This is a genomic window from Streptomyces sp. NPDC046931 (assembly GCF_040644655.1).
Taxonomy (GTDB): Bacteria; Actinomycetota; Actinomycetes; order Streptomycetales; family Streptomycetaceae; genus Streptomyces.
The window spans coordinates 111,930-223,833 of record NZ_JBEYWX010000005.1 but is presented as its reverse complement, the minus strand read 5'-3'; the positions used below and the strand labels follow the sequence as shown (position 1 = coordinate 223,833).

Annotated in this window: 103 protein-coding genes and 12 pseudogenes (2 of these 115 only partly in view); 57 read left to right on the top strand and 58 right to left on the bottom strand. The window is 69.4% G+C overall.

The window, feature by feature from the left end; translation table 11 throughout:
• On the bottom strand, nt 1-282 hold the 5' portion of the coding sequence (locus ABZ876_RS12950) for a hypothetical protein (RefSeq protein WP_361778669.1). 12 nt of this gene lie to the left of the window's left edge; the window shows 282 of its 294 coding nt (coding positions 1-282); it begins with the start codon at nt 280-282; its stop codon lies off the left edge, out of view.
• Between the two features lie 150 nt (nt 283-432).
• Here ABZ876_RS12950 and ABZ876_RS12945 point away from each other — a divergent pair, with 150 nt between their 5' ends.
• The gene (locus ABZ876_RS12945) at nt 433-585 is read left to right on the top strand and encodes a hypothetical protein (protein WP_361778666.1); all 153 of its coding nucleotides are present in this window, start codon (nt 433-435) and stop codon (nt 583-585) included.
• Nucleotides 586-1,007: 422 nt separating this feature from the next.
• Here the strand turns inward: ABZ876_RS12945 and ABZ876_RS12940 are convergent, their stop codons facing one another.
• From ABZ876_RS12940 to mmsA, 3 genes are all read right to left on the bottom strand, one after another.
• Nucleotides 1,008-2,111: a sugar-binding protein gene (locus ABZ876_RS12940; protein ID WP_361778663.1), complete on the bottom strand. Its 1,104-nt coding sequence runs from the start codon at nt 2,109-2,111 to the stop codon at nt 1,008-1,010.
• 109 nt (nt 2,112-2,220) lie between these two features.
• Nucleotides 2,221-3,519, bottom strand: coding sequence for a multiple monosaccharide ABC transporter permease (gene mmsB / locus ABZ876_RS12935; RefSeq protein ID WP_361778660.1), 1,299 nt, complete (start codon nt 3,517-3,519; stop codon nt 2,221-2,223).
• Nucleotides 3,516-5,063, bottom strand: a complete 1,548-nt coding sequence (gene mmsA, locus ABZ876_RS12930; protein ID WP_361778657.1) for a multiple monosaccharide ABC transporter ATP-binding protein — start codon at nt 5,061-5,063, stop codon at nt 3,516-3,518. The genes mmsB and mmsA overlap by 4 nt, the downstream gene beginning before the upstream one ends.
• Nucleotides 5,064-5,279: 216 nt before the next feature.
• On the opposite strand from mmsA, the gene ABZ876_RS12925 reads away from it, so the two are divergent.
• The 3 genes and pseudogenes from ABZ876_RS12925 to ABZ876_RS12915 all read left to right on the top strand — a co-directional run bounded on the left by ABZ876_RS12925 (nt 5,280) and on the right by ABZ876_RS12915 (nt 7,576).
• On the top strand, nt 5,280-6,524 hold the full coding sequence (locus ABZ876_RS12925) for an ROK family transcriptional regulator (RefSeq protein ID WP_361778654.1): 1,245 nt from the start codon (nt 5,280-5,282) through the stop codon (nt 6,522-6,524).
• A 468-nt stretch (nt 6,525-6,992) separates the two neighbouring features.
• Nucleotides 6,993-7,151 (top strand): annotated as a pseudogene (locus ABZ876_RS12920) (transposase); the annotation flags it as partial.
• 272 nt (nt 7,152-7,423) lie between these two features.
• Entirely contained in the window at nt 7,424-7,576 is a 153-nt protein-coding gene (locus ABZ876_RS12915; RefSeq protein WP_361778651.1) for a hypothetical protein, read from the top strand.
• A 163-nt stretch (nt 7,577-7,739) separates the two neighbouring features.
• Here the strand turns inward: ABZ876_RS12915 and ABZ876_RS12910 are convergent, their stop codons facing one another.
• From ABZ876_RS12910 to ABZ876_RS12900, 3 genes are all read right to left on the bottom strand, one after another.
• A complete protein-coding gene (locus ABZ876_RS12910; protein ID WP_361778648.1) occupies nt 7,740-8,573 on the bottom strand; it encodes an SAM-dependent methyltransferase in 834 nt (277 codons plus the stop codon).
• 366 nt (nt 8,574-8,939) lie between these two features.
• A complete protein-coding gene (locus tag ABZ876_RS12905) occupies nt 8,940-9,596 on the bottom strand; it encodes a class I SAM-dependent methyltransferase (RefSeq protein ID WP_055495745.1) in 657 nt (218 codons plus the stop codon).
• Between the two features lie 239 nt (nt 9,597-9,835).
• Entirely contained in the window at nt 9,836-10,825 is a 990-nt protein-coding gene (locus ABZ876_RS12900) for a transposase (protein ID WP_361778645.1), read from the bottom strand.
• Here ABZ876_RS12900 and ABZ876_RS12895 point away from each other — a divergent pair.
• Nucleotides 10,809-11,609 carry a Tn3 family transposase gene (locus ABZ876_RS12895; RefSeq protein WP_361778642.1) on the top strand — a complete coding sequence of 267 codons (801 nt, stop codon included), beginning with the start codon at nt 10,809-10,811 and terminating at the stop codon, nt 11,607-11,609. The two genes, ABZ876_RS12900 and ABZ876_RS12895, sit on opposite strands and share 17 nt — an antisense overlap.
• Before the next feature lie 20 nt (nt 11,610-11,629).
• Here the strand turns inward: ABZ876_RS12895 and ABZ876_RS12890 are convergent, their stop codons facing one another.
• Together ABZ876_RS12890 and argJ are read right to left on the bottom strand one after the other, a co-directional pair.
• The gene (locus tag ABZ876_RS12890) at nt 11,630-12,484 is read right to left on the bottom strand and encodes an arginase family protein (protein ID WP_361778639.1); all 855 of its coding nucleotides are present in this window, start codon (nt 12,482-12,484) and stop codon (nt 11,630-11,632) included.
• On the bottom strand, nt 12,481-13,677 hold the full coding sequence (argJ, locus tag ABZ876_RS12885) for a bifunctional glutamate N-acetyltransferase/amino-acid acetyltransferase ArgJ (protein WP_361779049.1): 1,197 nt from the start codon (nt 13,675-13,677) through the stop codon (nt 12,481-12,483). The genes ABZ876_RS12890 and argJ overlap by 4 nt, the downstream gene beginning before the upstream one ends.
• Nucleotides 13,678-13,913: 236 nt before the next feature.
• Here argJ and lanKC point away from each other — a divergent pair, with 236 nt between their 5' ends.
• The 4 genes and pseudogenes from lanKC to ABZ876_RS12865 all read left to right on the top strand — a co-directional run.
• Complete coding sequence (lanKC, locus tag ABZ876_RS12880) at nt 13,914-16,523, top strand: class III lanthionine synthetase LanKC (RefSeq protein ID WP_361779046.1); 2,610 nt, start codon at nt 13,914-13,916, stop codon at nt 16,521-16,523.
• Nucleotides 16,524-16,572: 49 nt separating this feature from the next.
• The gene (locus ABZ876_RS12875) at nt 16,573-16,698 is read left to right on the top strand and encodes a SapB/AmfS family lanthipeptide (protein ID WP_361778636.1); all 126 of its coding nucleotides are present in this window, start codon (nt 16,573-16,575) and stop codon (nt 16,696-16,698) included.
• Between the two features lie 166 nt (nt 16,699-16,864).
• A complete protein-coding gene (locus tag ABZ876_RS12870; RefSeq protein ID WP_361778633.1) occupies nt 16,865-18,553 on the top strand; it encodes an ABC transporter ATP-binding protein in 1,689 nt (562 codons plus the stop codon).
• Nucleotides 18,550-20,130: pseudogene (locus ABZ876_RS12865) on the top strand (ABC transporter ATP-binding protein); the annotation flags it as partial. The gene ABZ876_RS12870 and the pseudogene ABZ876_RS12865, both read left to right, overlap by 4 nt.
• A gap of 228 nt (nt 20,131-20,358) precedes the next feature.
• Here ABZ876_RS12865 and ABZ876_RS12860 read toward each other — a convergent pair.
• The gene (locus ABZ876_RS12860) at nt 20,359-20,550 is read right to left on the bottom strand and encodes a helix-turn-helix transcriptional regulator (protein WP_361779043.1); all 192 of its coding nucleotides are present in this window, start codon (nt 20,548-20,550) and stop codon (nt 20,359-20,361) included.
• Nucleotides 20,551-21,669: 1,119 nt separating this feature from the next.
• Between ABZ876_RS12860 and ABZ876_RS12855 the strand changes: the two genes are divergently transcribed.
• The 4 genes from ABZ876_RS12855 to ABZ876_RS12840 all read left to right on the top strand — a co-directional run bounded on the left by ABZ876_RS12855 (nt 21,670) and on the right by ABZ876_RS12840 (nt 26,080).
• Nucleotides 21,670-23,331 carry an alpha/beta hydrolase gene (locus tag ABZ876_RS12855; RefSeq protein ID WP_361778630.1) on the top strand — a complete coding sequence of 554 codons (1,662 nt, stop codon included), beginning with the start codon at nt 21,670-21,672 and terminating at the stop codon, nt 23,329-23,331.
• Between the two features lie 58 nt (nt 23,332-23,389).
• Nucleotides 23,390-23,860, top strand: a complete 471-nt coding sequence (locus ABZ876_RS12850) for a hypothetical protein (protein ID WP_361778627.1) — start codon at nt 23,390-23,392, stop codon at nt 23,858-23,860.
• 20 nt (nt 23,861-23,880) lie between these two features.
• Entirely contained in the window at nt 23,881-24,411 is a 531-nt protein-coding gene (locus tag ABZ876_RS12845) for a type VII secretion target (RefSeq protein WP_361778624.1), read from the top strand.
• A 535-nt stretch (nt 24,412-24,946) separates the two neighbouring features.
• Complete coding sequence (locus ABZ876_RS12840; protein ID WP_361778621.1) at nt 24,947-26,080, top strand: hypothetical protein; 1,134 nt, start codon at nt 24,947-24,949, stop codon at nt 26,078-26,080.
• A 307-nt stretch (nt 26,081-26,387) separates the two neighbouring features.
• On the opposite strand, the gene ABZ876_RS12835 is transcribed toward ABZ876_RS12840, so the two are convergent.
• On the bottom strand, nt 26,388-27,293 hold the full coding sequence (locus ABZ876_RS12835) for an oxidoreductase (protein WP_361778618.1): 906 nt from the start codon (nt 27,291-27,293) through the stop codon (nt 26,388-26,390).
• Nucleotides 27,294-28,028: 735 nt separating this feature from the next.
• Between ABZ876_RS12835 and ABZ876_RS12830 the strand changes: the two genes are divergently transcribed.
• Both ABZ876_RS12830 and ABZ876_RS12825 read left to right on the top strand, forming a co-directional pair.
• Nucleotides 28,029-28,337 carry a hypothetical protein gene (locus ABZ876_RS12830; RefSeq protein ID WP_361778615.1) on the top strand — a complete coding sequence of 103 codons (309 nt, stop codon included), beginning with the start codon at nt 28,029-28,031 and terminating at the stop codon, nt 28,335-28,337.
• A gap of 84 nt (nt 28,338-28,421) precedes the next feature.
• Nucleotides 28,422-29,249, top strand: a complete 828-nt coding sequence (locus ABZ876_RS12825; RefSeq protein WP_361778612.1) for a zinc-binding dehydrogenase — start codon at nt 28,422-28,424, stop codon at nt 29,247-29,249.
• A 416-nt stretch (nt 29,250-29,665) separates the two neighbouring features.
• Here ABZ876_RS12825 and ABZ876_RS12820 read toward each other — a convergent pair.
• The 9 genes and pseudogenes from ABZ876_RS12820 to ABZ876_RS12780 form a co-directional block, all read right to left on the bottom strand.
• A pseudogene (locus tag ABZ876_RS12820) lies at nt 29,666-29,927 on the bottom strand (single-stranded DNA-binding protein); the annotation flags it as partial.
• A 60-nt stretch (nt 29,928-29,987) separates the two neighbouring features.
• Nucleotides 29,988-30,107 (bottom strand): annotated as a pseudogene (locus ABZ876_RS12815) (IS110 family transposase); the annotation flags it as partial.
• A 438-nt stretch (nt 30,108-30,545) separates the two neighbouring features.
• A complete protein-coding gene (locus tag ABZ876_RS12810) occupies nt 30,546-31,226 on the bottom strand; it encodes a helix-turn-helix domain-containing protein (protein ID WP_361778609.1) in 681 nt (226 codons plus the stop codon).
• Between the two features lie 41 nt (nt 31,227-31,267).
• Nucleotides 31,268-32,971 (bottom strand): allophanate hydrolase, encoded by a 1,704-nt coding sequence (locus ABZ876_RS12805; RefSeq protein WP_361779040.1) that lies wholly within the window; start codon nt 32,969-32,971, stop codon nt 31,268-31,270.
• Between the two features lie 5 nt (nt 32,972-32,976).
• Nucleotides 32,977-36,570, bottom strand: coding sequence for an urea carboxylase (gene uca / locus ABZ876_RS12800; RefSeq protein ID WP_361778606.1), 3,594 nt, complete (start codon nt 36,568-36,570; stop codon nt 32,977-32,979).
• Nucleotides 36,567-37,367, bottom strand: a complete 801-nt coding sequence (locus tag ABZ876_RS12795) for an urea amidolyase associated protein UAAP2 (RefSeq protein ID WP_361778603.1) — start codon at nt 37,365-37,367, stop codon at nt 36,567-36,569. The genes uca and ABZ876_RS12795 overlap by 4 nt, the downstream gene beginning before the upstream one ends.
• 1 nt (nt 37,368) lies before the next feature.
• Nucleotides 37,369-38,280, bottom strand: coding sequence for an urea amidolyase associated protein UAAP1 (locus ABZ876_RS12790; protein WP_361778600.1), 912 nt, complete (start codon nt 38,278-38,280; stop codon nt 37,369-37,371).
• Nucleotides 38,281-38,342: 62 nt separating this feature from the next.
• On the bottom strand, nt 38,343-39,947 hold the full coding sequence (locus ABZ876_RS12785; RefSeq protein WP_361778597.1) for an amino acid permease: 1,605 nt from the start codon (nt 39,945-39,947) through the stop codon (nt 38,343-38,345).
• Between the two features lie 341 nt (nt 39,948-40,288).
• Nucleotides 40,289-40,585: pseudogene (locus ABZ876_RS12780) on the bottom strand (site-specific integrase); the annotation flags it as partial.
• Nucleotides 40,586-40,841: 256 nt separating this feature from the next.
• Here ABZ876_RS12780 and ABZ876_RS12775 point away from each other — a divergent pair.
• Entirely contained in the window at nt 40,842-41,045 is a 204-nt protein-coding gene (locus ABZ876_RS12775; protein WP_361302033.1) for a cold-shock protein, read from the top strand.
• A 321-nt stretch (nt 41,046-41,366) separates the two neighbouring features.
• On the opposite strand, the gene ABZ876_RS12770 is transcribed toward ABZ876_RS12775, so the two are convergent.
• Entirely contained in the window at nt 41,367-41,948 is a 582-nt protein-coding gene (locus ABZ876_RS12770) for a TerD family protein (protein WP_361778595.1), read from the bottom strand.
• 246 nt (nt 41,949-42,194) lie between these two features.
• Nucleotides 42,195-43,646 carry a PucR family transcriptional regulator ligand-binding domain-containing protein gene (locus ABZ876_RS12765; protein ID WP_361778592.1) on the bottom strand — a complete coding sequence of 484 codons (1,452 nt, stop codon included), beginning with the start codon at nt 43,644-43,646 and terminating at the stop codon, nt 42,195-42,197.
• Between the two features lie 101 nt (nt 43,647-43,747).
• Here ABZ876_RS12765 and ABZ876_RS12760 point away from each other — a divergent pair, with 101 nt between their 5' ends.
• From ABZ876_RS12760 to ABZ876_RS12750, 3 genes are all read left to right on the top strand, one after another.
• Nucleotides 43,748-45,283 carry a cytosine permease gene (locus ABZ876_RS12760; RefSeq protein ID WP_361778589.1) on the top strand — a complete coding sequence of 512 codons (1,536 nt, stop codon included), beginning with the start codon at nt 43,748-43,750 and terminating at the stop codon, nt 45,281-45,283.
• A gap of 78 nt (nt 45,284-45,361) precedes the next feature.
• Nucleotides 45,362-45,763 carry a nuclear transport factor 2 family protein gene (locus tag ABZ876_RS12755; protein ID WP_361778586.1) on the top strand — a complete coding sequence of 134 codons (402 nt, stop codon included), beginning with the start codon at nt 45,362-45,364 and terminating at the stop codon, nt 45,761-45,763.
• Between the two features lie 13 nt (nt 45,764-45,776).
• Complete coding sequence (locus tag ABZ876_RS12750) at nt 45,777-47,216, top strand: gamma-aminobutyraldehyde dehydrogenase (RefSeq protein WP_361778583.1); 1,440 nt, start codon at nt 45,777-45,779, stop codon at nt 47,214-47,216.
• A 384-nt stretch (nt 47,217-47,600) separates the two neighbouring features.
• Here ABZ876_RS12750 and ABZ876_RS12745 read toward each other — a convergent pair whose 3' ends face one another.
• Complete coding sequence (locus tag ABZ876_RS12745) at nt 47,601-48,548, bottom strand: phosphotransferase (RefSeq protein WP_361778580.1); 948 nt, start codon at nt 48,546-48,548, stop codon at nt 47,601-47,603.
• 733 nt (nt 48,549-49,281) lie between these two features.
• Complete coding sequence (locus ABZ876_RS12740) at nt 49,282-49,626, bottom strand: helix-turn-helix transcriptional regulator (protein ID WP_361778577.1); 345 nt, start codon at nt 49,624-49,626, stop codon at nt 49,282-49,284.
• 103 nt (nt 49,627-49,729) lie between these two features.
• On the opposite strand from ABZ876_RS12740, the gene ABZ876_RS12735 reads away from it, so the two are divergent.
• Together ABZ876_RS12735 and ABZ876_RS12730 are read left to right on the top strand one after the other, a co-directional pair.
• On the top strand, nt 49,730-50,704 hold the full coding sequence (locus tag ABZ876_RS12735; RefSeq protein WP_361778574.1) for a zinc-binding dehydrogenase: 975 nt from the start codon (nt 49,730-49,732) through the stop codon (nt 50,702-50,704).
• A 110-nt stretch (nt 50,705-50,814) separates the two neighbouring features.
• Nucleotides 50,815-51,786: an EamA family transporter gene (locus tag ABZ876_RS12730; RefSeq protein WP_361778571.1), complete on the top strand. Its 972-nt coding sequence runs from the start codon at nt 50,815-50,817 to the stop codon at nt 51,784-51,786.
• Nucleotides 51,787-51,835: 49 nt separating this feature from the next.
• Here ABZ876_RS12730 and ABZ876_RS12725 read toward each other — a convergent pair whose 3' ends face one another.
• Nucleotides 51,836-52,348, bottom strand: a complete 513-nt coding sequence (locus tag ABZ876_RS12725) for an integrase core domain-containing protein (protein ID WP_361778568.1) — start codon at nt 52,346-52,348, stop codon at nt 51,836-51,838.
• Nucleotides 52,349-52,357: 9 nt separating this feature from the next.
• On the opposite strand from ABZ876_RS12725, the gene ABZ876_RS12720 reads away from it, so the two are divergent.
• Complete coding sequence (locus tag ABZ876_RS12720; protein ID WP_361778565.1) at nt 52,358-52,639, top strand: DUF6417 family protein; 282 nt, start codon at nt 52,358-52,360, stop codon at nt 52,637-52,639.
• Nucleotides 52,640-52,924: 285 nt separating this feature from the next.
• Nucleotides 52,925-53,742 (top strand): IS5 family transposase gene (locus ABZ876_RS12715; protein WP_361778562.1). Its coding sequence is split into 2 segments (ribosomal slippage): nt 52,925-53,273 and nt 53,273-53,742, totalling 819 coding nucleotides; the frame shifts between segments, so codons are not numbered across the junction.
• A gap of 33 nt (nt 53,743-53,775) precedes the next feature.
• On the opposite strand, the pseudogene ABZ876_RS12710 reads toward ABZ876_RS12715, so the two are convergent.
• Nucleotides 53,776-54,030 (bottom strand): annotated as a pseudogene (locus ABZ876_RS12710) (DUF6233 domain-containing protein); the annotation flags it as partial.
• A gap of 160 nt (nt 54,031-54,190) precedes the next feature.
• Between ABZ876_RS12710 and ABZ876_RS12705 the strand changes: the two are divergent.
• On the top strand, nt 54,191-55,192 hold the full coding sequence (locus ABZ876_RS12705) for a hypothetical protein (RefSeq protein WP_361779037.1): 1,002 nt from the start codon (nt 54,191-54,193) through the stop codon (nt 55,190-55,192).
• Nucleotides 55,193-55,446: 254 nt separating this feature from the next.
• Here ABZ876_RS12705 and ABZ876_RS12700 read toward each other — a convergent pair whose 3' ends face one another.
• Nucleotides 55,447-55,824 (bottom strand): STAS domain-containing protein, encoded by a 378-nt coding sequence (locus ABZ876_RS12700; RefSeq protein ID WP_361778559.1) that lies wholly within the window; start codon nt 55,822-55,824, stop codon nt 55,447-55,449.
• Nucleotides 55,825-55,983: 159 nt separating this feature from the next.
• Between ABZ876_RS12700 and ABZ876_RS12695 the strand changes: the two genes are divergently transcribed.
• A complete protein-coding gene (locus ABZ876_RS12695; protein WP_361778556.1) occupies nt 55,984-56,463 on the top strand; it encodes an ATP-binding protein in 480 nt (159 codons plus the stop codon).
• A 706-nt stretch (nt 56,464-57,169) separates the two neighbouring features.
• Here the strand turns inward: ABZ876_RS12695 and ABZ876_RS12690 are convergent.
• The 3 genes and pseudogenes from ABZ876_RS12690 to ABZ876_RS12680 form a co-directional block, all read right to left on the bottom strand.
• Entirely contained in the window at nt 57,170-57,586 is a 417-nt protein-coding gene (locus ABZ876_RS12690) for a YeeE/YedE thiosulfate transporter family protein (RefSeq protein ID WP_361778553.1), read from the bottom strand.
• Nucleotides 57,586-58,230 carry a YeeE/YedE thiosulfate transporter family protein gene (locus ABZ876_RS12685; RefSeq protein WP_361778550.1) on the bottom strand — a complete coding sequence of 215 codons (645 nt, stop codon included), beginning with the start codon at nt 58,228-58,230 and terminating at the stop codon, nt 57,586-57,588. The genes ABZ876_RS12690 and ABZ876_RS12685 overlap by 1 nt, the downstream gene beginning before the upstream one ends.
• A 2,403-nt stretch (nt 58,231-60,633) precedes the next feature.
• Nucleotides 60,634-61,864, bottom strand: a pseudogene (locus ABZ876_RS12680) (IS701 family transposase).
• Between the two features lie 212 nt (nt 61,865-62,076).
• Here ABZ876_RS12680 and ABZ876_RS12675 point away from each other — a divergent pair.
• Nucleotides 62,077-62,481, top strand: a complete 405-nt coding sequence (locus ABZ876_RS12675; protein ID WP_063731101.1) for a type II toxin-antitoxin system PemK/MazF family toxin — start codon at nt 62,077-62,079, stop codon at nt 62,479-62,481.
• A 583-nt stretch (nt 62,482-63,064) separates the two neighbouring features.
• Here the strand turns inward: ABZ876_RS12675 and ABZ876_RS12670 are convergent.
• From ABZ876_RS12670 to rfbB, 4 genes are all read right to left on the bottom strand, one after another.
• Nucleotides 63,065-64,726 carry a 3-deoxy-7-phosphoheptulonate synthase gene (locus ABZ876_RS12670; protein ID WP_361778546.1) on the bottom strand — a complete coding sequence of 554 codons (1,662 nt, stop codon included), beginning with the start codon at nt 64,724-64,726 and terminating at the stop codon, nt 63,065-63,067.
• Between the two features lie 158 nt (nt 64,727-64,884).
• Nucleotides 64,885-66,150: a hypothetical protein gene (locus ABZ876_RS12665; RefSeq protein ID WP_361778543.1), complete on the bottom strand. Its 1,266-nt coding sequence runs from the start codon at nt 66,148-66,150 to the stop codon at nt 64,885-64,887.
• A 351-nt stretch (nt 66,151-66,501) separates the two neighbouring features.
• Nucleotides 66,502-67,371, bottom strand: a complete 870-nt coding sequence (gene rfbA / locus ABZ876_RS12660) for a glucose-1-phosphate thymidylyltransferase RfbA (RefSeq protein WP_361778540.1) — start codon at nt 67,369-67,371, stop codon at nt 66,502-66,504.
• A gap of 54 nt (nt 67,372-67,425) precedes the next feature.
• On the bottom strand, nt 67,426-68,403 hold the full coding sequence (gene rfbB / locus ABZ876_RS12655) for a dTDP-glucose 4,6-dehydratase (RefSeq protein WP_361778538.1): 978 nt from the start codon (nt 68,401-68,403) through the stop codon (nt 67,426-67,428).
• Between the two features lie 507 nt (nt 68,404-68,910).
• On the opposite strand from rfbB, the gene ABZ876_RS12650 reads away from it, so the two are divergent.
• From ABZ876_RS12650 to ABZ876_RS12600, 11 genes are all read left to right on the top strand, one after another.
• Entirely contained in the window at nt 68,911-69,771 is an 861-nt protein-coding gene (locus ABZ876_RS12650; protein ID WP_361778535.1) for a DapH/DapD/GlmU-related protein, read from the top strand.
• Between the two features lie 105 nt (nt 69,772-69,876).
• A complete protein-coding gene (locus tag ABZ876_RS12645) occupies nt 69,877-70,518 on the top strand; it encodes a hypothetical protein (RefSeq protein ID WP_361778532.1) in 642 nt (213 codons plus the stop codon).
• A 319-nt stretch (nt 70,519-70,837) separates the two neighbouring features.
• Nucleotides 70,838-73,039 carry a prenyltransferase/squalene oxidase repeat-containing protein gene (locus tag ABZ876_RS12640; RefSeq protein ID WP_361778529.1) on the top strand — a complete coding sequence of 734 codons (2,202 nt, stop codon included), beginning with the start codon at nt 70,838-70,840 and terminating at the stop codon, nt 73,037-73,039.
• Complete coding sequence (locus ABZ876_RS12635; RefSeq protein WP_361778526.1) at nt 73,036-74,271, top strand: MFS transporter; 1,236 nt, start codon at nt 73,036-73,038, stop codon at nt 74,269-74,271. Before ABZ876_RS12640 ends, ABZ876_RS12635 begins: the two co-directional genes overlap by 4 nt.
• A complete protein-coding gene (locus tag ABZ876_RS12630; protein ID WP_361778523.1) occupies nt 74,268-75,191 on the top strand; it encodes an NADP-dependent oxidoreductase in 924 nt (307 codons plus the stop codon). Before ABZ876_RS12635 ends, ABZ876_RS12630 begins: the two co-directional genes overlap by 4 nt.
• 792 nt (nt 75,192-75,983) lie before the next feature.
• Nucleotides 75,984-76,331: a helix-turn-helix transcriptional regulator gene (locus ABZ876_RS12625; protein WP_361778520.1), complete on the top strand. Its 348-nt coding sequence runs from the start codon at nt 75,984-75,986 to the stop codon at nt 76,329-76,331.
• Between the two features lie 208 nt (nt 76,332-76,539).
• Complete coding sequence (locus tag ABZ876_RS12620) at nt 76,540-77,385, top strand: aldo/keto reductase (RefSeq protein ID WP_361778517.1); 846 nt, start codon at nt 76,540-76,542, stop codon at nt 77,383-77,385.
• A gap of 89 nt (nt 77,386-77,474) precedes the next feature.
• The gene (locus ABZ876_RS12615) at nt 77,475-77,933 is read left to right on the top strand and encodes a hypothetical protein (RefSeq protein WP_361778515.1); all 459 of its coding nucleotides are present in this window, start codon (nt 77,475-77,477) and stop codon (nt 77,931-77,933) included.
• Nucleotides 77,934-78,091: 158 nt separating this feature from the next.
• Nucleotides 78,092-78,421 carry a hypothetical protein gene (locus ABZ876_RS12610; RefSeq protein WP_361778512.1) on the top strand — a complete coding sequence of 110 codons (330 nt, stop codon included), beginning with the start codon at nt 78,092-78,094 and terminating at the stop codon, nt 78,419-78,421.
• A gap of 6 nt (nt 78,422-78,427) precedes the next feature.
• Nucleotides 78,428-79,456 (top strand): MAB_1171c family putative transporter, encoded by a 1,029-nt coding sequence (locus ABZ876_RS12605; RefSeq protein ID WP_361778509.1) that lies wholly within the window; start codon nt 78,428-78,430, stop codon nt 79,454-79,456.
• A gap of 19 nt (nt 79,457-79,475) precedes the next feature.
• The gene (locus tag ABZ876_RS12600; RefSeq protein ID WP_361778506.1) at nt 79,476-79,886 is read left to right on the top strand and encodes a MerR family transcriptional regulator; all 411 of its coding nucleotides are present in this window, start codon (nt 79,476-79,478) and stop codon (nt 79,884-79,886) included.
• Between the two features lie 137 nt (nt 79,887-80,023).
• Here ABZ876_RS12600 and ABZ876_RS12595 read toward each other — a convergent pair whose 3' ends face one another.
• Both ABZ876_RS12595 and ABZ876_RS12590 read right to left on the bottom strand, forming a co-directional pair.
• Nucleotides 80,024-80,197: a hypothetical protein gene (locus ABZ876_RS12595; protein ID WP_361778503.1), complete on the bottom strand. Its 174-nt coding sequence runs from the start codon at nt 80,195-80,197 to the stop codon at nt 80,024-80,026.
• A gap of 207 nt (nt 80,198-80,404) precedes the next feature.
• Nucleotides 80,405-82,816 (bottom strand): ADP-ribosyltransferase domain-containing protein, encoded by a 2,412-nt coding sequence (locus ABZ876_RS12590; RefSeq protein WP_361778500.1) that lies wholly within the window; start codon nt 82,814-82,816, stop codon nt 80,405-80,407.
• A 451-nt stretch (nt 82,817-83,267) separates the two neighbouring features.
• On the opposite strand from ABZ876_RS12590, the gene ABZ876_RS12585 reads away from it, so the two are divergent.
• Nucleotides 83,268-83,795 (top strand): DinB family protein, encoded by a 528-nt coding sequence (locus ABZ876_RS12585; protein ID WP_361778497.1) that lies wholly within the window; start codon nt 83,268-83,270, stop codon nt 83,793-83,795.
• Nucleotides 83,796-83,844: 49 nt separating this feature from the next.
• On the opposite strand, the gene istB is transcribed toward ABZ876_RS12585, so the two are convergent.
• Nucleotides 83,845-84,570: an IS21-like element helper ATPase IstB gene (gene istB / locus ABZ876_RS12580; protein WP_361779034.1), complete on the bottom strand. Its 726-nt coding sequence runs from the start codon at nt 84,568-84,570 to the stop codon at nt 83,845-83,847.
• Nucleotides 84,571-84,624: 54 nt separating this feature from the next.
• Complete coding sequence (locus tag ABZ876_RS12575) at nt 84,625-85,257, bottom strand: MBL fold metallo-hydrolase (protein ID WP_361778494.1); 633 nt, start codon at nt 85,255-85,257, stop codon at nt 84,625-84,627.
• A 315-nt stretch (nt 85,258-85,572) separates the two neighbouring features.
• On the opposite strand from ABZ876_RS12575, the gene ABZ876_RS12570 reads away from it, so the two are divergent.
• Entirely contained in the window at nt 85,573-85,968 is a 396-nt protein-coding gene (locus tag ABZ876_RS12570; RefSeq protein WP_361778491.1) for a DUF2267 domain-containing protein, read from the top strand.
• 69 nt (nt 85,969-86,037) lie between these two features.
• Here the strand turns inward: ABZ876_RS12570 and ABZ876_RS12565 are convergent.
• Nucleotides 86,038-86,204 (bottom strand): annotated as a pseudogene (locus ABZ876_RS12565) (IS5/IS1182 family transposase); the annotation flags it as partial.
• 7 nt (nt 86,205-86,211) lie between these two features.
• On the opposite strand from ABZ876_RS12565, the pseudogene ABZ876_RS12560 reads away from it, so the two are divergent.
• Nucleotides 86,212-86,452 (top strand): annotated as a pseudogene (locus ABZ876_RS12560) (RNA polymerase subunit sigma-24); the annotation flags it as partial.
• Between the two features lie 176 nt (nt 86,453-86,628).
• Here the strand turns inward: ABZ876_RS12560 and ABZ876_RS12555 are convergent.
• Both ABZ876_RS12555 and ABZ876_RS12550 read right to left on the bottom strand, forming a co-directional pair.
• Nucleotides 86,629-86,832, bottom strand: coding sequence for a cold-shock protein (locus ABZ876_RS12555; protein ID WP_030830595.1), 204 nt, complete (start codon nt 86,830-86,832; stop codon nt 86,629-86,631).
• A gap of 483 nt (nt 86,833-87,315) precedes the next feature.
• Nucleotides 87,316-87,717, bottom strand: a complete 402-nt coding sequence (locus ABZ876_RS12550) for a DUF6461 domain-containing protein (RefSeq protein ID WP_361778488.1) — start codon at nt 87,715-87,717, stop codon at nt 87,316-87,318.
• Between the two features lie 164 nt (nt 87,718-87,881).
• On the opposite strand from ABZ876_RS12550, the gene ABZ876_RS12545 reads away from it, so the two are divergent.
• From ABZ876_RS12545 to ABZ876_RS12520, 6 genes are all read left to right on the top strand, one after another.
• A complete protein-coding gene (locus tag ABZ876_RS12545; RefSeq protein WP_361778485.1) occupies nt 87,882-88,769 on the top strand; it encodes a neutral zinc metallopeptidase in 888 nt (295 codons plus the stop codon).
• A gap of 906 nt (nt 88,770-89,675) precedes the next feature.
• Nucleotides 89,676-90,128 (top strand): phosphatase PAP2 family protein, encoded by a 453-nt coding sequence (locus tag ABZ876_RS12540; protein ID WP_361778482.1) that lies wholly within the window; start codon nt 89,676-89,678, stop codon nt 90,126-90,128.
• Nucleotides 90,129-90,532: 404 nt separating this feature from the next.
• Nucleotides 90,533-90,904 (top strand): phage holin family protein, encoded by a 372-nt coding sequence (locus ABZ876_RS12535; RefSeq protein ID WP_361779031.1) that lies wholly within the window; start codon nt 90,533-90,535, stop codon nt 90,902-90,904.
• A complete protein-coding gene (locus ABZ876_RS12530) occupies nt 90,901-91,350 on the top strand; it encodes a DUF3618 domain-containing protein (protein ID WP_361778479.1) in 450 nt (149 codons plus the stop codon). Before ABZ876_RS12535 ends, ABZ876_RS12530 begins: the two co-directional genes overlap by 4 nt.
• Before the next feature lie 4 nt (nt 91,351-91,354).
• A complete protein-coding gene (locus tag ABZ876_RS12525; protein ID WP_361778476.1) occupies nt 91,355-91,621 on the top strand; it encodes a DUF4235 domain-containing protein in 267 nt (88 codons plus the stop codon).
• A 793-nt stretch (nt 91,622-92,414) separates the two neighbouring features.
• On the top strand, nt 92,415-92,888 hold the full coding sequence (locus tag ABZ876_RS12520; protein ID WP_361778473.1) for an ATP-binding protein: 474 nt from the start codon (nt 92,415-92,417) through the stop codon (nt 92,886-92,888).
• A gap of 23 nt (nt 92,889-92,911) precedes the next feature.
• Here ABZ876_RS12520 and ABZ876_RS12515 read toward each other — a convergent pair whose 3' ends face one another.
• From ABZ876_RS12515 to ABZ876_RS12500, 4 genes are all read right to left on the bottom strand, one after another.
• Nucleotides 92,912-93,244, bottom strand: a complete 333-nt coding sequence (locus ABZ876_RS12515) for a hypothetical protein (protein WP_361778470.1) — start codon at nt 93,242-93,244, stop codon at nt 92,912-92,914.
• Between the two features lie 223 nt (nt 93,245-93,467).
• On the bottom strand, nt 93,468-93,641 hold the full coding sequence (locus ABZ876_RS12510) for a hypothetical protein (protein ID WP_361778467.1): 174 nt from the start codon (nt 93,639-93,641) through the stop codon (nt 93,468-93,470).
• A gap of 97 nt (nt 93,642-93,738) precedes the next feature.
• Nucleotides 93,739-94,062, bottom strand: a complete 324-nt coding sequence (locus ABZ876_RS12505) for a hypothetical protein (protein WP_361778465.1) — start codon at nt 94,060-94,062, stop codon at nt 93,739-93,741.
• Between the two features lie 154 nt (nt 94,063-94,216).
• Complete coding sequence (locus tag ABZ876_RS12500) at nt 94,217-94,342, bottom strand: hypothetical protein (RefSeq protein ID WP_361778462.1); 126 nt, start codon at nt 94,340-94,342, stop codon at nt 94,217-94,219.
• An 874-nt stretch (nt 94,343-95,216) separates the two neighbouring features.
• On the opposite strand from ABZ876_RS12500, the gene mscL reads away from it, so the two are divergent.
• The 4 genes from mscL (at nt 95,217) to ABZ876_RS12480 (ending at nt 97,523) form a co-directional block, all read left to right on the top strand.
• Nucleotides 95,217-95,660, top strand: a complete 444-nt coding sequence (gene mscL / locus ABZ876_RS12495) for a large conductance mechanosensitive channel protein MscL (RefSeq protein ID WP_361778459.1) — start codon at nt 95,217-95,219, stop codon at nt 95,658-95,660.
• Between the two features lie 327 nt (nt 95,661-95,987).
• Nucleotides 95,988-96,125: a hypothetical protein gene (locus ABZ876_RS12490; protein ID WP_361778456.1), complete on the top strand. Its 138-nt coding sequence runs from the start codon at nt 95,988-95,990 to the stop codon at nt 96,123-96,125.
• A gap of 245 nt (nt 96,126-96,370) precedes the next feature.
• A complete protein-coding gene (locus ABZ876_RS12485) occupies nt 96,371-96,532 on the top strand; it encodes a hypothetical protein (RefSeq protein ID WP_361778453.1) in 162 nt (53 codons plus the stop codon).
• Between the two features lie 220 nt (nt 96,533-96,752).
• Nucleotides 96,753-97,523, top strand: coding sequence for a glucose 1-dehydrogenase (locus ABZ876_RS12480; RefSeq protein WP_361778450.1), 771 nt, complete (start codon nt 96,753-96,755; stop codon nt 97,521-97,523).
• Nucleotides 97,524-98,001: 478 nt separating this feature from the next.
• Here the strand turns inward: ABZ876_RS12480 and ABZ876_RS12475 are convergent, their stop codons facing one another.
• Nucleotides 98,002-98,478 carry a hypothetical protein gene (locus ABZ876_RS12475; protein ID WP_361778447.1) on the bottom strand — a complete coding sequence of 159 codons (477 nt, stop codon included), beginning with the start codon at nt 98,476-98,478 and terminating at the stop codon, nt 98,002-98,004.
• Between the two features lie 873 nt (nt 98,479-99,351).
• Nucleotides 99,352-99,975: a hypothetical protein gene (locus tag ABZ876_RS12470; protein WP_361779029.1), complete on the bottom strand. Its 624-nt coding sequence runs from the start codon at nt 99,973-99,975 to the stop codon at nt 99,352-99,354.
• A 45-nt stretch (nt 99,976-100,020) separates the two neighbouring features.
• Between ABZ876_RS12470 and ABZ876_RS12465 the strand changes: the two are divergent.
• Nucleotides 100,021-100,239: pseudogene (locus tag ABZ876_RS12465) on the top strand (hypothetical protein); the annotation flags it as partial.
• A gap of 46 nt (nt 100,240-100,285) precedes the next feature.
• Here ABZ876_RS12465 and ABZ876_RS12460 read toward each other — a convergent pair.
• The 4 genes from ABZ876_RS12460 to ABZ876_RS12445 all read right to left on the bottom strand — a co-directional run bounded on the left by ABZ876_RS12460 (nt 100,286) and on the right by ABZ876_RS12445 (nt 102,377).
• On the bottom strand, nt 100,286-100,507 hold the full coding sequence (locus ABZ876_RS12460) for a hypothetical protein (RefSeq protein WP_361779080.1): 222 nt from the start codon (nt 100,505-100,507) through the stop codon (nt 100,286-100,288).
• A 681-nt stretch (nt 100,508-101,188) separates the two neighbouring features.
• Nucleotides 101,189-101,455, bottom strand: a complete 267-nt coding sequence (locus ABZ876_RS12455) for a DUF4235 domain-containing protein (protein ID WP_361778444.1) — start codon at nt 101,453-101,455, stop codon at nt 101,189-101,191.
• A 5-nt stretch (nt 101,456-101,460) separates the two neighbouring features.
• A complete protein-coding gene (locus ABZ876_RS12450; RefSeq protein ID WP_361778441.1) occupies nt 101,461-101,943 on the bottom strand; it encodes a DUF3618 domain-containing protein in 483 nt (160 codons plus the stop codon).
• On the bottom strand, nt 101,940-102,377 hold the full coding sequence (locus tag ABZ876_RS12445) for a phage holin family protein (protein ID WP_361778438.1): 438 nt from the start codon (nt 102,375-102,377) through the stop codon (nt 101,940-101,942). The genes ABZ876_RS12450 and ABZ876_RS12445 overlap by 4 nt, the downstream gene beginning before the upstream one ends.
• A 278-nt stretch (nt 102,378-102,655) precedes the next feature.
• On the opposite strand from ABZ876_RS12445, the gene gvpJ reads away from it, so the two are divergent.
• Together gvpJ and ABZ876_RS12435 are read left to right on the top strand one after the other, a co-directional pair.
• Nucleotides 102,656-103,036, top strand: a complete 381-nt coding sequence (gene gvpJ, locus ABZ876_RS12440) for a gas vesicle protein GvpJ (protein WP_361778435.1) — start codon at nt 102,656-102,658, stop codon at nt 103,034-103,036.
• 3 nt (nt 103,037-103,039) lie between these two features.
• A pseudogene (locus tag ABZ876_RS12435) lies at nt 103,040-103,722 on the top strand (GvpL/GvpF family gas vesicle protein); the annotation flags it as partial.
• A gap of 69 nt (nt 103,723-103,791) precedes the next feature.
• On the opposite strand, the pseudogene ABZ876_RS12430 reads toward ABZ876_RS12435, so the two are convergent.
• From ABZ876_RS12430 to ABZ876_RS12420, 3 genes and pseudogenes are all read right to left on the bottom strand, one after another.
• Nucleotides 103,792-104,151, bottom strand: a pseudogene (locus ABZ876_RS12430) (phosphatase PAP2 family protein); the annotation flags it as partial.
• A 203-nt stretch (nt 104,152-104,354) separates the two neighbouring features.
• Nucleotides 104,355-105,401 carry a YihY/virulence factor BrkB family protein gene (locus tag ABZ876_RS12425; RefSeq protein WP_361778433.1) on the bottom strand — a complete coding sequence of 349 codons (1,047 nt, stop codon included), beginning with the start codon at nt 105,399-105,401 and terminating at the stop codon, nt 104,355-104,357.
• Between the two features lie 62 nt (nt 105,402-105,463).
• Nucleotides 105,464-105,829: an STAS domain-containing protein gene (locus ABZ876_RS12420; protein WP_361778430.1), complete on the bottom strand. Its 366-nt coding sequence runs from the start codon at nt 105,827-105,829 to the stop codon at nt 105,464-105,466.
• 170 nt (nt 105,830-105,999) lie between these two features.
• Between ABZ876_RS12420 and ABZ876_RS12415 the strand changes: the two genes are divergently transcribed.
• Nucleotides 106,000-106,470: an ATP-binding protein gene (locus tag ABZ876_RS12415; protein WP_361778427.1), complete on the top strand. Its 471-nt coding sequence runs from the start codon at nt 106,000-106,002 to the stop codon at nt 106,468-106,470.
• Between the two features lie 38 nt (nt 106,471-106,508).
• Here ABZ876_RS12415 and ABZ876_RS12410 read toward each other — a convergent pair whose 3' ends face one another.
• Both ABZ876_RS12410 and ABZ876_RS12405 read right to left on the bottom strand, forming a co-directional pair.
• Nucleotides 106,509-106,838, bottom strand: coding sequence for an ANTAR domain-containing protein (locus ABZ876_RS12410; RefSeq protein WP_361778424.1), 330 nt, complete (start codon nt 106,836-106,838; stop codon nt 106,509-106,511).
• A gap of 206 nt (nt 106,839-107,044) precedes the next feature.
• Nucleotides 107,045-107,242 carry a hypothetical protein gene (locus ABZ876_RS12405; RefSeq protein WP_361778422.1) on the bottom strand — a complete coding sequence of 66 codons (198 nt, stop codon included), beginning with the start codon at nt 107,240-107,242 and terminating at the stop codon, nt 107,045-107,047.
• Nucleotides 107,243-107,471: 229 nt separating this feature from the next.
• Here ABZ876_RS12405 and ABZ876_RS12400 point away from each other — a divergent pair, with 229 nt between their 5' ends.
• From ABZ876_RS12400 to ABZ876_RS12390, 3 genes are all read left to right on the top strand, one after another.
• Nucleotides 107,472-107,780: a hypothetical protein gene (locus ABZ876_RS12400; protein ID WP_361778419.1), complete on the top strand. Its 309-nt coding sequence runs from the start codon at nt 107,472-107,474 to the stop codon at nt 107,778-107,780.
• A gap of 128 nt (nt 107,781-107,908) precedes the next feature.
• Entirely contained in the window at nt 107,909-108,157 is a 249-nt protein-coding gene (locus ABZ876_RS12395) for an XRE family transcriptional regulator (protein WP_361778416.1), read from the top strand.
• Nucleotides 108,158-108,224: 67 nt separating this feature from the next.
• Nucleotides 108,225-109,289 (top strand): hypothetical protein, encoded by a 1,065-nt coding sequence (locus ABZ876_RS12390; protein WP_361778413.1) that lies wholly within the window; start codon nt 108,225-108,227, stop codon nt 109,287-109,289.
• A gap of 365 nt (nt 109,290-109,654) precedes the next feature.
• Here ABZ876_RS12390 and ABZ876_RS12385 read toward each other — a convergent pair whose 3' ends face one another.
• The gene (locus tag ABZ876_RS12385; RefSeq protein ID WP_361778410.1) at nt 109,655-111,352 is read right to left on the bottom strand and encodes a hypothetical protein; all 1,698 of its coding nucleotides are present in this window, start codon (nt 111,350-111,352) and stop codon (nt 109,655-109,657) included.
• Nucleotides 111,353-111,654: 302 nt separating this feature from the next.
• On the bottom strand, nt 111,655-111,904 hold the final stretch of the coding sequence (locus tag ABZ876_RS12380) for a substrate-binding domain-containing protein (RefSeq protein WP_361778407.1). It continues 830 nt past the right edge of the window; 250 of the gene's 1,080 nt are visible here — the last part of the coding sequence; its start codon lies off the right edge, out of view; its stop codon occupies nt 111,655-111,657.

Sequence of the window (111,904 nt, the reverse complement as noted above, 5' to 3'; positions counted from 1 at the left end):
GTAGCTGCAATAGAAGCCGAGCGCGGCTATAGCCTCCGTACCAAGCTCCGGATGCCGCTCGCTCATGATCGTCTCCGCCGCCCGTGTTCCAGCCACCAGATCCTCGCCCTGGAACCCCAGCCCCATCATCTCCGTCACCAGTGCCTCCAGCCTCGGCTGAAGCTCTGCGGCAGCCTCCCCGAATTCCCGTTCGAGGCTGTCTGGATCCAGATGCGGGAAGCCGTGAGGCTCGCGCGTGACGAACACTCCCACGGCCCGGCTAAGCAAGTCATCGACGGACACGAGCACGAGCCTAGCCTGCCCAACAACACCCGAAACAGGCGTGAGCGGCGACCTCGAGCCACCCGATCGACGCCGCCACCGCAACTCCACGAGGCGACGGCGACAGGGCGAACGTGGTCTGATGCGGCACTAGGTCCTGCTGTACCGGTGATGACCCCGCTGTACCCGGTGCTACGGCGCACCGCGCCGCGCTACGCCACCTGGAGCGTGCAGCTGGGACAGGCCATGATCCAGACCGTACGGGGCGGCGCGTCCCGCCGCGTACCGGTCATGGCCCACATCAACGAATTCGCCGCCCCCTGACCGTCGGCGCCGTGACAACCGAGGTATCGCGGCGGCAGCAGTGGGGGAGTCCGGCCGGCACGTGTCGGCCCGCTGTGGGGCCGGGGCCTGCGCGGGACAGGCAGGCCGGATCTCGAAGCTGCCCACGGTGCCGGCCGGGTTTCCTCCGAGCGCGAGTGCGCCGGACACGGCGGCGCCGCGAAGGGGTCACCCGTCTGGGGGGCCTTCCCTGTGGCGGTGCCAGGTGGAGCGCGACTGATCGGTTCTGCACAGAGTGACCTGGCGCGAGGTGCGGAACTCCTTGAGCGGTTCTCCGAGGCTGTAACGCCGGACTCCCCGAGAAGTGTCAGGGCTTCTCGGGGAGGGCGGGTGGCCGTGTGCCGTCTCTCAGAGCCGCGCGCCCCGAGGACGGTGGGCGGGGCGCGCGGCAGGTGCAGCCGGTGTTACTTGGTGAGCGGCGCCAGCTTGGGGTCGTTCGCGTAGGCCTCGGCCGCGTTCTTCTTCGTCACGATGACCGGCGGGAGGAGGTAGGCGGGGACGACCTTGTTGCCGTTGTTGTACGACTTGGTGTCGTTGATCTCCGGCTTGTCGGCCTTCTGCAGGGACTTGACCATGTTGACGGTCTCGGCGACGAGCTTGCGGGTGTCCTTGTTGATGGTCGAGTACTGCTCACCGGCCATGATCGACTTGACTGACTCGACCTCGGAGTCCTGACCGGTGACGACCGGAACGGGCTTGCCGGCGCCCTTCACCGACGTGATGATCGCGCGGGCAAGGGTGTCGTTCGGCGACAGGACGCCGTCGAGCTTCTTGGGGCCGTGGTAAGTCGAGGTCAGCAGCGAGTCCATGCGCTGCTGCGCGTTCTCCGCCTTCCACCCTTGGATCGCGGTCTGCTTGATGTCCTTCTGCCCTGATCCGACAACGATGTCGCCCTTGTCGATCAGGGGCTTGAGCACGCTCATCGCGCCGTCGAAGAAGACCTTGGAGTTGTTGTCGTCGGGCGAGCCGGAGAACAACTCGATCGTCCACGGGCCCTTCGGCTTCTTCGCCTTCATGCCGTCCAGGAGTGCCTGCCCCTGCAACTGGCCGACCTTGTAGTTGTCGAACGCGATGTAGTAGTCGACGTCGGGCGTGTTGGTGATGAGCCGGTCGTAGGCGATGACGGTCGCGCCGGCCTGCTTGGCCTGTGCCACCTGGGTGGAGAGCTGTGAGGCATCGGTCGCACCGATGACGATGACCTTCGCGCCCTTGGTGACCATGGAGGAGATCTGAGCCTGTTGGTCGGCGACGGAGGTCGAGGCGCCCGCATACTGGACGTCGGCCTTGAAGCCCGCCTGCTTGAGGCCGTTGGTGAACAGGTCGCCGGCGAGCACCCAGTTCTCCGACGTCTTCGCGGGCAGCGCGACGCCGATGAGAGAGCCCTTGTCGAAGCCCTTGCTGTCGCCGCTGCCGCCCGTGGAGCCTTGGCGGTCGTTGGAGCATGCCGTGCCCAGGGCGAGCAGGGCGACGGCGCCGATCCCGGCGATGCTTCGGGTGATTCTCTTCATGGTGAGGTTAGCCCTTCTTGCTGTGGTGCTGGAGTGTCGAGCGCCGAGGAGTACGACGCCGTGAGTGGCAGGCGGCCGCCGACAGCCGTCCGTGAGTGGAGCCTTGCGGTCAGCCCGGGACCTGGGCCTTGTCCGGGTCGGAGGCCGGAGTCGGCGGTTCGGCCCCGACAGCCGGCTGTTCCTGCCGGAAGGGACGCATCAGCGTTCCGATGATGGAGAAGCGTCCCTGGCGCTTGCTGTAGACGTCGAACGCGACAGCGAGGAGGAGGACCAGGCCCTTGATGATCTGGACCATGTCGGAGCCGACGCCCTGGAGCTGCAGACCGTTGTTGAGCAGTGCCATGACGAGACCGCCGACAATCGAGCCGCTGATCGTGCCCAGGCCGCCGGAGACCGCGGCGCCGCCGATGAAGACTGCGGCGATGGCGTCGAGTTCCCAGCTCAGACCGTCCTGGGGTCCCGAAGCCGCGGACCGCGCGACGAAGATCATGCCGGCCAGGGCGGCCAGGACGGACATGTTCATCATGACCATGAAGTTGACCCGCTTCAGCTTCACGCCCGACAGTTCCGCCGCGCGGGCGTTGCCGCCGACGGCGTAGATGTGCCGGCCGCCGATGGTGTTGCGGGTGTAGTACGAGTACGCGAGCACCAGGACGATGAGGATGATGCCGGAGATCGGCAGGCTGGTGCCGATGCGGCCGCCGGCGAAGCGCAGCGTCGCGAAGACGATGACGCCCAGCATCACGGCCAGTCGGAGCAGAGTGATCCACATGGGGGCGACGTCGGCGTTCATCTCTCGCCGGGTCTGCCGCGCCTTCCACTCGCGCCACACCATGCCCGCGCAGGCCATCAGGCCGAGCAGCAGCGTCAGGTTGTTGTATCCCGTGTCGGGTCCCACCTCGGGCAGGAATCCGGCACCGATCTTGCGGAAGCCCGTGGGGACCGGCACGGTGTCGGCGTTGCCGATGTACTGGTTGCCGCCGCGGAACAGCATCATCCCGGCCAGGGTCACGATGAATGCCGGCACCCCCGCATAGGCGACCCAGAATCCCTGCCAGACGCCGATCAGCGCGCCGACGAGCAGGCCGAGCAGGATGCCCACCGGCCACGGGAGCGAGTGTTCCTGCATCGCCTTGGCGACCACGATGCCGGTGAACGCCGCGACCGAGCCGACCGAGAGGTCGATGTGTCCGGCGACGATCACCATCAGCATGCCGACGGCGAGGATCAGGATGTAGGAGTACTGGCTGACGACCGCGATGAGGTTGCCGGAGGTCAGCGTCAGGCCCCCGGTCCAGATCTGGAACAGCAGGACGATCGCCACCAGGGTGAAGATCATCCCGAACTGGCGGGCGTTGGAGGTCGTGCCTCCGAAGAGGTTCTTCTGCAGGTCTTTCATACGGCTCATGAGGTCGGGCTCTTCTTCGTAGCGGTCATCTGCTTCATGAGGAGTTCCGGGTCGGCGTCGCGGCGGGCGACCTCGCCGGTGATGGTGCCTTCGAACACCGTGTAGATGCGGTCACACAGGCCGATGAGCTCCGGCAGCTCCGAGGAGATGACGATGACGCCCTTCCCCTGGGCGACGAGCCGCTGGATGATCCCGTAGATCTCGTACTTCGCACCCACGTCGATGCCGCGGGTCGGCTCGTCGAGGATCAGCAGGTCGGGATCGGTGAACATCCACTTCGCCAGGACGACCTTCTGCTGGTTGCCACCGGAGAGCTTCACGACGCCCTCGTCGACGCTGGGAGTCTTGATCCTGAGGCTCTTGCGGTACTCCTCGGCGACGCGGTGCTCGCTCACCGGATCGATGACCCCGCGTTTGGCGATCTTGGGGAGTTTGGCGGCGACCATCGACGCCTTGATGTCGTCCAGCAGGTTCAGCCCGATCGACTTGCGGTCCTCACTGACGTAGGCGAGACCGTGCCGGATGGCGGCCGTCACCGACTTCAGCTGGATCTCCTTGCCGTCCTTGTAGACCCGGCCGGACAGGTAGGTGCCGTAGGAGCGGCCGAACAGGCTCATCGCCAGTTCCGTGCGACCCGCGCCCATGAGGCCGGCGAAGCCGACGATCTCGCCGCGCCGGACGTTGAAGGACGAGCCCTTGCACACCAGCCGCTCATCGGAGTTCGGATGGCGCACCGTCCAGTCGCGTACCTCGAAGAACACCTCCCCGATGTCAGGGGTGTGGTCGGGGAACCGGCTGCTGAGTTCACGGCCGACCATGCCGCGCACGATGCGGTCCTCGTTGACGCCGTCGGCCTTGACGTCGAGGCTCTCGATGGTGCGTCCGTCGCGCAGGATCGTGATGGTGTCGGCGATCGCCTCGATCTCGTTCAGCTTGTGCGAGATGATGATCGAAGTGATTCCCCGCTCCCGGAAGCCGCGCAGCAGATCGAGCAGGTGGCGGGAGTCTTCCTCGTTGAGAGCCGCGGTCGGCTCGTCGAGGATGAGCAGTCTGACGTCCTTGGCGCACGCCTTGGCGATCTCGACGAGCTGCTGCTTGCCGACGCCGATGTCCTTGATGAGCGTGTCCGGATCCTCGCGGAGCCCGACCTGTTCCATCAGCTTCAGCGCGCGGAGCTGGGCGGCCTTCCAGTCGATCGCGCCGCGCTTGCGCGGCTCGTTGCCGAGGAAGATGTTCTCGGTGATCGACATGCCCGGCACCAGGGCCAGCTCCTGGTGGATGATGACGATGCCGGCCTGCTCGCTGGCCCGGATGTCCTGGAAGCGGACCTCCTTGCCGCGGTAGTGGATGTCACCCGTGTAGCTGCCGTGCGGGTGCACGCCGCTGAGCACCTTCATCAAGGTGGATTTGCCGGCGCCGTTCTCGCCGCAGATGGCGTGGATCTCGCCCTCCCGGATGGCCAGGCTCACGTCGGCGAGCGCGGTGACGCCGGGGAAGGTCTTCGTGATAGCACGCATCTCCAGCAGAGTCGGGGACTGAGTCATGACGGGGACTCCGCCCTGCGGAGACCGGCGTGACCACCCGGCTCCGGGTGATGCGGAATGCGGCACTTCGTGGACATCAACTTGCCTCCGATGGCACTGCGCTGCGCGGTGCCGGGTCCGGCCTACATCTGCGTGCCGGGACACTAAATCCATTTGTTTTACTAGGTCAATGGCTCGTGACGATATGGTTATCCGTAGCAATAGAGAGGACCGTAGGTGCGGCAGGCAGGAACCAATCTCCCCAAGGTCGGGCGATACAACCGGGCCGTGGTCCTGGACCAGATCCAGCTCGCCGACGGCATCAGCCGGGTGGAGATCGCGCAGCTCACCGGCCTCACCCCACAGACGGTCTCCGGCATCGTGCGTCGCCTGCTCGACGAGGGCATCGTGCGAGAGGACGGCGCCAGTCGGGTCGCCAGCGGCGGGAAGCCGCGCACCACGCTGCGGCTCAACGCCGACGCGGGCAGCGCCGTGGGGCTGCATTTCGACCCTGTGGAGCTGACCTGCGCCGTCGTCGATCTCATGGGCCGACCGCTGGTCATCAGGAAGCGGCCCACGCCGGCCAGCACCGACCCCGCCCACGTCGTGAAGGCCATGGCCGAGCTCGTCGCCGACGTGCTGGCCGAAGCCGATGTCCCGCGCAGCAGAATCCTCGGACTGGGGCTCGCCACCCCTGGGCCGATCGACCAGGAGCTCGGCACGATCGTCGCTCCGCCCCAGCTCGCACACTGGAACCGTGTGCCCCTGCAAAAGATGATCAGTGAAGCGACCGGACTGCCGGTGACGATGGACAACGACGCCACCGCCGCCGCGATCGGCGAGCGCTGGTCCGGCGCGGGCAAAGGCGTGGCGGACTTCGCCTACTTCTTCTTCGGCACCGGCATCGGTGGCGGCCTCGTCCTCAATCACCAGGTGTACCGGGGAGGTTCGCTCAACGCAGGAGAGTTCGGGCATTCCAGCGTGCTACCCGACGGGCCGGAGTGCTACTGCGGCAACAGGGGCTGTCTGGAAAGACTGGTCAACCCCTCGGCCATCGTCGCCGAAGTGCACCGCCGGCTCGCCGCCCAGTCCGATGACATAGGTGTGCTGTCGCAACCATTCGCCAAGGACCCCAGCTCGGTCGACCACACCGCCATCCAGCTGGCCGCGGCGGCCGGAGACCCCGTGGCGAGCGCGGTCATCGACGAAGCCGCGGAACACGTCGCCTCGGTGGCGGTCAGCATCGCCAACTTCATCGACGTCGACCTGATCGTCCTCGGCGGTCACGGCATCCAGCACGTGGAATCGCGGTACGTCGACGTCGTCGCTGCAGCGCTGGCCACCAGGCCGCTGGCCCGCAGCATCCGGGTCGTCAAGGTCAAGGCGTCGCCACTGGGCACCGACGGCGCCGTCGTAGGCAGTGCCGCACTCGTGCTGCACGCGACGTACTCCCCTCAGCTTTCGGCACTGCTCGCCGACTGAGTCCGGTTCGCGGACCGTGCGCCGGCGAAGGTCTCTGCCGTTCGTATGGCGCTCAGCCGGCAGCCGGCAGCCGCATGCGCAGTCGCCCGGAGCCTCCTCGCGGAGGAAGCCGCCCGGGCCGTCGCGCAGGCTGACGCGGTTCAGGTGAGGCTCTGCCCGTGATCAGGCCTTGCGAGTCGGCTCCTGCTCTGTCGGCCCGGGGCGCGGGCGCCGTTCGGATCGGGCCGGACCTACGGCGTCGGTCTTTCCGTGCCCGGTACCGAAGCACCGTGCCACACGGCGCGGCGTCACTGCCTCACTTGATCACCGTTTCCGCTGATCAACCACAGTGAGGCGCGGCAGTGACCCCCGCAGCGGAAAGTCACTGCCCACGGGTCTGGCCTCGGCGGGTCGCGAAGTCGTCCACTCCCAGCACGCGCGGCACGTTGGGGTGCGGGTCCGGCAGTGCCATGACTCGAACTCTGGTCGCTGATCGAACCGTTGCTTCCCGAACCGGCCCCGAAGCTCGTCGAGGGGCGGCCGCGGGTGCCGTACCGGCAGTCCCTGTGCGGGATCCTGTTCGTCTTGTACACCGGCATCCAGTGGGAGTACCTGCCCCAGGAGCTGGGCTTCGGCTCAGGGATGACCTCAGTGGCCCGCAAAGGGGACCTCGGAGGACCCCGTTACCAGGTCACTCACTGCCGCTTGGCAGGACCACGAAGCCATCGTGCGACTTGGCGGTCAACGAGGCCAGACGTCATCTTCCGATCACCCTCCACCCTATAGAACAATAGCGACACTTGACGTGATCCTCGCGATTTGATCAAGAGTCGTGGGAGCGGACCAGGGGGGATCATATGGCCCGAAAAGGGTCGTCAGTCGAGGCTTACTGCGATCGCTGCAACCAGGTACGAGAGCAGGTGGTCATCTCCTACCGGAAGGCCGCCGAACTTCAGAACGAGAGCACCACGCAGCGCGTGATCGGCGCCCTGCAGGACGCCGCGAAGACCTCCAAGCTGATCGGCGCCGACTATGTGCAGTGCAAGACATGCCTCACGGTCAACGACATGTAGCAGCACGCGAGATTGCCGTCATCACTGATCCTCAGGAGATGGTTGGCGCCCTCCGGCCTCGCCCTCCTCGACCGCTTCGCCACCCGGGAGACCGACCCCCACGACGGCGGCGGCTGTGCCGTCGGCGTCCACCGCCGGTGAGGTTTGCGGGATATCTCGACCATTACTGGGCTTTGCGGGCCAGCCCAGCAGCGATCAGACGCTCCCAGACAGTGAGCTCCCGTTCGTCGTCTCTGTCGTTCCACCGGCTGTCCACCACGTCGGGACGCCACAGGGACGCGGGAACGATCCCGGGGTCGAGGATCTCCAGGCCGTCCAGCAGGGCTTCGATCTCCTCGTCGCTGCGCCATCGGCCACGGCCGAAAGTCTGCTGGAGTACTCGCTCGGCCTCCGCTGTCTCCGGGTTGTTGCCGGAACGGAAGTGACTGACGAAGAAATAGCTCCCGGGGGGCACGTGGTCGCGCCAGTAGCGGACGATTCCGGCCGGGTCCTCTTCGTCGTTGACGTGATGAAGGATGGCGCTGAACATGACGGCGACGGGGCGGTCGAAGTCGATCAGTTGCCGCGTGTCCGGGTGGGTACGGACGTCTTCGGGGTTGCGTACATCGGCCGCGACGACCCGGGTCCGGTCGTCTTCCTCCAGCAGCGCACGGCCGTGCACCAGCACTTGGGGGTCGATGTCGACGTACACGACCCGGGACTCCGGAGCGTGCCGCTGCGCGACCTGATGGACGTTGTCGGCGGTCGGAAGACCACTGCCCAGGTCGATGAACTGCCGTACGCCGGTGGTCGTCGCGATCTCCGCAACCGCCCGGGTCAGGGCTGCGCGGTTGGCGAAGGCGATTGCTACCGAACCGGGAAGGTCGCGTTTGAACACGTCGCCGATCTCCCGGTCCACGGCGTAGTTGTCCTTGCCGCCGAGCAGGTAGTCGTAGACGCGGGCGATACTGGGCTTGGTGGAGTCGATAGAGAGGCCTTCATGCGTCATGGCGACCATCCTCGCCTGCAACTCCGCCTGCTGACCACAACTTTGGGATCCTTGAACGGCCTGTCCGTCAAAGTGGACACCCGTTCGTGTGGGATGCGGCCGGCGGGAGCTTCACCTCGACGTGTCAGCGGGTCTCGGTCGCCCCACCGTGCGGCTGTTCGTCCGTAATGTCATCAGCCGCCGGGGATCCAGCCACCGCGTGACGCCGAGAGGCGCGCCCGGGCTCCCAAGGCCCGGAGGGTGCGGGTTGTCCACCTTCCTCCTTCCGTCTTCCTCGTCGAGGGTGGAGCCGGCCGTCAGGTGGCGGCGGAAACCGCGTGAGCCTGTTCCAGGACAAGGGGTGCCGGTAAGAACGCTGTCGCCGATCCTGCTGGCTTATTGTGCGGTGGCCTCGACGGTGTCCTCCGACTTGCGGGCCAGCAAGTGGGCGTCGAGGAAGCCCCGCTCAGAGGCCGGGTCGTGGAGCAGCCGGGCGAACGTGACGAGCCCGGCCCGGGCCAGCAGCTCGGCGAACCGGTCCGCCGGCCAGCTATAGGCGGGCGTCACCTTGTGGTCGAAGCGGACCGGCTCGGGCCCGTCGGTCGCGAAGAACGAGACCAGGAGCAGGCCCCCTGGTGCCAGGCCACGCGCCTGCTCGGCGAGCAGCGCGGGTAGTTCCCCAGGAGGGGTGTGAATCATCGAGTAGTGGGCCAGCACGCCGCCGAGCGCGCCGTCCTCGACTGGCAGGGCCTCCATGCGCGCCTCGTCGAACTGCAGCGCCGGATGGGCCCGCCGGGCGTGGTCGACCATGGCTGGGGAGAGGTCGAGCCCGAAGGCGTCCAGCCCCAGGTCATGCAGCATGGCCGTCAGATGTCCGGGCCCGCAGCCGACGTCGGCTGCCCGCGGGTTCCCGGTCCCGCGCACCAGCTCGGCAAAGGTGCCGATCATGTTCCGTGAGAACGGGTGCGTCTCCAGCCGATTAGCGAACATCGACGCATACAGCTCGACGACCCCGTCGTAGGCCGCCCTGGTCTCGTCCTGGTACTCCACCACGGGAAGGAAGTTAACACCCGCCGCTCGCAGCTGTTCTGCCACCTCGTGCTGAATCCCGCGCCCGTCGACGCTGACGCTCTCGCTACCACGACAAGACCACCACCCGGCTCCGCAACGAGGCCGGTGGGACCCGGAGCCGATACGCCGTTGGCAACCACAGTCGGTCACCAACTGGCTGGGTTCCTCGGGGAACCGGCGACAGTTGATTAGGCGATCACACCAGTAAGACCCCTGTTCGGTCACGCGGCAGGGGAGAGGTCGAGTCGGGCAAGGTGACTGACGCGGGTGCAGTCGAGCGGGTGGCCGTTCCACCAGGCATCGAGGCGGGTGAGGTTGAGTGCAACGGCGGAGAAGACGTGCTCCAGGTGGGTCTTCTGGAGACCGAGGTAGCGGGCACGTCTTATCCCGGTGACCGCGACGGCCTGGTGGATGGTTCCCTCGATGCCCGCGCGGGTTCCGTACTTGGCTCGCCACTGCTCGTCGCCCTGCTGGAGGCGGGCATGGTCGAGGACTTCTTGCAGTTCGCGGGGTTGCAGGGAGAGAGTCCGGCCGCCGGTCTTCGAGCGGGTGCACTGGTCGCGCACCGGGCAGGGGCGGCATGTCTCCTTGTCGAACTTGATGACGATGGCCTTGGTGCCGCGCAGAGTGGCGGGGCTCCACCAGGTGCTGGTGTCCCCGCGTGAGCAGGCGGCCTGTCGCTTGTCCCAGTCGACGGTGAACGCGGTGCGGTCGAACTCGACGCCGGCACGCGCCTGGGGTGAGCTGTTCATCAGGACCGGGGTGACCAGGGTGACTCCGAAGTTCTTCTTCATGCCCACGATCAACTCGGCGGAGGCGTAACCGGAATCGAGGAAGTGCTCGGCGGGCAGGAGATCGCGGACGGCGAGCATGTGATGGACCGGTTCGGTCATTTCCGCATCGGTCACTGTGGCGTCGGTGGTCGCGATGCTGGTGATCAAGCGCGGCGGCGGTCCGTCAGCTCCAGGGATCAGCGCCTGGCTGCCGGAAGCCGAGTCCTGTTCATCGGCATCGTCGCAGGCCTCACTGATGTGGATCTTGTAGCCGGTCCACCAGGAGCCCTGTTTGAGGCCGTAGCGCGCGTCGGTGTCGTACGGAGAGGCCAGCCGCAGTCTGCCGGGCGGGAGGTCTTTGAAGAAGTCCCTGGCTATCCGCTCCCAGCTGATCAACTGCACCGCCTCCGAAGTCGCCGCGATGGTCGCAGGCGCCATGCGGCACGGCACCACCATGGACGTGGAAGCGAACTACACAGATAGCCATGGCCAGTCGGAAATCGGGTTCGGCATCACGAGACTGCTCAACTTCGACCGGCTGCCCAGGATCAAGCGGATCAACAAGGCGAAGCTGTACCGGCCGGTGGCGGGCGAACCGGACGCCTACCCGCAACTGACCCCGGCGCTGACCCGCCCGATCCGCTGGGAACTCATTGCTCAGCAGTACGACCAGATGATCAAGTACGCCATCGCGATCCGGACCCGTACCGCGTCCACCGAGGCGATCCTGCGGCGCTTCACCCGCAACGCCTCCCACCCCACCTACGCGGCCATGCTGGAGGTCGGCCGCGCGCAGAAGACCATCTTCGTGGCCCGCTACCTGCGGCTGCGCGACCTCCAGCGGGAGATCGAGGAGGGCCTGAACGTCATGGAGTCCTCCAACGGCGCCAACTCCGTGATCGCCTACGGTAAAGGAGGAGAAATCGCCTCGAACCGGCGCGACGAACAGGAGATGTTCGTGCTGTGCCTGCGGATCCTCCAGTCCGCCCTGGTCTGCGTGAACACCCTGATGCTCCAGGACATCCTCGGCGAACCCGAGTGGGCCGAACTTCTCACCGACGCCGACCGTCGCGGCCTGACCCCGTTGTTCTGGTCCCACGTACGCCCGTACGGCGAGGTGAACCTCGACATGGAGGCCCGTCTGAACCTCACCGCAACTACGGTGCCGGGTGCCCGGGCACCGATCAACGGTGTTGGCTCGGCTGCGGCGGGAAGACGGTGACTGACCGGTACAGGCTGTCGCTACTGGAAAGCCATGCCGTCGAGGATTCTTTGGAGGACGTGGTCGCTGTTGGCTGAGTCGGCGGCGGGGGCATGCTCCGTTATCCCCATGCCGGCGAAGTTGAAGCGCTTGGTCAGCGCGTCCAGGGCGGCGCGCAGCTGGTCGGGGTGCAGACCCCCGGGTTCCGGGCAGGACAGGCTGGTGAAGTGCTCGGGGTCCAACACGTCCAGGTCCAGGTGGATGTAGACGTGCGTGGCCCCTGTACCTGCCACCGCGGAAATCAGTTGGCCCGGTTCCCGAAGAGCCTGAACGGACAGGGCTCGGACTCGTTCGGACTCGATGAAGTCCAGCTCGGCGGGATCGAGGGCACGAGCGCCCGCGAGCACGATCTGCCGGGTGGAAAGGCGCTCCTCCGGCCTGGGCACCAGTTGTGACGGCCCCTGGCCGAGCAGGGTGCGCAGCACCATTCCGTGGAAGCCCCCTGAGGGAGATGTGTCGGGGGTGTTGAGGTCCGCGTGGGCGTCGAACCAGACAACTGCCAGGCTGTCGCCATGGCGAGCTACGGCGCGGGCGACAGGCGCGAGCTCGATACCGCAGTCGCCGCCCGCAGAAAGCAGTGTGTCATCGCCACTCCGGCCCAGCGCGGCCCTGGTTGCTTCCAGCGAGCGGGTCAGCACATCGAGGTGGCGTACGCCGTCCAGGTCCTGTCCGGGGCGGGGGTCGATCTCGACGACAGTGCGTCGAGCTGCGGGGAGCAGAGCGCTCAGCTGGTACGCACCCTTAGCCAGCCGTTGAGGATTACGTGCAGCCGACCCTTGCCACTGGGGAATCACGAGAACGGTAGGGGATCCGTTGCTGCGGTCGAGCCCGGTCATGTCGTGTAGTCCGCGTTGATGCGGATGTAGCCGGCGGACAGGTCGCAGCCATAGACCGTGGCTTCGGCCTCCCCGATGCCGAGCGTGATGACGATGTCGACCTCGTCCTGGCGCATGATGCCGACGAGTTTGTCGAGGGTGTCGGCCTCGGGCTCTTCGGGGTACACCTCGATGTCGCCGAATCCCACGGTGACGTTGCCCGGCTCGATGTCGGTGTCATCGGCGTTCTTGCCGATGGCCATCAGTACTCGACCCCAGTTGGGGTCGGCGCCGTGGACGGCGGTCTTGACCAGCGGGGAGTTCACTACGCTCTTGGCGATGCGTTTGGCCTGTCCGTAGTCGCCGGCCTGGGCAACCGTGACGCGCAGGAGCTTGGTGGCGCCTTCGCCGTCACTGGCCAGCTGCCGGGTGAGATCCAGGCAGAGGTCGGCGAGGGCTTCGGAGAACTCCGCCGGATCGACTGGTCCTGCGGCGCCGTTGGCGATGACCGTCACCGTGTCGGAGGTGGAGGTGTCGGTGTCGACGCTCAGGCAATTGAACGTGCGATTCACCGCTTCGCGCAATGCGCTGTCCAGGTCGGCCGGGGACAGGTCCGCGTCGGTGAACACGTAGGCCAGCATCGTGGCCATATTGGGTTCCAGCATGCCGACACCCTTGGCGACGCCCACGATGCGGGCCTGCCCGACGGTCCGTACGGCGGTCTTCGGGCGGGTGTCGGTGGTCATCATTGCGCGTGCCACATCCAGCGGTCCGGCCACGAACGCCGCGAGGCCGTGCTTGGCGGCCTCGTCGAAGTGCGTACGGATGGTGCCCATCGGCAGCGGGCGTCCGATGACGCCGGTGGAGCCGATGAGCACCTCGTCCACCGGGATGCCCAGAATCCCGGCGACGCGGCGGACGACCTCCGCAGCGTTCTCCTCGCCCCGGCGCCCGGTGGCGACGTTCGCGTTCTGCGCCAGCGTCGCTACGGCACGCAGGTTCTGTCCCGAGGCATGAGCACGACTGAGGACTACGGCCGGACCCGCGAAGAGGCTCTGGGTGAACATCGCGGCGCTGGTGGCTGGCCGGTCCGACGCGACGATGGAGATGTCGTCGCCGTACTCGCGCAGGCCGCCGTGCCCTGTGCAGGCCCGGAAGCCTAGCGGCCACGCCACAGGGTCAGAATCTTGAGTCAATGCATGATCATGCGTCATATGGCATATATTTGCACCCTGATGGCGGGCTGTCCATCCACTTTGTGCGGACCCCGGCGACATTGCCGTATGCCGCGCGGGGCCGCGCCCGCCGCCGCTCACCAGAGACGCGACGGACCGTCAGGTTCCGGTAACTGTGCATTTTTCACTGCGCGTTGGTGACAAAGGCGACTGTCGTGCTCTTTCCGCACATGACAATCTCGCTCCCGTCGGTCGCGCCGGACGAAGGGGAGGACATGGACAAGCGGTACGAGGTGTTCTGTCTCGCCGACCGGTACTTCTACGAGACCCTCGAGCGGCTGGACACCGTCCGCGAGCAGGCCGGGCCGCAGGAGTTCGCGCCGGCGCTGCGCCCGGCCCCCGAGGGCTGGCGGCGCACCCGCAAGGGCGACTGGCTGCATCTGAGGCCGTCCGGCGGCCCCGGGCCGGCCCAGGGCTGGAAGATCCACGTCTCGGCGTGCCTCGACAACGCCGAGAAGACCGCCACCAAGCTGTGGGACTACTGCGTACCACGTGGCATCCCGTTCAAGTTCGTGCCCACTGCCCGACAGCTGTTTCTGCGCAACTCCAAGTACGCCGACCGCAGCGGCAGCGGCAAGTTCGCCACGGTCTACCCGGGCGACGAGGAACAGCTGCACACCGTGCTGCGTGAACTGGACGAGCTGCTGGCCGGCGAGCCCGGCCCGTACATCCTCACCGATCTGCGGTGGAACGACGGCCCGCTGTACGTACGCTACGGCGCCTTCGCGCCACGCTACTGCGCCGACGCCGCCGGTGCGCTGGTGCCGGCCATCGAGGACGACCGAGGCCGGCTGATACCGGATCGCCGCGACCCGGTGTTCCACGTGCCGTCGTGGGTACGGCTGCCGGTCTTCCTCGAGCCGCAGCTCGCCGCGCGCGCCGCCACGGCCGTCACCGGCCTTCCCTACCGCATCGAGCGGGCGCTGCACTTCTCCAACGGCGGCGGGGTCTACGCCGGCACCGACACCCGCACCGGCGAACAGGTGGTCCTCAAGGAGGCCCGCCCGTACGCCGGACTCGCGGCGGACGGCGCCGACGCGGTGACCCGTCTGGAACGGGAGAAGACCGCTCTGGAGCGGCTGGCCGGCCTGGACGTTGTGCCCGCAGTGCGCGACTGGCTCGACATCGGCGGCCACCGGTTCCTGGTGATGGACTTCCTGCCAGGCCGCACCCTCAACGCATTCTTCGCCGAACGGCACCCGCTGATCGCCTCGAGTCCCGGCCCCGAGGCCGTAGCCGACTACACCCGTTGGGCGCTGGGGCTGTACCGGGCGGTCGAGGAGGCCGTCGCCGCTGTGCACGGGCGCGGTGTGGTCATCGGCGATCTGCACATGTTCAACATCATGGTCGCGCCGGACGAGAAGTCGGTGGCGCTGCTGGACTTCGAGGCCGCGGCCCCCGCCGAGGAAGGCGCCCGCCAGACCGTGGCGCACCCCGGGTTCGTGGCACCGCCCGACCGCACCGGCTTCGCCATCGACCGGTATGCCCTGGCATGTCTGCGGCTCGCGTTGTTCCTTCCCCTGACCACGCTGCTGGCGATCGACCGCGGCAAGGCCGCCCACCTCGCCGGGCTGGTTCACGACAACTTCCCGGATGTGCCGCGCCAGTGGCTCGCCGAGGCCGTCGACGAGATCGAGGGCGTTGCGCAGATCGAGGGCGTCGCGCAGATCGATGGCGGTACGCCGGCCGCGGCACGGCCCGCGGACCTGCCGAAGGTGGCCGACTGGCCGCGAAGCCGGGACGCGATGGCCGCCGCCATCCTCGCCTCCGCCACCCCGGAACGCGACGACCGGCTGTTCCCCGGCGACATCGCCCAGTTCGCAGACGGCGGCGGCCTCAACCTCGCGTACGGAGCGGCCGGCGTGCTGTACGCCCTCGCCGTCACCGGCGTCGACCGGTACCCGGAAGGTGAGCAGTGGCTGCTGCGGCACGCCGTCGACCCGCCGCGCGGCACCCCACCCGGCCTGTACGACGGGCTGCTCGGCGCCGCCTACGTGCTGGACGGGCTCGGCCACACCGACGCCGCGCTGGAGATCACCGGCCGGGTGCTGCGCGAGAAGTGGGACCGCCTCGGCATCGGTCTGCACGGCGGGCTGGCAGGCGTCGGCCTCGTCCTGGACCATCTGGCGCGGCACGACGAGGCGCTGCACGAACGGGCCGGCGAGGTCGTGCGGCTGACCGCCCGCAGGCTGGCCACCACACCGCCGGACCGCACGGGACTGCTGCACGGCGCCACAGGAGCGGCCCTGCTGTTCATCCGGCACCACGAACGCACCGGTGATCCGGCCCTGCTGGACGCCGCCGCCACCGCGCTGCGCACCGACCTGGCTCGCTGCGTGCACCGGCCGGACGGCACCCTCGTCGTCGACGACCGCACCCGCACCCTGCCGTACACCGGCGCGGGCAGCGTCGGAATCGCGATGGTGCTCGACGACTACCTGGCGTACCGCGACAACCCGGAGTTCGAGACCGCCCGGTCCGCCATCCTGCCGGCCGCCTGCTCCCGCTTCTACGCGCAGCCCGGCCTGTTCCGCGGCCGGGCCGGCATGGTGCTGTATCTTGCGCGCACCACCGCGCCCGGTGACCGCCCCGCCGCCGAACTGCCCGTCCAGCTCGCCGCACTCGACTGGTACGCGATGCGCCACGGCAACGGGCTCGCGTTCCCGGGCGACCAGATGATGCGGCTCTCCCACGACCTGGCCACCGGAACGGCGGGCTGCCTGCTCGCCGCCGGCGCGGCCCTCCACGGGGAGCCCGTCGGGCTCCCGTTCCTCCCGCCGCTACGGCCGCGGGACCACGAGCCGGCTCCGTACCCGGAGTCGTGACCCAACCATCCCCGTCCCCACGAGGACCCGGAAGGAAAGGAAGACAATCATGTCGCTTCTCGACCTGCAGACCCTGGAGACCCCGCAGCCGCAGGACGACGAACTGCACGGCGGCGGCAGCGAGATCAGCCTGACGCTGTGTAACAGCGTCGCCAGCATCACGCTCTGTCTCTGACGCTCCGGCGGCCCTGACGGGCCGTCGCTGAAACGTCCCGGGCGGCTTCGAGCCGCCCGGGACACACAGCTTGATCCCCCGGCTTCAGCAGGCTTCGGCTTCAGGCTTCGGCGGGCTTTGGGGCTTCGGGGCTTCGGGGCTTCGGGGCTTCGGCAGGAGGGTGCGCATGACGAAGAGCAGCGGGCAGTCCGCCATGCGGCACAGCGCCTTGCAGGCCGCCGCTCTCTGCGCGGTCACCCTCTGCGGCTCGGCCGCCGCGCTCACAGTGCCGGCCGCACTCGGCCGCACCCTCGACCTGCTGCTCGCCCACGAGGACCGTTCGGCCACCACCCGCTGGACACTGGTGTGCGGCTGCCTGCTGGCCGCCGTCGCCCTCTGCGACGCGCTGCAGACCTGGCTGACCGGCATCACCGACGCCCGCACCACGGCCTGGCTGCGCCGCCGGCTCATCCGCCGCGTCCTCGCCGCGGGCCCCGCCACCGCCGAACGGTTCACCGTCGGCGACGTGGTGGTCCGCTGCACCGGCAATGCGGCAGCCGCCGGCACCGAGCCCACCTCGGTCGCCGCCCTGCTCGCCGCGCTCGCCACGCCGTTGGGCGCCATCGTCGCGCTGGGTCTGACCGACCCGTGGCTGATGGGTGTCTTCCTGCTCGGTGCTCCGCTGCTCATCGCGCTGCTGCGCGCCTTCGCCCGGGCCGGCACCGACTGCGTCACCCGCTACCAGCAGGCCCAGGCCGCCATCGCCCAACCGCTCGCGGAAGCCGTCGCCGGCGCCCGCACCATCGCCGCCGCCGGCACACAGGCCCGCGAAAGCGCCCGCATCCTGCGCGCTCTGCCCGAACTGAGCCGCCACGGCCACCGCATGTGGCACATCCAGGGCCGGGCCACCGCTCAGGCGTCCGCGCTCGTCCCGCTGCTGCAGACCGCGGTGGTCGCAGTCGGCGGGCTGCGGCTGGCCGGCGGCCGGCTCAGCGTCGGCGACCTCCTCGCCGCGTCCCGCTACGCCGTGCTCGCCGCCGGCATCGGCGTGATCGTCGGCCGGCTGGACGCCCTGGTCCGGGCCCGAGCCGCGGCCGCCCGCACCGACGCCCTGCTCGATCTGCCCCCCATCGCGTACGGCAGCCGCCGGCTGCCGGTGGGCCCGGGCCGGCTGGAGCTGCGCGGGGTGAGCGTGGTGCGCGGCGGCGAAAGAGTACTGCGCGAGGTTGACCTGGTGGTCCCCGGCGGCACCTCGCTCGCCGTGGTGGGGCGCTCGGGATCCGGCAAGTCCCTGCTCGCCGCGGTGGCCGGCCGACTGGCCGATCCGGACCGCGGCGTGGTCACCCTCGACGGCGTGCCGCTGGACGAACTCGACCGGGCAGCGCTGCGCGCCGCGATCGGCTACGCCTTCGAACGGCCCGCGCTGTTCGGCCAGACGATTGCCGACGCCATCGGCTACGCCGCCCCCGCAGCCGACCCGGACCGCGTCAGGGCGGCGGCCCGGGCGGCCTGCGCCGACGGCTTCGTCAAACTCTTGCCCCACGGCTACCGCACGCCCTTGACCGTCGCCCCGCTGTCCGGCGGCGAGGCCCAACGCCTGGGCCTGGCGCGCGCCTTCGCCCATGCCGGCAGGCTGCTCATCCTGGACGACGCCACCTCCAGCCTCGACACCGTCACCGAACGACACGTCACCGAAGCCCTGATGCACCACACCGGCGGCCGCACCCGCCTGGTCATCGCACACCGTGCGGCCACCGCCGCCCGCGCCGACACCGTCGCCTGGCTCGACGGCGGCCGCATCAGGGCACTTGCCCCGCACCGTGAACTGTGGCGGCTGCCGGGGTACCGGGCTGTCTTCGCCGAGGAGGACGAATGAGGCCGCATGCCCGCTTGCGGACGGCTCTTCGAAGGCGTCCCGCCGCGGGAGAGGCCGCCCGCCCGGTGCCCGCGCAGGAGCGGAGCTTCACCGGACCGGGCAGTCGCCGGTACCCCCTGGTGCGGCATGGGCTGCGGTTCCTGCGGCGGCGGGCCACAGTGCTGGTGGTGCTGGCGTTGTGGTCGCTTCTGGAGACAGGACAGACCTTCCTCGGCGGCTATGCGATGGCCCATGCCGTGGACTCGGGTTTTCTCTCGGGGCGGCCGGGCGTCGGTCTGGGCTGGCTGGCCGCGGGTGCGGTCGGCATCCTGCTCGGCGCCGTCGGCACCGGACGCTCCTACGCCGGCGTCGCCGCGCTCGCCGAACCGCTGCGGGACGCCCTGGTACGTCGGGTGGTGCACGGTGCCCTGCGCAAGCCGGCCTCCGGCGCCGTCGCGCGGCTGACTCAGCAGGTCGAGATCGCCCGCGAGAGCTTCGCGGGACTGCTGATGGTGGCCCGGTCGTTCGTGTTCACCGCCGCCGGGGCGCTGGCGGGCCTGGTGTCCCTGTCGCCCACGCTGCTGCCCGTGGTGGGGGTGCCGCTTGTGGCGGGGCTTGCGGTGTTCGCCGCGTCGCTGCGGCCCATGGCGGCCCGGCAGCGGGCCTTCCTGGCCGCGGGCGAGGAGATGGCAGATGAGATGCAGGACACCGCCGCCGGGCTGCGCGACGTGGTCGCCTGCGGGGCGGAGGACCGGGTCGGGCGGCGAGTCGAGGAGCGGATCGCCGCCGAATACCGGGCCGCTCGGGTGCTCGCCCGGTGGGGCACGCTGCGGATCGTCGCCCTGGCGGTCGGCAGCCGGCTGCCCATGGTCCTCCTACTGGTCACCGCGCCCTGGCTGGCGGCCCGCGGGGTGACCGCCGGTGCCCTGCTCGGCGCGCTGACCTACCTGACGCAGTCGCTCTCCCCGGCGTTGCAGGCGCTGGTGCACGGCTTCGCCGGCGCGGGCACCAGGCTGACCGTCGTCATCGACCGGCTGACCGCAGTCCCCGACCCCGCACCACCGCCGTCCCCGGCGCAGCCACGGGTGCGCGCGGACCGGCGGGCGCCGGCGGTGGAGCTGAGGGGGGTGACGTTCGCCTACGGCGCGGGCGCCCGGCCCGTGGTGGACGGCCTCGACCTGGCCGTGGCGCCCGGCGAGTGGCTGGCCGTGGTGGGGCCGAGCGGGGTCGGCAAGTCGACGCTCGCCGCTCTGATGGCCGGGACCCTCGTGCCGCACGCCGGGCAGGTGCGGGTGCACGGCGCGGCGGTGGCCGGGAGCGAACCGGCCCGGCAGGCCGCACTGCGGGTCCTCATCCCCCAGGAGGCCTATGTCTTCACCGGGACACTGCGCGACAACCTCGGCTATCTGCGCCCGCTCGCCGCGCCCGCCACCGACACCGAACTGCGGTCGGCCGCCGGGGCGCTGGGCATGGCGGAGCTCGTGGCCCGGCTGGGCGGCTGGGACGCCGAGCTGGATCCGACGGCGCTTTCCGCCGGAGAGCGGCAGCTGATCGCGCTGGCCCGCGCCTGGCTCAGCCCCGCGCCGGTCGCGCTGCTGGACGAGGCGACCTGCCACCTGGACCCGGCGGCCGAGGCGCGCGTCGAGCGGGCCTTCGCCGCCCGGGCCGGCGGCACTCTGGTGGTGGTCGCCCACCGCCTCAGCTCCGCGCGCCGGGCGGACCGGGTGCTGGTCCTGGACGGCGCGCAGGCGCTCGGCGGCACCCATGAGGAGCTGCTGCGTCGCTCAGCCCTCTACCGCGACCTGGTCGGCGCGTGGGGCGACGGTTCACAGCCACCCGGCACTGTGGGAGATACGGATGGCGTCGACCCGGTTGCGGCCTCCGGTCTTGCGGGTGATGGCGGCCATGTAGTTGCGCACCGTGCCGTTGCACAGGTGCAGGCTGCGCGCTATCTCCGAGACGGACGCGCCTTCGGCGGCCAGGGACAGCACACTGAGCTCCCGCGGGGTGAGCGGCATCTCGGACGCCCGCAGGAAGTCGTAGCCGAGCGAGCTGTCGACGAAGGGTTCCCCTTCGGCGACCTGCCGGATGGCCCTGAGTAACGCGTCCGGCGCCGCGTCCTTGTTCAGGAAGCCCAGCGGGCGAGCCCGCCACATTCTGCGAAGCAGGCCCGGTCTGCCGGGTGCGGCCAGCACCAGCAGACCGGGACCGCGCGAGCCGTCGGACAGCGCGGCCAGGTCGGCCAGCCGACTCGGCTCCGGCCCGTGGGCGGCCACCGCAGCGACGGGCGTGTCCACGTCCACCACACACACCTGTGGCGACAGCGAGCAGGCCTCCGACACCGCACCCTCCCAGTCGGATGTGGCGACTTCCAGACCATTGTCCTGCCCCAACAGCGCCGCCAGTGCTGACCGCAGCAGGCGGTTCTCATGGACCAGAAGCACTCTGATCACAAACCCTCCCCAAGTCGCCCCGTCTCACGGGTACCGTCACGAGCACGATCCTTGCTACCCGTTGGGTAAGAGGGCATGGGGGCGGGAATCAGTCAATCGACGCCATGGAGTGCCTTACGTGCGACACAGGCACGAAGCGCCGACAGCACCCGCCGGACGTCCGGCTCATCCCCGAGGGTTCGAAGTGGTCCGCCGACTCCGGGCGGCCGACGACCAGTCGTACGCTGAACGCCGGCAGTCCAAGATCCAGTTCGCGGGGTGGGAAGCGCGACAGCAGGCGGAGCAGGACCGCGAACGTGCCGAGCCGGACGCGCCGGGCACATTTCCGGCCGGGGAAGGCGTTCCCCGGCCCTGCGGCTCGGGGTCGACTACGTCCGTCCACTCGGGTGGCCCGCCTCAACGTTGGTTGTCGTAGATCCCGCAGTGATTCAGTGATATGCGGCAGCCCGGTCATCCACCTGCTTCAGCCCCGGGCGATCGTGCCTCACTTTCGAGCGTCAGGCCGGTCACCGAGCTGCGCACGGTGGCTGTCCAAGCCACCAACTGTGCTGGATAGCAGGGCAGTCGGCTAGGGTGACACTTCGAACTCATGAGTGAGCGGGAGCAACGGGGGTTGCCTTATGTCTGCTTGCGTTGGCTCGTCCTGCGCCGAAGGGCGCTTGCGCTGGTCAAGCGGGAGCCGACATGGCGTCTGACTTCGCCCGGCTGCTGAAGCAGGACTTCTCCGACCTGGATGCCGCGGCCCAGACCTGGCGCAAGCTGTCGACGACCATGGACTCTTTGACGGACCGCCACCGCCGGCAGGTCACCGGGCCACTGCATCACTCCTGGAAGGGCGACGACGCGGACTCGGCCCTCTTCTATCTGGAGGACGTCGAATCGCGGATCGGCGTGGTCGAGACGGAGGCCATGGCCGTCGCCGAGGTCCTGGACACCACAAGGTTCTGGATGGAGCAGGCTCAGACGGATCTGCGCAACGCGGTGCGGCGTGCGGAGGGGGACGGCTTCGAGGTCGATGACGACGGCTGGATCAGCGACCCGACGACCATGGACCTTCCACGCCAAGACCCCGACGCGCGGATGATCGTCGCGGATCGGAGCGCCCTGCTCGGGCAACACCGCGCAGCCATCGACGAGGCCCTGACCGCCGCGCACAAGGCCAGCGACGACGGCGCGAAGGCCCTTGCGGAGCTGAACGGAGACATCCTCACCGACCCGTTGAGTCATGACGCTGCAGCGGAATCCGCTCGGGACACCGAGCGAGCGATGAAGGCGGTGGGCGTCCGGCCCCCGCAGATCCCCGAGGACGACCCGAAGGCCGCCGCCGAGTGGTGGAAGGCCCTCAGCCCCGAGGAGCGTCAGACCTACACTGCGCTCTATCCGAAGAAGATCGGCGCGACCGACGGCCTGCCGACGGACGTACGCGACGATGCCAATCGCACGGCCCTCGCCCAGGAGCTCAATATGCTCCGGGAGGGCAAATACAGCGAAGAGTTCCCGGGCGAAAGCCTGGAGACGGTCAACAGGCGTCTGAACAACGCTCAGGTGCTCAATGACCAGCTCGAGGCCGCGGACGGCGCGCCCGAAGGCAAGGAGCTGTACCTCCTCGGCTACGACTCCAAGGACGACGGACGGGCCATCGTCGCGAAAGGCAATCCGGACACGGCGGCGCACACCGGGATCCTGGTGCCGGGCACCAATACGAACATGGACGCAGTACCCGGTCAGATCGAGCGCATCGGCAGGTTGCAGGCGGCGGCGGAGAATCGGTCCGACGGCGAGAGCGTGGCGATGATCACCTGGCTCGGCTACGACGCTCCCGAAGCGTCCACGACCGACTTCAACAGCGTCGGCGGGACCGGCCGGGCCGAAGACGCCGCTCCGGACCTGCGTCAGTTCGTGGCGGGCACGCAGGCCTCGCACGACGGGCCGCCGAGTCACACCACCGTCCTCGGCCACAGCTACGGCTCCACAGTGGTCGGTGCCGCCGCCGCTGGAGGCTCCGGCCTGGGCGCGGACGACATCGTGGTCGTCGGCAGCCCGGGGATGACCGTGGACGAAGCGAGCGATCTGCAGATGGATCCGGAGCATGTGTGGATCGGCGGCGCGAAGGACGACGCCGTCATCAACCACGCCTCCGACCTCACCCTCGGCCGCGACCCGATGCTTGGAGGCTTCGGTGGCAACAACTTCGAAGTCGATACCCACGGCCACAGCGGCTACTGGGACAAGGACAGCGACTCTCTCGACAACCAGGGAGCAGTCATCGCGGGAAGGCAGCCGACGGAGGTTCCGAAGGAGGGCGGCGAGCTGCCGCCGGGCGCCTACGTCGTCCCCGGTCTGTAACCCCCTTCTCCGCGCATTCCTCGGTGTCTCCGCGGCCATGGTCCTGACTGGAGGTTGTATGTCCCAGAGTGACGCCCCGAATGCCCCGCTGCCCCGCATGGAAAAAAAGGCCGCGCTGAAATGGGCCAAGGACTACACCGCATACATGGCCCGGCTCACGGATGTGGGACTCGTCCCCTCGACGGCCAAGGCGAACTTCGAGGCGTGTATCGGGGCGAACGACGAGATCGCCAAGGACGGCCGGTACAGCCTCTTCTACTACGTCTACTCCCCGGCCCCTGTCACGGAACACACACGCGTCGTGCGGACGCTCCGCCGGGAACTCACCCAGCAGGGGTACGAGGTCACCGGGTACCGGGAGTTCAAAGACGCCTACTCATCGGCGGTGTTCAGGGCCAACAACAAGGAGAACTCCTATCGGGTCACGGCCGAGACCGTCGGCTCCGGCAAAGCGAAGCCACAGCGCCTCTCCTTCTCCGTACGCACCCCCTGCATGCTGTCGCCCGGCGTCAAGCAGCAGCAGTTCTGAACGCCTGAGAGGAACCGGACGTGTCCCAGCGCACCGATGTCGACCCGGCAGAACTACGCGCCTCAGCCGGAGCCTGCGACGACATAGCCCGAACCATGGAGGACCCCGCCGACAAGGCCGTCAAGGAGGCCGGGACCGCGGGCGGTTCACTCACCGGCTGGTCGATCGGACCCACCCTCACGGAGATCGCCACCAGCTGGAAGCCGGCCCTCGACGGTCTGCACGCCCGCGTACAGGCCGGCGGGGACAACCTCAGGTCGTCGGCGGACGGCCATGAGTGGAACGACGAGCGGGTCTCCCAGGACTTCGAGAAGACCGGCACGCACACCGCGACACAGGCCACCCCCGGTGCGATGCCCGCGGTGCTGCGCCCGCGCGGGAGCGGGCAGCACCCCGTCGGCCACCCGGGCGGCGCCCCAGGATTCGACCCGGGCGGCCGGCCGTCCGGCGACGGACCACTGGACCCGCGCACCTCGTACGGCACCAATATGCCGACGTACCACGAAACCGTCACCGCCCCTCCCACGCCCGGTACGAACGACTTCGGCTGAACCGCTACGCATGCCTGACCGACAGGATCAACGGGCAACAGAGCGGTTTCCCGATGGGCCGCCTGCCCCGAGATAACCCAACTCGCCGCTCACGTGCGGCTGCCGGTGGGCCGGGCCAGGAGGTCGTGGGGCGAACTCACGGTACGGCTATGCCGCCACGTCCATCTCGGCGATCCCGCTCTCATACCAGTCGTACAGTGCCTTCCTGTTCTTCTCGAAGGCCTGCTGCAAGGGCGGCAACGTCGACTTGGCAGAGGGGGCAGCCGTGGCATCGCGTGCCGCAATCGAGGAACGGTTCTCGCGGATTGAGTTCCCGCCTGCGCAGGACCTCTGCTGGAGGTGATGGAAAGTGTCATCGTCCTACAGACGGGTTGGACGCTGATGCGGCCTCTTGACCGAATCTGCTGCTGTGTGTGGGTGAGGAGGCCTTGCGGCGCACGGGACGGGGCGCGGGAGGCGGCTTTGCTCCCAGTGTCCGGGACATGGGCGAGGGATTTGTCTCTGCTCCGGGCTTCCCAGCGCTTCAAGGAGAGCCATGCGATACACCACCCTGTCCGCCATCGCCGCCCTGGCCACGATCGTGGTCAACGGTGTGAGCGCGGTACCGGCCGTCGCGGCCCGCGGCATTTCGGTGCCGTGCGACACCACGGCCCTGATCAACGCGCTCGCCACGGCGCCCGCGGGATCCACCCTCGTCCTCGCCCGCCACTGCACCTACCACCTGACCACCGCCTACGCCGGCGCCGACGGACTGCCCCCCATCGACAGGCAGCTCACCGTCGAGGGCCGCGACTCCACGATCGTCCGCGACGGGCTGACGGCCGGTGCCTTCCGCATCTTCCACGTCACCCCCACCGGTGACCTCCGGCTCGACGGCGTCACGATCCGCGGCGGCAACGCGCCCGATGCGGGGGGAGGCATCCTCGTCGACAGCTCCGGCAATCTGAAGCTCGACAAGGTCACCCTCGACAACAACCAGGCCGACATCGAGGGAGGCGGCGTTTTTGTCGTGGGTGGCGCCACGGCGTACATCACCCGTAGCGAGTTCACCTTCAACAACGCGGGAGAGGGTGGAGGCCTGCAAGCGGACGGCACCGTCACCACCGACAGCGTCGAATTCACACACAACAACGCCGGGGTTGGCGGGGCCATCGGTCACGAGGACGGTATCGCGGTCTTCCGCAATACCACCCTGAAGAACAACACCAGCAGCTTTGACGGCGGTGGCATCGACACAGAAAGCGGCCCCGTCCACTTCATCAACAGCAAGATCATCGACAACACCACCACAGGTGCGCAGGGCGGCGGGATCTGGAACGCGGTCTCGCTGACGCTCATCAATACCGAGGTCTCAGGCAACGTCGCAGGAGGCTCCAACGGCCAGGGCGGCGGCATCTACAACAATCCCGCCGGCACTCTGATGCTGCGGAACAGCTCGGTCGACCGCAACAGCGCGAACGGCTCCGGCACGTCACAGGCCGGCGGCATCTACAACCTCAGTGCTGCGGTGACGCTCGATCACAGTGAGGTGAACAACAACGCCTCGACCGTGGCACCGGGCGGCGTGTGGACCGACACGCAGTTCACGGTGAACCGGTCGGAGATCCGGCGCAACATTCCCACCAACTGCGCGGGCAGCCCCGTCATCGTGACCGGCTGCGTCGGCTGACACAACCTCCGATGCCGCGCCCCGCACCGACCGCCGATTCCGGTGCGGGGCGCCGCACGTTGTGGGGCGCCCGGCCCAGCACATCAGAGGGCCAGCGCGGGCACGAACCTGCCCCCACACGTCGGACAACCTGCTCACCTGGAATGCAGGGGGTTCAGGCGAATGCCGTTTCGCACCTGAAGCAGGTGAGTACGGCGTTCATGCGCAGCTGATGGCGATTCCTGAAAACGATCAGAGACACTCCTCGCCCCACTCGGTCCGGTTCTCAACGGACTGGGGAAGTTCACCGAGCATCGCGAGCAGAGACTCAGCCGGTGCCCTCGTCCGGCTTGTCGAGGAGGGCCAATTCCTCTTCGGTCAGGCGCAGGCTTCCGGCGGCGATGTTCTCCGCGAGGTGTGCCGGGTTCCTGGTGCCGGGAATGGCCAGCACGTGCGGACCGCGGTGGAGGGTCCAGGCGAGCCGTACCTGGGCCGGCGTCGCACGGTGGGCGCACGCGACGGAGTGGACTCGCGCATCGTGCTCCTGGCCTGCGGCTGCCTCGCGCCGCAGGCCGGAGACCGCGAAGAACGGGACGAAGGCGATGCCCTGCTCCCCGCACAGGTCCACCAGCCCGCTCTCGTCGGCACGGCGCCAGTCCAGGCCGTAGGAGTTCTGCACGCAGACCACGGGCGCGATCTTCTGGGCCTCGGCCACGTGCTCAGGCAGGACACCCGAGAGCCCGAGGTGCCGGACCAAGCCGGCCTCGCGCAGCTCAGCGAGAGCGCCGAAGTGCTCGGCGATCGAGGCCGTGCGGGGGCCGCCGGCGCGCAGGTTCACCACGTCCAGGCAGTCCCGGCCGAGCTGGCGCAGGTTCTCCTCGACCTGGCCACGCAGCTGGTCGGGGCGAGCCATGGTGATCCACTCGCCGGAGGGATCACGCGCCGGGCCGACCTTGGTCACCACGACCACACCGCCGGACCAGGACGAGAGTGCTCGGTTGATGAGCTCGTTCGCGGACCGCAGTGGTGAGAAGTAGAAGGAGGCCGTGTCGATGTGGTTGACCCCCTGCTCGAACGCGCTGTGCAGCAGGCCGACGGCGACATCGCGGTCGATCGGCCTGCCGTCGGAGTTGCCCATCATGCCGTTGCCCGTCAGCCGCATCGCGCCGTAGCCGATGCGATTCACCTCCAGGTCCCCGAGCATCCAGGTCCCTGCTGCCGCCGCTGCGCTCACCGTGCTCCTTCATCCGTCGGTTCGTCAGGTCCCGGAGTATGGGGCCGCCACGGTGTGCTGCGACAGGTCAACGAGCTGGGCGAAACGTCACATCCCTTTCGGGAAATAACCACCGCCGCAAAGTCGTTGGACCTGGCAAGAGAGCGTCGGTCGGGACGAGCTTTCAGACCTTGTGCCGCTGTTCTGCTGTCGGCGGCCATTGAGAATTCCCCACGTGCGGCCACCTTCGCCGTCACTCTCCGTCGATGTCCCGGGGCCCGAGTTGCACGGTGCGAGTCAGCCACAGATGGGTCGTGGACGCGGACGGCATTGCCTTCGTAGTGCTTCTGGGAATACGGATCCGCGCTTGTTCTCTGAACGCGGTGGCACGGTCGGCGTCGGCCCTCTGGCGCGCGGCCGGCCAAGCCTTGTCCGGACGAGAAAGTGCGGTGATCACGCAATGCAGGCGGTGCGGTTTCACGAGTACGGCGCGACTCGGCCGCCACACCATGGGAGTGCCCACACCTCTCTCCGGCCGCACCGCTCTGGCTCCGATCCGGTTCCGGCCGGCCATCGCCGCCTGAGCCCACGGACGGCCCTCCCGCCGCACAGAAGACCGCCCCGGGCATCGGGCCCCGGGGCGATCTTCTGTGTCCAGGGAGAGCCACGAAGACCCCACGACAGGCCCCGGCCTGATCCGGCTGGTCCGGACGATCACTGCACAGACCGGCGCATTACGCCCTTATGATCCTTGCCATGACTACACCGAACACCAACCACCCCTGCGCCTGCGGCAGTTACGCCTTCGAGGTACTCATCCACGAGAACGTCGGCGGTGACAAGGCCTGGCAGCAGAAGACGACCGGCTGTACCGCGACGACCCAAAGCACGTTCGCGCCAGGACACGACGCCAAGCTCAAATCGCTGCTCATCGCCGCAGGTGTCGGCGGCCACCAGGCGCGCCAGACCACCCGTGACACGGTGGTGGCCAAGGATGCGGTCAGGGTGGCCGCCGACCTGGGGTGGGAAGACCTCGTCCGCGAGGCCATCGCCAAGGGGCGTTAGCGTCGTGTCGGCGTGCCTTCGCCCCGGCAGCGGTAGCACTGGCACAGCGGCCACCGCGTGTCGATCAGTGGCACGTTCGGCATCGTGTCGACCGACCACTCTCGCGCGCTGACCTCCTCGGTTTTCCCGGTGGCGGCCCATGCGCAGTTCGTCGTGGTCGACGACGTGAACCTGGTCTCCCGTCCGGCGGGGTTGGCCTGGGAGGTGGCCGGGGCGCCGTACGTGGCCGGCACGACTGCCTACGCTACCGTGTTCGCGGTGGACCCCGGCCCGGACGACACGGTCGTCGTCTCCGGTGCGGCGGGCGGAGTCGGGCCGCTTGCCGTGCAGCTCGCGCGGCGGCGCGGCGCCACGGTGATCGGGCCGGCGAGCGAGCGGAACCACGATTGGTTGAAGGATCGCGGTGTCCTCCCGGTCGAGTACGGGCCAGGCGTGGCCGAGCGGATCCGTCAGGCGTCCGGCGGCAGGGTCGACGCGTTCATCGACACCTTCGGCGACGGCTACGTGGCACTGGCAGTGGAGCTGGGCGTGCGGCCCGAGCGAATCAACACGATCCGCGACTGGCAGGCCCCGGCCGAGGTCGGCGCGCGGACCTACGGAGAAGGCGCGGCGGCGTGTGCGGTCGTGCTCGGCGAGCTGGCCCGGCTTGCCGCCAGCGGGCAGTTGGAGGTGCCGATCGCCCGCACCTACCCGCTGGAACAGGTGCGAGACGCCTTCCGCGAGCTGGAGCAGCAGCACACCCACGGCAAGATCGTGCTCCGGCCCCAGCTGCAGCTGCCCGAGCGGGCATCGAGCAGGCATCCCCGAACATCAATGCGGGCGGGGAGCGGGTGGAGTGGCTGGCGCTGCCTGCGCGCAGTCCTCCACAACGCCCAGTCCGTCACCGTTCTGCCCCGGCGGCCACGCGGCTGACCACCGGCCGGGTGGCGCCGACCCGCCCGCCCGCTGACTCGAACGCTTCCGCTGGTGATCAGGACTGCCAAGGAGACCGATCGGCAGGGCAGGTGGCTGACCGGGGCATGCCGGGGCCGGGCTCCCTGGCGGGTCCCGGTGCGCGGGTCAGCCACCGCGACGGGAGGCCAACCGGGGCGTCACAGCAGGAAGCTGAGCCTCTCGTCCGTGCTGCCCGGCGCGATCTCGATGACCTCGGCCGTGAGCACGTCCTGGGCGACGAACGGGTCCTCCTCGACGCGCTTCTGCAGCTCCTCGCGCGACGTTTTGTGGGCCGGGATCGCGCCGCCGAGGCCCGGCTCTGGATGCTGCCGACCAGCAGGAAGACCCCGTCGTCCAGACCGCGCTTGATCCACTCCTGGTGGCCGGCCATGTGCTGTCCGGCGGCGGAGTTGTTGTCGGAGAACCGAAGCAGGACCGCGCATCTCGGCGACGTTCTCCGCCACCTGGCGTCAGAGGTCAGACCGAGCAGGTCGGGAACAGGCTCTCGCCGTCCTTCCACTCTTTCGTCTGGCCGTTGAAGGTGCTCGGGGTGGAGGCGACGCGGACCGTGGCGACCGCCGCACCGGCGGGCATGAATCGAAGCTCGGCATCGTCGACCGGGTTGCCGACGACGGTGATGACGGTCTCGCCTGCCACCGCGAGTCCACGCGGGTCCTGGCGCACCCCCGCGCCAGAACCACACCGGCGCAGGCGCGCTCGGGGTTTGCAGAAGGTGCCGTCGCGGAGCATTGCGAACAGCACGCTGATCCGTTGTCGGGCAAGGCGGAGGAGGGCTTGCACGTGGGTCTTTCCCCGGGCCCCGCAGCGGTCGTGGTAGCGGCCACAGGCTGACCCCGGCCGGCAAGGGGCCCGAACCCGGGTTCTCAGGCGGGGCATGCCGTTTCGTCGCGAACGGCGTTTCGCGCTGCCGGCCTCCAGGGAGGAGTCGGTCATGTGTGCGGGGAGCGTTCGGGACCTTCCGCCCCGCTGCTCGAACGATCGCGCGGATGGCAAGCGCCACCGCGCCCTGACCGCCGGCCCGCTCCATGCTGCCGTCGCGCCTCCGAGCGCGAGCCGTGCCCGGGCGTCCTCCCCGCTTTCGCCTGCGGGCCTCGCTGGCCTGCGCATGGCACCACCGCGAAGGCGACGACGGCCGCCGCCGCGAATCACCCCACGAGTGCCGCCGCCGACCCGCGCCGGCAGACAGACACCGAGGGCCTGGTGAAGGCTGAGCTGCTGCATGACGGCGTTGGAGGGTGTGCGGTGGGCCGGCGGTCAGTCCAGGCTGCTCAGCAGCGTCCGGCCCTCCTCCCGGGCGGCGGCCACCGCCGGCTCTCCGAGCCCGCACAGGCGCAGGCACGACGACGCGATGGTCTCGGTGTCAGCCGCATCCGGCTCACGGGAGCGCCGTATCTGGATGACAACCTCCACCAGCTGGATCAGCAGTTCACCGAGCCGCTCGGCGGGCAGGCCGCGCGTGACGTCCTCGGTCGCCGCCAGGGTGCCCAGCGTGCCGTAGCTCGACTGCAGACGGCCCCGCTCGGCCCGGAAGGCGTCGAACCGCTCGGCCCGCACTTCCGGCAGCAGATAGAGCGTGCCGATGTTGTACGGAGTGCGGGAGAGGGTGCGTACGTCCATAGCGGCCACGGCGTAGAGTGCGGCGGCCGCATCCGCTTGCTCGGGCACCAGGGCCCGGATCCGGTCCACCATCTGCAGACTGGGCCGCACGGACGTCGCCAGCAGCTCGGCGAGGATCTCCTCCTTGGTGGCGAAGTGGTAGTAGAGCGAGGCCTGCCTGATGCCGACCCGCTCGGCGATCATGCGGGTGCTGGTGCTGGTGATCCCATGGTCGACGAAGAGCGCCCCGGCGGCGTCGAGGATCTGCTCCCGGGCGGAGGTGTCATGGTCGGACGGCGGCGTGTGCCGGGGCCTGCCTTGACGGGGACGCGTCGTCATGGCCCCATCCTGCCACCAGGTGTCCGCCCTGCGGCCTCCGGTCACGCGGACGCCGTGTACGCCCGCCAGCCACCGAAGCGGGTGATGTCGGGCGCGCCCTCGACGGCGTACGGCTCGACGAGGAAGCCGCAGACCTGCCGCCCGTCGGCCAGTTCGACGGTGCCGATGGTCAGCGGCGCGGGCACGGCGGCGGTGAACGTCCCGAACCCGGCAGCGGGTAGCCGCCAGATCTCCCCCTCGACGCCCGTCCGCGCGTCGCCGCCTGACGCCGTGGCGTGACCCGCCCCGGCGCCGGCGTCCCGCCCGCCCTCGGTGACCCGGAGCAGGCCCGGCTTGGGCGGCTCGGTGGCCAGGGCGTACAGCCGGTAGCCGCCTGTGGTGCGGGCCGGGCCGGTCAGGGTGCCGCCGGCCTGCACCAGCTGGGCATTGAGGGGCTGACCGGTGAGGTGGGCGCCGACCACGAACAGGTCGAGCCCGGGGTTGGCGAACCGCTCGGCCAGCGCGGCCAGGGCGCGGTCGGAGAAGGCCGGTCCGGTGAACATCACGCCGAACGGCAGGCCGTCCACGAACCCGGCGGGAACGGCGAGCGAGGCGCAGTCCAGCAGGTTGGCGAAGTTGGTGAACCGTCCCAACCGGGCGTTGGCGCCGACCGGGTCGGCCGCCACCTCATCGAGGGTGGGATGCCAGGTGGTGGTCGGCGTCAGGAGAGCTGTACAGCCGTCGAGCACCGCGCGTCCGGCGGCGCCGAGCGCGGCGAGCCTGGCGGTGTCGGCGGCCCAGTCGGCGGCGGTCTTCTCCCGGCCTGCCAGCACGATGGCGGCGACGGTCGGATCGAGGTCCGCCCCGATCAGGTCGCGGTGCTTCTCCAGATGCGCGCCCACGGCGGCGTACCGCTCGGCGACGAACGCGCCGCCGTACAGCAAATCCGCGGCCTGAAGCAGCGGGGTGATGTCGGTTTCGACGATCTCCGTCCCGGTGCCCGCCAGGTGGGCGACGGCGGCGTCGAAGGCTTCGCGCCAGCCGTCGGCCATGCCGGTCAGATGCTCCCCGGCCGGTACGGCGATCCGCGGGCGCGCGGGGGGCGGCGGAAGCTGGGTGCCGGTACGGGAGAGCGGATCGGCCGGATCGGGGCCTTCGGTGAACTCCGCGGCGGTGCGGGCCAGTTGCAGGTCGCGGGCGAAGACGGTCACGCAGTCGAGCGTGTAGCAGGCGGGGACAACCCCGGTCACGGGCACCAGACCCTTGGTGGGCTTGACGCCGACGATGCCGTTGAGGGCGGCGGGCACCCGCCCGGAGCCGGCCGTGTCGGTGCCGAGCGCGATGTCGGCGACGCCCAGCGCCACCGCGACGGCGGATCCGGAGGACGACCCGCCGGAGATACGGGCCGCGTCCCAGGCGTTGCGCACCGCGCCGTAGGGGCTACGGGTGCCGACCAGGCCGGTGGCGAACTGGTCCAGGTTGGTCTTGCCGAGCACCACCGCGCCGGCCGCGCGCAGCCGCGCCACCGCGGGCGCGTCGGTCTGCGGTTCGTAGGAGTACGACGGGGCGCCCGCGGTGGTGGGGAGGCCGGCCACGTCGATGTTGTCCTTGACGGCCACCACCAGACCGGCCAGCGGCAGCGCCGGGTCGACACCGTCCGCCTCGGCGAGCACCTCCTCGCGTGGCCTGAGGTGGATCCAGATCTCGGGCCGGCCGACGCCCTCGATCCGGTCGTAGGCGGCCTGGACGCGTGCGGTCGGTGTCATGGCGTTCATGCCCGCACCGCCGCGAGGATCTGGCCGGGGGCGACCTGCTCACCGGGCTTGACGTAGATCTCCAGCAGTGTCCCGGCGGTGGGGGCGTTCACCTTGGACTCCATTTTCATCGCCTCCAGGGAGAGGATCGCATCGCCGCTCGCGATGGTGGCGCCTGGCTCGGCGGCGATCTGCCAGACGGTGGCGGTGTACGGCGCGATGACCGGGACCGCCCCGTCCGGCAGGGTGACGGCAGCAGTGGCGGTCACGGGTTCGGGATCGTCGGCGCGGTCGAACTCTCCCGCGGCTCGCCAGCGTTGCTTCTCGGCCTCGAAGGCGGTGCTCTGCCGCCGGCGGAACGCGGCGATCGAGTCGGCCTCCGCGGCAAGGAAGGCGTTGTACTCGGCGATCGAGAAGGTGCCCTCCTCGGTCGCGAAGTCGCCGCGCCCGGCGTCGGTCTCGGCCCGCAGTTCGAGTAGTTCCTCCGCGGTGACGGGATACCACTCGATGCGGTCGAAGAAGCGCAGCGCCCAAGGCGAGTCCCGGAACAGGCCGCCCTTGCGGAACCGGTTCCAGATCTGCACGGTGCGGCCGACGAACTGGTAGCCGCCGGGGCCTTCCATGCCGTAGATGCACAAGTAGGCGCCGCCGATGCCGACGGAGTTCTCCGCGGTCCAGGTGCGGGCCGGGTTGTACTTGGTGGTCACCAGGCGGTGCCGTGGGTCGAGCGGGGTGGCGACGGGGGCGCCGAGATAGACGTCGCCGAGGCCGAGCACCAGGTAGGAGGCGTCGAAGACGGTGCGGTAGACGTCGTCGGCGGTCCGAAGGCCGTTGACACGGCGGATGAACTCGATGTTCCAGGGGCACCACGGGGCGTCGTCGCGCACCCCGGCCATGTACCGCTCGATGGCGAGCCGGGTGGCCGGGTCGTCCCAGCTGAGCGGCAGCCGCACCGTGCGGGAGGGGACCACCAGTTCGTCGCTGGGCGGGACTTCGTCCTCCAGCTCGCGCAGCAGGGCGGTGAGGTCACGGGCCTTCAGCCGCCGGGCGTCGGTGTGGATCTGGAGGGAGCGGATGCCCGGGGTGACGTCGAGGATGCCGTCGGGCGCGTGGCCGGCGAGAGTCTCCTGCAGGGCGTGGACCCGCATCCTCAGGCCGAGGTCGAGGACCATGGGGCCGTACTCGACCAGGACGTTGTCGTCGCCGTCTCGGCGGTAGGTGACGGCGGGGCGGGCATCGGTGGCCTCCAGGCGGCCGAGTACGCCGTCGTCGCCGTCTCCGCCCGTGCTGATCAGCGTGGGGGAGGAGCGGCGGGCATCGAGGGCGGCCGCCTCGGCTTCCCTGACCGGTACGAAGCGGACGGTGTCGCCGGGGCGGAGCTGGCCGAGTTTCCACAGTTCGCCGCTGGCGACCACCGCGGGGCAGACGAACCCGCCGAGGGACGGACCGTCGGGGCCCAGGATGATCGGTGTGTCGCCGGTGAAGTCCAGGGCTCCCACCGCGTACGGCGTGTCGTGGATGTTGGAGGGGTGCAGGCCCGCCTCACCGCCGTCCTGGCGTGCCCACCGCGGCTTGGGCCCGATCAGGCGGACGCCGGTGCGGGCCGAGTTGTGGTGCACCTTGTAGTCGGTGGCGTAGAGGGTGTCGATGTCCCCGCGGGTGAAGAACTCGGGCGCCGCGTGCGGCCCTTCGGTGACACCGATCCGCCAGTGCGAGGTGATCGCCGGCCGGCGCTCGGGCGGGGTCGGGCCGCCACCGGCCGTCGCCGAAGCTCCGGGTCGAAGCACATCCCCGGCGCGCAGCGCCCGACCGCCGTGCCCGCCGAAGCCGCCGAGGGTGAACGTAGAGGCGCTGCCCAGGTATTCGGGTACGTCGATGCCGCCCCGGACGGCCACATAGGTGCGCAGACCCGGCCCCCGGCAGGCGCCCAGCACCAGGGTGGCGCCGGCCGGGACCGTGACGGGCTCCCACAGGGCTGCCGCGCTGCCGTCCACCGTGACCGGGACGGGGGCGCCGGTGACGGCGACCACGGTGGCGGCCGAGAAGCGCAGGGTCAGCCCGCCCGCGGTGACCTCCAGGCCAGGCGCCTGGGCCGGGTTGCCGACGGCCAGATTCGCCTCGGCGAAGGAGACGGCGTCGAAGGGGCCGCTCGGCGGTACGCCCACGTGCCAGTAGCCGAGCCGGCCCGGAAGGTCCTGGACGGTGGTCATCGCGCCCGGCACCAGGACGTCGACGCGCGGCTCGGGGTCGACGGTGGTGGCGAGCGTGCTGGTGCTGTGCACCGCCTCGCGCACCTCGCCCCGCACGGCCAGCTCGCGCAGCAGGCCCAGGTTGGTGACAATGCCGTCGATCCGGCTCGCGGCCAGGGCCTGGCCGAGCACGTCGAATGCGGCGTCCCGGGTGGGGCCCCTCGCGATCACCTTGGCGAGCATGGGGTCGTAGTACGGCGAGACTTCCAGACCGGTTTCGGCAAAGCCGTCGACGCGCACGCCGGGCATGTTGTCGGCGCCCTGGCCGGGGAAGGCCGCCCGGGTGATCAGGCCCGAGGACGGCAGCGAGTCCTTGCCGGAATCCTCGGCGTAGACGCGAGCCTCCACGGCATGCCCGGCGGGCGTCCACTCCCGCTCGAACACCGCGTCCTCGACCCAGCCGTCGCGGGCCAGGGCGAGCATCAGTTCGACGAGGTCGACGCCGTACGCCTCCTCGGTCACCGGATGCTCGACCTGGAGACGGGTGTTGACCTCCAGGAAGGCGGCCTCCTCGCGCACGGGGTCGTAGACGAACTCCACGGTCCCCGCGCCCCGGTAGCCGACCGAGGCGAGCAGCCGCCGCGAGGAGTCGTGCAGCAGTGCCCGCACATGAGGAGGCAGGGCCGGGGCCGGGGCCTCCTCGATCACCTTCTGGTTGCGGCGCTGCAACGAGCAGTCTCGGTCGCCGAAGACGGCGATCCGGCCGGTGCCGTCGCCGAAGACCTGCACCTCGACATGGCGGGCGGGGCGCACGAGGCGCTCCAGGAACACCCCGGCGGACCCGAAGTTGGACTCCGCGAGCGCCGCGACGCGGGCGAATGCCTCGCGCACCTCGTCGGCGGTGGCGCAGGCCTGCATGCCGATGCCGCCGCCACCGCCGGTGGCCTTGACCATCACGGGCAGCCCGATCGAGGAGGCCGCGGTGACAGCCTCCTCGGCGTCTGCCAGCAGTTCCGTCCCGGCCAGCAGCGGCACTCCGGCGGCCTTGGCCAAGGCGCGTGCGGTGTGCTTCTCACCGAAGGCGGTGATCTGGTCGGCGGTCGGTCCCGCGAAACGCAGACCGGCCTCCTCGACGGCACGGGCGAAGACGGTGTTCTCGGAGAGGAAGCCGTAGCCGGGGTGGATGATGCCCGCGCCCTGGGCGAGCGCGGCCTCGATGATCGCCTCGCCGCGCAGATACGACGCGCGGGCGGGCGCCGGACCGAGGCGGACCGCGTGGTCGGCCTCGCGGACGTGCGGGGCGGCGCGGTCGGCGTCGGAGAAGACGGCGACGGTACCCAGGCCCATCTTCCGGGCGGTGCGGATCACACGGCGGGCTATCTCACCGCGGTTGGCGACGAGAACGGCGGTGGGGCGGATCACGCGCCCTCCTTCGCGGTGCGGGCGGCGTGCGCGGACCGTGAGTCACCGGCGACCGGTGCCGGCTCCACGACGATCATCCGCAGCGGAGTGGGGTTGAAGTCGTTGCACGGGTTGTTCATCTGCGGACAGTTGGACACCATCACCAGCACATCCGTCTCGGCGCGAACCGCAACCCGACGGCCCGGCGCCGACATGCCGTCCACGATGCCCAGCGCGCCGTCCGCCTCGACGGGCACGTTCATGAACCAGTTGAGGTTGGAGACGATGTCCCGCACCCCGAGGCCACGCCGGCCGGCCTCGGCGAGGAAGTTCTCACGGCAGCCGTGCTGGAACATCACATGATGGCCGTAGCGCAGGGTGTTGGACTCCTTGCCGCACGCGCCGCCGATGGTGTCCTGGCGGTCGACCTCGTTGGCGACGACGGTCATCAACGGGCGGCCCTCGCTGCTGCGCAGCACGGTGCCGGTGCGCACATAGGCGTTGCCCTGCCAGGCCAGGGTGTCGGGGACGCTGTAGCGCTCCTCGGGATCGTCCGCGTTGTAGAGCAGACAGTCGGCCGACTGGTTGCCGCCGACGTCGACGATCGTCAGGACGTGCCCCGTCCGCACCACCGCCGACCAGGGCGCGTTGGGGGCCACCGTCTCGTTCAGGACGACGGCGCCCTCGACCAGGCTCGCTCCCCGATCCAGGGGAGAGCCCTCCGCGTACACGGCGCCCACGGGGACGGTGGAGGCGACCGTGCCGCCGGCGGCGGTCGGGTAGTTGACGGGCCTGGTCTCGGTCCGCGTGCTCGCCATGTCACAGCCCCCGGGCTTCGCAGTAGTCGACGGTGTTGAGGTAGGCCCGGTGCAGTTCCGGAGTGGCGGTGAACCGCGGCTCGCCGGGGCCGGTCGGGGCACCGCGCCAGGCGTGCACCCGCAGTGGGCCGACCACATAGCCGGGACGAGGGTCCAGCGGATGGGCGACATTGGCGACCAGCACCAACAGGGGCATCTCCGCGACGAGTTCGACCTGCGTGCCCGCCCCCGCGCTGCCCTGCCAGGTCAGGGTGCCGTCCGCTTCGACGCGCACGCCCTGGAAGAAGGACAGGCTGGGTGGCAGGTCGCGCCGGCTCAGACCGTGCTTGGCGGCCGCTTTGAGGAAGAGCCCGCGGCCGGACGGCGACGGCCCCTCGGGGCGGGCGTCACCGTACTTGCGCTCGTTCCAGGCGTCGGTGGTGGTGCCGCAGAAGGCGTCGTGCCGGCCGGAGGAGTCATCGCTGACCACCGCCAGGATCCGGCCGTCGCCGGACAGCAGCGGATGGTCCTTGCCCGGATAGGCTTGCCAGGGCACCTTCTGGGTGTCGGCGACGTTGAGCCGCTCCGCCGGCTCCAGGGCGTTGAAGAGCAGCAGGTGGGCGCAGGCGTCACCGCTCGGGTCGTCGAAGCGCAGCCGTGTGCCGCGGGCAAGGATTTTGTGTGTGTAGCCGCCGGGCGCCACCGTCTCCGCCCATACCAAGGCGGTCGCGTCCACCCCCGGCGGGCAGTACGGGCTGTCCGACGCCGGCAGGTACGGCATCCACGCGCCGACCTGCCCGCCCTGGGCGCGGGCGTCGTCGCGGGCACTGTGGACACTGTCGGTCAGGCGCAGATCACGGGCGCGCGTGGGCGTCTGCCCGGCCGGGTAGCGGCCGTGTGGCGGCACGGCGGTCGAGCTCTCGGTGGTGGTCATGGATGTCCCGTCGTCCCTTCGTCGGTACGTCATCGGTGCCTCCGCTCGTGTCACACGGACCCTCAGGCGGGCTCGGCGACGGCCTGCGCGTCCAGGGTCGGCTCGGTGTGCGTGTGCGGTACGTGCCTCAGCTCGATACGGCGGTGCAGCCTGCGGGCGAGGAAGTAGCCGGCACCGGCGGCCAGGCTGAGCCCGATGAACAGCAGGGCGCTCCACCGCAGCCACCACGTGCCGCCGGTGAGGTCGTAGATCTCTGCACGGGGCCAGATCAGGTTGACCGTCATACCGGCCTGGTAGATCACGGCGAGCGCATTGACCGCCACTCCCCATCGGCCCAGCGAGAACAGGGGCCGGCCGGTCTCGTCGACGCCCACCGGCAGCCCGCCGCTGCCCCGCTGCCGGATCCGGGTGACCAGCAGCGGCACCGTCACGCCCAGATAGGCCAGGTACAGCAGGGCGATGCAGAGGCTGGAGAGGGCGGTGAAGATCGCCGACTGGCGGATGTTGACCACGAGCGCGATCGCGGCGCCGACGCCCACCACGATCGACGTGGTGATCGGCGTAGCGGTGCGGGCCGATACCTTGCCGAGGTGCCGGTGGAAAGGCAGGGCGCCTTCGCGGGCCATGGAGTACATCATCCGAGCCCCGGAGGTCTGCACGGCCAGGGTGCAGGCGAACACCGCGACCGCCACGCAACACAGCAGCAGTCGGCCCAGAACCCCGCCGAGCCGGTCGGTGAGCACCCAGGACAGACCACCGGCGGCCAGTTGTCCGTCGGTCAGACTTCGCGCCGCCATCAGCCCCGAGACGATCAGCAACGCGCCCCCGACACCCGAGGTGATCAGCGCCCGCAGGATGGTCCGGGGAGTGGTTCGGCGCGGGCTGTGGGTCTCCTCCGCCAGCTCGCCCGCCGAGTCGAAGCCGACCATCACGTACGCCGCCATCAGCGAGGACGCGAGAAAGGCCCCGAAGTAGCCGCCGTGGCCGGCCCAGCCGGTGGGCTGGGCCACCGCCTGCGGACCACGCTCGGGCAGGAAGAACAGGATCAGCACCAGTGCGAGCACGCCGATGATCTCGACCGTGACGCCGAAGCTGGTGGCGGCGGCCATCTGGCGGATGCCCAGGATGTTCACCACCGTGGTGATGACCAGCAGGACGCATCCCAGCAGGACCGCGTTCTGCGCGCCGGTCGGGGAGCCCACCGACGGATCGCCGCTCGGACCGCCGACGATCTGGAACCCGGACCAGATGCCCGGCAGCACCGCCTGTGCCGCGATCGCGGCCGCCGCGACCGTGAGGATCTGCCCGATGATCATGATCCAGCCGACGAACCAGCCCGTCGTGGTGCCGGCCAGCCGGCTCGACCACTGGTAGATCGCCCCGGATATGGGCCAGCGCGCGGCCAGTTCGGCGAAACACAGCGCGACCAGCAGTTGGCCCGCGAAGACCAGCGGCCACGTCCAGAAGAACGCCGCGCCGCCGAGACCGAAGCCCAGCCCGAACAGCTGGAAGACGGTGGTGAGGATCGACACGAAGGAGAACCCCGCGGCGAACGACGCGAAGCCGCCTACGCCGCGGCGGAGTTCCTGCTGGTAGCCGAAGAGTGTGTGGCTGGTCGTGCCACCACTGCCAGGGTCCTGCGCAAGGGGGAGTTCGGGCCGGCTCATCGCCGCACCTCCGATCGGTCGACAGATACCTGTCGCTTGATAGGTATTGCGATCGTCGGCCGGACCGGTCTCACACCCGAGTCCGGGGAGTTAACTTCGTGTATCCGCGGGCCCGCCCCGAAGATGACTGCCTGCCAGTTCCCGCAAGCGGCGCCCGTCGAAGGAGAGGCCGTGGCCCGGGTGGGCGAGGGCGATGGCGCTGTGGCCCGCAACGGATGAGCGGCCGCGACAAGGACGCGGAGATTCTCGCCCTGCGCCCACCGTGTCGGGCTGGACCAGCAACCGGAGCCGACGCAGAAGCGATCAGCACGACGCTGTGTCCGCCGAACCCGGCGAGCGCGAGGTTCGAGGCGGCGGGGCCGTGGGGCGACGGTGCGGACGTTGCGGGCGACGTTGCGCGGGATCTCTTCCTCGCGCACCGAGTGCTCCGGGGCGGACTTGAGCACGGAGTGGATGTAGGTCAGGGGCAGCCGCGAGAGCCGCTGGAAGCAGCACTTTCCCGTGGCGCAACAGCGGGGTTGGTCTCGGGCGGTGTCCAGGCCGCGGGTGCAGCACTGGCAAGTGGTGCGGAGCTGGTTGAGCCAGGTGCGGACTTCCTCGGCGGTGAGCTTGGCGAGCTTCTTCCGTCCGAGGCCGGGAAAGCGGTTCTGACCTGCGCTGCCCAGACGGACACGCAAGTATGGGCTATGCGCCACGCTGACCGGTAACCATGTGGTCGAGCGGCACCAACCGGTGTAGCGTCGTGATCAGCAGTCGTGGTTCCGAAGTCCCGTTCGCCCGTGATCGCAATCGCGGGCGTTTTTGATGTTCAACGCCTCTCCGGACCAGGGCGATCACCTCCGGATCCCGCACGGTGCGGGACCCGATACAAGTCCCTTCGAAGGAGACAGGCACATGGCCAAGGGCACTGTGAAGTGGTTCAACGCGGAAAAGGGCTTCGGCTTCATCGAGCAGGACGGCGGCGGCCCGGACGTGTTCGCCCACTACTCGAACATTCAGAGCCAGGGCTTCCGTGAGCTGCAGGAGGGTCAGAAGGTCGAGTTCGACGTCACGCAGGGCCAGAAGGGCCCGCAGGCGGAGAACATCCGCCCCCTGTAACACCTCACGCAAATGAGCCCCGGCCGGGATGCACTCACCGGCCGGGGCTCATTTGTCCCGGAGGCCACCAGGGCCCGGTCCGTTCCGGGACTCCGGCGCCCGCCCGCCCTTCGCCTGGGGGCTTGCCGGGGCGGCGGGCGACGTCGTCCCGGCGCCCCGGGCGCGAAGAAGACGGCGAAGAAAGCGCTACGGCCTGCCCGCCACCCTGCCGGAGGAGGAGCGGCGCGCCGGACGGCACTCGGACGGCCGCAAGGTGGTCAGGCAGCTCGCCAAGACCAACTGGCAGCTCACTCAGCGCGGCTTCGGCCCGCGGGCGCGGATCTACCGACCGGCCGAAGGCTCCAAGCGCAACTGCGTCCAGCTGTGCATCTCGGCCTGGAACGCCCTGGACGTCCGCGAGTGGGACCCGAGAACGACCCGGCCCAGCCGACGATGCACCCAGCCGACCTCGCCCGATTCCTGGGCACGTACGCGCAGCGGGTGATGACCCGCGGCAGGCACAGCACCCACGGCGTCGTCAGCCGCGCTCCGCGAACAGTGCCTCCGACGCCGCACGGCGCCGGGCGTACGGCCAGCCAGTAGGGCGCTGCAGGTCAGGCCAGTGTCGACGTCCATGTCGATGGCGATCGTGACGCGCTGGATGTGGGCTGGCAGGGCGGCAATGTGGAGGGCTGCGCGTTCGACGGTGTGCGGGCCCCCGGTCTGCTTGCCCAGCAGGCGGGCCGCACCGTGGTCGGCGGAGGGCTGGTTGTAGAAGACGAAGTCCTCGTCGCAGGTGACCTGGCCGCCCGTGTCGGTCAGGAAGAGGGTGAGGTCGGCGTCGGCGTCGGCGCCTGCGAAGCTGAAGGCGATGCGCAGCTCTTGCCAGGCCTCCTCGGGCAGCACCAGGTTCTGTCCCGGCATGAGTGCGGTCGCAGGGGGTGGCTCGGCAGCGCAGGAGTGGGGGTCGGTGCCGCGGGAGCGGGCGGCGGTGACGGGGGAGTGGTCTGGCTCTTCCACTCGGCGAAGGGGCGGACGGTAGGGATCCGGCAGGGGAGCGGAGGATGCGCCAGGGATGTTGGCGCGCAGGTCTCCGTCGAGGCCGGCCGGGGTCGCATCCTTCCCTCATCAGTCTCCCAGCTCTGCCCTCCCGGCCTGCCCCGAACGTGCTCAGTCGGTCAGGCCCAGCGCCCCCGCTGCCTGAATCGCCAGCCAGACCTCGGCCAGGGCCCCCGTCGATGTCAGATCACGGTCGGCGAGAGCACCGAAACGGCGCAGCCGGTAGGCGAGGGTGTTGGGGTGTATGTGGAGCGCCGCCGCGGCCGTCTCGGTGCGGCGGTCGCGCTCCATCCAGGTGCGGGCGGAGACCAGCAGCTGCGAGTCATGGGTTTCGTCGTAGCGCAGGACCGCACCAAGCACGTACTCGACCAGCGCGGTCAGGGCAGCGGGGTCGTCGGGCAGCCACCGGCCCGTCGAGTCGTCGCCGTATCGGACGACGGGGCGACCCGACTCCACGGCCTTGGCGACCGCCCAGAGCGCCTCGCGCTGGGCGACCTTCAGCGCGGCGCCCGGCAGGAAGGTGCGGCTGACCCCGGCTGCCCCGGCCTGAAGCTCAGCGACGGCCACCGCCAGCTCCGACGGCCCCAGGACGTAGCGGTCCTCACCTCGGGTGAGCAGCAGATGGGGTTGGTCCTGCAGACAGGACAGCAGCGCCTCGTCGGTGGTGTGGCGCACTACGAGGAGTACGGTGTCGCCCTCGATCGCGTGCCGGGCGAGCCGGCGGCGCGCCACCTCCGGGTCGAGCACCTCCTGCAGTAGTTCGGCCAGTGTCTCCGCGCCCTCGCGGCGCAGCGTCTCGCGCTCGTTGCGTACCATCGCCAGCCGCAGCGCCGCCACCGTGGCGATGTGCTGGACGACGGCGAGTCCCGCGGGCTGGGCGCCCTGACGCTCGCATGCGACCAGAAAGCCCGCCGGGCCGCCGGGCGCGGGCACCGGGAGGACGAATCCGCCGGGGATCGTCGGCGGGGCGTCGGTGGAAACGGGCAGGACAGCGGGATCCGGCACGGGAACGCCGGGCAGGAGCGGGTGGCCCTGCGGTGTGCAGAGATAGACGTCGTAACCCGACAGGTCTTCGAGACGGCGCAGAAGTGTGGGCGTGTCGAGATCCTCGGCGACCAGCCAGCGCAGCGCGCCGAAGACCTGGAGCTGCGCGCCCAGCCGGTGCCGGGCGTCCTCCTGGGCCGCGGCCGCGACTTCCTGGGCGACCGCGATGAACGGGACGGCGAGCGGTACTTCGAGAACCGGGAAGCCCCGCTCCTCCGCCGCCTGGAAGAACGCATCGTGCAGCGGGGGCATGTGCAGCTGCGCGGAGAGGGCCAGAGCGGATACCCCGGCGTCGTCCAGCCGCTCCAGGTAGGCGCGCTGTCCGGCCGCAGTACGGGGGACCGCCAGGCCCGCCGTCATGATCACCTCGGCGCCCAGGAGCCAGGGCGTGGGATCGGCAAGCTCGCTGGCGTGCGCCCAGGAGACGGACCGGTCCAGACCGGCGCTGCCGGCCTTCACGGAGAGCTGGAGCGCCGGGAAGGAGAGCAGATCACCGACGGTGAGTTTGTTGCTTGCCACACAAAACAGCGTACGGCTCTGTGGCAAACACAATTGTCGCTGGTCATCCGCGGGCCCCACACTGCATCGTCGCCCCTGCATGACCGGAAGATGGAGCACCCATGACGACCTCGATAACCGAGATAGAGACCTATGGTGTCGAGCGGATCCCGGACAAGGACCGTACAGCCCGCCCGATCGATCTGTTCCGGCTCGCCTTCGGCGGTGCCAACACTTTCGCGACCTGTGTGCTGGGCGCCTTCCCGATCCTTTTCGGCCTCTCCTTCTGGCAGGGTGTCGCGGCGACCGTCCTCGGTCTCGTGGCGGGTGCGCTCCTGCTGGCCCCGATGGCGTTGTTCGGCCCCGCCAACGGCACGAACAACGCTGTCTCCTCCTCCGCGCACCTGGGCGTGCACGGCCGGGTCGTCGGCTCGTTCCTCTCCCTGCTCACCGCCATCGCGTTCTTCTCGATCTCGGTGTGGTCCTCGGGGGACGCGCTCGTCGGCGGCGCGCACCGGCTCGTCCACGTCCCCGAGTCGGACGTGACCTACGGCATCGCGTACGCGATCTTCGCCGGGCTGGTCCTCGTCGTCTGCGTCTACGGATTCCGGTTCATGCTGCTGGTCAACAAGATCGCGGTGCTGGCGGCGTCGGCCCTCTTCGTACTCGGCGCCTTCGCCTTCGCGGGCGACTTCGACCCCGGTTACGCAGGAGCCTTCGCCTCCACGGCCGACCCACTGTTCTGGCCTTCGTTCATCGGCTCCGCGCTGATCGTGCTCTCCAACCCGGTCTCCTTCGGCGCGTTCCTCGGTGACTGGTCCCGCTACATCCCGGCCGGGGCTCCGCGCCGCCGGGTGATGGGGGCCGCGTTCCTCGCCCAGATCGCCACCCTGCTGCCGTTCCTCTTCGGCCTGGCCACCGCGTCGATCATCGCGTCGAAGGCCGAGAAGTACGTCGACCCTGCCGCCCCCAACTACGTGGGCGGACTGCTCGCGATCTCACCGGGCTGGTACTTCCTGCCGCTCTGCCTGATCGCCCTGATCGGCGGCCTCTCCACCGGCACGACGTCCCTGTACGGCACGGGGCTCGACTTCTCCAGCGTCTTTACGCGCTTCAGCCGCGTCCAGGCCACCTTCTTCATCGGTGCCCTGTCCATCGCGTTCATCTTCGCCGGCCGCTTCGCGCTCAACCTCGCGCAGTCCATCTCCACCTTCGCCACGCTGATCATCACCTGCACCGCACCGTGGATGATCGTCATGACGCTCGGCTACGTCACCCGGCGCGGCTGGTACGACGCGGAGGCTCTGCAGGTCTTCAACCGCCGCCAGCGCGGCGGCCGCTACTGGTTCACGCACGGCTGGAACTGGCGCGGCATGTCCACCTGGCTCGTCTCCGCCGTCGTGGCGCTCCTCTTCACCAACCTGCCCGGCCAGTTCGTCGGCCCGCTCGGCGATCTCGCGGGCGGCACGGACATCTCGCTGCTGGTCGGCCTCACCCTCGCGATCGTGCTCTACCTCGCCCTGCTCGCTGTGTTCCCCGAACCGCGCGCCGTGTACGGGCCGGCCGGGCCCCGATTCGTGCGGGCGTCGGATGCCCCGGTGCCGCCGATCACCGGTGACACCGGGGAGACCGTCACCGAGCCCGTCGTGGCCCACTGAGGCCTCGCCATCACCTACGTAACCGAACGCCTTGCGTTCCGGCCTCGACCGCCGGACGCCCGTGACCAGGAGCCGTGCATGAGCACCACCACTGTCCAGGAGGTCCGGACCGCTGCGGACGCGCTTGTCGCCGCCTTCGCCGAGGGCCGTCTCGACGACTACTTCGGCGCCTTCGCCCCCGACGCGACCTTCGTCTTCCACACCACCCCGCAGCGGCTCGGCTCCACGGCCGAGTACCGGGCGCTGTGGCAGCAGTGGGTCGAACAGGACGGCTTCCGGATCCTCGGCTGCACTTCGTCCGAACAGCTGATCCAGCACTTCGGCGACACGGCCGTCTTCAGTCACAACGTCGAGACCCGGGTTGCCACCCACACCAGCGAGGAGACGGTCCACGAACGGGAGACCATCGTCTTCACCCGCGCCGACGGCGGCCGCTGGGTCGCCGTCCACGAGCACCTGTCCGCCCGTACCGCCGCCTAACCAGGGGATACGCATGAGCACCACCTTCCGCAACTACATCGACGGTGCGTTCGCCAACGCCTCGGACGACCGCACGCTCGATGTGGTGGACCCCACCACTGGTGACGTCTACGCGACTTCCCCGCTCTCGGGGGCCGCGGACGTGGACGCCGCGATGGCGGCCGCGGCCTCGGCGTTCCCCATATGGCGCGACACCACACCGTCCGTACGGCAGCGCGCACTGTTGAAGATCGCCGACGCGATGGAGGCACGAGCCGACGAACTGGTCGCCGCGGAGAGCCGGGACACCGGCAAGCCGCTCCACCTCACCCGCAGTGAGGAACTCGCCCCCGCAATCGACCAGATCCGCTTCTTCGCGGGCGCGGCGCGCATGCTGGAGGGCCGCTCGGCCGGCGAGTACATGGAGGGAATGACCTCTGTCATCCGCCGCGAGCCGGTCGGTGTGTGCGCCCAGGTCGCGCCATGGAACTACCCTCTGCTGATGGCGGTGTGGAAGTTCGCCCCGGCGCTCGCGGCGGGCAACGCCGTGGTCCTCAAGCCCTCGGACACCACCCCGGCCTCCACCGTTCTGATCGCCGAGATCATCGGCGGTGTCCTGGAGGAGCTGGCACTGCCCCGCGGAATCTTCAATGTGGTCTGCGGTGACCGTGAGACCGGCCGTCTGATGGTGGAGCACCCGACCCCCGCGATGGCGTCCATCACCGGTTCGGTACGCGCCGGCATCCAGGTCGCCCAGAGCGCCTCCAGGGACGTCAAGCGGGTCCACCTGGAACTCGGAGGCAAGGCCCCGGCGGTGGTCTTCGAGGACGCCGACCTGGTGAAGGCGGTCGAGGACCTGGTGATCGGCGGCTTCTTCAACGCCGGGCAGGACTGCACGGCCGCCACCCGCGTCCTGGTCCACGAGACGGTCCACGACGAGTTCGTCGCCGCCCTCGCCAAAGCCGCGGCCGACACCAGGACCGGGCTGCCGGACGACCAGGACGTGCTCTACGGACCGCTGAACAACGCGGGCCAGCTCGCCCAGGTCAGCGGCTTCATCGAGCGCCTCCCCGAGCATGCCAGGATCGAGGCGGGCGGCCACCGGGTCGGCGAGCAGGGCTACTTCTACGCCCCGACCGTGGTCTCCGGCCTCCGGCAGGACGACGAGATCATCCAGAACGAGGTCTTCGGCCCGGTCATCACCGTCCAGTCCTTCACGGACGAGGCCCAGGCCCTGCGGTACGCCAACGGCGTCGACTACGCGCTGGCCTCCTCGGTGTGGACCAAGGACCACGCGCGGGCGATGCGGATGTCGAAGAACCTCGACTTCGGCTGTGTGTGGATCAACACCCACATGGCCCTCGTCGCCGAGATGCCGCACGGCGGGTTCAAGAAGTCCGGCTATGGCAAAGACCTCTCCGCATACGGCTTCGAGGACTACACCCGGATCAAGCACGTCATGACGTCGCTCTGAGGTCCGGCAACTCGTCGGCCGCGCCCCGGCCTGTCCCGGGGCGGGCCGAGGGGTCCACACCACCGACCGCGACACCCGGCAACTCCTCGCCCGCCTCATGCCCGGCACCGGATCGGGCGGTTGTCCCGGGCAACGGGCGGCCCATGTCCCGTTCCGTCGTACCCCAGCCGCTGTTCGTGCCAAGCGCGCAGTGCCTGACTGCTTGGAACCCCGGCCTTCCGCTCGACCATCCACCCGCTGTCTTCGTGGCCTCCTCGGGCGTCGTCGGCAGAGAGAACGGCCGCTCGACCTCCAGGGCCATGTGCCCCTGGATCCGCTCGGGATCGCAGGGCACCGCAGACACCGTCACCGGAACTTCGCGGCTGCCCGGCTGCCCGCGGTGCGTCACCGGTGCAGGGACTCGGCGACGGCCGGGTCCTCGAGCACGGTGACGCACCAGGCGAAGTGCTCGTCACCGCCGCCCGGCGCGAAGGCGTCGCTCGTGGCCATCGCATAGGCGGCCCGGTACAGCAGGAGGTCGTCGACCGCGTAGCCGAACTCGTCGGCGAACCGCGTGGTGAGCTGCCGGGTGATCTCCGGGGCGTGCTCGGTGCCCGCCGGGAAGATGGCCGCGGCCACGGCGGCGTCGAACCGGGGGTCCCCGCCCGTGGACAGGAAGCCGTAGTCCACGAGGGCGAGCGGCCGCAGGTCGTCGTCCACCAGCACGGTCTCCGGGAAGACGTCACCGTGGACGACCGCCTCGTCGGTACGGGGCAGCGAGCGCAGCTTCCGAAGCAGCCGGGCGCGCGTGTCGTCGAAGTCGCGGACATGCGTGGAGAGCCGGTCCGCGCACCGGCTGACCCGCCGGTCCACCAGGTCCGCCAGGGCGGATCCGAAAGTGGTGTGGCCTTCCCACAGCGGGCGTTCCTCGTCCAGCACAGGAAGGTGCTTGACCTCGTCGACGTCATGGGCGTCCGCGAGGGCGCGCAGCACGCCGACCAGGCAGTCGACCGCTTCGGGCAGCACCTCGTCCGGGTCGTCGGTGCGGATCCTGCCTGCCAAGGGCTCGCCGGTCAGCTCCCGCTCCACGGTCATCGGGACACCGTCGATGTCCTCGACGGCGAGGATCTCCGGGGAGCCGAACGGCAGGTGCGCCGCGGCATCGGCGTAGAAACGCTGCATCCGCCGCAGTTCGGATCCCCGTCGGCGCTCCCACACCTTGGCCACCGTTCCGTCCCCGAGTCGGTAGACGGCTCCCTCCACCGCCGCCTCGACGGGCCCGGCGTCGGGATATCCGGCGTCGACGAAATGTCGTACGCGCCGGGCCGTGGTGTCCCGTATCGCATCGGACATCTCGTGCCTCCTTCCGCCCCCGGCGTGAACGACCGGCCGGTCGGCGGAGCCGACGCCGGGACCATCTCCCACGGTAGGCCCCTCGCCCGCGCGACACCCGGTGACGGAGCGCTGCCGGGCGCCGTGCGGACCGCCACGCGTACACGGCGGAACAGTGCCGGCGGATCCTGCGTATCCGGAGCCGACAGTGGCTGTTCCTTCGTACACTGGCGGCCGTCGCCCGCCGACGGCCGCGTCCGGCCACTGCGCGGGGACCCGCCGACGGGCACCATGCACTGCGGCGTCCGTCGGCCGCAGCCCACTACCGCTAAACCGCCGCCTCCTACGAGGCAGCGGTCAGTCTCGCATCGTTCCTGATCTGGGCAAGATCCGTTTGAAGACGCCTAGTGAGGATGCCCAGGGCCGTGTCCGGTCGGCAGTGGACGCAGCCGGCACCCGCTGGCGAAACGCCTCCAGGGCCTGCTGCCGAGCCACCGGGCGGCACCGTCCGCTGCCCAGCACTCGCCAGTGTGCACGGCTAGACGTTCGTGCGGTTGAAGCCCGTACTGGATCAACACTCAGGCGCAGGCGGCCGCCTCTCCTCGCCCCGGCGCCGCTCCGCCCCGCGTCGTTCCTCATCGGCTTCCACCTAAGTGCCGCTGCCGTCCGCCGTCGTTGCCGTCACTGCCGGCGGCGACAGAGGTGGGGCGGACTGGGCGGACTCGCGCTGGCCCGTGGGGGGTGCTGGCGGGTATCAGGAGACTTCGTCGTCGCGGAGTGTGAGGTCGAGCAGGCCGGGGAAGCGGGCGTCGAACTCTTCCCGCCGCAGCCGGTTGAGTCGCTTGGGCCCGTCGTCGCGCTGCTCGACCAGCCCGGCGGCGCGCAGGACCGAGAAGTGGTGGCTCTTGGCCGCCCGGCCGACGGGCACGTCGAAGTTGCTGCAGCTCAGGGACCAGTCGGGATGGTCGGCCAGGGTGCGCACCAGCTGTATGCGGACCGGGTCGGCGAGCGCTGTCAGCGCGGTCAGCAGGGGGACGTCGTCGGGGTGCGTGAAAACGGGTGCCGGGCGGTGGCTCTTGCCCGGGGTCTTGTCCGTCATCGCTCGCCCCTCCTGGCGTTGCCCTTTGCGGAGTGTTCGATGGTCATCATACAGTGCGAGCGTTTGCTGCCCGTCGAACGCTCTCGGAGAGGTGGTTCTGCGTATGCGTGCGGTCGAGTTCCAGGAGTACGGCGGCCCTGACGTGCTGCGGGTCGTCGAGGCCGAGGTCCCCGAGCCCGGCGCTGGGCAGGTGGCCATCGACGTCGCGTGGGCGGGCGTCAACTTCGCCGACCTCAAGGCGCGGGCCGAGGGGTATCGGGTCGCCTCGCTGCCCCACCGCCCTGGCCTGGAGGTGTCCGGGCGCATCCGGGCCGTCGGCGAGGGCGTGACCGCGCTGAAGGTGGGGCAGGAGGTCGCCGGGCTCGTGCAGGGCGGCGGATATGCCGACGTGGTCGTTGCCGAGGCGGCGGCCGTGTTCGCTCTGCCCGATGGCATGGACCTGCGCACCGCGGCGACCGTGCCGACGGTGCTGCCGACCGCTCACGCCCTGGTGCACGAGGTGGGTCGGCTGCGGGCCGGGGAGAGCATCCTTGTGCAGGGCGCTGCCGGCGGGATCGGCACGGCAGTCGGGCAACTGGCCCGCGCGGCGGGCGCCGGTGCCGTGTACGGGGTGACCTCCAGCAAGGCCAAGGCCGAGCACGCCCGCGCGCACGGATACGACGACGTGTTCCTGGCCGACGCCTTCGACCAGGACGTGCGCCGCGCCACCGGCGGCAGGGGCGTCGATTTGGTTCTCGACCCGGTCGGCGGAGACACGCTGCGCCGCGGACTGGATGCGCTGGCCGTCTTCGGGCGCCTCGTCTCCTTCGGTAACGCGAGCGGCGCCGAGCCGTGGCAAGCCGGACAGGCCGGCCTTGCCGCCCGCGGCCTGTCCATCAGCGGCTTCTCCGTTTTGGCCCTTGCCGGCACGGCACCGGAGGCGTTGCGCGAGCTGACCAGTCGCGCGCTGCGCACCGTCGCCGAGGGGACCGTGTCCCTGCCCGTCACCGCGGAATTCGCGCTGCAGGACGCGGCCGAGGCCCACCGCCTCATGGGCGGCCGCACCTCCACCGGCAAGCTCCTGCTGCGCGCCGCCTGAGACGAGCACCCCCACGACCGGCGGGGGACAGGCACTCCTGCCGCGCCCAGCTCCGCACACCGACTCCGGACGTCCCGCGCTTCCAGAGCCTTCGATCATGGACGAAAACGATGCAACTCAGCAGTGCGCCGCAAGGCTTCTCGGCCGTGGCGGGCAAGGTGCCCGCCCCCTGTCTGGTCCTGGCCGGGGTCTGCGGGATCCAGTTCGGCGCGGCACTCGCTCCCCGCGTGTATCCGCAGGTGGGTTCCGCCGGAGTGGTGTTCCTGCGCCTGCTGATCGCGGGCGGGCTGCTGTGCGTGATGTGGCGGCCGCGGCGCGCGGCACTGAGCCGGATGAAGGGAGCCTGGCCGGCCATGCTCGGCGCGGGCACCCTGCTCGCCGGCCATCACATCGCGTTCTTCGCGGCCGTGGAAAGCAACGTTCCGCTCGGCGTCGTCGCCACGATCGAGTTCCTCGGCCCCTTCACCATCGCCCTGGCCGCTTCCCGGCGCCTGGCCGACCTGGTGCCAGCCTGCGTGGCGGCAGGCGGCGTGGCGTTGCTGAGCGGAGGCGGCGCGGCCTCCCTCCCGCCGGGCGGCGTCGTCCTGGCCGCCCTGGCGGCTTGCTGCTGGGCCGGATACATCCTCGTCTCCGCCCGCATGGCCAGGCTGATCGACGGAGGCCAGGGGCTGGCGGTCGTCTTCACCTGGGCCGCATTGGTGAGCGCACCGTACGGCATCCTGCACGGCAAAACGGCCCTGCTGGATCCGCACGTGCTGTGGGTGGCTGTGGTGGTGGCGGTCGCCTCCAGCGTCCTTCCCTACTCCCTCAACCTCGAAGCACTGCGCCGGATCCCGCCCCGGGTCTTCGGCGTGCTCACCAGCCTGGAACCAGCCGCCGGAGCCGTATTCGGCCTGGCCGTCCTGGGACAGCATCTTCGCTGGCCGCAATGGCTCGGCATTGCAGCAGTCGCCAGCGCCTCCGTCACGGCAGTACTCACGAGCCCCGAGAAGAGGTCCCGTGTCCGAGCCACAGGCTCCCCGGCCGCCGAAACGAGTGCTGCTCGCGAAGAGGCCGGAGTTCCTGCCTGTGGGGTGCCATAAGTCCGCATGTCCTCTGACCTGGGCGTTCGTCAGTTCCCCGTGACCTCCGTCAGGATGCATCGCTGTACTCGTGGATGAGTCCGCCGAGGACGTCGTGTCTCTGTACGCGCTGTGCTGGGAACGGGATGACGTTCGAGTCGTCGGCAGGGGCTCGCAGTTGCAGGGCCCGGTGCGGCCTTCCGGAGTTGCAGTGCTCGGCGTGCTCGGCGAGGACCTGCCGGGCGTGCCGCTCGTTGTGGATCAGGATCCGATCGGTGCACTCGGCGCGGACGCTGCGAATGCATCTCTCGGTGTGGGCGTTCATCTTCGGCGCCTGCGGCGCGCTCTTCAAGACCGATATGTTCTCGCTCGTGAAGACGGCGTCGAAGGCGTCGGTGTACTTCGCGTCCCGGTCGCGCAGCAGGTAGCGGAAGCCGGTAGCGCGCTCGCCGAGGTCGGGCAGCAGGTTGCGGGCGAGTTGGGTGGCCCAGGCGGCGGTGGGGTGGGCGGTGACGCCGAGGACGTGGACGGTGCGGGTGCCGGCCTCCATGACGAAGAAGACGTACAGCCGCTTCAGGGTCACCGTGTCGACGTGGAAGAAGTCCGCCGCGAGGAGTCCGCTTGCCTGGGCGCGGGGCGGGTACCGCCGGCCGACGGCCTGGCGAAACGGGTGCGCACCGCGTATTTCGACCGGCCCGGCAACCGCTGGCCGCTGCGCCTGAACGCGGAGCAGATCGAGTCGGTGGCCTACGCCTTCCACCTGCCTTCCATGGGTGGTTCTGTCGCGGAGGCCAACCGGTTCGGCCGGGCGTACGGCGTCGCGTTCCGCGCGGACCGGGCCACGGGAACCCTCCGCTTGACCCGCCCGCAGTGAGCAGCACACGCGAGCGGCAAGAGGCCAACGGCAGTCGGAGGGAATGTTCGCCGGGCGTGTGTCGTTGCACAGGCCGTGATGGTGAAGGGGACAGTGTCCCCGGGCCTCATCTATTGCCTGTGGGGACGATCGTTCGGCTGAAGCCCCGCAGAGCCTTTCGCCGCGTAGGCGACCGCCCTTCACGAGCACACCCTTTTCAGGGTCGGCCCCGGACAGCGTGCGCTGTCCGGGGCCGACCGTTGTCTAAGACCGTGTCCTATGTGGTGATCGCTCGTTGGGCTGTGCATGGGGCGGGGTACGTGGAGTTGGATTGTTCCGGACGGCCTGTGGGAGATCGCCGAGCCGCTGATCCCGCCGTCGAAGGTGCGGCCGCAGGGCGGGGGAACGCCGGACACGCCTGATGAGACGCTGTTCGCGGCGATCATCTACGTGCTGGTCAGCGGTTGTGCCTGGCGGGCCCTCCCGCCGTGTTTCGGGATATCGAAGTCGACTGCGCACCGCCGGTTCCTGATCTGGTCGCGGGCCGGGGTGTGGGGCCGGCTGCATGAGGCGGTGCTGCACCGACTCGATGACGCCGGCCTCATCGACGTCTCGCGCGTGGTCCTCGACTCCGCTCACGTGCGGGCTAAAAAAGGGGCGAACTCACAGGTCCGAGCCCCGTGGACCGGGGCAAGCCGGGTTCCAAGATGCACGTCCTGTCGGACGCGAACGGACTGCCCCTGGTCGTCGGTGTCTCGGCCGCCAACACCCACGACAGCGAAGCTCTGAAGCCCATGCTCGAGGGTCACCAAACGAGACATGACCCCCACCGCGGCCGCCACTTCAAGCCTCAGCGCCTGCACGCCGACAAGGCGTATGACGTCCCCCACCTGCGGAAATGGTTACGCGGCAAACACATCGGCGTGCGCATCGCCCGTAAAGGCATCGAGTCCAGCGAACGCCTGGGTCGCCGTCGTTGGGTGATCGAGCGAACGATGTCCTGGCTGTCCGGCTACCGCAGGCTCAGCCCCCGATATGAGCACGATCCCCGTAACTACCTGGCCTTTCTCGGCCTCGCGGCCGCCATCTGCTGCTACAAGCGACTGCTCCGCCTCACCACATAGGACACGGTCTAAGTCGATGATGCCGAGACCCGCGTCGGGTCGGCAGTGGGTGCAGGCGCTGGTGCCGTGGGCGAGCAGACGGCGGGCTTCGTCCCGCTCGATAGGCCGGCGTCGTTTGCCTGCCATGTAGCAGGTGCCCCGGTGGACCTGCACCGGTGGTCGACCGATACCGATGCCGAGCTCGACGATCCACTCGGGCGGCTCGGGCTTCGCCCGTCGGCCATGGTCCTGCTCGGCCTGCCGCTTGAGAAGCAGTTCGATCTTGCGGTCGATGCGGGCCAGCCACATCGCATGCCACACCCGCAAGGTGCGCAGCCGCTCAAGGTCGGGCGGCAAGTCGTCGAACATGTTTTTGATTCTAAGCGCGTGATCGACACCCGTCGCCCTCGCGTGTTCGATTTTATGTTCGATAACGTGGGGGTGGGAGGTGACCACGGTGAACCACGAAATGGCGCAGGTCGCACGGCCGACAGTCATGCATGTGCGCGGCCCGGAGCGTCTGCCGGAGGAGCTCTACCGGCAGCTGCTGGAGCTGCTGGCGGACCTCTCTCCGGTCGTGCAGGCGCTGCCGCCGTCCTGTGCGCTGGTCGAACTCAAAGGGGCCCTGCGCTACCACGGCACCGACGCGGCCCACCTGGGGGAGGTGCTCAGGGTCAGGTCCATCTCCCGCCTTGGCGTCGACGTCCGTGTCGGTGTCGGTCCCACGATCACGGTCGCTGCCACCGCCTCCGGCCAGATCCCCAGCCCGGGAGGCGTCCTCGCCATCGGCCCCGACCAGGTCGCCGACTGGCTCGGGCCGCTGCCCGTGGAGGCCCTGCACGGCATCGGCCCGCGCCAGGCCGCCGTCCTTCGCGACTACGGCATCCACTGCATCGGGCTGCTCGCCGACGTCTCACCCGCCACCGTGCAGCGCCTGCTCGGCGAGACGGCCGGCCGTCTCGCCACCGACCGCGCCCGCGGCATCGACCCCCGCCCTGTCGTCCCGCGCGCGCTGCCCGCCTCCGCCACCATGCGGCACCGCTTCACCCACCACACCCTGGACGGGGCCGCCGTCCGGGCCGCCCTCCTCGACCTCGTCGTCCAGCTCGCCCTCATGCTGCGCCGCCGCGGCCAGGTGGCCCAGGCACTCACCCTGACCCTGCGCTTCGCGGGCGGCACCACCTGGCACAAGACCCGCCGCCTGACGGAAGCCTCGGCCCACGACCAAGACCTACGCACCCTCGCCTACCAGCTGATGGACGCCGCCGGCCTCCAGCGCTCCCGGCTGACCGGCATCTCCCTCAAAGGCGAGGACCTCATCAGTGCCGACCAGGTCGCCCAGCAGATCAGCCTCGATCAAGCACGCGAGTCCCGGCTGGTGGCCGAAGGAACCATGGACCGCATCCGAGCCAAATTCGGCCCCGGCTCGGTCGGTCCCGCCTCCACCACCCGTTTCCGCCGCGTTTCGTAGCCTGTCCTCATCTTCTGGACTCACAAGCCGTCTCGAGGCCCTGGTTGACCGGCGCAGGCATCACTCAGGCACGGCCACCGGAGATTCGGCGTCGACTTCCAAACGCTCAGCGGCCTGGGCGAATTGATGGGCAGCGCGGTAGGGCGGCTTGCGACGAGGGCCGTCTGTCCTGGATCAGCACACCGGCACCGGTATAACTGCCCGGTCGTCTCGATTCCTGACAGCCGTACCGGATCGTGCGCCGCGGAAGGGGGTCAGCCGGTGAGCGCCTGCTGGCGGGTTTCGTGGCAGTCGATGACTGTGTCGAGGCCGACGAGTTGCAGGATGCGCCACACGGAGGGGGCGGGTGCGGCCAGGCGGAGCCAGCCGCCGGCCTCGGTGAGGGTGCGGTGGGCGATGATGAGTATGTTGATGCCGCTGGAGTCCATGAAGGTCACCCGGGCCAGGTCCACCACGATGCGGGGCCGGGGCACGCTGGAGACGTCCAGGGCCTGGTGGAGCGTGTCACCGGTCCGGTGGTCGATTTCCCCGGCCACGGTCAGTACGTGGATGCCGTCGGTGACGGTGGCCACGACGGACAGCTCGCCCGGCTGCACCGCCTGTTCGGTGTCCGTCACTTCTTCCTCAGCCATGTCGGGGATCCTGGCACAGCCAGATCTTCACGGGAACCGCTGCCCCGCATATGCCGGCCGATGCCGTGGTGAGACGGAGCCCACACGAAGGCAGCAGGCATCATCTTCCCCGGCCGGGGTACAAGCGTCCGGTGTGAACGGGGAGTGAAGGCGGCCGCGATGGAATCAGTGCCCGTGTACGAGGATGGCGCCACGCAGGGCGAGCACGCCATTCAGACCACGACGGCGCTGGACGGGGACGGCACAGTCATCGCCCAGGCCCGTCATCTGGCCGTCGAGTTCCTCACTCGTGTGCAGACCGACCACGGGCTGCCGGTCTCGCAGCGCGCCATGGACCTGACCCAGCTGGTGGTCAGCGAGCTGGTCACCAACGCCCGCAAGTACGCTCCCGGGCCGGTGTTGCTGGAATTGCGGATCACCGGTGACACGGTCGAGGTCGTGGTCTGGGACTCCGACCCCGTACTGCCCATCGCCAGGGCCGCGGACGTCGGCCGGGTGGGCCAGCACGGCCTGGAGATCGTCATGGCCGTCGCCCAGGGCTTCGAAGCGCAGCGCGAGCCGGTCGGCAAACGCATCACCGCCCGCATCGCCCTGCTGGACGACCCGGACGGGGCGGTCGCCGGACGCCGCCCCCTGTAACGGGGCGGGGCGGACGAGGGCAACGGGGACCTTCACACGAGCGGGCTGGTAGCCGGGCGCGGCGCAGGCACCCGACTGGGGCCGTCTTCCGCGAGGGGCCTCCACGCCGTGATCATCATCCAGCGTTTTCGCGGTGCTGACGCGGTTCCCGGCCATCCTGTGCTCGGGCGTTGTGAGAGACGCCGGGTCACTGCTGGTCGAGGAGGTACTGTCCCAAGCCGCTGCTCTCGCGCCCAGCTGCAAGATCACTCCTACGCCCTGTATGTCTGCGCCGGTATATGCGAGAGCATCCAGGGTCTGGAAAGAGCACGCTTCAATCTCGTCACCCAGGCAGCCCGGCCCGGTCCGCCCCTGCCGTGACCGGGGGCAGAAGATCAGATTGCCCCCGCAGGCGGGGAGGAGCATCGCGACCGCATCCGCCGACCAGCAGCGCGCTGTTCGTGGTCCTGGCCGCGTGGTCGGGCGGGTTCCTTTGCCACTGGCCGGCCGATGGGCGGATGCGCTGCGCAGATGTGGCATGCCCTCGCGTACGGCTGGGGCGTGCCGGATCGGTTGTCGCCGTCGGCGCGAGGCCTGACGCGGTATCGGCACGCTGCGGACGCGGGTGACTGAGGCAGGGCGCGGCTGGATGATCCGGGGCGGAGCGACCGGGGCCCACCCCACCGCACTTGTTTGTGCGGCGGGGTGGGCCGATGGACGTTTCTGATTACAGGCCGCAGGAGCCGCGGTCGAGGTGGAAGTAGCGGGCGTTGGCCCAGCGGCACAGCCGGATCCCGACGGTGACGCCGACGATGGTGACCAGGGCGGGCAGGTATCCGCTGGCGACCTGGACGATCGGGATTGCCGGGCACCCTCCGGAGATCGCCCAGCCCGTGCCGAACAGCACGGCGCCGGGAACCACGCCGGCGTGGATACGCCCCGGGGTGCGCCGGATTCGCAGCAGAGCGAACGCGCACACGATCATCACGACCGCGCCGGCGAAGGAGAGGAGCATGCGCAGGTCCTGGAAGGTGAACATGCGGTTCAGCTCGGTGTAGTCGCCGAATCCGATGTTGGAGACGGTGAAGCCGAGAGTCAGCCCAGTGATGATGTTGGCCAGCAGAATCGCACCCCGGGTACGCATCAGATCACCTTCCACAGCAGGAACGACACCACGACGGCGGTGCCGAAGAACACGGCGGTCGCGACCAGGCTGACCAGGCGTAGGCGGCCGCAGCCGTTGAGTCCGTGGCCGGAGCTGCACCCACCGGCCAGCCGGGTGCCGAAGCCGACCAGCACGCCCCCGAGGAACAGCAGGACGGTCATGGCGATCGGGTTTGCGGTGACTATGTTCCGGAATCCCGGTCCCATGTCGAAGCGGAGGCGGAACCGGCCGGAGGCGACCGCGGCGATCAGTCCGCCGAAGAAGATCGACGCCAGCAGGGCGGCCTGGGTCACCAGCGGGGCCGGGCCCGGGCCTGTCACCGAAGTGCTCTCATCTGCCGTCGGTTCGGCGTCCCTCTCGAGCAGCTGTGAAGTCCCGTACGGAGCCGACGCCGTGGGGCCGGTGCCGAAGTGCTCTGCCGTAGCTGCGGCGAGAGCGTCAGCGAGAGCGCGCTCGTCGGTGAACTCCTCGTCCATCCGCTCCAAACGGCGCTCCCTGCGCCAGTGCAACACGCGATCCCACGCGGACGACACCCCGAACGACCGGTCCGTGGTGAGGGCGTAGTTGATGGTGATCAGGGCGAGTCCGGCCGCTCCGGCCCACCAGGGCCAGTAGCCGCTCATGCGGGGCCTCCCATCCATTCGGTGAACCGAGTCCACCAGCCGCGTCTCGGTCTGGGCCGTTGCCCCGTGTGTCGAGATGAACGGTCTGGCGGCTGGAACACCGTTGGAGAGGGTGAGGGTCGATAGTGCGAGACCGGGATCGTCGAGGATGTCGGCCAAGCCCCCGTCTCCGATGCTGCGGACGCGGGTTCCGGTGGCTCGGGCGGCCTGACTGGTGTCGTCGGTGACCGGGACGCGGTCTCCTGTGGCCAGGGGTGTCGTGGTGCCGGGGCCTGCTGGAGTCTCTGCTCTGGGATGGCGGCATCGAACCGGTCCGCGCCGGTGGCGGCGACTTCAAGATGTCGCGCGCGGGCCCCGTTGGGCAGCAGGCTGATCGGCACACGCTCGCCGGTGAGTGACACCTGGTAGCGCGCACAGCCGAGCCACTGATCCTCGCTGTCGCAGTAGTAGTCGCGCCACCCTTGCAAGCTCGCCCTGAGCAAGGGGAAAAGGGGGCATCCTGCGGCGTGCGAGCAACTCACGTTGCTCCCTTCTGACCGGCGCACACCACCCGTTCGTGAGGGCGGTTGCCGTTCTCGGTCTCTTGCCCTCACCGCGCCCGGGTCGACGAACTGAGAAAGACGCGTGACGGCCTGTCACAACAAGGAAGGTGCCTCCATTTCTCGACCGGCCGAGATGGAACCACTGTTTCGGCGTCCGAGCAACTTCCGCAGCATTCCGAACGTGCCCGCCCAGTATTGCTGAGTGAGGTATGTCACGCGCTATCAGGTCGCGACGCAGCCCCACGACCGTCCCTGCCGCTGACGGAGTCGGTTGTTCGTGGAGACGGTGCAGATACGGGAGTCGTGTGTGGCGGACCTGTGAATCCGACTGTGATGAAACTGTTGATATTAATGGTCGGCAACAAGGGTGCGAATGAAGGAGAATCATGTGCCGACGTGCTGTCTGCCAGTCATGCCGGAAGGCGACCTACGAGGGCTGCGGCAGGCACGTGGAGCAAGTCCTCGCCGGCGTGCCAACCCATCAGCGGTGCACATGCCAGCCGGCGGGGCGCGAGTGTCTGGGCACGGGGGAGCCGAGAACTCGAACGGGACCGACTCTGGTCCAGCCGGACGCAGCGGTGCGGCGCACGCGCCTCCCTCGACTCCTGGACGGTTCAACTGGCCGCGTGAAGGGGCGCTGGTGGGACCGACTCATCGCGTGGATGAAAAGCCCAGCATGAGGCACGTGGAGACAGGGTGTGCTGCGCTCGCCGGAGGGGCGACCCGGGCCGGCTGTCAGGCGGCCGCACCCTCCCGGCGAGCGCGCTTTCGCTGCGGGCAGGCGACTTTACCCATGACGTCCTGGTCTGCCTGCCTCCCCTCAGAGCGCTACCCGGCCGTCGAGATCGCCGTCGACGTCCGCTGTGCCGGCCGGGCCTGCCCCTGCAGGCGTTGTCCGCGAACCGCCACCAGGGAGTCCGCCCCCAAAGTTCATGTCAGGGACCTCGTTCAGGCGGTTGTTTCGGAGGGAGCGTCACGGGTAAGCCCACGGGCACGCTTTCGGAAGGCTGAGTGCGGCCTGTGTGTGCTTTTTCACTGGTAATGCTTTTTGTGCCAGCAATTACTTCAATCCCGGCATCGCGAGATATCCCGCTCGGCAGACGCCCCATGTGTGTGCCTTTCGTAAAAGACTTGCAGAGGTGCCAGGTGTGTTCCTCCGTAAACGTGAGGGCCTGACAATCATCCCCGCCGGCCCGTGACACTCCTGTCTGGGCGGACGCTGATCGAAGTGACCCCCGGGCGGGGTTATGGCGCTCGGCCTCCGGGGGGAGTCATACGGGCGCCGCAGGGGCAGGCTCGGTTTCCCCCCGTAACCGGGCCTGCCTCTGCTTCGCATCACTGCGCACCGCGCGGCAGTCAGCCGCTCCGAATGCGCGGGCTGTGACATCGCCGGACTCATCGGCGCTGTATGGGTGGACCCAGGACCCAGGGGTCCCGTGGCGCTCACTCGCCCCCTTCTTTTTGAGTGAGCAGCCGCGTACACGGGGCAGGCAGACGCCCCCTCGTCTGCCTGCCCCATGGGCGGTGCCAGCGGCAGCCCGGTCCAGCGGGAAGGCGCGATGGGGCCGCCACCTGCGGCGCGACTACGGCCTTGCGGGGCGGGTCTGGGGGAGTACGAACGTTGTGGTGATCGGGGTGGGTGTCCAGGGACTGCTGGCGGACCGCTGTCAGTTGGACGAAAGGCTGGAGCGCGGTGCGATGGGGGAGGTGCGGGCCACCGACCAACTCAGGCCGTGGAGTTCTCACCGGACGGGCGCAGCCTGCTCGTAACCGAGGACCAGAGCCTTCGGGTGTGGCATCTGCCACCGACCGTGCTGGTCGGCTGCGGTTCCCTTAGTACTCCAGCCGTAGATCGTGATCTTCAGGTCTGATTCGCGGCTTGTCGGCGGTAATGGCTGGCCTGGGCTGGGGGCTGATGGCGGCGTCGCCGGACCAGCCGAGCCGGTGGGCTGCACCGTGCACGGGCCGAACGACGAGCGTGGTGAATAGTCGCTGGATCTCGCCGCAGGTGAGCGGGATCAGCCCGTCCGGGGCGGAATGGCGGGCGTGTTCGTCAGCGCGGACGACGGCGAGAAAGGCGTGGGCGAGCATGACCAGGGTGACCCAGCGAGACCACGAGCTGAAACGGCGGACCTGGTGCTCGTCCAGTCCGGCCAGGCCCTTTCCGGGGAAGGTCTCCTCCACCCGCCATCTCGACCCGGCGACCCGCACCAGCGTGGCCAAAGGCACCGCAGCCGGCGACCAGCAACGGTAGTAAGCCAGTTCACCGGTGGTGCGGTTGCGGCGGATCAGCAGTTGGTGGCTGCCGAGGCGGGGTTCGGCCAGGTCGATGACGGCCCAGTCGTAGAAGCGGTGCCCCTTGCCGCCGGCCGCTGCCGACAGCTTCAGCCAGGCCCACTTCGGCACCTTCACGGCCAGGGCATCCGCGCGGAACTTCCCCGCGCCCGTGGTGACTTCGGCCGAGCAAGCAACGGCGAGCACGTAGCCGACCCGGCGCTCTTCCAGCGCGGCCCGCAGCTTGGGGTTGCCGCCGTAGACCTCACGCCCGCGACCCAGCCGACACGGTGCCCGGCGTCAAGGAACCGGCCGATCATGCGGGCGGCCAGCTCCGGCTTGGTCGAGAAGACGGTGTCCTCGCCCAGTCCCGCCGCCCGGCAGCGGTCCGGGTCGCACGTCCACGAGCGCGGGACGTACAGCTCGCGGTCGATCGCCGCGTGTCCGCGGCGGCCTGCATAGACGAGGTAGACAGCGACCTGAGCGTTTTCGATCCTCCCGGCCGTGCCGGTGTACTGGCGCTGGACACCCACGGTGTGCGTGCCCTTCTTCACGTCCCCGGTCTCATCGACGACCAGCACCGCATCGTCGTCGTGCAGATGTTCCAGCACGTACTCGCGCACGTCATCGCGCACGGTGTCGGCATCCCACTTAGCCCGGCCGAGCAGGTGCTGCATTCCATGCGGACTGGCCTGCCCGGCCCACTCGGCGATGCTCCAGCAGTTCTTGCGCGACAGGTCCGACAGCAGCCCCAGCACCAAGTTCCGCACCCGACGCCGGGGTTGAACCCGCGCGAACCGGCCCGCTATCCGGGACATCGGGACCTCGAACGCCTCCTGCCAGCGGGCAGGGTCTACGCTGTGACTCGCGGCCACCGCATGATCTTCAGTCTTCACACACCGATGATCAACGGTGGCCGCGCCCGTCTTCACCGCCCCTCGGTCACGACGTGCGAAGACGGGGCCGCATCCCTTCCGTGTCCCGCACGGGGCACGCAGCGTTCGCCCGCCGTCTCGTGTCAGGAGGACACATGCAACGCGGTGAAGTCTGGTGGGTCGACTTCGATGAGCGACGCCCGGTGGTGCTGCTCTCGGACGAGGAGTCATCCGGGTTTCAGGCGATGCAGGTCGTTGCGCCAGCGGGCGTCGACATCAGCGGCCTGGGCGTTGAAGTGGCCGTAGGAGCCCCGGAAGGACTGCCCTTCGAAGGCGTGCTGCGGTTCGCGTTCCCGCGTCCAGGCTTTACTCCGTGCACATGGCTGACCACCGTGGCCCGGGACGATCTGATCGAGCGGGCGGGCGTGTTGTCCTCCGTGAAGCTCAGCGAGGTTGGAGAAGCCCTCCGTGCCGCTGGAGAGAGGAGGGAGTGGACCCCGATGACGGCTGCCAGGATCAGCGAGATCAAAGATGCCCGCCGTCTCGAAGGACTCGAGTAGCGGACGCCTGTGCTGCCCAGCTCGACGGCGGGTGCCTCCAGCCGGTGACACCGGCCTGGCACCCGCACGGGTGGTGCGCCCCGTGGGGACGCACCACCGCTGGCCGTGTCCGCGCCGGTTCGTGGCTCCGCCCATCGCCTTTCCCTGTGGCGGTGGGTGGCTGTATGCCGGCAGCGGGCGAAGACGATGGCGACGGGCTGGTCGCTGTGGCTTGTGAGGTGCAGAAGGGAGTTCGGGGGAGTGCGCGCGGGACTCCCCGGCTGGAAAGCGGTGTCGGATGCCGGTGCTGCAGTGCCAGGTGCGGTCGTTCCAGTCGATGTTCTGCAGGCACACGCGTGCCTTGTAGCCGTGGTCGTCCCAGTAGAAGCCGATGCTGTCCTACTGGTTGCGGACCATGTGATACCAGGTGATCCGCTCGTAGCTTCCGCCGTGCTTGCGTTCGAGCATCATGAAGCAGTTGGCGTTGTTCCACGAGCGGACCACCGTGACAGTGGCTACGGGCGCTGATCTGTGACGAGTTAGAGGCAACCCGTTGCAAACGGCCGAACAATTCGGACGCTGACGAATTGACACCGATGTCAGGTCAAGCCATCAGGCTCAGCGCCGGTTCGACCGCCGACGTCGCGGCCAGCAGGCGCCCGACGAGGTCGGAAAGCCGCACCGCCTGGCCGGGGTTGAGTCGGGGGTCGCAGGCGGTGCGGTACCGGTCGGCCAGGTAGGCATCATCGATGTCCGCGTCGACGCACTCGGTGACGTCGTCGCCGGACACCTCCAGATGGACGCCACCCGGAAGCATCCCCGTGTCCAGGCAGGCCGCGAAGAACGCGTGCAGCTCCTCTTCGATCGCCGGCATCGTTCGGGTCTTCACGCCCCTCGCGCTGGTCGTCCCGTTGCCGTGCATGGGGTCGCTGACGAAGCGGTCGGCGAGTCCCGTGTCCGCCGCGGTGGTGAGCAGCTCCCGGCAGCGTTCGTAGGCATGGGCGCGGCCCATGCGGAAGATGAAGGTCAGCCGTCCGGGCAGGTTGTCCGGGTTGAGCACGCCGTGCAGGGAGAGCAGGTCCTGCGGGGTGCAGCCGGGTCCGACCTTGACGGCGATCGGATTGGCGATTCCCGTGGCGAACTCGATGTGCGGACCGGTGAGGGAGCGGGTGCGTTCCCCGATCCACAGCAGGTGCGCGGACAGGTCGTACCGGTTGCCGTCCTCGGGGCAGTGCCGGGTCTGGGGCCGTTCGTAGTCGAGCAGCAGGGCTTCGTGGGAGGTGAACACGCCCGAACCCGCCATGAACGAAAGGGCTTTGCTCGATTCCTGGTAGGTGCGCAACAGGTTGCGGGGGTTGGGTGTGCGTCCTCGTTCGGAGAAGTCCACGGAGTTCACGGCGTCGCCGAAGTAGGAGGGCAGGGCGAGTTCACCGCGTCGCTCGACGGGTGAGGAGCGGGGTTTGGCGTACTGGCCGGCGATACGGCCGACGGTGACGACCGGGGCTCCGGAGGCCGCCGTGATCCGGTCGGACATGGTGCGCAGGAGGTCGACACGGTTCACCACGGAGCGGGGGGTGTTGTCCCGGAAGGTCTCCGCGCAGTCCCCGGCCTGGAGGAGGAAGGCGGGCGTCGAGAGTTCGGAGCGCAGGGTACGGCAGTCCGCGGCCGACACGAGCGGGTCGACGTGGCGGAGGACCCTGCGCACGTGCTCCGCTTCGGACGCGTCCGGCCACCGCGGCTGGTGGTGCTCTCCCGAGACGGCCCGTGCGCCGTCCGCCGTCGGCCCTTCGTTCACGGACGAGCTCGCCGCCGCCCCGGCCGCGAGGAACCGGGGGTTGAAGACCTCGTGCACGAGCACCGTGACGCGGTTGGAGAACGCGATTTCGTAGGCGCGGCCGGGCGAGCCGGCCGGGAGCATGCCGAAGCGGTCGGTGGTGACCCCGGTGGCGAAGATCCGACGCCGCTCGAACAGCCCCAGTTGCCGGGTGTGCAGTCCGAAGGGCGTGTCGCCGCTGGGTATGACGTGGTCCCGGTCGCTCCGGCGGAAGGTGATGAGGTTCTCGCTCACCACCGCGCCCGCGCTGTCACGCAGCCGGGAATGGCGGATGCCCAGGTCGGTGTGCGGGACGGCGTCGAAGACCTTGGCGAGATGGCCGGACGGTGGAAGCGAACCGATGTCCATGTCCGGCAGCACCTCCGCGGACAGCGTGGAGCCCACGAGCGACTGCAGCAGTACGGTCGTGGATCCTTCGTTGTGCAGCAACATGCGGGTCGGCGAGGGCATCGCAGGTGGCGCCGCGAATTCGGGGTACGCAAACAATCGAAACACCCTTATTTCATGGAATGGTCATCGTGATGCATGCGGATGGGGACGCGGGCGAGCGGCCGGCGCGCCGACGGGGTCTCTCCTCGGGTGACCCGCGTTCAGGCCGTGGCGGCCGGCTCGGCGTGCGCACGGGCCTCGGCGACCGCCTGCCCGATCAGCTTCGCCGCCACCTCGGCGCCGTTGCTGGTGGGCGCGATCGCCCGCGATGCCTCGGCGGTCGTCCGGGTGAACGTGTCCGACGCGGAGAACGCGTCCTGCAGAATGCCGAGGAGCGTCGCCGCGTCCGGTTCGGTCACCGTGGTGTAGCCGAGCAGCGCGAGGCGGCGCATCGCCTCGAGTTCGTGGTATTCGTCGCGGCCGCTGAGCACGTAGGCGACAGGGGCGTTCATCACCGCCATCTCGGTCACCGAGATCCACCCCGGGGGCGAGAGCACGACCTTGGCGTGCTTCACCAGGGAGTGCCAGTCGGTGACGTAGTTGAGGAACACCACGCCGTCGATGTCCTCGGTGAACTCCTGCCTGCCGATGACCACGAGCCGGGCCTGCGGATGCGCCGCCCTCAGCTTCTCGAAGGCGGTGAGGTAGTTGGCCAGCAGGCGGTCCTTGTTCTCGGTGAACATCGTGGTGCCGCCGAACCCGGCGACGATGTACTGGCTCCCGGCGAGGCCGAATCGTTCGTCGACCTCCTCGCGCGGGGCCGGATCGGCGGCGCACGCGTCGCGCACGATCGGTCCGACGAAGTGGCCGGTGCCCGCCGCGATGGCGCGGAACACGGGAGTGCCGCGGTCGAGTTGGTCGACGGTCGGCTTGTCCGTGAGTACCGCCCGGGCGCGCCGTGTCACCCAGTCGAACAAGGTGGTGAGCGAGGAGCGGATGGCGTCCACCTCGTCCGTGTCGCCGACGGTGAAGCCGGCTTCCACCAGGCTGTCGTTGTCGAGCTGGCCGAGCGTGAAGTCGTAGCGCTCGGTGATCAGGACATGAGGAACGCCCGAAACCTCGGCTGCCAGGCTGGCGGCCACGTTGTAGTCGCTCACCACGACGTCGGGTCGGACGGCGGCGATGAGGGCCACTGCGTTGAGCATCCTGTCGCCGCTGATGAACGTCCGGTCCAGATAGCCGGTGACGTACGTGGTCCAGTCGAAACTCCGGCCGAGCTGCGAGGTGTTGGCGTGGTCCCGCTCGGCCGGCGCCACATGCACGTGTACGCCGTGGGCCTCGAACATCGGGGTGAAGACCGCGCTCTTGGAGCCGAGGTACACGTGCTGCTCGGACTCGGGAAACAGCTCGCGCACCTTCGCGGCGACCGCGAGGGCCCGCATGTTGTGACCCGTGCCGGTTTCGGCCGGGAGGTAGAGAACCTTCATCTGAAGGACGCCTTTCGGGTTGGGCCGTGGGCGGCGGGGCCGGTCACGGCGGCATCGGACCGAGGCCCCCGGGCACGGCGTCGCGGACGTCACGCGCACCCGCCGCCGCTTCGTCGCGGCGGGGGAACAGGGTCGTCAGGAGGGGGAGCCGGGCGGCGGCCCCGATGCCGGGGCCCCGCGCGGAGCAGGGCGGAGGGCGCGATCAGGACGGACGTGGGCCGCATCGGGCTTGGGAGCAACTCTCCCGCCCCGCCCCCGTGTGAGTGTTTACTGGCGTGCCGTCCAGTATGCTGTCATCTCTTGGCAGCGTGAAGGACGCCCCTTCATGGGCCGGCCGGGGGCGCTCGCCGATCAGGCGTTCGCCAGCTCCATCACGTACCGGCCGTAACTGGACGACGGCGAGATCTCCTTGCCGAGCAGGGCCAGTTGCTCCTTGCCGACGTAGCCCATGCGGTAGGCGACCTCTTCAAGACAGGAGATGCGGATGCCCTGGCGCTTCTCCAGCACCTGAACGAACATCGCCGCCTCGAGGAGGCTGTCGTGCGTACCGGTGTCGAACCACGCCGATCCTCGACCCAGGTTGACGAGCCGGGCGCGCCCCTCGCGGACGTAGGTGAGGTTGAGATCGGTGATCTCCAGCTCGCCGCGCACCGACGGGGTGAGCCGGGCGGCCCGGCTCACCGCGTCGGCGTCGTACATGTACAGCCCCGTGACGGCGAGGTTGGAGGCGGGCGCCACGGGCTTCTCCTCCAGGGTGACAATGGTCCCGTCGTCGTCGACGGTCGCCACGCCGTAGCGCTCCGGGTCGCTGACCGGGTATCCGAACAACGTGCAGCCGTCGAGCCGTTCGGCCTCCTGGCGGAGCATGTCGGGCAGCCGGTGCCCGTAGAAGATGTTGTCGCCGAGGATGAGACAGATGTCGTGGCCGTCCGTGAACGGTCCGCCCAGGACGAGGGCTTCGGCGATCCCGCGCGGCGCCTGCTGCACGGTGTAGGTGAGCGAGATACCGAGGCGAGCGCCGTCACCGAGGAGCGACTGATAGGTCCCCACGTGGTCGGGGGCGGAGATGATCAGGATCTCCCGGATGCCGGCCTGCATCAGGACGGACAGCGGGTAGTAGATCATGGGCTTGTCGTAGACCGGCAGCAACTGCTTGGAGTGCACGCTGGTGAGGGGGCGCAGCCGGGTTCCGGAGCCGCCGGCGAGGATGATGCCGCGCATGGGACTTCCTTCGGGTTCGTCGGTCGTCTGTCGCAGGGATGGGCGGCGCGCCCGTCAGGCGACGCTCTCGCTCATCAGGGGCTGCCACCAGGCGGCGCTGTCGCGGTACCAGGCGATTGTCTCGGCGAGCCCGTCCTCGAAGGCGACCTGCGGACGATAGCCGAGCGCCCGCAGCTTGCCGTCGTCCAGTGAGTAGCGGCGGTCGTGGCCCTTGCGATCGGGCACCGGCCGCACGGACGACCAGTCGGCTCCGCAGGCGTCGAGGATCAGACCGGTGAGGTGGCGGTTGGTCAATTCCCTTCCGCCGCCGATGTTGTACACCTCCCCGGGTGCACCCTTGGCCAGGACGAGGTCGATGCCACGGCAGTGGTCGTCGACGTGGAGCCAGTCACGGACGTTGAGTCCGTCGCCGTACAGCGGCACCGTCCCGCCCCGCAGCAGTGTGGTCACGAAGAGGGGGATGACCTTTTCCGGGTACTGGTACGGGCCGTAGTTGTTGCTGCAGCGCGTGATGCCGACGTTCAGGCCGTGGGTGCGGGCGTACGCGAGGACCAGGAGGTCGGCGCCCGCCTTGGCGGCGGCGTAGGGGGAGTTGGGAGCCAGAGGCCACTCCTCGGTCCACGAGCCGGACTCGATCGAACCGTACACCTCGTCCGTGGAGACGTGGACGAACCGCGGCACGCCTGCGTACAGGGCTGCCTGCAGCAGGTTCTGGGTGCCGAGCACATTGGTGTGGACGAATTCGGCGGAGCTGTGGATGGAGCGGTCGACATGGGTCTCGGCGGCGAAGTTCACCACCGCGTCCACATCGGAGAGCAGGCCCGGGACGAGCAGCGGGTCGGCTATGTCTCCCTCGACGAAGCGCAGCGCGGGATGTGCCGCGACCGGGGCGAGGTTGGCCAGGTTGCCCGCGTAGGTCAGTTTGTCGAGCACGGTGACGCGATCGGCGGGAATGTCCGAGCGGCCGTCAAGAAGCCTTCTCACATAATTACTGCCGATGAAACCGGCGCCACCCGTGACTAATACGTGCATGAATTATCTCGCCCTTCGACGGTGTTACTCGCGGTTTTGCGGTGTTCCGCACCGTTCCCAGGGATGCAAGACGGAAGGAAACCGGAATGAGATACCCGTTTCCTCGTTGCCCCCGTTCGCTCCGGGCACGTCTCTGGCCGAAGCGATCTACAAGGATCGTAGAACATCGAACATGCCTGCGCAACACTATACTAGCCACCCCGCTAGCGAGGTGATGCGATGCTGATCACGTATCGGGTAACGAGTTCCCCAAGTCCGCACTTGGGAATCGTAAGCGGAATATTTCATTCCTCAAGTTGTCACACGGATGAAAACTCTGTTACAGACGATTGACCGACGGCGGATCGTCAAGAACTTCAGTCACCCCTTGCACGGCCGCGGTCCGAAACATTAGTTTCAGGTGACATGGAACATTCCCTCACATCGTTATCCGAGCCTCTGCCCCCGGAGACAAGGGATCCGTCGGCGCTTGTCGAGGCGGGCACGGAGGTGGCGCCAGGAACGACCGTGGGTCCCGGCGCGTGGATCCGCTTCGGCACCGCCGTGCGCGCGTCCGTCGTGGAGGGCGGTGTCTTCATCGGGTTCCGCTGCCGGATCGACAGCGCGCGCATCGTCTCGGGCTGCCAGATCGCCTCGATGTCCCGCATCGGCCGGTCGGGGGCCGCTCCGGTCCTCGTGGAGGCCGGGGCCTGGATCGGCGCGCGGGCCGTGGTGGATCCGGGGGTCCGGATAGGCCCGGGGGCCGTGGTCGCGGCCGGCGCCCATGTCACCGCCGACGTGCCCGCGGACACGATCGTCGTGGGGCGCCCGGCGCGCGTCCTGCGCCGGCGCGATGTCGTCGAGGACGGGGCGCCCGACTTCACCTCCGTCGTCGCCCGCGTACGGGCCCGCGCCGACTTCGGCCGCAAGCCCCTGCCGACCGGGTGGACCTCGGACGGGGGCGGACTCCTCGACGCGGACCTCTCCGGCGGCCCCGCCGTCCATCTGGGTGCCGCAGTGGTCGCCATGGGGCGCGCCGACGGCCCATCGCCTCGGGGCGGCCTGCGGGTCGGCCCGGACGTGCGGATCGGGGCCGGGTCGGTGCTGGAGGGCTCCGACGGCATCGACATCGGCCCGGGCACGGAGCTGGGAGCACGGGTTCTCGTGGTCTCCAGCGGCCACGATCTGACGCGGCGTTCCCTGCCCTGGCAGGGCGGCCCCGTCGTCGTCGGCGCCGGCGTCCGGGTCGGCGCCGACGCCACCCTGGTCGGCCCCTGCGCACTGGGCGACGGAGCCGTGGTCGCCCCGGGCGCGGTCGTCGTCGGTGACGTCCCGGCCGGACACACCACCGCCGGGGTCCTGGCGCCCCGCCGGGGGAGCCGTCCGTGAGATTGCTCCGACGCCCCACCCGACCGGTCGGGGGCACACGGCGAGCACCCTCGCCCCCGCCCGCGAGCTGCGCCGCCAGGCACCGGAAGCCGAACTCACCGTGCTGTGGGCTCGTCGCGCTCCACGTTCGGCCCCCTCTTCGGCGCGGCCGGGGTCACGGCGACCGACACGACGGAGAGCACCGCCGGGCACGTGCCGCGCACCGGTCTGCGGCGCGAGCTCGGCGGGACGACGTACATCGGCGCCCTCGCCGGCCCCGCCTTCCCGGACGGCGAACAGGTGCTCGGCCATCTGGCGCACTACCGGGAGCGCCGACCGACCTGGTGGCCGGCATCCAGGACATCCCTCTCGGCATCGGCGGCTTGTCCCACGCGTTGGTCACTGACCGCCATGACGTGCCCCTCCGCCACCTCGGCGAGAGGGTACTGCGTCCTCGTCCACCGGCGGCTGCGCCGGCAGTACCCGGACCCACGGCTCGTCCTGCTGACCCATGAGGGCGTGGAGGCTCCGGACGGAGTGGTCGTGCGCGGCTTCCTGCCCGGCCGGATGAAGCTGCCGCATGGGGCCGACTTCCTGGTGCCGACGCCCGGCTGGGCGACGGCGACGGGGGCGGCCGTCGCGCGGGTTCCCACCCTCTTCGTCCTCGGCGGACCCGGCGAGTACCACGAGGCCGAGGAGTTCGACCGGTTCACCGACACGGCCTCCCCGCCTTCACCGCACCGACGATCGATCAACTTGCTGACATAGCAGGGTAGTTCACCGGCAACCGCGCCACTGCAACATCGCCTGTCCGGCTCACCGCGGCCCGCGGCACCGGCCCGGGCTGCGCACACCCCGCGGCCGCTGCCCGCACCGCTCACGCCGGCCGCTCCGGCCTCCTGTCGCCCGCCGCGACCGCACGCACTCCGGAGTGACCGGCGGGGGTGCGACAGCACCGACAGGGCTCAATGCCCGGGCAAACCGGTGCCGTTGGTCTCCGGCCCTGCTAGGATCCTCGTAATTCGATGTTTCACGAAACACGAACACCGGGAGCGGCGAACAAGCCCATGCAACGAAAAGGAACCTGATGACCAGTCCTCCCTCCCTGCGCGCCTTCGTCCTGAAACACCTCCTGGACGACCACGCCCGCGTGCCCGCGGTCCTCGGCCGTGACTCCACCGACGTACTCACCCCCGACCGCACCCTGCGCGACGCCGCCCTCGCCCTCCTGGTGCTGCCCGGGCCGGGCGACGAGGTCCTCGTGGCCCGGCTCTTCGCGGCACTCCGGGAGTTCACCGATCCGGAGCAGCCCGGCTTCCGCGAGCTGCTGGACGTCACCGGAGCACCCCACCCGGTCGGCGACGTCCGCACCCCCTCGGTGCAGGCACTGGCCGCCTGGGCCTTGCATCGGGCGGGCACCCTGCTGAACGACGCCGCGCTCACCGCCGAGGCCCGGGAGCACCTGCTCCGCCTGACCCGGGCGGTCCTCGCGCACAGGTGGCCCGCCCGGCTCGACCGCTCCTGGTCCACCGTCCTCGACGGAGCGAGCCCTCTGGAGGAGACCGCGGTCCTGATCCTGGCCGCCGACGCCGTGGCCGAGGACGGCTCGGCCTTCCTCCACGAGGCCGCGGACCACCTGGAGCGGTACGTCCACGGCGACGCCGTCTGGGCCTGCCTCACCCCGCGGGGTGAACCGGACACGCTCCACGGCCACCGCACCCGGGCGAGCGCCCTGGCCGCCCTCGCCTGGACCGCGCTCCACAAACGAGGCCGCAGCGGCGCGGCCGACCGGGCACGGCGGGTGCTGCTGCACGTCCACGCCCACCACGGCCACACCGGTGCCCACGGCTACTGGGACCGCAGCGACGCCCACTCCGTGGTCCGTGTCGACCCGATCGCCGCCCTGCACGGCCGCCCCGATTCGCCGTTCCCGTCGAAGCTCGTCGCCGACCATGCCCTGCTCGCCCTGGCCGCCCGCGGCGCCGCCCCACTCGGCACCGGCGACGCCGACACCGACGTACGCCTCAAGGCGCTCGCCGAGGAGGCCACGGCCGAACTGGAGCGGTACGGCGACCCCTTCGCCGGAGGGGTTTTCCACGGGCAGGGCAGCTGGTTCTCCACCCCCGTCGACCCGACCGTCCCGCTCGCCCGGCATGTCATGGTGCCGCCGCGCAGCACCGGCTCGTTCGCCGTCGGCAACACCACCTACGTTCCCTTCCACGGCAAGCACGCCCAGACCCAGTTGCTGGCCCTGGCCGCCCTCGGCGACGGGGTGCCCACGACGCGGAGCGCGCCGGCCCTGGTCGAGCGGCCCGAGCCGGAGCCGTTCGACAACGACCTCGGCCACGTCACCACCGCGCCCCTGTCCGAGGACCGGATCGATGTCGCCCAGTACCTGCGCTGGCTCCGGTCCACCGCCTCTGGTCTCGGGTACGGTCTCACCCCCTACCGTTCACCGCTGAGCCTGCGCTCCGACCGCACCGCGCAGACCTTCTCCGTGCTGCACGTGGTCTCCGATCTGATGGCCCTGGGCGAGCCCGTGCCGAACGTGCCGGGCGTGCTCACCGGCGTCTTCGCCACCCAGAACCCCGACGGCGGCTTCGGCGAACAGCCCTCCCTGCCTTCCGAGACGTTCACCACGTACTGCGCGGTCCTGACGGCCGTCGTCCTCGGCGGCGGCGACCACCCCGCCTTCGACCGCGAGCGCTGCGTGGCGTTCCTGCGGTCCTGCCAACGCCCGGAGGGCGGGTTCGGAAACGCGCCCGGCTACCCGTGCGACGCCTGGCACTCCCACCTCGCCACGCTCACCCTGGTCGCCCTCGGTGCCCGCCCCGAGCGGGAGGACGATCTGGTGGCGTACCTCCTCGACTGCCAGAACCCGGACGGGGGTTACGGCAACCAGCCCGGTACGCCGTCGGACACGTTCGCCACCTTCCGCGTGGTCGGCGCCCTGATCGCGCTCGGCCTGCGCCCGCCGCACGCGGAGAAGACCGTCTCGTGGCTGCGCGGTCTGCAGACGGAGGCGGGCGGCTTCCGCTACCGGGAAGGCGGCGCGGAGAGCTTCGTGGGGTCGTACCACGCCATCGCGGCGCTCTACATGCTCGGCGCCCTGCCCGCCGACACCGAAACCTGCAAGCAGTGGATCGCGATCCGGCAGAGCGCCGACGGCGGCTTCTCCCGCGCACCCGGCGGCCCTTCGGAGACCACCGACGAAGGGTTCATCGCGATCCAGGCCCTCCACATGCTCGAAGGGAAACTCAACCGCTCCTGGGCGGTGATGATGACATGACCAGTACCTCACCCCTCTCCGCGATCCCGACCGCGACAGACCCGAAGACCGCCGCGCCCTCGGCGCGAACCGTGTCCCTGCTGGCGTTCGCCACGATGTTCGTCATCGGAACGGACACCTTCCTCGTCGCGCCCCTGCTGCCGACCCTGACCCGCACCTTCGACGTCTCCTCCGACATCTCCGGCTGGATGGTCAGTGCCTACGCCCTTGGCTACGCGGTCTTCGCCCTGATCGCCGGGCCGCTGTCGGACGGGCGCGACCGTCGCCGGGTGCTGCTGACCGGGCTGGTGGGATTCATCGTGATGACGACCCTGTGCGGATTCGCGCAGGACTTCTGGACGATGATCCTATTCCGGTTCCTCGCCGGCGTGAGCGCCGCGTTCGTCTCCCCGCAGATCTGGGCCTCCATCCCCGTCCTGGTCAAGCCCCAGGAGATCGTGCGCACCATGGGCTTCGCCACGGCGGGCCTGTCGATCGCGCAGTTCGCCGGCATCCCCCTCGGCAGCTGGCTCGCCGCCGACTCCTGGCACCTGCCCTTCTGGACCATCGGCGCGGTCTCCGTGCTGCTGTGGTTGCTGCTCGCCCGCTACTTCCCGTCGGTACCGGGCCGCCCCGGGGCCGCCACCGGGGCGCGGGCCGTCCTCGGCACCTACCGCACGGTACTCGGCGCAGGACGCCTGCGCTGGTTTCTCCTCGGCTACCTGGTCTTCCAGACCGGCAACTTCGAGGCCATCTCGTTCTTCGGGTCATGGTTCACCAAGGACTTCGGCCTCAGCGTCGGGTCCGTGGGTACGGCCATGATGGCGGTCGGCGCGGGCAACGTGATCGGCTCGCTGTTCGGCAGCAGGCTCGTCCAGCGCCTCGGCCTGTACCGCTCGCTGCTGACGGCCGTACTGGTCATGGCCGTCCTGTACTGCCTGGTCCCGCTGTCCCCGAACCTCCCCACCGCGCTGGTGCTGCTGGCGCTCGTCATGATGGTCGGCGGATTCCTCTTCCCCGTCTTCATGAGCGTCCTTCAGCAGCAGACCGAGACCGCCCGCGGCACGGTCTCCTCGCTGGCGAACTCCGCCATGTACGTAGGCACCACCGTCGGCGGCGCCGTCGGCGGCGTCCTGCTCGGCAAGGTCGACGGCTTCTGGGGCGTGGCCGCGTTCACCGTCGCCGCGTACCTGGTCTCGCTCGCGGTGTACGCCGCCGCCGGCGCCTTCCGCAAGCAGGAGGCCGGCGCATGAACACGGCCGTGCTCTTCGACCGGTACGGGGCACCGGACGCGCTGTACGCCACCGACGTGCCCATCCCCGCCCCAGGACCCGGCGAGGTCGTGGTCCGCTACACCGCGATCGGGGTCAACCCGATCGACTGGAAGATACTGAACGGCGGTCTGCGGGCGCACATCCCCATGGAGCTGCCCGGCGGCTGCCTGGGCGTCGAGGCCGCCGGAGTGGTCGTCGACGTCGGCGGGGGCGTACGCCGGTTCCGGGTCGGCGATCCCGTGATCCGGCACGGACGGCCCGGCACCTACCGGGAGTACGAGGCCGTCCCCGCGTCCCAGGCGGCCGACGAACTCACGCCCCAGCCGGGCCGGTTCTCGGCCGAGCAGGCCGCTGTCCTGCCCGTGGCCGCGGGCACCGCCTACTCCGCTCTCCGCCAGGTCGAACTGCGTGCCGGTGAACGCCTGCTGGTGCATGGCGCGTCCGGCGGAGTGGGCCTCGCCACCGTCCAACTGGCCATGCTGATGGGCGCCGCCGAGGTGGTCGGCACGGCCTCGGCCCACCACCACGATCTGCTGCGACGGCTCGGGGTCACCCCGGTCGAGTACGGCGACGGTCTCCTCGAACGGCTGGAGGAACTCGGCCCGTTCGGCGCGTCCGTCGACTGCGCGGGCGGCTCCCAGCCGACCGAGGTCGCGGTACGCCTGGTGAGCATCCCGGGGCGCCGGGTCACGGTCGCGGACCTCCAGGCCCAGGCTCGGGGTGTCCCCCTCCTGGACCATGTCCCCCTGGAGCTGGCGTCCACGCTGGACCTGATCGGTCACAGCCCGTTCGAACTGCCGATCGCCGCCCGCTTTCCGCTGGCGAAGGCCGGCGAGGCGCTCGAACTCGGTATGCGGGGCGGAGTCGGCGGAAAGATCGTGCTCCTCCCGGGACAGTGACCAAGCGGACGCGGGCCGGCGGGACGACCGCCGGCCCGCGTCCGCCTCTCCACCCCCTCCCCACGCCCACGGATCGCTCCTTGACCTACCGTTATAACGCCGACATCGATGCCGTCGCACCCTTCGACGCCTTCGACCCGACCGACCCGGAAGCGACCCGCCAGGCTGCGCCGATTCGGCGCCCGGCTCGCGGGCGGCGACGAGACTCTGCCGGCGGTGCTCGACTTCCATGGCGGCGGCTTGGCGTCCGGGGTGATATCCGGACGACGACCCCAGCTGCCTCGACGTCGTGCGCCGGGTCGACGCCGCGGTCGTCTCTCTGGGCCACCGCCTCGCGACGCCGGCCGCATCGCCGTCCACGGAACCGGCGCCGACGGTGGCCTGGCCGCGGCCGTGGCGCTGCCGGCCCGAGACCGGGGCGGTCCCGTTTTCGCCTTCCAGTACCTTGGATTGCCCGAACTGCCCGTACCAGCCGATCGCCTGGACACGCCGAGCATGCTCCATGTGTTCCCTGGGGCTCTACCAGCTGGCCTTCTGATCCCAAGGGCGCAGCTCACCCCTCGCGGGACCGAGAAGCCCGCCACGGTGCTGCGCCGGGCACTGCACGGCCGACCCGGCGCGCAGCGGGGCTCGTGCCGCAGTGGAAGACAGGGGCGGACCGCACCGGCCCATCGGCTGTACGCTCCCCGGAAACCCAAGGTTCTATAATCGTAGAACGTTGAATCAGGCAGGCCGGAGCCTCGCGTCGGGCAGAGACCGGCGCCGGCGCAAACGTCAACCAGGAGGTCACGCATGCGCAGCCAGCTCTACCACCCCGATCGGCGCGAGATCTCCCTGGACAAGGTGCTGCACGCGCTGAGTGACCCGATCCGCCGGGACATCGCACGCGTCATGCACACGGAGGGCTCCCGCACCTGCGGCCAACTCGACTACCCGATCGCCAAGTCGACGCTCTCGCACCACCTGAAGGTCCTGCGCGAATCCGGCGTCATGCACACCGAGGTCCGGGGAACCACCCGGATCGTCACCCTGCGGCGCGACGACCTCGACGCACGCTTCCCCGGCCTGCTCGACGCCGTGCAGGTCACAAGGCCCGCACCGGACGAGGAACCGGCCGCCGTGGTGGGGGCGCTCACTTGACCTGACACCGGTGTCAAACCGTAACGTCTCGCTCATCCGTCCTGCGCCGCGGGAGAAGCCGGATGGCGCCACGCCACGGCTCATGCCCCCGCGCAGGCGGTTGACCACAGAGGGTGGCGCCGGACCCCGCTCAGGGCCCGGATCGGGACGGCTCCCCGGGCTCGACGAAGCCTGCCCCGCCCTCTCGAAGCGCGTGAAGGGATCACCGATGACCTCGACCGTACCGCGACGCGTTGCCCACAAGGCCGGCATCGACCTTCCCGTGGTCGGACTCGGCACGTGGCGTACCTTCAGCCATCCGGATCCGGACCGGCTCGCGGGGGTGTTACGGGCCGCCCGCGAGGCCGGCGCCGAACTCGTCGACACCGCTCCGGTCTACTCGGACGCAGAACCCCGTCTCGCGGCTCTGCTCCACGGCGACCGCACCTTCTTCGTCGCGACCAAGATCTGGGACACCGACCCCGAGGCCGTCGAGGCGGTGTTCAGAAGTCAGCTCGCCGCCTACGGGCGCCCCTCGATCGATCTGCTGCAGGTCCATAATCTCAACGGCTGGCGCGGCAACCTTGAGTGGCTCGACCGGCAGAAGACGGCCGGACGCGTCCGGTTCACCGGTGTCACCTACCAGTTCGACCACGCCTTCGGCATCGGCGGCAGCCGCGCGGATCTCATCCGCGTGATCGACGACAACCTGGTCGACTTCGTGCAGATCAATCTGAACGCGGCCGAGACGTCGCTGGCCGAGGACGTCCTCCCGGCGGCCGCCGAGTCCGGGATCGGCGTGGTGGTGATGCGCCCGTTCGGCGAGGGCGAGCTGCTCGCCTCCCCTCCGCCCGCCGAGTGGCTGCGCGAACTCGGTTGCTCCACATGGCCCGATGCGCTGCTGCGCTGGGTGCTGACGTATCCTCAGGTCACGTCGGTGCTCACGGCGACGTCCCGGCCGCAGCACTTCCGCGCCAACGCAGCCGCGGCGCGCTCGGGCCCGCTCGGACCTGATGAGGCGGCCGAAGTCACCAAGTACGCGCGGTCGGTCCTGGGCGCGGGGGCGAGGCTGTGAACCGGGCCCCTCGATCGGTATCCAAGTACACTGCGGAAAGTCGGCATTCACTGTCCACATCGGCGTGTCATGGTGAACGGAGCGGCAAGTTGGACGTTCGGGACGGTGGTGAGAGCTTTACTGGCCGGCTCAATTACCTCTTCTCGGTGGCGGGCGGTCCCGACCACGAGAACAGGTGGCGTAATTTCGGCACCGGCGAGGTCGCGGACATGATCAGCCGGTCCGAAGGCAGGTACGCCGTCAAACTGTCCCGCAGCTACCTCGGCATGCTCCGCTCCGGAAGGTACACGAACCCGTCCATCGCCGTGGTCGTCGCGCTCGTGCGGTTCTTCAACGACCACCTGCCCGAAGGGCATCCTGAGATCAGCGTCGACTGGCTCACCTCCGGCTCTTCCGGATCGAAGAATTCCACCGCCGACGGCGGGGAAGCCCTCTCACCACTCGCGGACCAGCAGGTCCGGCACATCGCCATGCGCGCGGGAAGGATGACGCCCGAATTGCGGAATCAACTCATCGCAATCCTCGACATGATGGACGGAAACACGTGACGGCCATTCGGTTACGGAATATCCACTCCTGCCGAAAATTCGTCCGCTCGCTGCGACTGGATCCCTACGCGACCGCCTACGAACTGTGTGACCAGATCAGTTCGATGCGGGCCAGGCCGATACGCGTCGTGGAATCGCGGCTGCCGATCCCAGGCCCGATGGGGGTCTGGGTCTGCCGGGCGCACGACGATGTCGTGGTCGTCCAGGAGTTGGCCACCGGCGGCCACCGCGACCACATCGTGCTGCACGAACTCGCCCACATACTGTGCGAGCACGAAGGCGAGACGTTTCCCGAGTACGAACCCGTACTCCCCGCGCTCGACCGGGAACGGGACGGCGGTGCGGTCCTGCGCCTCCGCTCGGCCTACGACTCGGAGGCGGAACGCGAGGCCGAACTGCTCGCCGCCGCCTTCGCCGAGCAGATGACCGACGACCGCACCGAGCCGGGCATCGCGTGGGACGTGCACCGGTACTTCGCCGGGGACTGATCCGACATGGCCACCACGCAGTACATCCTGTCCGGCTTCCTGTGTGTCGCCCTGCTGGCGAAGATGGCCGAGGTGCGTCTGAAGCAGAGACGCGACCCACAGGCGACGATGCTGATCGTGGCGCTGGGCAGTTTCACCATCGCCGCCCTGGTCGGCATCCCCGTCGCCCGGCAGCACATTCCGTTCGAGAGCGTGCCCGGTGTCGCGTCCATCACGATGGACACCGGCGTGTCCGTGAGCCTGGCGCTCCTCACCGCCTATCTCTGGACTCCCCTGGAGCCCTACAGCACGGTTCCCTGGTGGCGGGGACGGCTGTTCCTGTCCGCGTGGGCGGTCAGTGTGCTCCTCGCGGCCCTCATGGCGGCGACACCGCCCTGCCTGCGCACCAATCCGCTGCAGAACGAGTACACCGGCGACTGGCGGATCGTCGGCATCTATGTGCTGGGGAACCTGTTCTTCCTCCACTGCTCCACAGCCTCGGTGATCGCCTGTGTCCGCATCACCCGGATCGTACGCGGCCACGTCACCATCGCCGTGGCCGTGGGCGCGATCGGAATGGCCGCGTACGCGGTCACCTGTGTCAACCGCCTGGTCCTGGTGCTCACCCAACTGATCGTGGGAAACGGCTGGTTCGCCTGGTACGGCGTGCTCAACTTCCTGTTCACCGAAGCCGCTGTCCTGGCCAGTGTGCTCGGTCTGCACTTCACGGCTCTCTGGCGATTCGCGGCGGCATGCCGTCGGCGGTACGACGATCTGCGCGCCTTTCTCCTTCTGGGGCCGGTGTGGCGGCGGCTCACCGCGATGTACCCGGACGTGGTGCTTCCCGGGGAACACGGTCTGCACGGGCTGGGGGACCGCCTGGACGTCTCCTACCGGAAATACCGGCGGGAGATCGAGTGCCAGGACGCGTTGCTGTTGTTGACGGGCGGCTGTCCCCCCGATGAGCGGCGAACGGCCGCTCGTGATGCCGGATTGAACGACGACCAGGTGCGGCTGCTGCACTCCCTGTCGTCCATGAGCCGCACGACGGTCTGAGGCACGAGAAGGAGCTGCGATGCGCATCGGGGAACTGTCGGAACGGTCGGGAGCGAGCGCGCGCTCCATCCGGTACTACGAGTCCGTGGGCCTGCTGTCGTCCCGGCGCGCGAGCAACGGGTACCGCGAGTTCGACGCCGGCGCACTGGAGCAGATCGCCAAGATAAAGCTGCTGCTGCAGGTCGGGCTGGACATGACCGACATCGTCACGGTCCTCCCTTGCGTGAACACGCCGACCATCGCGCACTGCACCAAGGCCCAGCAGCGCTTCGACGAGCAGATCGAGCGCATCGAGCGCCAGCAGGAAGTGCTGACGCGTGCCAAGTCGCTCCTGCTCGAACTGCGTACGGAAGGTACCGCCGCCGCGCCTCTGCCGCCCGCAGGTTCGATCCGCGCGGTCAGCGCGAACGTGACAGCCGGAATCCGCTGACTACCGAAGCGGGTGGGCCGCGGTCGGTGGGGGCGTGGGTACTCAGGCAGTGCTGTCTGCTCGGGCTGGGCTGCTCTCCATGATCTCTCGTGCTGCCCGCAGTCTGTACGGGTGGTCGTCCAGCAGTCTGGTGGTGATCAGGATCGCTTGGATGTGCCTTTGTCTTTCAGATGTTGCTGAACGGCGTCCATGTCGGCGTTTGTGGCCAGTAGCCGTCTGCATTCATCGATCTGATTGCCGATCTGTTGTGCGCGTCCAGGGGTCAGTCCTTGAACGCTGGCAAGGAGTCCTTCCGCAGTGTGGCTTGCCATGTCCGGGATTCTCTCAGTGACTTATCGCCGTTTGATGGGCGGCAGTGTTTTGTCAGTTGGCGGCCGTGTGGATGCAGGGGCAGCGGCGGGACCGGTATTGGCTTCTGCCACGTGGTTGCCGGGCGCGAGCGTCCGGCAACCACGACCGTGGCCACCGTGGAAGGGGGGCGGTTCAGGACACCACGGGAGCGGCGTCCGTGACCTCGCTCAGGACACCACGGGAGCGGCGTCCGTGACCTCGCTCAGCCGGACCGTGCACAGCCCGCGGGGCTCGCTCTTTACCTCCGTCACCTTGAGCTGGGTACCCGGCGTAAGGATGTATTCTTCCTCGCCGGTGAAGGCGGAGAAGCTCTTGATCCCGACCGCCCGGGCCGGCGTCACCTCGAAGAGGGTCCGCTTGCCGCGACTGCCCAAGAACGCCCTGGCGACCTTCAGCTCGGAGGTACACGAGGAGACGCCCCACCAGGTCACCGTCCGGCCCACCGGGTACTGCGCCCGAAGGTCCAGCGACACCCCGCGCCACAACGGCTGCGTGTAGGCCGGCAGCTCCGAGACCGCCGAGAACAGCAGCCGCAGGTACGGCAGGTAGGGCGTGACCCTGGTGCGGTCGGGGGAGCGCAGAACGCTGTTGATCTCGCGGTAGAAGGCTGACTCACAGGTGTAGAGGTGGAGCGCGGCGATCGCGTCGGCGGACAGGCCGCCGCCAGCCGCCTGGTCCGCACGCTGCTTGCCGAAGTCGCGGGAGCGCTGGATGTGCCCGGCCAGCCCGGACAGTGCCGCGGAGACCGGGGCGACGGCGTCCTGGAAGTCCATCAGCGGGGTGTCGAAGACACCGGTGATCGTGGGCAGGACCAGGCCCTCGTCCTTGACGCTGGTGAGGCGCTCCAGGTACAGCTGGTGCAGGTTCATGGTCGACTCGATGAAAGCGCCCATGCGCGCCGAGACACCCCCGTCCGCACCGCCCACGCCGGCCGCCGGCTCGTTCCACCCCTTGCTCGGCAGCCAGTCGATGCGGTCGGCGCCCAGCGAGGCCAGGGCGCCGTTGACCTGGGCGAAGTGGTCGCCCTCGCAGAAGATGTCGCCCTGCGCCGCCGGGTTCGCGTGGTCGAGGTGCCGGACCTCGACGTCCGGGTACTTCTGCTGGAGCCGCAGGACGACCCGCTTCAGACTCCGGGCGTGCGCCCCCCACCACGCGAACACGACCCCGCGGTCCTCCTCGGTCGCGTCCTGCTTGGCCTTGAGGATCTCCTCGACGATCCGCTCGGCGACCGGCCGCCAGAACGCCGTGTGCTGGTCGGCACCCATCGCCCCGTCGCCGCTCGCGGTCAGCGACGCGTTCAGCAGGAGCACGCCCTGCGTCAGCATCGCCTGGAACCACTCCGGCGGCTGGACCGTGTCCCGCTCCTTCAGCAGCGTCCGCACGTCGGCGATCGGGGTCTTCTTGGCGATGCCGTACTTCCACATCGCCGCCGCCTTGATGAGGCACCGGATACTGACGACCCGGCCGAACTGGCTGTCCTTCCAGTCGCTGAAGGTGTTGTCGAACATGGCTATGCCGGTGGCGCTCTCCGGCCGCGGGTACGGGTTCTGACCGAAGACCACGACCTTCCACTTGTGCGGCGGGTTCGGCTTGAGCGCCTGGAACGTCAGCTCGCGGACCGGGACCACCTCGTGGCTGCGGTCCTTCCCGATGAACCGTGCGGCGTCCGGCTGCGCCTCGATGACCGGCTTCAGCAGCGGGAGCCAGGCCTCCCCGCCGCCGTCGAAGAGCTCGGTCAGGGCGAGGGGGTCGTTCGGATCGGGCTGGTGCTGCAGCGGCTGGCCCGGAGCCGGGACGCCGGTCGTCGATCCGGTCATGGCGGAGGCGCTTTCGCTCGTGGTGGCAGAGGGAGAGGATGGGGCGGCGGAGGGAGCGGGAGCGGGGGTTTCGGGCGCCGGCGCGGGGGCGACGGGCGTGACGGCCGCCGGCGGCACGATGCGCACCCGCTGGTCGACGGGCACGTTCTCGATCCCGTGGAGCTGGGAGATGATCGTGGACCGCAGCTCGTCGTCGTCCTCGAACCAGTGGTCGTGGAAGAGCGTGTAGCCGGTCCACATCAGATTGGCGCACACCCGGGCCGGCACCTGGCCGGTCTGCGCTCCCATCCCGACCAGCGCCACGGACCGGATACTGCCCGGCTTCTTCCGGTTCTGCCGGTGGACGGCCTGGAAAGCGGCCGCGCACGCCAGCGCCACGTTCAGCGTGGCGCTCACGTTCTGCGAGGACCGCACCATCGTCGGCGTCGATATCAGGTACCGGGGGACGGTTGCGCCGGACGGGACGCAGACCGCGCTGCCCACCGGCATGGGTCCGGCGAACCGGTCGCGGATCGCCCGCTGGACGCGCACCTGGATGCCGGACCCCAGGTACCGCTTGATGACGGCGTCGACCCCGCCGTCCATCCGGCCCCGGGAGTTCGTGGGGGTGACCCAGGCGTCGACGTCCTCGTCGAGGATCGAGCCCTTGTGGATCTCGATGCCGGGGGTGTCGGCGAACGCGGCGCGCCACGCCTCCACCACACGCTCGTTGACGTCCGTCAGTACCACCCTGAGCGCGGGCAGCACACTGCTCTCGGTCATCGTCCACTCCTGTCGTGCAACAGCGGTTCCAAGACCTCGAACGTATCTCCCACCACTGACAACGCGGCCCCGACGAGGGGCCGGTGACCTGCCGTCATGCCCCGGTGAGCCCGCACCGTCCGGTGTCCGGTGGCGGTTAGGTGCGGGCGTGGTGGTGGGCGCCTTGCCAGCTGTCGTTCCCCGGATGCAGGTGAAGCCGACGCCAGGCCCTGGGCAGGCGAGGCGATCGGCTTCACGCGGGGCAGGAGTCGTGAAGTGTCTTCCTCAGCTGGCTGTGTCACTTCATTGGGGAGTCATTTCGCGGTGCTTGCGGGAGTCACCTCGCGTGGTTCAGCAAGATCAATATCAGTGAGTTTTGATGTCACTGGCCCGCCCCGGACGGGGAAGGGATACGTGTTCGTCGCCAGCGAAGGTGGTCGTGGGCGACGGCGGTTGCTGCCATGGTGTGCCGATGAACACGACACCGGACGGACGGCCTATCCCACCCGCGCATGCTGACGAGCGCGCCATGCTGGAGGCATGGCTGGACTTTCACCGTGCAACTCTTGCCCTGAAGTGTTCGGGCCTCAAGGATGATCAATTACGGCTTGCTGCAGTGTCACCCTCGTCGATGACGCTGCTCGGTCTCGTTCAGCACGTGGCTGAGGTGGAACGCAACTGGTTCCAGCGTGTATTCGCAGGTCAGGATGTGCCCCCGGTCTTCGGGGAGAGCAACGTCGACGGCTATGCGCTCCGGCCGGACCGGGGGCTCGACGAGGCGACGGCTGCCTGGCAGTCCGAGGTCGCCCGAGGCCGTGAGCTGATCGCTGACGCGTCGCTGGACGATTCCGGCCGCCTGTCCGAACAGGAAGCGGGTTTCGTCGGCGATCAGGGGGTCTCCCTGCGCTGGATCATGGTGCACATGATCGAGGAATACGCACGTCACAACGGTCATGCTGATCTCATTCGCGAGCAGATCGACGGAGTCACCGGCGCATGAGGCGTGCTTGCGCGGTCGTAAGTACCGCGCAAGCACCCGGCTCCGGATCTCAGCCGGCGGCGGTCTGCTCGGCCAGGGCCTTGGTGTGGGCGAGGCGGTAGGACTCGGTGCCGGTCTGGATGATGGCGCCGTTGAAGGTGAGCCGGTCGACGATGGCCGCGCAGAGCCGCGGGTCGGTGAACGTCTTCGTCCACCCGGAAAACGACTCGTTGGAGGCGATGGCGACGCTGTTCTTCTCCTCGCGTTCGGTCAGCACCTGGAACAGAAGCTCGGCGCCCCGGCGGTCGAGTTCCATGTAGCCGAGTTCATCGATGCATAAAAGATCGACACGGCCGTAGCGGGCGATCGTCTTGGACAGCTGCTTCTCGTCGGCGGCCTCGACCAGCTCGTTGACGAGTTTGGTCGCGAGCACGTAGCGGACGCGGAAGCCCTGCATGGCGGCCTCGGTGCCCAGGGCTATCAGCAGGTGGGACTTGCCGGTGCCGGAGTCGCCGATCAGGCAGAGCGGTTCGCTCTTGTTGACCCACTCGCAGGACGCGAGCGTGTTGACGGTGGCGGGGTCGACGTTGGGGTTGGCATCGAAGTCGAAGGCCCGCAGGCTCTTCTCGCGGGGGAAGGCCGCAGCCCGGATGCGTCGTTCGGACCTGCGTCGGGCCCGGTCGTCGCACTCGGCCATCAGCAGCTCGGCCAGGAAGGCCCGATACGACATCTGGTCGCGGGCCGCGCCGTCGGCATGGTCCTTGAACTGCTGGCGGATGGTGGGCAGCCGCAGGATACGGCATGCCTCAGTGGCACCCTGGCCGTCTTCGGCTTCCTGGGCCTCTCGCTCTCACGTGATGCGGCGGAGCCAGTCCTCCACCCGCTCGCCCACCTCGCCGACCGTGGTGACGTCGCCATGCCCCGGGCACACCACCGTCTCGGGGGGCAGGGAGACGAGGCGCTCGCGGATCGACTGGATCATCGCCTGGAAGTCGGAGTCCTCCGGCCCGATGGCTCCAGGGCCGCGCGAGAGCAGCATGTCCCCGGTGAAGACGCTGTGCAGCGCCGGATCGTACAGACTTACGGATCCCGGCGTGTGTCCCGGGGTGTGACGCACCGTCAGAACAGTTCCGGCGACATCGATCACCCGGCCGTCGACGAGTTCCTCGTCGGGGACACGGCTGGGAAAGCTGCGGCGCCACAGCTCCAGGTCGTCCGGGTGCAGCATGATCGGAGCCCCGGTGCGGTCGGACAGAGCCACCGCTGCGTCGACGTGTCCGCTGTGTGCGTGGGTGCACGCGATCGCCACCACGCGGCGGTCGCCGAGTGCCGTGGCGATGACGTCCGGCTCGTGTGCGGCGTCGACCACCAGCGCCTGCTCGTCGTCACCGACGATCCACACGTTGTTCTCCATCGGCGTGGTGTCGGCGTCCGGCCCGGCCACGACGCCGGTCGTCACCACGCACTCGACCCGGGCCGTCACGACATCACCGCCGGGAGTGCTCGGCCGCGGGCAGTCACCCGCGTTCTGGGGTCCTTTGTCTGCCGTTCCATGGAACAGCCCCTTTCCGGATGAGGCCCTCTACCCCCAGTGGACCCCGCCGGGCATGCGGCAGCAACCGGCAGGTCATCCCTCACTGGGGCGTACACGCTGACCTGCAGGAACTCATGGCCACTCCGCGACACGGCGGGATCGATGCCGGCCCTGCCCAGTGGCCGAGGCGACGGGTATGGGTTTGACTGGATCTGTTGGTGATCACGCCGACGGACGGCCTGACGACGACTGGGGCAGGGTCGGATGGAGTACGACGCATTCCTGGCGAAGGCAGCCGAGCGGGCGGGCGTCTCCCTCGACGTTGCGGAGACCCTCACACGCGCCACCTTTGAGGTGCTCGCCGACCGGATCAGCGGCGGAGAGGCCCAGGACCTCGCGGAGCCGCTGCCGGAACCGCTGAAGAGCTGGCTGCGCACGGACGAGGAGATCGCGAAGGGCTACGGGGCCGACTCGTTCGTCCGGCGTGTGGCCGACCGCGCGGACGTGCCCCGCGAACTCGCGGAGGCCGGGATCCGCGCGGTCCTGGCCACCCTGAGGGAAGCGGTCGGCGACCAGGAGTTCCGCGACGCGACCGCCCAACTGCCCAGGGAGTACGACGTTCTGCTCTCCAAACCCGCGGGCCCGGCCGGCGCCAGGTAGCGACCGTTTCGCGAGCCGCGTCGTTGCCGCGATCGGTTGTCAGCGACTGTCGACAGCAAGGCTTTTCCATCATCGGCCTGAGCTGGTCAGACGCAGAGTGAGGACGGCCTGGACACGGCATTGATCCGGGTGGACGAGCACCGGAACTTGCGGAGGAGTCGCCAGGACTTCAGGGCGGCCATGGCCTCCTCGACGAGTGCACGGATCTTCGCATGGGACCGGTCCACCTGCTGACCGGGCTCTAACCGCGCAGTGGCCGTCGGCGAGGCCGACGGACCGCGCGCCGGGCTGGCGGCGCTCGCGACGCTGAACGACTCACCGCCCCCGCCCCACCGCCGTGGCGGCGTACCTGCACGAGCGCGACGGCGATCTGGCGACGGCGGCACGGCTGTACGCCGAGGCGGCCCAAAAGGCACCCGACCTCGCCGAGCCCGACCACCTGACGCTCCAGGCCGCCCGGCTCAACGCCCGCCGGTGTCGATGACAGGTCGCGCGCGGTTGTCCCGCCACACGGGTCACCTTCACCGGGCACTCGTGCGGGCCGTCTGTTGAGGCATCATGCCACCCAGGCTGATCCACGAAGAGCCACTGAAGGGTGAACCATGCGGACCCGTCACCGGTCGACCGGGGTCCGGCCGGCCATCCCCCTCATACCGTCTGTCAGACGATGCGGATGTTCTCCGCCTGGGGGCCCTTCTGGCCCTGAGTGACGTCAAACTCGACGTGCTGGCCCTCCTGCAGTTCCCGATAGCCCTGACCAGTGATGTTGGAGTAATGGGCGAAGACGTCCGGGCCACCGCCCTCCTGCGCGATGAAGCCGAAACCCTTCTCCGCGTTGAACCACTTCACCGTGCCCTTAGCCATGCCTGTTCTCCTTCGAGGGGGTTTGGGCCCGCAAGGTACCGCGGGTCCTGAAGTGATCGCCTTGGTCCGGAGAGGTTGCACAGCAAGGCGCCCGCGGGCACAGTGACCGCGGGCGAACGACTTCGGAACCACGACTGCTCTGCGAACAACGCTAGGCCCTTCGAGGAGGCCTCGCCAGGCGGCAACGCCGCCCCCGGACGATGGAGGCATCGAAGACCCAAGGCATGCCGGTCACGACGGTTTTCCGTCAACACCCCGACGGCCTGGGCCGAGGGCAGAGCAATGTTCACGATGGTGGTGTCCAGGACCACCGTCAACCGGGCCAGTCCCAGGATGGCCAGGATGCGGCCCCGATGTGGCGCGGCCGTGCTGTTGGGTTCGAGGGCCGCAGTGGTTGCGGCACTCATGGCGGACTCTTCAGTGAAAATGGAAGAAGCCGGCAGGGGCGGGCGAGCCCGTCGTCGCGCAGCTCGCCCCGCGGACTCAGGAGCGGCGGGCGATCCAGGTGGTGCGGGTGGTGCGCACGCTCAGGTCATCACGGTGCGCGACGCTGTGCGGCCGCGCCTTGTCCAGCAGGGCGTCCGGGTCGTCGGCGTCCAGGACGTCGATGGCGTGGAAGCGGAGCTTTGCCAGAAAACCGTGGGCGTAGGCGTTCAGAGACGGTCCCGCCTGAGGGGCATCGAGGCGGATCGCGGTGGGACGCCGCTCTACGAGGGTGAAGCCGGCGCCCCTGAGGTGGTCGGTCCCGTCCTGCCGCTCGATCAACGCGTTCGCCCCTGTGCACGTGCCCTGGGGTTCCGCCTCCATCACCTGCAGCACCTCCCTCGGGGCGACGCTCCGCACCAGGGTCAGGGTGTACCCGGTCTCCAGCGCGTAGCTGAACAACGGAGAGGAACGCCGTTCACCCACAGAGCGGCGTCGCGGCGTCGCCCGCCGGTTCCTCCAAGAGGCGGAGCAGGAAGAGGACGGGATGGGGATGTCCTCGTACGGGGTAGGCGAGCGGGACGACGCGGGGCGGTCCGGCGTGCTGCTTGAGGGAGGGTGAACGTATGCAATTCGACGACGATGCTGCTCTGGACACGTCCGAGGTCGAGGACGGTCGGGGAGGTGCGCTGGGCGGGATCCCGGGCGGGGGGAAGACCATCGGCGGGGGACTGGTCGGGCTCGTGGTGCTGGTCGCGTCCGTGCTCTTGGGTGTCGACCCCGGCATGTTCGGCTCGGGCAGCAGCGACACGTCCTCGTCCGGCAAGTCAGCCGCGGACCTCGCGGCGGACTGCCGGACCGGTGCCGACGCCAACCGCAAGGAGGAGTGCCGGATCGTCGCCGTGGTCGACAGCGTGCAGGCATTCTGGAAGCAGACGGAGACAGCTGCCGGCAAGCCCTACCAGCAGGCCCCGACGTTCCTGTTCACCGGCAGTGTGAACACCGGTTGCGGGAACGCGACTTCCGACGTCGGCCCCTTCTACTGCTCAGCCGATGACAAGGTCTATCTCGACCTCGGCTTCTTCAACGACCTGAGCAGCAAGTTCGGCGCCAAGGGCGGCCCGTTCGCCGAGGCCTACGTCATCGCGCACGAATACGGCCACCACTTCCAGGACCTCAGCGGAACGATCTCCCGCGGCAGCGGAAAGGGCCAGAACAGCGGCTCGGTGAAACTCGAGTTGCAGGCGGACTGCTACGCCGGAGTGTGGGCCCACCACGCCACCACCACCCCCGACCCCAAGAGCGGTAAGCCACTGATCACCGACTTGACGAGGGACGACATCAACCGCGGGCTGGACGCGGCCGCCGCCGTCGGAGACGACCGTATCCAGCAGCGCTACCAGGGCAAGGTCACACCCGACACCTGGACCCACGGCTCCGCGAGCCAGCGCCAGCAATGGTTCTCCACCGGCTACCGCTCCGGCCGCGTCGCCAGCTGCAACACGTTCAGCTGAGGCACGCTGACAACCACGGTACGACGCCCGGCTGTGGGCCACCGCTGGTGGGCAGATCGCGTATTGTGCCGCGCCGCGGTCGGTGGTTAGCGGCCGACACCAAGTGGGAGTGCTGCCTCGACAGGCTGACTGCTTCCAGGACCGTGCCGTCGCCGCGCAGCTAGAGCAGGCCGTGACCGAGCGCGGCACGGTCGTGCTGGGCCGGGTACTGGCCGGTATGGGCGGGGTCGGCAAGACACCTCTGGCGGCCGACCGCGCCCGCGCGACAGAGCGGACTGGGGACCCGCCGCCGTGGCCCGCGCCGCCCGTCCATCCGCTTTCACCTGCGGAAATGGGCCGGAAGCGGTGAACACAGTGTCCATCATCACTTCCTTCAGGGCGTGGCGTGCAAGCTGGGCAGCGGCGCCTCAACGCTGCTGATCCTGTGGTGGCAGACGCGACACCGACCGCGTGGCGGGCCCTTGGCTGACTGCGGGCCCGCATCCCAGCTGAGGTCACCCAGCGCGCCGCCGCGCCCACCAGGGCAGCCGCGGCGTAGTGGGCGAGCTGACAGTGGCCGCCTTGTGCGCCTGCTGGGTCGGTCGCCAGGGACGGGCCCTGGGAACGCGAAGTCCCCGGGTCCTCCTCTGCTTTGACTTCCCTTGCGGTGGCCGCCTACTGGTAGCAGGGGCTCCCGCACAGCACGCTGACTCCCGAAGCCGCAGACAAACGACTCCCCTTCTCCCCGGCCACAGCCAACCTGACCGTGCCGCAGCACCGACGTGGTTTCCGGCGCCGCATGACTGGTGATCTACGGGATACTCGCAGGCCATGGATGTGATGGCAGGCTTTCGTGAGACAGACCGGACCCTGACCAAGCGACTCGCTGCCAGTGCCTCACCCGGGCTTCACCGGACGCTGTCGGCGGTGGAGGAGGCGGCGGAGGGAACCAAGCTGTGGTGCGGCGCGGCCGCGGTGATGGCCTGGATGGGCGGCTGGCGCGGTCGCAGGGCCGCCGCCGCGGGCCTGGCCGCTGTGGCCGTGGCGCAACTGGTGTCCAACGCGGTGTGCAAGCAGTTGGCCGAGCGTCCACGGCCGCCGAAGGAGTGGTTCCCGCACGACGAGGTCGAGGACCGTCCCGACTCCTCGTCCTTCCCCTCAGGGCATACCGCCGCCGCGGTCGCCTTCACCTCCGGCGTCGCCCCCACGTGGCCGCTGGCCTGCGTCCTGTGCACGGTACCGGCCGCCATGGTGGCCGTCGAACGCGTGCAAAGCGGCGCCCACTACCCCAGCGACGTCGCCGCCGGTGCCGCCATCGGCCTAGCCGGCGCCTGGCTCACCCACCGCGCCCTGCGCCTGGTCTCGCGCTCTTGGCTCTAGCGGCCGTTGCCCGTGACCCTGCGGCCTGACGGTGATGAGCGGCCTATGGCCGAATCACCAGTCATGCCTACGTCAGCACCCGGCTGGAGTCTTCTGCCTGCGCCGGCCCGCTCGGGACTTGTATGAGCGAGCCGGCTTGTGTGCCGCCCGGCAGCCCCAACTGCCGGGCATACGCGGACGAGCCACCCCGGCGGCCGCCGCACGCACGCGGCTCAATCCCTTCGCTCGCGTACCGCGCCGAGGCGGTGTCCTGATCTGGTCAGTTCCGGGTACTCGCGTGCACACGCGACGGGCCCTGCACGGTCCGTCGTTGGTCAGAGCACAGAAGACGGGAGGTGATCGTCGTGTCGACGATCCAGCCACCCCCTGGCGGGCGCAGTAGTACGCAGAGCACCGACGAGCCGGTGAGCGAGCTGGTGCAGCGCGCGTCGCAGCAGCTGACGGAGCTGGTGCGCGGCGAGATGAGGCTGGCGCAGGCGGAGATGAAGGAGAAAGGCAAACGCTACGGCAAAGGCGGTGGCCTGTTCGGCGGCGCCGGGGTGGTCGGCTTCCTGATGCTGCAGGCCCTGGTGGCTACCGCGATCGCCGTCCTCGCGGTGCCGCTGCCGGTATGGGCGGCGGCGCTGATCGTCACGGCGCTGCTGGGTGTGATCACCGCTGTGATGGCCCTGAGCGGCAAGAAGCAGATCAAGGAAGGCGCGCCGCCGACGCCCGAACGAACGGTCGAGAGCGTGAAGGCCGATGTATCCGAGATCAAGGGAAGTGCACAGCGATGACCCAGCCGCCCCACGAGCAGACAACCGCTTCCAGCCCTGAGGAGCTGCGCGAGCAGGTCGAGCACACCCGTGAGGAGCTCGGACAGACGGTCGAGGCGCTGGCCGCTGAGGCGGACGTCAAGGCCCGCGCCCAGGAGAAGGCAGCCGAGGTCAAGCAGCAGGCAGCCGCCAAGGCCGGGGAGCTGAAGGCCAAGGTCGCCCATACGGCAGCCCAGGTGCAGGAGAAGATCCCCGACCCGGTGAAGGACAAGGCCACATACGCTGCCGGGCAGGCCCGGGCCAAGGCCGCCCAGGCCACCAGTCTGCTGCAGGAGAAGGCACCCGAACCGGTGCGGCAGAAGGCGGCCCTGGGGGCACAGGCGGCGCGGGACAACCGCACCCTGCTGCTGACGGCAGCCGGTGTGGCCGTCCTGGTGTGGCTGGCGTGCCGCCGCCGGAAGGGGTGAGCGGATGAAAGCCTCGAAGATCGCCTACAAGCCGGTCGGTCTCGCTCTGGGAGCCGTCAGCGGCATGCTCGCCGGCGCAGTGTTCAAGCAGGCGTGGAAGATACTCGGCCACGACGAGGACGCCCCCGACGCCACCGACGAGGACCGCACCTGGACAGAGGTGCTGATCGCCGCCACACTGCAAGGCGCGATCTTGGCTGGGGTCAAGGCCGCCGTCGACCGAGCCGGCGCCGCCACCACACGCCGTCTGACCGGCACCTGGCCCGGCTGACGTCAGGTGACCAACCGGGGGTGCCGGTGTGACGTGGATACCGGCACCCCCGTCCAGGTCTTCCCCCGCACGGAAAGGTTCCACCGCCGTGTCCGCATCCCACGCGATGTCCGCCCTGACCGCCATCGGCCTCATCCTGGCCGCCCGGCGGGCCGCCACCCACCCGTCACGAATGCGCCATGGCGCCAGCTCCGCCCGCCCCCCGTGGCGCCGCACCGCACACGCACCGGATATGACCCCGCCTCCCGCGTCGGACGAGTCCGCAAGGGCAGCCGTGAAGGACGCCGAAGAACATGTCCGGCACTGCTGGCTGCAACTCCAAGCTCACCCTGAACGGCCCGAGTGACCAGATGCGCCGTGCCATGAACACCGGCCATCGGTCGGCGATACAGCGCTGGTTCCAAGACAGTCTGTCCGGTGGAGTTCGGACAGCGCCGTGCAGTGCTGTTCAGACGGTCTTCTGAAGGTTGTGTGTCAACGTCGCCAGCCTCTTTTCGCCTGCCAGAGCTCAGGTAGGCTGAGGTCACGGGTATGGGACACAGGCACGGACGACAGGCTCATCGGCGACTGCGTATGTCCAGCGTGAGGGCGCCCAGCTCTCGCGGCTCTGCCCGGCCAGGACGGCCCCTTCGGCGGGCGGCTCGGCCCGGGCGAGGACGACGACACCGAAACCCGACACCGAGACCCGCGCAGACGGCTCCGGCACCACCCCCCTGCCCGAGCCGCCCACGCCTGATGTGAAGGTACGGGGTAAAGGAGCGAAGCACGTTTGGGTGGGGCGAGGCGGACCGGTATGGAACAGACAGCAGGCGGCGAGGACGAGCAGTCGCTGCTGGGGGACGTCATAGCGGCGTCCGGCGCATTCGAGGGCAGCGAGGACATCGCCGTCGCCCGCGACCTGGCCCGCACCTTCCTCACCGACGTGCAGGCCGTGCACGGGCTGCCGGTGTCCGCACGCGCGATGGACATGGTGCAGCTCGTGGTCAGCGAGCTGGTCACCAATGCCCGCAAGTACGCACCCGGCCCCTGCCTGCTCACCCTGGAGATCAACGGCGGCGCCATCGAAGTGACCGTCTGGGACAGCAACCCCACCCCGCCCGCGATCCTCGCGCCCGACCCGACCCGCATCGGCCAGCATGGGCTGGAGATCGTCATGGCCGTCGGCCAGAGCTTCGCCATCCACCGCGAACCGGTGGGCAAGCGGATCACCACGGCGATCGTGCTGGCCGACGACCCCGGCGGGGACGCTGCCGGCCGCCAGCTGTGACCGGGTGGGACTGGGGCAGGCGGTCACGCACGGCCCGCCGGCCCCTCCGCCGGCACCACGATGCCGTTCCCGTCCGGCGCCTCCACCACCGTGTGCCTGCACTGGACCAGCAGGCCCGCGACCGCCGCCTGCACCACCACCCGCATCCCCTCGCTGGACGCCCCACGCTGATCCGCCGCCAACGCGGTGAACCCGTGCGACGCCGTCCAGCTCACCAGCACGCCCGCCGCCGCCTCGCTCACCCTCAGCCCCGCCGTGGTGTCATCCGCCTGATCGACGACATGGAAGCCCGCCAGCTTCAGGGCATGGCGAACCCGTCCAACGAGCTGTGGATGAGTGGACTGTACTGCCGTCACCTGCCCGGAAGGAGTCGGATCATGCCATCGGCTGTCGGGCCCTCCACGCAGTTCCCGACTCAATCAGCGCTGCTCCCTGACCGCAACTACTCACACGCGCGTCACAACGGCGCAAGTCAGCAGGCCTTCGACGTCTGCGGCGGCGGGTGCCGTCACGACCGTTCTGACCACCGAGAGTGGCAGGACGCCCTCCCAGCCCAGCAAGCGCATCCCGGTGACTGGCTCACCACGCAGGCTCCCTGCGGAAGACGAGGTGCTGGCGTGTCTCGGCGTAGCGGGCCAGAGCGTGAATGACGGCCAGGCCCAGTTGAACGACGCCGAGCAGGGCGAAGGCGCGCAGGCCAGCGGATTTGGCCAGGCCAGCGGCAGTGGCCGCCAGGGTCCTGCAGGTCGCCAAGGAGCTCCCGGCTCGCGGGCCCACCGTCCCGGGAGTACGGCGCACTCCCATCCGCGCGGCCGCCGCAGACTACGCATCCGAGCCACTCTCTCCGGCATCAGCCTGGCCGCCTTCGCTGCCACCGCGCCCGAATCACCCGAGCCGAGACCCGGCACACCGCCATGCCCTGCTCGCGGACCGCGTGTCCGGGCCGCGCTGCGGCCCCGGACAGTGCCGCACGAGCCGGGCCGCCTGGGAGCGGGCAGTGTGGGTGCGCCTCGCCGAGGTCGAGGGCGCGGTAAGCGCGGGGCGGGCCGCACTCACCCAGGCCGAGCAGGACCTCGTTGCCGTCCGGCAGCGCGGCCAGCCTGCGCTGTGGGTGGGCACGGAGCCCGACGTCGTACGCCATCGCGCCAAGGACGAGGACCACGAGCGGCCACACGAGCGGGGATGCTGCCGGGATGGTGCCGTGGACCAGAGCCGCGCCGACGCTGCCGGTGCCAAGGTCGCGGTGCAGGTCGGAATGCTCGGCAGGGCCATCCGCAACACCACCTCCCGACGCCGGGCCTGGCGCGCTGAGACGGGGTTGAGGGCGCTCATCGGCCGCTCACCGCGATCCCGTCGGCCACCGGACAGCGGTCGGTGCTGCGGGCAGCGAGCCGCTTCACCGACCGGCGCACCCGCTCGCCCTCGATCTTCGGCTGCGCAACACCAGCGGCCATGGCCGCTTCGGCCCAGGTCACCAGCACAGGAGCCGCTCTGAGCACGGCAGACGGCAAGCTCATCCTCGCCCACCGCGGCCTGGACAACCAGCTGTAGGCCAACACCAAGGCACAAGACGGCCCGGGAGACTGGAGCTACCCCGGCCAGCCGCTGGGCTACCGCGTGGGCGGCGTGATCCCCTTCTATCCGCTCGGCCTGGGTGCACCCAGCCTCGTGCCCTACGGCAACGCGAACGCGCGCTGCTTCTACCGCGGCCTGGACAACCAGATCTACGAATTCCGCTACGGCGTCGGCTCCTGGACCCACCACGGCACCAACGGCGCCTGGCACACCCCCACAGCACCCCGGCCGCCGCGACCTTCCTGCAGCGCGAAGAGCGGATCTACCTCATCCACGAAGGCGCCGACGGCCGGCTCTACCACTCCTACTACGACCCCAACACCGGTGGCCAGAGCGCCGCCTACCGGATCGAGGGCGCCCGCTCCCGAGGCGGCGCCGCCGCCCGGACCGTCTTCCACGACACCCTCTACCTCATGCACCGCTAGCCGCCCGGCAGCAGCTTGAACGCCTGCCCGGGACCGCCACCGAGCCCCGGCAGGCCCCCGCACCGATGTCGAGGAACACCGACCGCGCGTTCCGCGCTCTGGGGGTCGAGCACCACCAGGCTCGGGTCCGCCTTCTCCCGCACCTGCCAGCGCAGCAGGTCATGGATGGTCTGCCGTCTTCGCGCCCCTTGGTGAACTAGTACATCGCCGCGCCGCGTGGCGGAGCAGGCATGTGTGAGGGGTGGCAGGGCATCCGAGGTGAAGAGGGTGGGCTGACCGCGCTTTCAGTGCCGCCCGTCGACGTCAAGAGCCTCTTAGGGGTGAGAAGGTGAAGGGCTTCCGCAGCTTCATCCTGCGCGGCAACGTGGTCGACCTGGCCGTCGGCATCGTCATCGGGGCAGCGTTCACCGCCGTGGTGAACGGCTTCGTCGGCGCCTTCCTGACACCACTCGTCGGGCTGGCCACCGGCGCCACCGGCGATATGAGCCGCAAGACCTTCACCGTAGGCGCCATCAAGTTCCCCTACGGCGCCTTCGTCAACGCGGCGATCAGTTTCCTCCTCATCGCCGGCGCCCTGTACTTCCTCGTCGTACTCCCGATCAACAAGCTGCACGAGCGTCTCGCTCCCCACCACGACGTCCAAGCCCCCAAGCGGGACTGCCCCGAGTGCCTCAGCCCCGTCCCGGCCCAGGCCCGACGCTGCGCCTCCTGCACCGTCCCCCTGCCCGCGGTACCCGCCCAGGCCGGGGAGACAACCCAGCGGGCCGGGTGACCCGACCTCCATGGCCCGGCCTGGGCTGCCGGGCCCGTCGCGCGCACGTCCGTGGTGACGGTAGTTAGCGACGGCGTCCGATGCCGAACCGGCTGCGTGGCTTGGGCAGTCAGAAGAGGCCCGCTCATCGCAAGGGCCTCCCTTCTACGTGGACGCGATCCGCGCATACGCTGACAGCCTGCCCCCGCTGCGCGCCGTCGCCGACGCGCTACCGGCACACGTGACCGACCTGCTGTGGGACCTGAACCAGACACCCCTCATGGACGTCGCCGGCCTCCACCTCCTCTTCACCCCACCCCTCTTACCGGACCAAACCGCCGGACGACCGTGACAGGCCTGCGCCAGCGGCCGCTGCGACTACTGCTCCTGGCCGCCGACCTCAGCCCCGACACCTTCGACCTCTCCCGTCTGCTCCCCGACACGCCCCTCACAGCCTTCCAGCAGGCGGTACCCGAGCGGCCCTGATGAGGGCGCCGGACGCCATTACGGCAGTCCTTTGGGAAACGACACGGTTGTGTCAGCACACGGCAGTCGCACACCGACGGCCGGGTGCGGGAGGGGTTCGACCTGGGGCGGTGGCTGGCCAACCGGCGTGCGGAGGCGGTGTCGCTGACCGTGGAGCAGGAGTCAAGCTGCGCCGGCTGGATCCGTGGTGTAACCCGCCGTGGCCCATTGACTGGCAGCGTGCCTGGTACCGGGCACGCTGCCATGTGCGCCGGTACGAGCCGGTGCGCGGCGGGGACAATCTGGACGGGCTGCCGCGCTGGCTGGAGCAGTGGCTGCGCCGCCAGATCACCCACTACGGGCAGCTGCGCCGGGGCCGGCGGCAGTTGCTTGCCGAGCTCGGGCTCACCGTGGGCGAGGTGGCGTGACCGTTACCTCCTGACCTGCGGTGACTTGCGTGAAGGTCCCGACACTGTTGCCAGGGGCAGGGACTTGGCGGCACAGGACTGTCAGTGGCTCAGTGGCGGGGTTACCTTCGTGGATACGCACGCCCCACGGTCGGCGGCGGTCTGGTTCGCTGACCGGATTTCTTTCTTCCAGAGGGGTATGTGAGGTACCCCTCATCCCCGACAAGGAGTCGAAAGGCACATGGTGGATTCATTACTGGCGGGCAAGAGCGCGCTCATCACCGGTGCGGCGCAGGGCATCGGCGCCGCGATCGCGCAGTTGTTCGCCGCGCAGGGCGCCAAGGTCGTGATCGCCGACATCAACGAGGAGTGCGGGAAGGAAACGGCCGCCACGATCACCAAGGGCGGCGGGGGAGCGCAGTTCGTTCGAGCCGATGTCACCTCAGCGGCCGACCTCGAGGCGGCGGTCCAGGCGACCGTTGCCGCCTACGGCAGGCTGGACATCGCGATCAACAACGCGGGCATCGAGGAACAAGGCGGCGCGCCGCTGCACGAGCTCACCGAAGAGACGTGGGACAAGTTGGTTTCGGTGAACCTCAAGGGCGTCTGGCTGTCTATGAAGGCTGAGATCACCCAGATGCTGGCCCAGGGCGGGGGCACGATCGTAAACATGGCTTCCATCGCCGGGATGGTCGGCCTGCCGCTGGGCATCGCTGACTACTCGGCGGCCAAGGGTGGCGTGGTCGCGCTGACGCGCACGGCGGCCATCGAGTACGTCAAGCAGGGCATCCGCATCAACGCCGTGTGCCCGGGTGTCGTCCGCACCGCGCTGCTCGACCAGGCGATCAACGCCGGCATGTTCACCGAACCGGAGGCGGCCGCGCTGCACCCGACCGGTGTGCTGATCAATCCCGAGGACGTCGCCCAGACGTTCCTGTACCTGGCCTCCGACGTGTCGAAGCACGTCACCGGGCACGCCCTGCCGGTCGACGCGGGCATGGCGGCCGGCTGACGCCTGACTCGGCGCTAGCTTGATCTTTAACCTCGGGTCTCGAACGGCTCGTCGTACTTGATCACTCGCGTTGGCAACTCCCGTACGTGCAGACGGCCTTCGGCTGATCATGTGCTCCGACCAAGGAATACACGTAATCAGCACGAAGGCCGCGGGGATGAGTCTGTTGCACCATGCCGTCCGGCAGGAGCCGTTTGGGCCGTCGGCCTGACAGTCGGCGGCCCCCGGAGCATGTGCCATCGCGCGGTCTCATCCGTCAAGCGGTGGAGCCAACGCCTGGCGGAGTTCGCCCAGACCGGCGGTAATGCTTCCGCGGCCGCGGCGAGGCCCACTGCGGTGCCCGGCCTTGCTGCCACAAGACTGCCGCTGGAGCGGCGCTTCCTTCCGCCCGGAGTCTTGGCGACATTCCTGCCGTCGCCTCCGCCGAACAGCTATGCGAGCGACAATGCGACAGCGGCCGCAGCTGAGCTGGGACGGGTCAGCAGGCGTGCTCCTTGTCCACGTCGTAGTCGACGACCTTCCAGTGCGTTCCGAGCGCGCGGACAGATCCAGTCACAGTGGAACGCCGGACCTGGTTGGCACTGGTGACACTCTTGCTGCCCTGCATCGCCTTCCACTCGGTGGTGTCGAAACACTCGGTGATGGTGACTCTCTGAGGGGCTGCCTTGACGTCGACCGCTGTGACTCTCGCCGTCAACCGCGGCGATCCCTCGAAGTGCACGCCGGCTCCACGGTACCGGGACAGCTCACCCTCGATCTTCGAAAGTGCCTTGTCCGCAGCGAAATCGGAGAGCTTGGCTCCGGAAGACTTGCCTTGGTGGTACGCCTTGACTTGCTCAATACGCATCCCCCGCCAAGCGGCGAGCGCGGCATCCCGGGCAGCTTCCTCCGTAAAACTCTGCGTGGCGGACGGCGTGGCAGGAGCGGATGACGGAGACTCAGTGCGTTCATTCATCGCGCTGCTGCAGGCGCAAAGGGCTAGCGCGGTGCACAGCCCAGCAGCCGTCGTCACAACGTGATTCCGAAAGCGAACAACGGAGCGTACATGGTACGCGCGGCGGGTCATGATGCCTCCCTCGTGCGGCGAGCCGTGCAGCGTGCCTCTGCACGAGGACGGTCCTCCACCGCTTGCCAGCTGAAACATGGTCAAGTTGCGCTGACGCGCAGTGTTTAGTCGCCAGGCTACGCATATGCCGGTGGACTTCCCGACTGTGATAACCGCACCAGCATCCGCCCAGAACGGCATCTGCCCAGAATGGCACCCGCCCAGACCGGCGTCCGATGCGACGCCGCCCGGCTCGGAGTCAGCCACATGCCCACGGTCCCGCAGACGGCGCCGACCTCCGTCAGGACGCCCGCCGCCGAGGCGAGCTGTGCCAGCCGCTGGACGCGACCCGGCCATACGGACGACGGTGATAGGCCCGGCAGGGGAGATGGCCACGCTCCTCAGCCGACAAACCGCGGTCGGCGGCCGGCGGCGCGCGCAGGTCGTAGCGTCCGCGTCACCCCGCTGCCACTGGCGGCTCTTGTCAGGTTGGGGGTTCCTCTTCGCCGGGGAGTCACCGAGAGAGCGGCCCTGCTGCCATAGCGGTAGGGGGCCGGGCGCAACTGGTGCACATTGCCCGTGGTGTCGATGGTACGCATGGCCTCGGCGAGTCTTTTGCCCTCGTCCTGCACGGGAACCCAAGACGGGTCGGTGCGACCACCGACACAGGTGTGCGGTGGGGGACCGAAGTCTCGTACACGGACATGAGTAACTGATCGTTCCAAAACGAGCTGGTGGGGCGCTTGGCGTCGGGATGTGCCGTAGGTGAGCCGCCACGAGTGGTCACCGACCGCTGGATGACCGTCCCACCGCGGTCTGCGCGTCGGCTGCCGCGAGCACGGTGTCAGCCAGTTCTGCGGCGGACTGTCCGCCACCCGCGTCGATGCGCTCCAGGCCCAGCCTGTCGATGGCATCGATCATGAGTGTCTGGTAGCGCTCAGTGCGGGCCAGGAACTTGTCCATCAGGACCTTTTCCTCGTCTGCGGCTGCTTCATGGCAGCCCGCCACGTGAACGCGGCCGCGTACTACGGAGTCGTCGGTGGTGAGCCACACGGCGGCCGTGCGCGGGACCCGCAGCCTCGCGACGTGGACGGGCCAGAGTGCCGACCCCTCCAGAACCAGGCCCGTCCTGCCGCGGCCCTCGGTCGCATGGGCCGTGATCAGCCCTTCGATGCGGGGCCACAGTCGATCGTAGTGGCCGAGAACAGACGTGATCAGTTCGTCAACCGTAAGTGATCCGTAGTGCTCGGCGACGTGCGCCGGCACCTCCCACTCCGGGGTTCTCCAGGGGCGCCCGGGGTGCCGGGCCAGCCCGTCAGTGCTCAGGCACTCGAACCCGAGCTTCTCCGCCACCACTTGGGCAACGGTCGACTTTCCGACGTTCGACGTCCCGCCGATCAGTACCACCCGTACATCACGCACGCCAACGACCCTACTTTGGCCAATCCGCTCATGTGGATCGACCCATGGGGGCTTGCTCCGCAGTCGTGCCGTAAGAACGAACCGGAGGATCCCATGTGGGGCGGCCGGGTGGTCTACGGCCGCGACGGGGGCCGCCCCGGCGCCATGCACGCCACGCTCGGCAAGGACATGATGGGCGCCAATCCCACCGACCCGCACGGGGATCCGCCCGGCTGGGAGAAGGACAAGGGCTACAACCGGGCCCACCTGCTCGGGGCGCAGCTCGGCGGCTCGAACTACGACCCCCGCAACTTCGTCACCATGCATGCGTACGCGACCCCCCCCCGGTCATGCGGCACATCGAGAACCAGGTGCGCGCCGCCGTCGAGAAGGGAGAGAGCAGGACAAGCAGAACCACGGAGGGAGATTCCATTTGCTGCGACTGGCCTGTCTGACTGTGACGAACGTGTTCGCCGTGGTGCGCCTGCTGCCGGTGAGCAACCACGGCAAGGATGTCGAGATTCTCGCCCTGCGCCATCAGCTCACGGTGCTGGCACGCCAACCTTTCTGCGCTCCCAGGCTGATGCCCTGCTGGCCTGCGACTTCTTCGAGACGCTCACCTTGACCGGCACGCGGTTGTACGTGTTCGCAGTGATCGGGCATGGCAGCCGCAGGGTCCGGATTCTTGGCGCCACCGCTCACCCGAAGGTCACGCGCACGGTTCCCTCTGTCGGATCGAGCAGATCCATTTCGGCCTAGCACGATGGGTGCGAAGGCCGGCCACCTGCACCGCGAACGGGTGGGCACTCGAGGTGCCGCGTGCTTACGTCGGGGCATCGCCAACGCCCAGGGGTGGGTCACTCGGATGGGTCGGTGCGTGTTTGGAGTTGTTGCCAGCAGTGGTGTACGTGCTGTTCAGCCTCTCGCACCGCGCAGGAGGCAGCATCGGAGAGCGCGGCCGCAGATGATGCGGCGGTCTCGGCACGAGGTGCGATGTGACGACGCACGAGGTGTGCTTCGCGGGCGATATGCCTTCGGCCGCCCTGGTGGAGGACGACTGCCCGGGCCACCAAGATCGTGGCGATGACTGCTGCAGCGGTCAGCGCGGCAGCTGTGTGCTGATCGGACATGACTGTGAGGGGTCCTTCGTAGGGGTACTGGCCGGGGCGATGGGAGGGCCGGTAGTCGTGTCCTACCGGCCCCCGCCTCTTCATGTGCGTCAGCCGGGCCAGGTTCCGGTCAGGCGGCGGACGGCGGTGGCGCCGGCGCGGTCGACGGCCGCTTTGACTCCGGCGAAGATCGCGCCCTGGAGCGTGGCGGCGAGAAGCACCTCGCGCCAGGAGCGTTCCTCGTCGGTGGCGTCCGGGGCGTCCTCGTCGTGGCCCAGCCTCTTCCACGTCTGCTTGAACAGCGCTCCCGCGGCCATGCCGCTGACGGCCCCGAGCGCGAGACCGACCGGCTTGTAGGCGATCTTCGCCCCCTTCACCCGGCTCACCCCTTCCGGCGGCGGCAGGCCAGCCACACCACGGCGGCCACGCCCGCTGCCGCCAGCAGCAGGTTGCGGTTGTCACGCGCCAGTTGCGCCCCCTGGGCGGTCTTCTGGCGTACCGGCTCGGGCGCCTTGTCCTGCCACAGCTGACCGGCCTGGGCGGCCTTGGCCCGGGCCTGTTCGGCGGCCTGGGCGGCCGTGTCCTTGACCGGGTCGGGCAGCCTGTCCTGCGCCTGGTGGGCTAGGTCGATGGCCTTCGCCTTCAGTTCCCCGGTCTTGAGGACGGCCTGTTCCTTCAGCTCGCCGGCCCTCGCGGCAGCCTGCTCCTTGACCTCGGTGGCCTTCTCCTGGGCGCGCGCCTTGACGTCGGTCTTCGCTGCGAGCGCCTCGACCGTCTCTCCGAGCTCGGTCCGGGTCTGCTCGACCTGCTCGCGCAGTTCCTCGGGGCTGGAGGCGGTGGGTTCGTCGTGAGGCGGCTGGGTCATCGGTGTGCGCTCTCCTTGATCTCGGCCACGTCGGCCTTCACGTTCTCGACCGTCTGCTCGGGCGTGGGCGGCGCGGCCTGGTCGACCTGCTTCTTTCCACTCATGGCCATTACCGCGGCGATCACACCCAGCACTGCTGTGACGATCAGCCCAGCTGCCCACACCGGCAGCGCCACCGCTAGGGCGGCGATCGCGGTGGCGACCAGCGCCTGCGCCATCAGGAAGCCGACCACGCCAGCGCCTCCGAACAGGCCACCGCCCTTGCCGTAGCGCTTGCCCTTCTCCTTCATCTCCGCCTGCGCCAGGCGCAGTTCGCCGCGCACCAGCTCGGTCAGCTGCTGCGAGGCGCGCTGCACCAGCTCGCCCACCGGCTCCTGGCCGGAGCGGTCCGTGCTCCGGCCGGGCCCGGCGTGGTGCGGCTGCGTGCTCGACATGGCGGTAACCTCCCGTCCCTCTCAAGTTCCTGCAGGCCGGACTGCTTCATGGGACCGGCCATCTGTTGCGCCCGCGAGTACCCCGAGGGGACGAGTTCAGGGCGGGCGGTTTGGACTGATCGCAGCCCCGGACGGACGCGGTGCTGCGGGGTTTGACCCGCTCGTACGTGCGTTTGGTCGCAGGTGGTGGCGGCTACTTGACCCCGGAAGCCTGTGTCGCAGCGAGGGACGGCGTCGACGGGACCGCGCAGAGGCAGACGAAAAAGGGGTTGGTCGCGATGACCGTCGCGACACAGCAGGGCGGCGCAGGCGGTTCCAGCGGCCTCTACGACGTACTGGAACTCATTCTCGACCGCGGGCTGGTGATCGACGCGTACGTGCGGGTTTTCCTCCTCGGTTTCGAGATACTCAAGATCGACATACGGATCGTGGTAGTCAGCGTCGACACCTACCTCCGCTTCGCCGAGGCGTGCAACCGCCTCGATCTGGAAGCGGGGCCGGGCAAACTGGCCGGGCTCACGGAGCTCACGCAGTCCGGCGCCCGCGGCAAGACCAAGCAAGTCCTGCCCGGCGCCGAGGAGTCCGGCGCCTTCCAGCGGGCACGTCACGATGGCCGGGAACGGCAGGGCGACCGGGCCGCGCGCGGGAGAGGGGAATGAGAGATGAGTATCTACGTCTACGGGATCATCCGCGCCTCACACTCTCCCCTTGGCCAGGACCTGGAGGACATCGGAGACCCTCCGCGGCCGGTACGGGTGCTGCGCCAGGGCGAGGTGGCCGCGATCATCAGTGACGCCCCCGATCAGTTGCGGCCCAAGCGTCGTGATCTGCTCGCCCACCAGCGCGTACTTCTCGAAGCCGGAGCGGGCGGCGTGGTCCGGCCGATGCGCTTCGGCAGCGCCTCCCCGGACGACGACACGGTGAACCGGGTGCTCGCCGAACGAGCGGAGCACTTCCTCGAGCGGCTGCGGGCACTGGACGGCACAGCGGAGTACAACATCAAGGCCAACCTCGACGAAGAGGCCGTGCTCCGCCTGATCATGGCCGACCACGACGACATCCGGTCCGGCGACATCCGGTCCCTGGCGGAAACGAACCGCGAGGCCGGTGGCGGCACGCAGGAAGAGAAGATCCGGCTCGGGGAGATGATCGCCGCCGCCGTCCAGGCCCGCGAGGCGACTGACGCGGAGCTGCTGCAGCAGGCGCTTCAGCCGATGGCCGAGGCGGTCAGCGCCGGTCCGCAGAGCACCGGCTGGCTGGCCAACGTCTCCTTCCTGGTGGACCGCGGTTAGCGGAGCGATTCCTGGCCGCGGTCGACGCATTCCGCGAGGAGCACCCAAACCTGGCCGCCGGAGTTCTGGCCGCCTAGCTTGGGAGCCAGTGGCGCCTTGATCAGGCGTGGGGCATGGCGGGTGAGCCAGGCGCTGGTCAGACCGATGGCGGCGCCGGCAGCGACGTCGCTGGGGTAGTGGGCGCCGCTTTGCACGCGTTCGAGTGCCACCATGGCGGCGGGTACGGCGCATGTTGCTCCGGCGGCAGGCCACGTGGGTGCGACGGCGGCAGTGAATGCCACTGCGGCGGCGGTGTGTCCGGAGGGGAATGAGGAGGAGTCGGGGCGGTCGTCGACCTCGTCGTGGGGGAACCACTTCTTCGGCGGCCGGGGCCGGTCGGCCACCTGCTTGCACACGGCATTCGAGACCAGCTGCGCCAAGGCCAGGGCGGCGCGGCCGGAGGCCGCCGCCCTCCGGCCGCGCCGCCCGCCCAGCCACGCCATCGCGGCGGCGGCGCCGCACCACAGCTTCGTGCTCTCCGCGGTCTCCTCCAACGCCGACAGCACCTTGCCGACGCCCGGCGGGATACGCGAGGCCGCCCGCTTGGTCAGCGACCGGTCAGCGTCACGCAACCCCGCCAAAAGCCTCATGAAGAGCAGGTATCCCGCAGGTCATCGACCTATTCCCAACATCGTCGCGTGGCCGGTCAGCCCTCACCCAGGCGGCGCCGGTCGTCCTCGTCCCACTTCCGGGTGTCACGGGGCTGGGTGTAGGGCTCGGTGTCCGGCGGCAGGCCGCCCGCGATGGCCCTCTGGCGTACGGTCTCGGCGTCGAACTCCAGGCCCAGCAGGATGGCCAGGTTGGTGATCCACAGCCAGACGAGGAACACGATGACGCCGGCCATGGTGCCGTACGTCTTGTTGTAGGAGGCGAAGTTCGCCACGTAGAACGCGAACCCAGCCGAAGCGATCATCCAGATCAGCAGGGCAAGGAAACTGCCCGGCGTGATCCAGCGGAACCCCTTCACCTTCGCGTTCGGGCTCGCCCAGTACAGGATTGCGATCATGACGGTGACCAGGACCACGAGGACGGGCCACTTGGCGATCGACCACACGGTCAGCGCCGTGTCCCCGATGCCCAGAGCGGTACCGGCCCGGCGGGCCAGGTCGCCGGTGAACACCACGATCAGCGCGCTGGCCACGGCCAGGACCGTCAGCACGACCGTCACGCCCAGGCGTACGGGAAGGATCTTCCAGACCGGGCGGCCCTCGGGCATGTCGTAGACGGCGTTCGCCGCGCGGATGAACGCGGCCACGTAGCCGGAGGCTGACCACATTGCCAGCACGATGCCGACAATGGCCATGAGGGAGCCGACGCCGGCGTTGCTCTGCAGCTGCTCCACGGCGCGGGTGATGATGTCCCGGGCCGAGCCGGGAGCGAGCTTCTTGATGTTGGCCAGCACTGCGTCGGTCGCCGACTTGCCGGTGATGCCCAGCAGCGACACGAGTACCAGCAGCGCCGGGAACAGCGACAGCACCCCGTAGTAGGTCAGGGCTGCCGCGCGGTCGGTGAGCTCGTCGTCCTTGAACTCGTGCAGGGCGCCCTTGAGTACGCCGGCCCAGGCCCGCTTGGGCAGCTTGGTCGGTGTGTCCGGTGCCCGGCGCTCCACCTCGGGTCCAGGCCCGGCCTCCTCGGGTGCCGGCGCCTCGTCGCCGTGGTGTGCTTTCCGCCCTGGAAGATGCAGCCTCGTCATGCGCGTCGGGTAACCCCTCGGGGCCCCGCCTACGCCACCCAAGGCGCCGCACGCGCGCGGCGTCAGGCGTTCAGAGCGTCACGGAGGGTGGGATAGCAGTTGATGATCTCGTCGAGGCCGACGAGCTGCAGCGTGCGCAGCACGGACTCGGTCGGGCCGGCCAGGCGCAGCCAGCCGCCGGCTCCGTCGGCGGCATTGCGCGCGGCGATGAGGATGTTGATGCCGCTGGAGTCCATGAACGTCACCCCGCTGAGGTTCACCACCATCCGCGATGCGGCCGCGCCCTCGGGAAGGCTGAGAGCGTCACTGAGAGCGCCGCCCGTGTGGTGGTCGATCTCCCCGCGCACGGTGATGACGCTGACGCCGTCGACGGGCGCGGAGGTGATCGTCAGACCGTCCGGCCTTGCGGTTCCGCTCTTGTCTGTCACGCTTCCCTCAACAACGCTCGATGACCTGGTCGGCGGTCGCCCGCCGGAAGGCTGCCTGGATAATACGGGGACTTCCTCAAGGCGGTTATGCCGGTGGGAGGGCCGGAAGGTGTGCATGAGGCGGTCGCGGGTACGTGCGGGCGTAAACGCGGGGTGATAAAGGCGGTGGGATGGACTCAGGCCCTGTCGGTGAGGAGGGCCCCATAGAGCCTTGGCAGGTAACGGCCGCGCTGGACGGGGACGGGGCGTGCATCGCCGAGGCCCGCCATCTCGCGGCCGATTTCCTCACTCGGCTCCAGCTGGAGCACGGGACACCCGTCTCGCCGCGTGCGATGGACCTGACGCAGCTGGTGGTCAGCGAGCTGGTCACCAACGCCCGCAGGTACGCCCCCGGCCCGGTGCTGCTCGAGCTGCGTGTCACCGGCGTGGTGGTGGAGGTGGTGGTGTGGGACAGCGACCCGGTGCTGCCAGTGGCACGGGCCGCCGATGCCGGCCGGGTGGGCCAGCACGGGCTGGAGATCGTGATGGCGGTCGCCCAGGGCTTTGAAGCGCAGCGGGAGCCGGTCGGCAAACGCATCACCGCCCGTCTTGCGCTCCTGGACGATCCGAATGGCGCCGTGGTCGGCCGGCTCCCCGTCTGACTCACGCTGCGCCACCGCGCGGAACCGGTCTGCTTCGGTTACGTCCTGCGGGTGAGCGCAGCGTGGAGTTGGGACAGGACCGTCTCGGGCAGGCTGGCACACTGTGCGTACTTGATGATCTGCTCGGCGATCGAGGACAGCTTGGTGTTGGTGTGCTGTGAGACCTCCCGCAGCACGGTGAACCCGTCCTCCGGGCTGATCCCTGCCATCATCACGAGGACCCCGATGGCCTGATCGACCACCGCATGCGAGGCGACCGCCCGCTGCAGCTGCTCATTCTCCGCCCGCAGCTGCTCGACCTGCTGGACGAGGCCGTGGACGCGGGGGCCAACGCCGGGTTCTCGGCCAGAAAACGCGGAGGAGGCCATGCATATCACCGTAGATGTCATCGGGGCGGGGACGCATGTTTGCCTGCCCCCTGTCCGGTGACGCATCCCTGTGTCGCGGGGACGTCACAGCATCTTGGCTGGAATGTGCTGAGCTCCCCGAGCTGCGCTCGGAGAGCTCGGCGGGGCTTGCTTCCGAACCCCGCCCGCGGCGGGTATCCCGGTTGTCTGTTGTCATGCCAGCGTCATTACGCCGCGTCGAGGTGCCGCGGGGAACGATCAGCCGGATCACGCGGCCGGCGCGTGCTGCTGTGGACCAGGCGCAGATGACGGCCCCGGGCATGCCGTGCCACCCTCCTCCTGCCCGCCATCCGGTCCTCGATGCGGTCCATCCCGTACAGCAGCAGGCCCAGCACCGGCAGCAGCAACACAGCGACGGCGATCACAGCGAAACATCCCTCCGATCGGCAGCACGTGGCCGGGTTCCCCTCACCCCCTGGCCAGCAGCCATCTCGTGTGAAGGTCTCGTGACGACCAGTCCCGGCCTGGCCGGCCAGGGCTGTGTCACTTCTCGCTCCGGCAGCCGTCTACGTCACAGGCATTTGGTGGCATGGTCTGCGTCTTTGCGGGCAAGCGGCTCTGGTGTCATGCGCGCCTGCAGAGTTGGTCTTCCAGGTGAGCTCTGCCCTGAGCCGGGCCGGCTTTCATGTGCTGGGTGATGCGGACACCGGTGTTCCGGGGCTGCGTGTGGTCGAAGTGGCCACGGGCGCGGTGGTCAGCTGGGCGGCCTCGGACGAGTTCATATCGCTGGCTCGCCACCGAGGCGGCCGCGCTGCGGGCGACGACAGCATGAAAGTGATCGTGCAGGCCGCAGTATCAGGGTTGCTGGCCCAGCTCGGACACACCGTCACAACAACGTCCGACGGCAGTGATCTTCTCGTGCTCGCCGATGCGGTGGCCGCTGCCCAAACGCCGCGGAGCTAGACCCGCAGCTATTGCTCGCTCATGCCACGGCGCAGGCCGGGCATACGAGACACATGCGCCCAGCCACGTAGAAGGCGCGGGCACATCCGGTGGGCACCGTGGCCATGCCGGCTGAAGGAGGTTGACCAGTGGACCTGACCGAGTTGCTCGCAGACGCCATGCGGCGCCAGCGCCTGAGTGCCGAGGCGCTCGCCTATGCGACCGGCATCCGTGTCCCTCGTATCAAAGCGTTCGTCGAAGACGGAGCCGTCGGACCGATCCGCCCGACGGCCGAAGAACTCACGGAACTCGCCCAGGCGCTTTCCCTGCCGCTTCCCAACGTGCTGGCGGCGAGCCAGGACCGTCGCACAGTGGCCGCCGCGGGCCACCCAGTGTGATGCACCAGCCAGGCGCGAAAGCCGCACAGATACCGTGCCGGGGCCCTCATCGGGTACTCGCTGCGGCATGGGATCTTTGAGCTCACCGGTGCTGCTGTTGCTGTTCGCGGCCAGTGCGGCCGTCATCTGGTACGCGGGTATCAAGCTGTCCGACAACACCGACGTGCTCGCCGAGCGCCTTCACCTGGGCAGCGCGCTGGGCGGGCTGATACTCCTCGCGATCGCCACCAACCTCCCGGAGATCGCCATCACCATCAGCGCCGCCCTGGCCGGCCAGCTCGATGTCGCCGTCGGCAACATCCTCGGCGGCATCGCCATCCAGACCGTCGTCCTGGCGATCCTGGACGCGGCCGGTGTACGGCCACGTGCCCCGCTGACCCGTCTGGCCGCCAGCCTCCAACTCGTCCTGGAGGGCGCGCTCGTCGTGGTCGTCCTGGCCGTCGTCGTGATGGGCACCCAGCTCTCACCCGGCCTGCACGCCGCCCGCCTGGCCCCCGCCTCCCTGGCGATCGCCGCGATCTGGCTGATCGGTCTGATGCTGCTCAACCGAGCCAGTCGCGGCCTGCCCTGGCGAGAAGGTGGCGACGCGCCCGACAGCCAGCCTGAACCACGCGGCCACTCCAAGGGCAAGAAGGAGAAGGCCGCCACCGAGCAGGGCGTTGGCACTGGCCGTGCCGCTCTCATCTTCGGTGCCGCGGCCCTGGCCACCCTCGTCGCCGGCGTCATCATCGAGCGCAGCGGGGAGGAGTTCTTCGCCCGCCAGGGCCTCAGCGGCGTGCTCTTCGGAGCCACGGTCCTGGCCGCGGCCACCTCCCTGCCCGAGATCAGCACGGGCCTGGCCTCCACGAAGCTGGGTGACTACCAGCTTGCTGTCAGCGACATCTTCGGCGGCAACGCTTTCCTGCCCGTGCTCTTCCTCCTGGCCACCGTCATCTCCGGCAAGCCGGTCCTGCCCGCGGCCCACGACACCGACATCTACCTCACCGCGCTCGGCATTATCCTCACCGTCGTCTACATGGTCGGACTCATCTTCCGCCCTCGACGCCAGTACGCGCGGATGGGCGTCGACAGCATCACCGCGATCGTCATCTACCTCATCGGCATCGCCGGGCTAGCCACCATCGCCACCTGATCCACCCTCCCGTGCGCTGAACAACTCGCGGCACTCTCCCCGCGAATCGGGCAGACTCCCCTCAAGTTCACGGCCGCAGCGCACCAGGATTGCGCGAACCTGTCCGTTTCCCGTGTCCAGGGACAGCATGATCGACACAGCGATCTGCGACGGCGAACCAGCAGCTGCGGCAGTCCGCCGGCAGCGACGGTGTCGTTCGTGTCCTACCTGTCCAGCACCAGCCAAAGGGCTGACCGACGCATGCCCGTTCGAAGCACCGTACGCCCGCGACGCTAAAGCAGACCTGACCGACTGACGACGTCGGTTCCGGCCCACGTCGAATAACGCGAGCCGGAGCCAAACGGGACACGGGAAGGTGATGGTGGTCAGTCCACGGACCGCACGGTGGGCATGGCGAGGGCGACCGGTCCCGTGCCGGAGCCGCTCTTGCAGGAGTCGTGGCAGTCCTTCTCCAGGCTGCAGCACAGTGAGCAGATCGCCCCGGCGTGGAAGGGGCAGTTCGCCACGTCCGGCCGCTCGAAGTCGGTCGTGCACACGGTGCAGGTCAGCATGGCCGCGGAGGGCAGGCCGTCCGCCCCGAGCAGCGGCTCCTCCAGGTCGTCGACGCGGGCGATGTAGTACTTGCCCTTCGTGAGCACCGCGAACAGCGGTGAGAGGACCATCGCGAGGAACAGGGCGATGAAGGGGGAGTATGCCTTGCCGTAGTCTCCGAACGCCTCGAAGTAGGCCGCGATGGAGACGGCCGAGGCAATGAGCATCGATCCGAAGCCGACCGGGTTGAAGTTGTACAGGTGCGCGCGCTTGAACTCGATGTACGAGGGACTGAGCTTCAGCGGCTTGTTGATGACGAGGTCGGCGACGACCGCGCCGATCCAGGCGATGGCGACGTTGGAGTAGAAGCCGAGGACGGTGTTGAGGAAGCCGAAGACGCCGCCCTCCATCAGGGCCAGCGCGACGCCGACGTTGAGGAAGATGTAGACGACCCGGCCTGGGTGGCGGTGGGTGAGGCGGGAGAAGAAGTTCGACCAGGACAGCGAACCGGAGTACGCGTTCGTCGAGTTGATCTTTATCTGGGAGAGGATCACGAAGAACGTGGCCAGGCCCAAGGCGACGGGTGCGGCGAAGGTCTTGAAACCGTGGACGTACTGCTGGATGGGCTCGTTGGCCTTGGACAGGCCCACGCTGCCGGCGATGTAGAAGGCGAGGAAGGCCCCGCCGATCTGCTTGGCCGCGCCGAGCACCACCCAGCCCGGGCCGGCGGAGAGGACGGCCCCCCACCACTTCCTGCTGTTCTCGGGCGTCTTGTCGGGCATGAAGCGCAGGTAGTCGACCTGCTCGCCGATCTGCGCGATCAGCGACAGGGCCACGCCCGCGCCCGCGCCGACGCCGAGCATGCTGATGCTCGAGCCGGTGGGGGAGTTGCCGGCGAAGTGCGTGAACCGCGAGAACTCGTCCGGCTCCTGGATGGCGAGGGACACGAACGGCGCGACCATCAGCACCAGCCACACCGGCTGCGTCCACACCTGCATCTTCGACAGCGCCGTCATGCCGTAGATGACCAGCGGCAGAATGATCAGCGAGCAGATCAGATAGCCGACGGCGAGCGGGATGTGCAGCCCCAGTTCCAGGGCCTGGGCCATGATCGAGCCTTCGAGGGCGAAGAAGATGAAGGTGAAGCTGGCGTAGATGACCGAGGTGAGCGTGGATCCGAGGTAGCCGAAGCCGGCGCCCCGGGTCAGCAGGTCCATGTCGATGGAGTACTTCGCCGAGTAGTACGAGATCGGGATGCCGGTCAGGAAGATGACGACCGCGGCGGCGAGGATCGCGATCATCGCGGAGGAGAAGCCGTTGGAGATGGCGATCGAGCCGCCGATGGCGAAGTCGGCGAGGTAGGCGATGCCACCGAGTGCCGTGGTGGCCACCACGTAGGGGGTCCAGCGGCGGAAGGACTTCGGCGCGTAGCGCAGGGAGTAGTCCTCCAACGTGTCGTTCTGCGCCCAGTTGTTGTACGTCCGTCCGCCCGTACTCGCCGGCGGTGCTTCCTTGTCGACGATTTCCGTCACGACATTCCCTCTTCCCAGCACTGGGGACGACCCGGGCGACCCCGGGTGATTGCACGGAAGAGTCACGCCGCACTGTTTCTTGAACGTTTCGCTTCCTTTAAGGGGAAGGTCTTTAACTGGCCTTTATTCGATGCGCGTAGATAGCACGCCAACAGGAGCGAAACCGCGTGGGCCGGGGCGCCCGTCCATGGGCGACCGCGGCGAGCGAAGGGCCCGATTGAATACGGATGCCTCGCATCCGCCAGATGCTTCCCGTAGAAAGTATTTCTGTGGCAGGGTAATGTCAACGGCAGGGAGCGGGGTCAGAGTTGGGTGACGATGTGGAAGTCGAAGGCATCCGCCCGTGCCAGGTACAGCCGTTGGGTGAGATGGTTGCCGCGCAGCCGCAGTGCGCCGCGCGGGCCCTCGTAGGAGACCGTTTCGCCCACCGTGCACATCGCCCGCACGTCCAGCGACCGCGCCCGCTCGGCCAACGCCGCCAGCAGGCGCACCCCTTCGAAACACGACTCGCCCAGACTGCCCACGACAGGGGCATCCACACCGAACCGCGCC

Excerpts from the sequence above, each read along its gene's own strand:
- ABZ876_RS12480 (WP_361778450.1), top strand. The coding sequence starts at position 96,753 with ATGGTGGATTCATTACTGGCGGGCAAGAGCGCGCTCATCACCGGTGCG.
- ABZ876_RS12410 (WP_361778424.1), bottom strand. The coding sequence starts at position 106,838 with ATGGCCTCCTCCGCGTTTTCTGGCCGAGAACCCGGCGTTGGCCCCCGC.
- ABZ876_RS12585 (WP_361778497.1), top strand. The coding sequence starts at position 83,268 with ATGAACACGACACCGGACGGACGGCCTATCCCACCCGCGCATGCTGAC.
- ABZ876_RS12670 (WP_361778546.1), bottom strand. The coding sequence starts at position 64,726 with ATGTTGCTGCACAACGAAGGATCCACGACCGTACTGCTGCAGTCGCTC.
- ABZ876_RS12600 (WP_361778506.1), top strand. The coding sequence starts at position 79,476 with ATGCGCATCGGGGAACTGTCGGAACGGTCGGGAGCGAGCGCGCGCTCC.
- ABZ876_RS12850 (WP_361778627.1), top strand. The coding sequence starts at position 23,390 with ATGTCCCAGAGTGACGCCCCGAATGCCCCGCTGCCCCGCATGGAAAAA.
- ABZ876_RS12590 (WP_361778500.1), bottom strand. The coding sequence starts at position 82,816 with ATGACCGAGAGCAGTGTGCTGCCCGCGCTCAGGGTGGTACTGACGGAC.
- ABZ876_RS12635 (WP_361778526.1), top strand. The coding sequence starts at position 73,036 with ATGACCAGTACCTCACCCCTCTCCGCGATCCCGACCGCGACAGACCCG.
- ABZ876_RS12610 (WP_361778512.1), top strand. The coding sequence starts at position 78,092 with ATGGGGGTCTGGGTCTGCCGGGCGCACGACGATGTCGTGGTCGTCCAG.
- gvpJ (WP_361778435.1), top strand. The coding sequence starts at position 102,656 with ATGACCGTCGCGACACAGCAGGGCGGCGCAGGCGGTTCCAGCGGCCTC.
- ABZ876_RS12805 (WP_361779040.1), bottom strand. The coding sequence starts at position 32,971 with ATGACACCGACCGCACGCGTCCAGGCCGCCTACGACCGGATCGAGGGC.
- ABZ876_RS12415 (WP_361778427.1), top strand. The coding sequence starts at position 106,000 with ATGGACTCAGGCCCTGTCGGTGAGGAGGGCCCCATAGAGCCTTGGCAG.
- ABZ876_RS12810 (WP_361778609.1), bottom strand. The coding sequence starts at position 31,226 with ATGACGACGCGTCCCCGTCAAGGCAGGCCCCGGCACACGCCGCCGTCC.
- ABZ876_RS12870 (WP_361778633.1), top strand. The coding sequence starts at position 16,865 with ATGACGAAGAGCAGCGGGCAGTCCGCCATGCGGCACAGCGCCTTGCAG.
- mmsB (WP_361778660.1), bottom strand. The coding sequence starts at position 3,519 with ATGAGCCGTATGAAAGACCTGCAGAAGAACCTCTTCGGAGGCACGACC.
- ABZ876_RS12620 (WP_361778517.1), top strand. The coding sequence starts at position 76,540 with ATGACCTCGACCGTACCGCGACGCGTTGCCCACAAGGCCGGCATCGAC.
- ABZ876_RS12890 (WP_361778639.1), bottom strand. The coding sequence starts at position 12,484 with ATGACCGGGCTCGACCGCAGCAACGGATCCCCTACCGTTCTCGTGATT.
- ABZ876_RS12945 (WP_361778666.1), top strand. The coding sequence starts at position 433 with ATGACCCCGCTGTACCCGGTGCTACGGCGCACCGCGCCGCGCTACGCC.
- ABZ876_RS12545 (WP_361778485.1), top strand. The coding sequence starts at position 87,882 with ATGCAATTCGACGACGATGCTGCTCTGGACACGTCCGAGGTCGAGGAC.
- ABZ876_RS12570 (WP_361778491.1), top strand. The coding sequence starts at position 85,573 with ATGGAGTACGACGCATTCCTGGCGAAGGCAGCCGAGCGGGCGGGCGTC.
- ABZ876_RS12640 (WP_361778529.1), top strand. The coding sequence starts at position 70,838 with ATGACCAGTCCTCCCTCCCTGCGCGCCTTCGTCCTGAAACACCTCCTG.
- ABZ876_RS12555 (WP_030830595.1), bottom strand. The coding sequence starts at position 86,832 with ATGGCTAAGGGCACGGTGAAGTGGTTCAACGCGGAGAAGGGTTTCGGC.
- ABZ876_RS12840 (WP_361778621.1), top strand. The coding sequence starts at position 24,947 with ATGCGATACACCACCCTGTCCGCCATCGCCGCCCTGGCCACGATCGTG.
- ABZ876_RS12695 (WP_361778556.1), top strand. The coding sequence starts at position 55,984 with ATGGAATCAGTGCCCGTGTACGAGGATGGCGCCACGCAGGGCGAGCAC.
- ABZ876_RS12390 (WP_361778413.1), top strand. The coding sequence starts at position 108,225 with ATGGGATCTTTGAGCTCACCGGTGCTGCTGTTGCTGTTCGCGGCCAGT.
- lanKC (WP_361779046.1), top strand. The coding sequence starts at position 13,914 with ATGGACAAGCGGTACGAGGTGTTCTGTCTCGCCGACCGGTACTTCTAC.
- ABZ876_RS12525 (WP_361778476.1), top strand. The coding sequence starts at position 91,355 with ATGAAAGCCTCGAAGATCGCCTACAAGCCGGTCGGTCTCGCTCTGGGA.
- ABZ876_RS12940 (WP_361778663.1), bottom strand. The coding sequence starts at position 2,111 with ATGAAGAGAATCACCCGAAGCATCGCCGGGATCGGCGCCGTCGCCCTG.
- ABZ876_RS12785 (WP_361778597.1), bottom strand. The coding sequence starts at position 39,947 with ATGAGCCGGCCCGAACTCCCCCTTGCGCAGGACCCTGGCAGTGGTGGC.
- ABZ876_RS12860 (WP_361779043.1), bottom strand. The coding sequence starts at position 20,550 with ATGCCGCTCACCCCGCGGGAGCTCAGTGTGCTGTCCCTGGCCGCCGAA.
- ABZ876_RS12760 (WP_361778589.1), top strand. The coding sequence starts at position 43,748 with ATGACGACCTCGATAACCGAGATAGAGACCTATGGTGTCGAGCGGATC.
- ABZ876_RS12910 (WP_361778648.1), bottom strand. The coding sequence starts at position 8,573 with ATGGTCGCCATGACGCATGAAGGCCTCTCTATCGACTCCACCAAGCCC.
- ABZ876_RS12500 (WP_361778462.1), bottom strand. The coding sequence starts at position 94,342 with ATGGCCGCTGGTGTTGCGCAGCCGAAGATCGAGGGCGAGCGGGTGCGC.
- ABZ876_RS12855 (WP_361778630.1), top strand. The coding sequence starts at position 21,670 with ATGGCGTCTGACTTCGCCCGGCTGCTGAAGCAGGACTTCTCCGACCTG.
- ABZ876_RS12735 (WP_361778574.1), top strand. The coding sequence starts at position 49,730 with ATGCGTGCGGTCGAGTTCCAGGAGTACGGCGGCCCTGACGTGCTGCGG.
- ABZ876_RS12665 (WP_361778543.1), bottom strand. The coding sequence starts at position 66,150 with ATGAAGGTTCTCTACCTCCCGGCCGAAACCGGCACGGGTCACAACATG.
- ABZ876_RS12475 (WP_361778447.1), bottom strand. The coding sequence starts at position 98,478 with ATGAATGAACGCACTGAGTCTCCGTCATCCGCTCCTGCCACGCCGTCC.
- ABZ876_RS12770 (WP_361778595.1), bottom strand. The coding sequence starts at position 41,948 with ATGCCGGGACAGAACCTGGTGCTGCCCGAGGAGGCCTGGCAAGAGCTG.
- ABZ876_RS12605 (WP_361778509.1), top strand. The coding sequence starts at position 78,428 with ATGGCCACCACGCAGTACATCCTGTCCGGCTTCCTGTGTGTCGCCCTG.
- ABZ876_RS12705 (WP_361779037.1), top strand. The coding sequence starts at position 54,191 with ATGGCGCAGGTCGCACGGCCGACAGTCATGCATGTGCGCGGCCCGGAG.
- ABZ876_RS12675 (WP_063731101.1), top strand. The coding sequence starts at position 62,077 with ATGCAACGCGGTGAAGTCTGGTGGGTCGACTTCGATGAGCGACGCCCG.
- ABZ876_RS12625 (WP_361778520.1), top strand. The coding sequence starts at position 75,984 with ATGCGCAGCCAGCTCTACCACCCCGATCGGCGCGAGATCTCCCTGGAC.
- rfbA (WP_361778540.1), bottom strand. The coding sequence starts at position 67,371 with ATGCGCGGCATCATCCTCGCCGGCGGCTCCGGAACCCGGCTGCGCCCC.
- ABZ876_RS12900 (WP_361778645.1), bottom strand. The coding sequence starts at position 10,825 with ATGGCGCCTGCGACCATCGCGGCGACTTCGGAGGCGGTGCAGTTGATC.
- ABZ876_RS12795 (WP_361778603.1), bottom strand. The coding sequence starts at position 37,367 with ATGGCGAGCACGCGGACCGAGACCAGGCCCGTCAACTACCCGACCGCC.
- ABZ876_RS12830 (WP_361778615.1), top strand. The coding sequence starts at position 28,029 with ATGACTACACCGAACACCAACCACCCCTGCGCCTGCGGCAGTTACGCC.
- ABZ876_RS12740 (WP_361778577.1), bottom strand. The coding sequence starts at position 49,626 with ATGACGGACAAGACCCCGGGCAAGAGCCACCGCCCGGCACCCGTTTTC.
- ABZ876_RS12460 (WP_361779080.1), bottom strand. The coding sequence starts at position 100,507 with ATGGCGCAGGGCGAGAATCTCGACATCCTTGCCGTGGTTGCTCACCGG.
- ABZ876_RS12895 (WP_361778642.1), top strand. The coding sequence starts at position 10,809 with ATGGTCGCAGGCGCCATGCGGCACGGCACCACCATGGACGTGGAAGCG.
- ABZ876_RS12685 (WP_361778550.1), bottom strand. The coding sequence starts at position 58,230 with ATGAGCGGCTACTGGCCCTGGTGGGCCGGAGCGGCCGGACTCGCCCTG.
- argJ (WP_361779049.1), bottom strand. The coding sequence starts at position 13,677 with ATGACGCATGATCATGCATTGACTCAAGATTCTGACCCTGTGGCGTGG.
- ABZ876_RS12520 (WP_361778473.1), top strand. The coding sequence starts at position 92,415 with ATGGAACAGACAGCAGGCGGCGAGGACGAGCAGTCGCTGCTGGGGGAC.
- ABZ876_RS12595 (WP_361778503.1), bottom strand. The coding sequence starts at position 80,197 with ATGGCAAGCCACACTGCGGAAGGACTCCTTGCCAGCGTTCAAGGACTG.
- ABZ876_RS12755 (WP_361778586.1), top strand. The coding sequence starts at position 45,362 with ATGAGCACCACCACTGTCCAGGAGGTCCGGACCGCTGCGGACGCGCTT.
- ABZ876_RS12775 (WP_361302033.1), top strand. The coding sequence starts at position 40,842 with ATGGCCAAGGGCACTGTGAAGTGGTTCAACGCGGAAAAGGGCTTCGGC.
- ABZ876_RS12875 (WP_361778636.1), top strand. The coding sequence starts at position 16,573 with ATGTCGCTTCTCGACCTGCAGACCCTGGAGACCCCGCAGCCGCAGGAC.
- ABZ876_RS12630 (WP_361778523.1), top strand. The coding sequence starts at position 74,268 with ATGAACACGGCCGTGCTCTTCGACCGGTACGGGGCACCGGACGCGCTG.
- ABZ876_RS12750 (WP_361778583.1), top strand. The coding sequence starts at position 45,777 with ATGAGCACCACCTTCCGCAACTACATCGACGGTGCGTTCGCCAACGCC.
- ABZ876_RS12700 (WP_361778559.1), bottom strand. The coding sequence starts at position 55,824 with ATGGCTGAGGAAGAAGTGACGGACACCGAACAGGCGGTGCAGCCGGGC.
- ABZ876_RS12730 (WP_361778571.1), top strand. The coding sequence starts at position 50,815 with ATGCAACTCAGCAGTGCGCCGCAAGGCTTCTCGGCCGTGGCGGGCAAG.
- ABZ876_RS12445 (WP_361778438.1), bottom strand. The coding sequence starts at position 102,377 with ATGTCGAGCACGCAGCCGCACCACGCCGGGCCCGGCCGGAGCACGGAC.
- rfbB (WP_361778538.1), bottom strand. The coding sequence starts at position 68,403 with ATGCACGTATTAGTCACGGGTGGCGCCGGTTTCATCGGCAGTAATTAT.
- mmsA (WP_361778657.1), bottom strand. The coding sequence starts at position 5,063 with ATGACTCAGTCCCCGACTCTGCTGGAGATGCGTGCTATCACGAAGACC.
- ABZ876_RS12690 (WP_361778553.1), bottom strand. The coding sequence starts at position 57,586 with ATGCGTACCCGGGGTGCGATTCTGCTGGCCAACATCATCACTGGGCTG.
- ABZ876_RS12425 (WP_361778433.1), bottom strand. The coding sequence starts at position 105,401 with ATGACGAGGCTGCATCTTCCAGGGCGGAAAGCACACCACGGCGACGAG.
- ABZ876_RS12790 (WP_361778600.1), bottom strand. The coding sequence starts at position 38,280 with ATGACCACCACCGAGAGCTCGACCGCCGTGCCGCCACACGGCCGCTAC.
- ABZ876_RS12745 (WP_361778580.1), bottom strand. The coding sequence starts at position 48,548 with ATGTCCGATGCGATACGGGACACCACGGCCCGGCGCGTACGACATTTC.
- ABZ876_RS12530 (WP_361778479.1), top strand. The coding sequence starts at position 90,901 with ATGACCCAGCCGCCCCACGAGCAGACAACCGCTTCCAGCCCTGAGGAG.
- ABZ876_RS12450 (WP_361778441.1), bottom strand. The coding sequence starts at position 101,943 with ATGACCCAGCCGCCTCACGACGAACCCACCGCCTCCAGCCCCGAGGAA.